Raw genomic sequence first — 113,286 nt, 5'->3', positions numbered from 1 at the left:
GGGCCGTGACCGCATCGCGGTCAGCGGCGACAGCATCACGAAAATGAATGTCAGACGCAGACTGGTTTTTTGTCATGCCGGGCAGACCTCCCCAATGAATGCATTGCGGAAGTGCCCGCAAAAACGAGCAATCCATCCTATAAATCCCTATACTCCATGCAACTGGGTTGGTTCGGATTCCTGATGTTTCTCGACGTCCTCATTCTGTTTGCGCTGGTGGTGTTCAACGGCTTCTTCGCCTTGTCGGAGATGGCCGTTGTCTCGTCCCGCTCTGCGCGCCTGCAGGCACTGGCCGACGGCGACAGCAAGTCGTCCGGCGCCAGGGTCGCCGCGCGCCTGCGCGAGGAGCCGGAACGCTTCCTGTCCACTGTGCAGATCGGCATCACTCTGATCGGTGTTCTGTCCGGTGCCTTCGGTGCCGCAACCGTGTCCGAGCCGCTGGCTGAAATCCTCACCGGTGTCGAGTGGATCGGCACCTATGGGGAGCCGCTGGCCTTCGGCCTCGTGGTGGTGATCGTCACCATCCTCACCCTGGTCATCGGCGAACTGGTGCCCAAGCGCATCGCGCTCGGCAATCCGGAATTCTTCGCCAGCGCCATCGCGCGGCCCATGCAGGGCCTGTCGCGGCTGTTCAGCCCGCTGGTGGACTTGCTCTCGGTACTGAGCGATCTCACCTTGCGATTCCTTGGCATCTCGGCTGAGCCCGTCAGCCAGGTGACAGAAGAGGAAATCCGCCAGCTGGTGATCGAGGGCGCGGAGGCCGGTGCCATCGAGGATGTGGAGCGCGACATCGTGCACCGCGTCTTCCGCCTCGGCGACAAGATGGCCTACGACATCATGACCCCGCGCCGTCAGCTGCCGTGGCTCGACATCGAAGCCCCGCTGGAGCGCAACGCGGCGGTGATCCGTGAAAGCCAGTCCATGCGCTACGTGGTCGGCCGCGGCCCCACGCGCGAGCCGGTGGGCGTGATCCGCGCCGAGGACCTGCTGGCGGGCCTGCCGCAGAGCGCCGAGATTGATCTGTTCGCCAGCATGAGCGCGCCGCTCTACGTGCCGGAAAGCGCCAAGGCCCTGCAGGTGCTGGGCATCATGCAGTCGGAAAACAAGTTCATGGCGCTGGTGGTGGACGAGTTCGGCGAAGTGCAGGGGGCGATCACCATGGCGGAAATCTTCCGTGCCATGGTCGGTGACGTGACGCCCGACGGCAGCGCCCCGCGCCTCGACATCATCTCCCGCAAGGACGGGTCGTTCCTGGTGGATGGCGGTGCCACGGTGGACGAGCTGAAGGACGTGCTCGGCCTCCAGTCCCTGCCCGGCGAGGACACCGAGGACTTCAACACGCTTGCCGGCGCGATGCTGCATTATTTCGGCCGCCTGCCGACCGAGGGCGATGAATTCGTCTGGGACGGCTATCGCTTCGAGGTCATCGACCTCGACGGCACCCGCATCGACAAGGTGATGATCGCGCCCCTGCGCAATATTCCGATTGCCGGTCTGCGCAGCGCTGTCGGCAACAGCTAGAAAGCCGGTCTGCGCAGCGCTGTCGGCAACAGCTAGAAAGCCGGTCTGCGCAGCGCTGTCGGCAACAATTAGCTAAACGAGCTTGCCGGGATTCATGATGCCCTTGGGGTCAAGCGCCTGCTTGATCGCCCGCATGGCCCCCAACGCCACGTCCGACTTGTAGCGGGTAATCTCCTCGCGCTTCAGCGTGCCGATGCCGTGCTCAGCCGAAATCGAGCCATTGAGCCGCGCGACGACGCCATGCACGATGTCATTCATCGCTTGCCACTGGCCGATGAAGGCCTGCGGGTCCATCTCCACCGGCTGGCTCAGGTTGAAGTGGATGTTGCCATCGCCGATATGGCCGAAGGGGACGGGCCGGATGCCCGGCATGGCGGCTTCGACGTCGCGTGTGGCCTGATCCAGAAAGTCCGGCACGCGGGAGACCGGCACGGAAACATCATGCTTGATGCTGGCACCTTCGAGCTTCTGCGCTTCGGACATGTTTTCGCGCAAAGCCCACAGGGCCTGCCGCTGCGTTTCGCTTTCGGCCAGGACCGCGTCAAGCACGAGGCCCGCCTCCATCGCACCGCCAAGGCCCTGTTCCAGCACGCCGCGCAGCCAGCCATCGGTGCCCGCGGTCAGTTCCACCAGCACATACCATTGATGGGGATCGCTGAACGGGTCCGCCGCATCCTCGAAATGCCGCAACACCAGCTCGAAGCCCGAGCGCTTGATGATCTCGAAGGTGGCGACCAGCCCGCCGGAGACATCCTGCAGCCGTGCCAGAAGTTCGACCGCAGCCTGCGGGTCGCGCACCGCGACAAACGCCGTCTCGGTCGCCTTGGGGGCAGGGTAGAGCTTCAGCACGGCGCCGGTGATGATGCCCAGCGTGCCTTCCGCCCCGGCCAGAAGCCGCATCAGGTCATAGCCCGTATTGTCCTTGCGCAGGCTCGTGAGCCCGTTCCAGATCTCGCCATTGGGCAGCACCGCCTCAAGCCCCAGAACCAGGTCGCGCATGGAGCCGTAGCGCAGCACCGCCGTACCGCCCGCATTGGTGGAGATGACCCCGCCAACCTGGCAGGAGCCTTCCGACGCAAGGCTCAGGGGAAACAGCCGGTCGATCTCTGACGCGGCGTCCTGAATGGATTGCAGGGTGCAGCCCGCATCCACCACCATGGCGTTGTTGAGCGCATCGACCGCGCGCACCTTGTTCATCCGCTCCAGCGAGACAATGACCTGGCCGCCGCTTGCGTCAGGGATTTGCCCGCCGACCAGCCCCGTATTGCCGCCCTGCGGCACCAGCGGCGTGCCGGTCTCGGCGGCTATCTTGACGATGGCCGACACGGCTTCAACGCTGCCGGGCCGCAGCACCAGCGGAGTCTCACCCCGGTAAAGCCCGCGCCACTCGACGAGATATTTCTCGAGGTCATCGCGCCCGCCCACAAGCGCGCCGCCGGGGCCTGCGGCCTCGATGAAGCGGTCAATCACGTCTGGCGTGAGGGCGGGGGATGTATGCGTCTGCGTGTCCATGCTGATGAGGTAAACCGCCCGTGCTTTTCCGTCAAAGGACTAAAACCCGTCAGCCGCGGGGGGCTGCGGCCCGCCTGAGCCGGTCATTGATCGCTTCGCCGATCCCCTCATGGGGCACGGGCATGACGGCGATGCCGTCAGGCGTCTGTGCGTCGAGCGCGCGCAGCATGGCAAACAGGTTGGCCGCCGCTTCCACAAGGTCGCCGGTCACGCTGAGATTGGCCATCGGCCCCTGATAGGCGGGCACATCCGGCCCCAGCGCCAGCAGCGCTTCCCCCGGCGTGACGCTGGTGGCGTTGAGGCGCACCCGGGCGTTGGGCGCGTAGTGCGAGGCCATCATCCCCGGCGCTTCGATGGCACCGGGCGCGGCTGTTTCAACCGGCCCGCACACAGCCTCAAGCGTTGCGCGGGTGATGGTGCCGGGTCGCAGCAGGCGCACCTTGTCGCCGTCAACGGCAATGACTGTCGATTCCAAGCCCACCCGGCAAGGCCCGCCGTCAAGGATCATGTCGAGCCGGTCACCGAGCCCGTCCGCCACATGCTGAGATGTGGTGGGGCTGACGCCGCCGGAGGGGTTGGCGCTGGGGGCGGCCAGCGGGCGGCCGGCGCGGCGGATCAACGCCTGCGCGGTGGCATGGTCCGGCATCCGCACGGCCACGGTATCGAGCCCGGCGGAAGCGAGCAGCGACACGGGACAGTCCGCCCTGCGCGGCAGCACCAGCGTCAGCGGGCCGGGCCAGAAGGTCTGCGCCAATTTGCGCGTCGTCTCGCCCATGTCGCCGAGCGTTTCGGCCATGTCGACGCCGCTCACATGGCTGATCAGCGGGTTGAACTGGGGGCGGCCCTTGGCCTCGAAGATGCGCGCCACGGCGGCATCATTGGTGGCATCCGCCCCCAGCCCGTAAACCGTTTCAGTGGGAAACGCCACAAGCCCGCCGTCGCGCAGCAGCCCCGCCGCGCGGCCGATGGCGTCCTGATCCGCCAGGACGGGCAGAACCGGAGGCGGGGAAGGGGAAGAAAGGTCCGTCATGGCGCGCAATCTGCCATGGCCCCCTGCACCGATGAAAGCCACATTTGCAGGCGCGGCACGGCCCTCCGGCTGGAACTCACCGCCAATTCTGCTATCTGTTGCCTCAACCAGAGATATCCAGCAGCACGCTGCGTCACAGCAACTTGTGAGAGACACCGCATGACCTATCGTCCGCCCGTCCGCGACATGTCCTTTGCGCTCAACGAGATCGCCGGTCTGAAAGACCTGTGCGGCACCCAGGCTTTCCCGGATCTCGAGCCGGACCTGATCGAGCAGGTGCTGGAGGAATCCGGGCGCATGGCAGGCGACCTGCTCGCCCCGCTCAACTGGACCGGCGACCAGCAGGGCGCGCGGCTGGAAGCCGACGGCGTGAAGGCGCCTGACGGGTTTGCCGACGCCTACAAGCAGTGGTTCGAGGCGGGCTGGTGCTCGATCCCCGGTGACGTGAATTATGGCGGTCAGGGCCTGCCTCTGGCGCTCGCCGTGGCGGTGCAGGAATATATCAACCAGGCCAATATGGCCTTCGGCCTGTGCCCGATGCTCAGCCAGGGCGCGGTAGAGAGCCTCACCCAGCACGGCTCTGACGCGCTGCGCGAGAAATATCTGCCCAAGCTGCTGAGCGGCGAATGGACCGGCTCCATGAACCTGACCGAGCCGCAGGCGGGCTCGGATGTGGGCGCGCTCAAGGCCAAGGCGGAGCCTGTGGGCGATGGCAGCTACAAGATCAAGGGCACCAAGATCTACATCACCTGGGGCGACCACGACATGGCGGAGAACATCATCCACCTCGTGCTTGCGCGTCTGCCCGGCGCGCCGGAAGGCACCAAGGGGGTGTCGCTGTTCCTGGTGCCGAAATATTTCGTCAATGACGACGGATCCCTCGGTGAGCTGAACGACGTGAAATGCATCGGGCTTGAAAAGAAGCTCGGCATTCACGCAAGCCCCACCTGCGTCATGTCCTATGGCGAGAACGAGGGCGCCATCGGCTGGCTGATCGGCGAAGAGAACAAGGGCATGCGCTGCATGTTCACGATGATGAACAATGCCCGCCTCAATGTGGGCATGCAGGGCGTGGGCATCGCCGAGCGTGCCTACCAGCAGGCGCTGGACTATGCGATGGAGCGCCGCCAGGGCAAGGCGCATACGCCGTATACGGAAAGCCAGGATGGTCCGTCCGCCATCATCGACCACCCGGATATCCGCCGGACCCTGATGACCATGAAGGCGATGACCGAGGCCACCCGCGGCATCTGCTACGCCAACGCTGTCGCCATCGACCTTGAGCACAATGGCGATGACGAAACCAGGCGCAAATGGGGGCAGGGGCGCGCGGCGCTGCTGACGCCGATCTCCAAGGGCTTCTCCACCGACATCGGTGTGGATGTGGCGTCCATGGGCATCCAGATCCATGGCGGCATGGGCTTCATCGAGGAGACGGGCGCCGCCCAGCACCTGCGCGACAGCCGCATCGCCCCCATCTATGAGGGCACCAACGGCATTCAGGCGATTGACCTTGTGACCCGCAAGCTGACCATGAATGGCGGCGAGGTGATTGCCGATTTCCTCGATGAGATCGACGACACCGCCAAGCAGTGCGCGGCTTCCAATGACGAAAAGCTCGTGACCATCGGCCGTGAGCTGGCGGACGCCAATGAAGTGCTGCGCGAGACGACGGACTGGCTGCTGGAAGCCATGAAGACCGAGGCAACCGACGCGCTGGGCGGGGCCACGCCCTATCTCAAGATGATCGGTACGGTGGCGGGCGGTGCCTATCTCGCCAAGGGCGCGCTGGCGGCGCACCCGAAGGCGGCTGACGACGCTTATCTCGCCGGGCGGGTCGAGATGGCGGCGTTCTATGCCACCAACATCCTGCCGCAGGCGGCGGGCCTCAAGGCGCCGGTGACGTCGGGGGCGCAAGGGCTTTATGCCCTGAGCCCGGACCTTCTGGCGTCCTAGTCATAGCTGCCTTTCCATCGGGGTACGTTGACGGCGCAGGGCCCGTCACGTACCCCAATGCGCAAAGGAGCCCCCATGTCCGACACCCTCTCCCCCTCAGAGCCGCGCGCGCAAATCCCCGATAATCTGTCTGAAATCAGCTATCCCTACGGCCTCAAGAAAGCGCCGGAGCTGGGCCAGACGATCGAGATGGCACCGGGCATCCACTGGCTGCGCATGCCGCTGCCCTACATGCTCGACCACATCAATCTCTACCTGATCGAGGATGGCGACGGCTGGGTAATCGTTGATACCGGCGTCAACACGTCGAAGGTGCGCGACTTGTGGGAAACGGTGTTCGAGGGCGTCATGGGCGGCCGTCCGGTCACCAAGGTGATCGTCACCCATCTGCACCCGGATCATGTGGGCCTCGCCGGCTGGCTGACACGGCGCTTCGGCGTCGAGCTGTGGATGTCGCGCACGGACTATCTCATGTGCCGCAACCTCGTGCTCGACACCGGCACCGAGGCACCCGAAGAGGGCATCCGGTTCTACCGCGAAGCAGGCTTCAACGATGCGCAGATCGAGCGCTACCGGAAGCGTTTCGGCGGTTTCGGCAAGGATGTGTCCGCGATCCCGCAGAGCTTCCGCCGCCTCGTTGGCGGGCAGGAGATGAAGATCGGTGGCCGCACCTGGCGCGCCATTGTCGGCAGCGGCCATGCGCCGGAACATATCTGCATGTATTGCCCCGAGGCCGGTGTGCTCTTGTCGGGCGATCAGGTGCTGCCGCGCATCTCGTCCAATATCAGCGTCCAGCCCACCGAGCCGCAGGCCGACCCGCTGACCGACTGGCTGGAAAGCTGCGCCCGCATCCGCGACGAACTGCCGGCGGACACGCTTGTCGGCCCGGCGCATAACGAGCCGTTCTACGGCGTGAAGGTGCGCCTGCAGGCGCTGATCGACGAGCACGAGGAAGACCTCGGCAAGCTCGAAACGATGCTGGCGGAACCGAAGAAGCCCAACGAGGTGTTCAGCGCCCTGTTCCGCCGTCCGATCACGGATGATCTGGTGCATATGGCAACCGGCGAGAGCCTGGCCCACCTCAACTGCCTCATCACCCGCGGCCGCGCCCGCCGCTTCATGGGCGAGGACGGCGTCGCCCGCTACGTGCAGCTCAACCGGGAAGACGCCGCCGCGTAACCCATACCGGATCAGGCATAGGCCGGGTCAAATCCTGCCCCATGCTGCGACAGCCAGGCAAGCGCGTTGGCGTTCTCTGCAAGGGTGGTGTCCCACATGTCGCTCATGTGGCTGATCCTGCCGTCGCGGAACTGCCAGATGCCATGGGCGGCAACGCAGACGTCAGGAAGGCCCGCCTTGCTGTATCGCGTCCAGGCGATGGCCGAGACAGTGTCCGGCTGCGCGTAGCGGATACCCACCGGTTCATGGTGCCTTTGGTCGAATTTCCGGTCAAAGCCCCGGACAGATTTTGCAAATCCCGCAATCACAGCGTCCCTCCCGTGAAGGTGGCAGGCCATGGGAAAGCCCGACACGCGATACTCGGCGTCTTCGGTTAGGAAAGGGGACAGCGCGTCCCACTCATCTGTCAGACACGCTTCGTTGAAGACATCCAGGAAACGGCGCCAGGTCGTCAGTACTTCGTTCATTGCATCCTCACTGGTTGGGAACAATCCATACTATGGTGATCACCATAGTATGGTTATATATAGACCAACCGCCATAAAATGGCTAGTCTGAAGCCATGCCGAGAACATCGAACGCGCGACAGACCCTGATCGAGGCTGCGGCCCGCCTGTTCCAGGCCAATGGCTTCCACGCCACGGGTCTCAACCTGATCCTTGAAGAGAGCGGGGCACCCAAAGGGTCCTTCTATCACCACTTCCCCGGTGGCAAGGACGAGCTGGCGGTGGCGGCCATGACATGGTCGAGCCTTGAAATCGAGCGGTTCATTGATGAGGCCTTCACACCGGCAAAGAATTTTGGTGCCGGAGCCAGGGCTCTGGGCACGCGCCTTGCGGACTGGTTTGAAGCCTCGGGCTTCGCAGAAGGGTGTCCGATCGCGTCCGTCCTGCTTGAAACCGCCCCGGGGTCAGACGACTTGCGGCTACAGGCACTGAGTGTCTTCGACCGCTGGATCGACCTGATCGAGTCTCACGCCAGGCGGCTTGCCCATGACAAACCGCGGCAGAGCGCTGAAGCGCTGATGATGGGGCTCGAAGGCGCATGGCTTCTCGCCCGGGCGCGCCAGTCCCGGAAGCCCTTTCAGGTGGCCGTGGCAAGCGTTCTGGGGAGATAGACCCTAGAGCCACTTCTGCTTGCGGAAGAAATAGACCTGGATCGCCACCAGGATCACCAAAGCGCCGGTGACGATCCAGAACCCATTGGCACTGTGGGACAGGGGCAGGCCACCCACATTGATGCCCAACAGCCCGGTGATGAAGCCCAGCGGCAGCATGATCGCCGCCACCACCGACAGCATGTACATGTTGCGGTTCATCTGGTCGGAGGCCCGGTGCATCAGCTCTTCCTGCACCACCGCCGCCCGCTCGCGGGTGGCGTCGAGGTCCTCGAGGATGCGCAGATTGTGATCCACGATCTCGCGCAGATGCGCCCGCTCCCGATCCGTGAACGGACCAACACCCACCTGCAGCGCGTTAAGCGCTTCGCGCTGCGGCGCCAGGAACCGGCGCAGGGTGATCGCCCGCCGCCGCATCCGCCCCAGCTCGCGTTCGATGCCCCGGCCCGAGGCGGTGGCGTCGTCCAGCGCGGCTTCCTCCAGCTCGTCCACCGTCTCGTCGATGGCGCTCACCGCGTCATCCACCCGTGCCGACAGCCTGTCGGCGAGCAGGTGGAACAGTTCGGTCACCGATTTGGGCTTGGCCGGTCCTGTCACCCGCTGGCGCAGGGCGTCGATGCTCTGCAGCCGCCGGTGCCGCGTGGTGATCATGCGCCCGGGCTCGATCCAGCAGCGGATGGAGATCATGTCCTCCGGCCGCTGGCCGGGATTGAGATTGACCCCGCGCAGGGTCACCTGCACGGCAGTGCCGAAATCAATGGTGCGCGGGCGTGATTCGGTGGCCAGCAGGCCGTCGGCTGCGATCGGCTCCACGCCACTGTCCTCGCGGATGTAGCGGGCGCTGGTCTCATGGGTGTAGTCGAGATGGATCCAGATTTCGCCTTTGTCCGGCGTCCAGCTGCGCACCTCGTCCCAGCCCACCTGCCGCGCATCCCCCTGGCCGTCGAGCAGGAAAGCGCAGACAAGGCCGTCCGTTTCCTCGGATGGTACGGTCGGCTGAGTAGGGGCGGGGGTGTGTGTCATTGCTCCGTCCATCCTGCCATCCTGTCGGTGCGGGTGGCTTTTCATGATTCGCGTCACAAAGCTTGCAGCGCGGCGCCGCTGCGGCACAATGGCGTTGTGCCGAGGCAAACATGACAACAGCGCTGATCACCCACCCCGACTGCGACCTGCACGCCCCGCCGGAGAAACACCCCGAGCGCGTGGCCCGCATCGCCGCCGTGCTGTCGGCCCTCGATGGGCCCGAGTTCGACGCCCTGACGCGCCTGCGCGCCCGGCCCGTGACGAGCGACCAGCTTCTTCGCGTCCACCCGCACAACCATCTGGCCGCCATGGACGAGGCCGTGCCGCAGGACGGCTACAGCTTCATCGATGCGGACACGGTGATGGCGCCGGGCACGCTGACTGCAGCCCACCTCTCCGCGGGCGCAGCCGTGCAGGCGGTTGATCTCGTGATGGCCGGGGATGCGCGCAACGTCTTCTGCGCCATGCGCCCGCCGGGCCACCATGCAGAGCCCGAGACCGCCATGGGCTTCTGCTTTTTCAGTAATGCCGCCATCGCCGCCCGCCACGCCCAGGCGGTGCACGGGCTTGAGCGCGTGGCGGTTGTCGATTTCGACGTGCATCACGGCAACGGCACGGAAGCCGCCTTCTTCCACGAGCCGACGCTGTTTTATGCATCCACCCACCAGCACCCGCTTTATCCGGGCACCGGTGCTGCTGACGTGACGGGAGTGGCCGACAACATCCTCAACGTGCCCCTGCCGCCGCACGCGGATGGTGCCATGATGCGGGCCGCCTATGAGGAGAAGATCCTTCCGGCGCTGGACAGGTTTGCCCCGCAGCTGCTCATCATCTCCGCAGGCTTTGACGGACATCTGGCAGACCCGCTGGCGCAGATGGAGCTGACGGATGAGGACTTTGCCTGGATGACGCAGCAGCTCTGCGCCGTTGCAGCCCGCCATTGCGAAGGCCGCCTCATATCGCTACTTGAAGGGGGCTATGATCTGGATGCGCTGGGCAGCGCCACGGCAGCCCATCTGCGCGCCCTCATGGCAGCGTAACCCTCAAAGCCCGCCCACAGGACACGTTCACATGGCCGACAAGATCCCCGCCGATATCAAGAAACTCTCCTTCGAGGCGGCGCTCGAGGAACTTGAGCGCATCGTCAGCCAGCTCGAGGGCGGCGACGTAGATCTGGAAAAGTCCATCGAGGTCTATGAGCGCGGCACGGCGCTGAAGGCCCATTGCGAGGCCAAGCTGCGGGAAGCCGAGATGAAGGTCGAAAAGATCAGCCTCGGCCCCGACGGCGCGCCCGCCGGCACCGCCGCCGCCCATATGGACGACGACTGAGCCCGGCCCGAAAACAGGGCTTTTCCCCCGCTTTTGCCAGCCCGCCTGACCCCGGAGCCGCCACCGCGCGCCGGGCCACCTTGATTCCATGCGCAAAAGGCGTGAGCCTTCAAGCATTCCCCTACGCAAATGCGGCAAGGGGGGCTGAAAGCGCGCGCATCCCGGGAGACCCTCATGGCCGATCACCTGCCTGCCAAAACCCCGCTTCTTGACCGGGTGACGGTCCCCGCCGACCTCCGCGCGCTGTCAGAGAAAGACCTGCGCCAGTTCGCAGACGAACTCCGTGCTGAAACCATCGCCGCTGTCTCCGAAACCGGCGGGCATCTGGGTGCGGGGCTTGGCGTGGTCGAACTGACCACCGCCATCCACTATGTGTTCAACACCCCCGATGACCGGCTGATCTTCGATGTGGGCCACCAGTGCTACCCGCACAAGATCATCACCGGCCGCCGCGACCGCATCCGCACCCTGCGCCAGGGCGGCGGGCTATCGGGCTTCACCAAACGGGCGGAGAGTGGCTACGACCCCTTCGGCGCGGCGCATTCTTCGACGTCGATTTCAGCCGGTCTCGGCATGGCGGTGGCGCGCGACCTGAAACAGCGCGACAACAACGTGATCGCCGTCATCGGCGATGGCGCCATGTCCGCCGGCATGGCCTATGAGGCGATGAACAATGCAGGCGCGCTCGGCAGCCGCCTGATCGTCATCCTCAACGACAACGACATGTCGATCGCCCCGCCGGTGGGCGCCATGTCGGCCTATCTGGCGCGGCTCATTTCCGGGTCGTCCTACCGGACCTTGCGCAATTTCGCCCGCCAGCTGGCGGAGAAGATGCCGCGCACGCTGGAAACCACCGCCAAGCGGGCCGAGGAATATGCCCGCGGCATGGCGACCGGCGGTACATTGTTCGAGGAGCTGGGCTTCTATTATGTGGGCCCCATCGACGGGCACAATCTCGACCATCTGCTCCCGGTACTGAAGAATGTGCGGGACGCCAAGGACGGGCCGATCCTCATTCATGTGGTGACGCAGAAGGGCAAGGGCTATGCCCCAGCGGAAGCGGCTGCGGACAAATATCACGGCGTGTCGAAGTTCGACGTCATTACCGGCACTCAGCAAAAGGCCAAGGCCAACGCGCCTGCCTATACCAAGGTGTTTGCCAATGCGCTGGTGACGGAAGCCGAGGAAGACGACCGGATCGTCGCCGTCAATGCGGCCATGCCCGGCGGCACCGGGCTTGATATCTTCGCCGGACGCTTCCCCGAGCGCAGCTTCGATGTGGGCATCGCCGAGCAGCACGCGGTGACATTTGCAGCGGGGCTGGCGACCGAGGGCATGAAGCCATTTGCCGCGATCTATTCCACCTTCCTGCAGCGCGCCTACGATCAGGTGGTGCATGACGTGGCGATCCAGAAGCTGCCCGTCCGCTTTGCCATTGACCGGGCGGGCCTTGTGGGCGCCGACGGGCCGACCCATGCAGGCGCGTTCGACATCACCTATCTGTCCACTTTACCGGGCTTCGTGGTGATGGCCGCAGGCGATGAGGCCGAGCTGGTCCACATGGTGCGCACGGCGGCAGCCTATGACGAGGGGCCCATCGCCTTCCGCTATCCGCGCGGGGAGGGCATGGGCGTGGACATGCCGGAACGCGGGCAAATGCTCGAGATCGGCAAGGGCCGCGTGCTGCGTGAAGGCTCGAAGATCGCGATCCTCAGCCTTGGCGGCCGGCTGGCCGAATGCCTGGCCGCTGCCGATGATCTTGCCGCCCATGGCCTGTCCGCCACCGTGGCGGATGCGCGCTTTGCCAAGCCGCTGGATATTGATCTTATCAACCGCCTCGCGGATGCCCATGAGGTGCTCATCACCATCGAGGAAGGGTCGGTCGGCGGCTTCGGCAGCCATGTGCTGCAGCATCTCGCGATGAGCGGGCGGCTTGACCGGGGGCTGAAAATCAGGCCCATGGTGCTGCCTGATCGCTTTATCGATCAGGACAAGCCCGGCGTCATGTATGCGGAAGCGGGCCTCGACAGGGCAGCCATCGTCGCAACCGCGATGTCGGCCCTTGGCGTGGCGGAAACCGTGAGCGACACAGCGCCCCAACGCGCCTGAGACCCCAACCGGGTCTGAGGCCCCACCGCCCCAATTCGGAGAATTTCCGTGCGGCTTGATCTCTTGCTCGTGGACCGCGGGCTTGCTCCCTCGCGCGCCCGTGCGCAGGCCGAAATCAAGGCCGGCCGGGTGAAAGTGCGCGGCGTCGTCGCCGCCAAGCCGTCTCAGGAGTTTGATCCGGATACGGACATCACCCTGGACGAGCCGGCGATCCCCTATGTGTCGCGCGCGGGCCTGAAACTCGCCCACGCGCTGGACCAGTTCGGCATCCCGTCCAGGGACAAGGTGGTGCTGGATATCGGAGCGTCGACCGGTGGCTTCACCGATGTTGTGCTGACCCGCGGCGCAAGGCGCGTCTATGCGGTGGATGTGGGGCGCGATCAGCTATCGGAAAAGTTCCGCACCGATGACCGCGTCATTTCCCTTGAAGGCCAGGACGCGCGGACGCTGACCGCGGAACAGATCACCGAGCCGGTCGATATCATCGTCTGCGACGTGTCTTTCATTTCCGCTACCAAGGTGCTGCCCCATGCCTGCACATTCGCAAGCACGCCCGCCCGGCTTGTGGTGCTGGTGAAACCGCAATTCGAAGTAGGGCGCGAGGCCATCGGCAAGGGTGGCATCGTCAAGGATCAGGATGCCCGCCAGAGTTCCATCGAAACGGTCAGCGCGGCCATTACGGAGATGCCCGGCTGGACCATCACCGGCTGCGTGGAAAGCCCGATCGCCGGGGGCAGCGGCAATGTTGAGTTCCTGCTCGGGGCGCGTCTGGATGAAAAAGAATGATGGATAACGCAACAGATAAGGTGAAGCTGACGGGGCTGGCCCATAAGGGCGATGCCATGGCCGAGCTCGACGGCGAAACCATCTATGTGGATGGCGGTGCACCGGGGGACGTGGTGTCCCTCAACATGCAAGGTGCGCGCCCGCGCATCGTCGCGGTGCATGAGCCGTCGCCCCATCGCGTCGAGCCGCCCTGCCCGCAGGCCGGCCAGTGCGGCGGCTGCACGCTGCAGCATGTGAGCGACGGCTTTGTGGCGGAGTGGAAGCGCGAGCAGGTGATCTCGGCGCTGGCCCATCGCGGCATTGAGGCGGAGGTGATGCCCACCCTCACCGTGCCGCCCCGGTCGCGCAGGCGGGCGACTTTCGCGGCCCGCCGCAGCAATGCAGGCGTGGTGATCGGCTTTCATGAAAAGGCGTCGTCGCACATTGTCGATGTGTCGCCCTGCCTGCTGGTGAAGCCCGCCCTCATCGAGGGCCTGCCGGCACTGGCGCAGCTTCTGGAACCGGGCCTCACGCGGCGCGGGGAGGCGCGGGTCTCGGTTACCACCTCCACCAACGGGCTGGACGTGGCCGTCGAGATGCCCGGCAAGACGCTTGATCGCGCGCTGCTGTCGCATCTGTCCGAAGCCGGGCGGGCGGCGGGGCTGGCGCGCCTCACCTGGAACAACGAGCCGGTGGCCGAATGGCGGCCGCCGGTGATCGAGTTTGACGGGCTGGCCTGCGTGCCGCCCGCAGGCGGCTTTCTGCAGGCGGTGGCGCAGGCGGAGGACGCCCTGCGCGCCCGCGTGATCCAGGCGGTGACGTCGCGCAAGCGGGTGCGGCGTGTGGTTGATCTGTTTTCCGGCTGCGGGGCTTTCACCCTGCCGCTGGCGCGCCTGGCCAAGGTGGACGCGTTTGACAGCGACGCGGCGGCCATCGCGGCGCTCGACAAGGCGACCCGCCATCTGCAGGGGCTGAAGCCGATCCGCGCCGACAAGCGCGACCTGTTCCGCCGCCCGGTCTTTGCGATGGACCTCAAGGACTATGATGTGGCGGTGATCGACCCGCCGCGCGCCGGGGGGCTGGCCCAGTGCGAGCAGCTGGCGAAATCCAAGGTGCCGGTGGTGGCAGGCGTCTCCTGTAACCCGGCCACCTTCGCCCGCGACGCGCGGGTGCTGATCGATGGCGGCTACCGGCTCGGGGCGGTGACCCCGGTCGATCAGTTCCGCTGGTCGCCCCACGTAGAACTGGTCGCGGTGTTCGAACGCCCCTAGATTAGGGGAATGAGCGATGCATCCGCAGCCTCCGGGTCCCGTCCTGCTCTCAGGCTCGCCTACGGCCTGAGCCAAGGGGCGCGCGTGGCGTGGTATCTGGGCCAGTATGCTGCCACACGGCGCATCGTCGGCCCGCTGCGCGACGAAACATCAAGACCCCTGCGTACCGACGGCAAGGCACCGGACCGCCGGGCGCTGCTGAAGGCGGTGGCTGATCTGTTCGCCCGCGACTGGCGTAACGTCGAAAAGGGCATCTATGCCGCCCCGCATGACATGTCGCCACGCCCGGTCAACGGCTTGCGCAAGGCGCGCGCCTATTTGAAAGACGTGCCGCGGGTTGATGGCCGCAGGCGGGCGCGCGGGCACTCCGAAGTGCTTAACGAAGAACGCCGCCAGCGCTTCCCCCGCTACTATCTGCAGAACTTCCATTACCAGACCGGCGGCTGGCTGGATGATGCGTCGGCCGAGATCTACGACACCCAGGTGGAGGTGTTGTTCACCGGCACGGCGGACGCCATGCGGCGGCAGGCGCTTGTGCCGCTGGCCGACGCGCTCAGGGGCCGCGATCAGCGCGATGTGGCGATGCTGGATGTTGCCTGCGGCACGGGCCGCTTCCTGACCTTTGTGTGCGACAACTACCCCCGCCTCAATCTGACGGCGGTGGATCTGTCGCCCAACTATCTCGCCAAGGCGCGGCGGACACTGAAGAAATGGCGGCAGGTGCGCCTGGCCAACGCCAATGCCGAGCGGCTGCCGGTGGCCGACAACAGCCAGGACGTTGTGACCTGCATCTATCTGTTCCACGAACTGCCGCCGAAGATCCGCCGCGTGGTGGCGGCTGAGCTGGCGCGCGTGCTCAAGCCCGGCGGGCGGCTGATTTTCGTGGATGCCCTGCAAAAGGGCGATACGGAGGGCATGGACGCGCTGCTCGATTTCTTCCCCTGGGCATTCCACGAGCCCTATTTTGACTCTTACACGAAGGAAGACCTGACCACGCTGTTCAGCAAGGCCGGCCTCACGCCGCTGAGCGAGACGCCGGTCTTCCTGTCGAAGGTCATGAGCTTCGAGAAAAGCTGAGCCGGATCACACCCTCCCCTCGATGGGGAGGGTCGGCGGCGTGAGCCGCCGGGGTGGGGGGTACGGGCTCGGTCCGTGGAGATGGCGCTCAGGCGGGCTGAGAGAGATCCTCCGGTCAAGCCGTAGGATGAGCGGGAAAAAATACACCGCTATCCCTCCGGCTTGACCGGAGGGTCTCCGGGTGAGGGCGCACATACTCGCCCTCCCCACTAGGGGGAGGGGCTTGTTGGGCGCGCAGCTGTGCCCGATCTCACACGTGGTGCAGGTGCCGACGAATGGCGGCGAGGATTTCTTCGGGGCTGGCCAGGAGCGGTTCGAGCTTCACCACGACGATTGTGGCCGCCCGCCCGTCCTCGCCGCGCTTTGGTGACCAGATCTTGGTCATCAGGTCGCGCAGCGGGTCCTCCTTGTCCTCGGAGATCACGATCTCCTCGATCGGCGCAGCCAGCGTCAGCTCAAGATGGGCGTTGCGGATCGTGCGGACCGAGCGGTCGTAGATGCGCACATTGCGGATGCCGGTCCAGGGCAGCCAGCCCATGCCGTCGAGATAAAGCCCCTTCGGCTCGACCTTGAGCTGGGCCTTCTCGGTACGGACCATCGGGAAGAAGTAGAACGCCGCCGCCAGCATCACGATGGCCAGCAGATAGAGCCCCGGCACCGACGACATCACGCCGCCGAGCAGGAAGAACAGCCCGAAAAACGTGCCGCCATAGACCATCATCTCGCCGGCCTGGCGCTGATAGGTGGTGGCAAAGGAGGACGGCGGCGCATTGTCCTCGAAGGGATCGGAACCCGTCATGCCGTCATCCTTCTCTCTTCGCTAGCGGCCCAGATCCAGCCCGGCCACGCGGCCCGTCTGTGCCCGGTGGCGCAGGAGCTGGTCCGCCAGCACGCAGGCCATCATCGCTTCACCGACCGGCACCGCGCGGATGCCGACACAGGGGTCGTGCCGTCCCTTGGTGATGACACTGGTGTCCTGCCCGTCGAGATCAACCGTATCGCGCGGGGTGAGGATGGAGGAGGTGGGCTTCACCGCAAAGCGGGCGATGATGTCCTGGCCGGTGGAAATGCCGCCCTGCACGCCGCCCGCATGGTTGGCAGTGAAGACAGGTTTGCCGTTCTCCATGCGCATCTCATCGGCGTTTTCCTCGCCGGTCAGCGCCGCCACATCCATGCCGTCGCCGATCTCAACGGCCTTCACCGCGTTGATGCTCATCAGCGCCTGCGCCAGCTCCGCATCGACCTTGCCGTAGATTGGCGCGCCGAGACCGGCGGGCAGCCCACGTGCCTGAACCTCGATGGCCGCGCCGCAGGACGAGCCTGCCTTGCGGATGCCGTCGAGATACTCCGCCCACATGTCTGCCGTGGCAGCGTCCGGGCACCAGAACGGATTGTCCTCGAGGATCGACCAGTCCCAGTCGGCGCGGGGCAGGGTGAGCTTGTGCGGGCCCATCTGCACGAGAGCGCCGCGGATCTCGACGCCGTCACCAAGAATGGCCGTCAGGATCTTGCGGGCGATGGCCCCGGCGGCCACGCGCGCGGCGGTCTCGCGGGCTGATTGCCGCCCGCCGCCGCGATAATCGCGGATACCGTATTTGGCGTAATAGGCATAATCCGCATGCCCCGGCCGGAACTTGGACTTGATGTCGCCATAGTCCTTCGACCGCTGATCGGTGTTCTCGATCATCAGGCTGATCGGCGTGCCGGTTGTTACCTGCACACCGTCCTCCTCGCGCGGGAAGACGCCGGAGAGGATGCGGACCTGGTCCGGTTCGCGGCGCTGGGTGGTGTATTTGTTCTGCCCGGGCTTGCGCTTGTCCATCCACACCTGGATGTCGTCTTCCTCAAGCGGAATACCCGGCGGGCAGCCATCCACCACGCAGCCGAGCGCGGGCCCGTGCGACTCGCCCCAGGTGGTGACGCGGAAGAGATGTCCGAAAGTGTTGTGGCTCATGGAGGCTAAGCTAGTGCGGCAGCGCCAAAGAGGCTAGGGGCTCCCTCAGGAGACGGCGATGTCCGGCGCGTCTTCCGCCTTCATGCCGACCACATGATAGCCGCCATCCACGTGATGCACTTCGCCGGTGACGGCCTTGCCCATGTCGGACAGGAGATACAGCGCCGACATGCCCACCTCGTCGATGGTCACGGTCCGCCGCATGGGGGCGTTGTACTCGTTCCATTTGAGGATGTAGCGGAAATCACCGATGCCGCTGGCGGCCAGCGTCTTGATGGGGCCCGCGGAAATCGCGTTGACGCGGATGTTCCGCTTGCCGAGGTCTTCGGCCATGTAGCGGACACTGGCTTCCAGCGCCGCCTTGGCCACGCCCATCACATTGTAGTGGGGCATCACCTTCTCGGCGCCGTAATAGGTGAGCGTCACCATCGAGCCGCCGTCATGCATCAGCTTCTCCGCCCGCTGGGCGATGGCCGTGAACGAGTAGCAGGAGATGTTCATGCTCATCAGGAAATTGTCGAGCGAGGTGTCCACATAGCGGCCCTTGAGCTCCGCCTTGTCGGCAAAGGCAATGGCGTGGACCACGAAATCAAGCTTGCCCCATTCCTTCTCGAGCGTTTCGAACACAGCATCCATGGAGGCTGCATCCGTCACGTCGCAGGGCAGCACCAGCTTGGCGCCCAGCTGCTCGGCCAGCGGGTCCACCCGCTTCTTCAGTGAATCGCCCTGATAGGTGAAGGCCAGTTCCGCGCCCGCTTCGGCTGCTGCTTTCGCAATGCCCCATGCGATGGACCGGTCATTGGCGACCCCCATGATCAGGCCGCGCTTGCCTTCCATCAGACCCGAAACGCTCATCTGGACCTCGTCTTCTTGCTCTTGGCAGAATTATGCGCGCGGACACTCCGAACACCGCCGGACCGCGCAAACCACGTGATTTGACCCCATGCCATAGCCGATCCCGCCAGTGCTGGCCAGCACAAGCCCATCACGACATGTGTTCAATTGTGGCAGATTTTAACGGTCCCGCCCCGGCCCGTGGCGCTGGTGGCGAAACACCCCGTGGCGCCTTGAGTCACCCCAGGCCGAAGGCCGCCCGCGGATCATGGGATTTGGCCCCGGCCCAGCGGCGCACAAAGGCCTGCAAGTCGGCATCCGGCGTGTCCGGCAGCATGACGATCAGCTCGATCAGCTGATTCCCGTCGCTGCCGTCGGGTTTTTTGAGGCCCTTGCCGGTGAGACGCAGCACCGTGCCTGAATTGGAGCCTGCGGGGATCGTCACCCACACCCGCCCCGTCACGGTCGGCACCTGCACCTTTGCGCCTTCAATGGCCTCGGCGATGGAAATCGGCAGCGCCAAATGAATGTCGTGGCCTTCGCGGCTGAAATAGGGGTGCGGCTCGATATCCACCGTCACCAGCGCGTCGCCCGCACTGCCGCCGGCGGACCCCGCAGCGCCGAGACCGCGCAGGCGCACCTGCTTGCCGTCTTCAATCCCCGCCGGAAGCGTCACGTCGACCGTGCGGCCCGTGGGCAGCGTTACCCGGTGCGTGCCGCCCTTGGCTGCGTCCAGGAAGGGCAGGGGCAGGGTGCAGGCAATGTCATCGCCGCGCCGCTCAAACGGCTTGAAGCCCGCCCGCCTGATATTCTCGAAAAAGCCCCGGCCGGATTTGTCGTCCGTGTCCTTCTCATCCGATGGCCTGTCGGCATCGGCCCTGACCGAACTCCGCCGCGCCGGCTGCTCCTTGCGGGCCGTACCGGACGCCTTTGTACGCGGCTGCCTGCCGGGGCGGGACGTATCGCCCGATGACGGTTCGGCATCGTCCTCCCCGTCGGCGCGGGGCTGTTCATAGGCGCGGGTGGCTTCAGCGGCGCTCGCGGTGATGCGTTCCTCCGCATCCGCCAGCGCCCGGAGCGCGCGATAGGCCTCGGTGATTTCCTGAAAACGGCTCTGCGCGCGCCGGTCACCGCCGGCCGTATCGGGATGATACTGCTTGGCCAGCCGGCGATAGGCGCGCTTGACCGTCTCGGCATCGGCGCCCTTGGCGACGCCCAGAACCTGGTGCGGATCACGCATGAAGTATTGAAAGCCCGGAAATCCGTGAAAATTACGGGGCAGAGTCTGGCCGAAAGCGCCATACCATAGGGTTAACGCCGCATCACGCCAGCGTGGTTACAGGCCTATTTCGGCATCTGGTCGATCAGCGCCTGGAACTGGGCGGCCTCGCGCTCGGCTTCCCCGCGCCGCCGCGGCCCCAGCTCACCGGACAGGCTGCTTGCGGCCTTCTGCGCCTCTGCATGCCCCTGGCCTGCCGCCAATTGCCACCAGGCAAGCGCTGCCACCGGGTCCCGCGGCTCGCCTTCGCCGCGATTGCGCATGCGCCCCAGCATGTATTGGGCGTCCGCATCGCCGCGATAGGCCCGGGCCTCGAACTGTGCCAGCGCCGCCCGGTATTCCCGCCGCGCATAGGCATCCTTGCCGTCGGGGAGGCCGGTCACCGCCTCGGGAAAGCTCAGGGCCATCGTTTTCGGTGCTGCCTCGGGAGCCGCAGCAGCCTCTTCACTCTCTGCCGTAGCGTCCGCTGTCTCCGCCGCATCATCTGCGTTCGACGTGTCGTCCGCCGGGGTCGCGCTCTCTTGCCTGTCCTCGGCGCGTTCCTCCGTGTCCGCTGCACCGGCAGGTGCTTCGGGCGGTTCCGCTTTTTCGTCAGGAGACGGAGTAATTTTATCCGGATGGCCCTCGCTGCTCGGCCCTGGCAGGATCATTACAAGCTCGGCAAGCCGGTCGAGGGCGGGCTGGTATCCGGCACGGGCGGACAGGGCGTACCAGCCAAGGGCGCGGCCGGGATTGGGCGCTTCCACGAGACCCGTCTCGTAAAGCTGCGCCAGGTGGAACTGCGCCAGCGGATGGCCGCCGCGGGCGGCGAGATCCAGCCAGTAGGCGGCCTCTTCCTCGTCCTTGTCGCCACCTTCACCGGCCAGCAGCATCATGGCGAGGTCTGTCTGCGCGGTGACGAAGCCATATTCCGCTGACTGCCGGTAGAAGAAGCGGGCGCGCGATGCATCCTTCTCGACGCCGAGGCCGCGCCGCAGCATGTGCGCCACGTTGCGCTGGGCGGCGAGGTCGCCATTCTGCGCCAGCGGCAGCCACAGCTCGAAGGCCCGCCCATAGCGTTCCGCGTCATAGGCCTTCACCCCGTCCGCGAACTGCTTTTCCAGCACCGCATTGCTCGGCCGCGTCCCGTCGCCTTCCTGTGCTGTGGCGGGCAGGGGGGCTGCAAGGGCCGCCGCGAGGCCGAGGCCGAGAGCAACGAGGGGAAGAAAAGGAGAGGGGAGCGGCATGGGCATAAGGCTCTCTGGCAGCATGGTGCGGGCGGCTGGGGACCGCCTGCGGGACGGGGCAATTGGCGCGTACGCTTTGCGCGGTCATGGCCCGCGCGCGTGCAAACCCTATATGCCATGATAACGAATACGCCGTCGCGGCACGTTTCGTTCAACCGCACGCTTTTATTGGGACCATTTCATGACCACGCCTGACCAGCACGCAGAACAGGATGCGGACGAAATCTTCACCTCGCAGGACCCCATGGCCCTGTTTGACGAGTGGATGGCAACCGCCGGCAAGAGCGAGCTGAACGACCCCAATGCCATGGCGCTGGCCACGGTGGACGAGGACGGCCTGCCGGATGTGCGCATGGTGCTGCTCAAGGGCGCGGACAAGGCGGGCTTCGTGTTCTACACCAACCTTGAAAGTGCCAAGGGCCGGGAACTCGCCGCCAGCGGCAAGGCCGCCCTGTGCTTCCACTGGAAGAGCCTACGCCGCCAGATCCGTGTGCGCGGCCCGGTGGAGCGGGTGACCGATGCCGAGGCGGACGCCTACTACGACAGCCGCGCCCGCGACAGCCGCATCGGCGCCTGGGCGTCACGCCAGTCGCGACCGCTGGAAAGCCGGTTCGAGCTGGAAAAGGAAGTGGCCCGCTACGCCGCCAAATACGCCATCGGCCATGTGCCGCGCCCGCCGCACTGGTCCGGCTTCCGCATCCTGCCGCAGCAGATCGAGTTCTGGCGCGACCGGCCTTTCCGCCTGCATGACCGGCTGGTGTTCCGCCGCAGCGGCGACCTGACGGCGGAGAACTGGAACTGGACAACGGAACGCCTGTTTCCGTGAGGCGCGCGCAGAGGCGGCCTAGTGCCCCTGCGGAGCCGGGGTGACCTGCAAATGCAAACGCCTCTCAAAATTCGTTTCAAATCAAGGGCTTAAGTGTCCCGCCGGGCTGTGCTATGAGGCCGCCCATGAAGACGATTGATGGTCCCCGGTCCTATCGCCGCTCGGTGAGCCCCGAGCGCGCCGCGACGCTGATGAAGCGCGCCACCTATGCCTCGGTGGCGGTGGCGGTCGTGCTCATCTCCATGAAGGCCTGGGCCGTGTGGGTGACAGGCTCCATGGCGCTGCTGGCGACCTTTCTCGACAGCCTGCTCGACGGGGCGGCGTCCCTCGTCAACCTGTTCGCCGTGCGCGTGGCGCTGACCCCGGCGGACCGGCAGCACCGCTTCGGCCACGGCAAGGCGGAAGCGCTGGCGGGGCTCGGCCAGGCAGCGCTGATCGGCGCGTCGGCGCTTTATCTGGGGGTTGAAAGCGTCAGCCGCCTGCTGGACCCGACGCCGGTGGAGCAATCCACCCTGGGTATCGCCGTCATCGTCGTGTCCTTGGGCTTCACCGCCGTGCTGGTGGTCTATCAGCGCTATGTGCAGCGGGTGACAGGCTCGCTGGCCATTGCCGCCGACAGCCTGCACTACGCCAGCGACTTCATTCTCAACCTTGGTGTCATCGCCGCCCTCGTCATCGCGGGCACCCTCGGCATCGTCTGGGCCGATCCGGTCATCGCGCTGGCGCTGGCTTTCTGGATTGGCTACGCGGCCTGGGAAATTGTCTCCCGCGCCACCAGCGAGCTGATGGACCGGGAGCTGCCGCAGGAAGACCGGCTGCGGATCGAAGAGATCGCCCTGTCTCACCCGCAGGTGCATACGATCCACGATCTGCGCACCCGCACATCGGGCCGCACGGTGTTCATCCAGTTCCACCTGGAAATCCCCGGTGACCTCAGCCTACGCCATGCCCACGACGTGGCGGATACGGTCGAGCTGGCCATCGCGACGGAGTTTCCGGATGCGGAAATCCTGATCCACCAGGACCCGGCCGGTCACGAAGACGTGCCGGAGGCCATGCACCCGGAAAGTCCTCTGGCGCCCACCCCGCCGACCGCCTAGATTGCGGTCCATGAACACGCCCCCGGACACGCGCAAACGCACCCTCATCCTTACCGGCGCCAGCCGCGGCATCGGCCACGCCACCGTCATGCGGTTTTCGCAGGCAGGCTGGCGGGTCATCACCTGTTCGCGCCACGCCTTCCCGGAAAACTGCCCGTGGGAAGCGGGACCGGAGGATCACATCCAGGTCGATCTGTCGGACCCGGACGATACCGAGCGCGCGGTGGCGGAAATCCGCAACCGCCTGCGCGATCAGGACAGCTGCCTGGATGCGCTGGTGAACAATGCGGGCATCAGCCCCAAGGGGCCCGATGGCGGCCGACTGGGGACGATGAACACCGAGCTGGCCGACTGGCTGCACGTCTTCCACGTCAACCTCTTCGCCCCGGTCTTCCTGGCGCGCGGGCTGGTGGACGAGCTTGAAAAGGCGCAAGGGGCGGTGGTGAATGTGACGTCGATTGCCGGCAGCCGCGTGCACCCGTTTGCCGGGGCCGCCTATGCCACCTCCAAGGCGGCGTTGGCCGCGCTGACCCGTGAGATGGCGTCCGATTTCGGCCCCCGCGGCATCCGCGTCAACGCCATCGCGCCGGGCGAGATCGATACCTCGATCCTGTCGCCGGGCACCGAGAAGATCGTCGAGGAAATCCCCATGCGCCGCCTCGGCCAGCCTGCCGAAGTGGCGGAGACGATCTTCTATCTGTGCTCACCGCAGTCGAGCTATGTCACCGGTGCGGAAATCCACATCAATGGTGGCCAGCACGTCTGACAGGAGGACGTCTGACGGGAACACCCTCAGGCGGTGCGCAGGCCCTCCTTGGTGACCCAGTGCTCGGTGGCATCCAGCGCCCGCTCCAGCCGGTCGAACATCTCGTTGACCTCGTCTTCCTGGATGATCAGCGGCGGGCACAGGGCCACGATGTCGCCGCCCAGCGCGCGTGACAGGAGACCCTCTGCTTCCGCATTCATCTGGCAGGTGATGCCGACCTTCTGCGCCGGATCAAACGACCGCTTGGTGGCCTTGTCGGCGACAAGCTCCACCGCGCCGATGAGCCCCTTGGCCCGCGCATTGCCCACCAGCGGGTGGTCGGCGAGCTTTGCAAAGCGGCCCTCGAAAACCGGCGCGAGCTTGCGCACATGGCCGACGATGTCGCGCTTCTTGTAGATTTCGAGCGTCTTGATGGCGACCGCCGCGCAGACCGGGTGCGCCGTATAGGTATAGCCATGGCCGAAGGTGCCGATCTTCCGGCTTTCCTCCAGCATCGCCTCATACATCTGGTCGCCGATGGTGATCGCGCCGATGGGCAGATAGGCCGATGACAGCGCCTTGGCGACGGAAATCGAATCCGGCTGCATGTCGAAGGTCTGCGACCCGAACATGTTGCCCGTGCGCCCGAAGCCGCAGATCACTTCATCCGCCACGAAATAAACGTCGTGCTTATCGAGCACCTTCTTGATCTTGGGGAAGTAGCCGTCCGCCGGAATGAGCACGCCGCCCGCACCCTGAATGGGCTCGGCGAAGAACGCCGCCACCGTGTCCGGGCCTTCATGCTCGATGAACTGGTCCAGCTCCTTCGCCAGACGGTCCGTAAACTGATCATCCGTCTCCCCCGGTTCCGCCTCGCGATAGGCAAACGGGCAGTTGACGTGGTGGATGCGGTCGATCGGCAGGTCGAAATCGCGCTGGTTGGGCACAAGCCCCGTGAGGCTGGCGGTGGCGACCGTGACGCCGTGATAGGCGCGCTTGCGGGAGATGATCTTCTTCTTCTCCGTCTTGCCGCGGGCATTGTTGTAGTACCAGATGAGCTTGATCTGCTGGTCGTTGGCCTCCGAGCCCGAGCCACAGAACAGCACTTTCGAGGTCGGATGCGGCGAGATTTCCTTCACCGCTTCGGCCAGCTCGATGGCGCGCTCATGGCTCTTGCCGGCAAAAGTGTGCGTGTAGGGCAGGGTGGCCAGCTGCTGGGTGGCTGCTTCGATCAGCTCTTTTTCGTTGTAGCCGAGCGACGTGCACCACAGCCCGGCCAGCCCCTCGATATATTGCTTGCCGTTGGTGTCCCACACATGGATGCCCTCGCCGCGCTCCATCACAACCGGCCCCGTCTGCCGGAAGGCATCGAGATTGGTGTAGGGGTGGATCAGCGTTTCGATGTCGCGCATCTGCGCATTGGTGAGATCCATGGGGCATCCTCCTGTTACTCCGCAGCCTGGCATCAGGACAGCGCGCCGAGACTTGGCGCCGACAGTTAGCAATGTGCCGACACGCAAAGTCAAAGCCTTGCGCCCGGCGCACCGCCGACCAATATGTGACCGGCGGTCAATGTTTCCGCCGGACCAGGGGAGAGGTCAATGTCACGATTTGCAGGAAAGACAGCCGTGATCACCGGCGGGGCGGACGGCATAGGCGCCGCCTATGCGCTGGCGCTGGCGGATGCGGGTGTCCATGTCGCGGTTCTGGATGTGCTGGACGACAAGGCAGCGGAGACATCCCAGGCGGTGGCGGACAGAGGCGTCAAATCGATCGCTGTTCATGCGGATGTCACGGACCCGGCGAGCCTTGCCGCGGCCCAGGAGCAAGTGGTGAAGGACCTCGGCCCGGTTGCCCTGCTGATCATCAATGCAGGCGTGGGGATTGGCGGCGGCTATATCGGGGCATCGCGCCGCGCCGTGGACTGGCTGCTGAACGTCAATGTGCTCGGCCCCATCAACACCGCCCGCGCCTTTGTGCCGGCCATGATGGAGACGGACGGCGACCGCCATGTGGCTTTTACCGCGTCCTCGGCCTGTTTCGCGCAACTGGACGCAGGGCTCGCCGCCTATGGCGCCAGCAAGAAGGCGATGGCGGGGCTGGCGGAAGGCATCCGGGCAGAGCTTGCGCCGCACGGGATCGGTGTCACCACCATCTATCCGGGCCTCGTCAACACCCGCATCTGGGACGCCGCCCGCGCCCGGCCGGACAAGTTCGGCGGGCCCCGGCATCAGCCCGAGGAAGCCGGGGCGCATTGGCGGGACGAAGGCATGACGGTTGAGCATGTCGCCGCCCGCGCCATGGCGGCGATTGATGCCGGCGACATGCATTGCATCGTGCCCGATGACCGCACGCGGGACAATTTCGATGAGACGTTTGATCTTCTGCGCGCGGGCTTCCCGGCGCAATCCTGAGATCAGGCGAAATCCGGCGGGGCCACGAAACCGCCGAGCTCGCGCTCCAGCATCGAGGCGATGGCGATGGTGGTGAAGTCCTCGAGATAGGGGCCGACCACCTGCACGCCCACCGGCAGGCCCGCCTTGGTGCGGCTCACCGGCACGGCCGTGCTCGGCAGGTAGGAGACGAGCGGCAGGCCCGCCCAGCTCACGAGATCGAGATAGGGCCGCGCCTCGCCGTTCACCGTCAGCGCGCGCTTGTGGAAGTTGGACTGCTGGTCATGCGGGAAGGCCGCCACGGGAATGACCGCCATCAGCACCGCATCATAGGTGTCGAAGAACTGCGCCCACTTGGCGCGCATCTGCGCCTGCTCTTCCTTCAGTTCGAGCCAGCGGTGATGGGTCAGCGCCGCGCCGCGCGCCTGCATGGCCTCATGGCTTGTGTCCGACGGATCCAGCGTTGCCGCGGCCTCCTTCATGCGCGCGACGACAGGCGCCGGGAAGCCGCGCGTGGTGCCGCCATGCAGCAGCGTCGAATAGATCTCGAACGCCTCGGCGAAATCGAAGTCCGGCCGCGCGTCGCGGTGGACGGTGGCGCCGGCCTTTTCGAGCGCGTCCGCCGCCTGTTCCATGATCGCGACATTCTCGCTTTCCACCGGGCAGAACGGGTCATCGAACCAGGTGGCGATGGTGAGTTCCCGTGGGTCGCGCGCCCGCGGCTCCGGCAGGGCGGGGGCATAGCCCACCGCGTTGAAGTCATCCGGCCCCATGATCATCGACAGGGTGATCTCCAGATCGCGCGCCGAGCGCGCCAGCGGCCCGACCACGGACAGGTCCGGCTGGAACAGCGACCCCGGCAGGCCGGGCAGATGCCCGCGCTTGGACACAAGGTCATAGCTCGGCTTGTGGCCGAACACGCCGCACAGATGTGAGGGAGTACGGATCGACCCGCCAATGTCCGAGCCGATCTCTAGCGGCGTCAACCCCGCCGCCAACGCCGCGGCCGCCCCGCCGGACGACCCGCCCGGCCCCCGCGTCAGGTCCCAGGGATTGTTGGTGGTGCCGTAGACCTCGTTGTAGCTCTGAAGATCGCCGGAAAAGAGCGGCACATTGGTCTTGCCAAAGACAATCGCACCGGCCGCCTTGATGCGCGCCACCGCATCCGCGTCGCGCTCCGGCACGTGATCCTTGAACATCGGCGAGCCGCCGGTGGTGGTGAGACCTTCGGTTTCCAGCGCGTCCTTGATGGTCATCGGAACGCCGTGATAGGGGCCCCATAATTCGCCGCGCGACAGGGCGTGGTCCGCTTCCTCCGCCTGCGCCAGCGCGCGCTCGAAATCCGTGGCCACGATGGCGTTGACCTTGCCGTTATGGGCAGCGTGCCGCGCCGTGAAGTGATCCAGCAATTCCACCGCGGAAATCTCGCGGCGTCGGATCATGGCGGCCAGAACATGGGCCGGGGCGAAGCTCAGATCGCTCATCGGGCGGGTATTCCTTTTGTTTCCTGGGGTCTTTTTTGCGTTTTCCGCCGGGTATCCGGGGTTTTTCAGGGCGTAAGGCGCGATTGCTGCGTTGAGCACCTCGCTCACGTCGCTTAAGGTACGGGCCAATGCCGGGTCCGCGCAATGCGGCAGGCTGAAGACCCATGCAATCAAGAAGGCCGCGGGCTCACCCGCCACGCGACGCCACGTCATCAGGGAGAGAGCCCATGAAAGGGTTGATGCAGGACTGGCCGCTGCTGGTCCACACCATCATTGATCACGCCGCGCAGTATCACGGCGACCGCGAAATCGTGACCCGTTCGATCGAAGGTCCGATCCGCCGCACCACCTACATGGATGTGCACAAGCGCGCCCGCAAGGTGGCCAATGCGCTGAAGCATCTGGGCATCGGCAAGGGCGACGTGGTGGCCACCATGGCGTGGAACACGGACCGTCACCTGGAAGCCTGGTACGGCATCATGGGCCTCGGCGCTGTGTGCCACACGCTCAACCCGCGCCTGTTCGCCGAGCAGCTCGTCTATATCGCCAATCACGCCGAGGACAAGGTCATCTTCGTTGACCTCACCTTCGTGCCGATCATCGAAGGCATTGCCGACCAGCTGTCGCACCTCAAGCACGTGATCGTCATGTGCGACGAGGCGTCGATGCCGGAAACCAAGCTGAAGAACGCCCATTGCTACGAGACGCTGATCAACGGCTTCTCCGAGGACTTCGCCTGGGTGAAGGTGGACGAGAACGACGCCTGCGGCCTGTGCTACACCTCCGGCACCACGGGCAACCCCAAGGGCGTGCTCTACTCGCACCGCTCCAACGTCATCCACTCGCTGGCGGTCAACAACGCCGACGCCCTCGGCATGCGCTCCATCGACAACGTGCTGCCGGTGGTGCCCATGTTCCACGCCAATGCGTGGGGCATTGCCTTCGCGGCCCCCGCCACCGGCGCCAAGCTGGTGATGCCGGGCGCCAACATGGATGGTGCGTCGATCTATGAACTTCTGGACACGGAGAAAGTCAGCGTCACAGCCGCCGTGCCCACCGTGTGGCTGATGCTGCTGCAGCACCTGCAGGAGACCGGCAAGCAGCTGCCCTATCTCAACCGCGTCGTCATCGGCGGGTCCGCTGCGCCGCGCATGATGGTCGAAGCCTTCGAGCGTGACTATGACGTGCAGGTGTTCCACGCCTGGGGCATGACCGAGCTGTCGCCGCTGGGCACGCTCGGCTCGCTCAAGGCCGGCATGGAAGAGATGGATTTCGACAAGCAGATCGACGTCAAGATCAAGCAGGGCCGCCCGGTCTACACGGTGGAAATGAAGATCACCGATGACGACGGCAAGGAGCTGGACCGCGACGGCGTGGCCTTCGGTCACCTGATGGTGCGCGGGCCTGCCATTGCCGGTGAATATCTGAAGGGCGAGGGCGGTCAGATCCTCGACGAGGACGGCTGGTTCGACACCGGCGACGTCGCCACCATCGACGCCGACGGCTACATGACCATCACCGACCGCGCCAAGGACGTGATCAAGTCCGGCGGCGAATGGATTTCGTCGATCGAGCTCGAGAACCTCGCCGTGGGCCACCCGGACGTGGCGGAAGCCGCCGTCATCGGCGTGGTGCATCCCAAATGGGACGAGCGCCCGCTGCTCATCTGTGTGGCGGCGGAGGGCAAGTCTCCTTCCAAGGACGAGATCCTGGGCTACATGGACGGCAAGATCGCCAAGTGGTGGATGCCGGATGACGTGGTGTTCGTGGACGAGATTCCGCACACCGCCACCGGCAAGATCCAGAAGCTGGCGCTGCGCAAGCAGTTCGAAGGCTATGAGCTGCCGACGGCCAATCTCGAAAAGGGCGCGGCTGAATAGTCCGCATCCGTCTCATCGCCCCGGCCGGGTCACGCTGGCCGGGGCGTTTTGTTGAACTGAAGGCGCCGGTGGCGAGCCCGAACGGGCCGGGCGCGAAGGGGAGCGGGGCGCAAGGCCCCGTTGGTTGGGTCAATGAGTGATGCATCGCGCTCGCGTATCGCGGGCCTGTCTCTGCGCTTTGTCATTGCCGGCATTATTGTCGCCGTGATCGCGCTTCTTCTCACCCGTTTCGGCGTGCTGCATTTCCGGTCAGGCCTGATCGGCGTTGCCGGCGGCATGCTGGTGGTGGGCGCGGGCACGCTGCTCGGCATCATCGGCATCATCCGCGGGGTGATGGGCAAGCCGGGCCTTGCGCCCTCCGCCATTGCCGCTGTGGCCGGCATCGTGATCCTCGCCGTGCCGGTGTCCAACGCGCTGGGCGGCGGGTCCGTGCCGCCGATCCACGATATCTCGACCGATCTCGAAACCCCGCCGGACTTCGTCTCCGTCGTCGCCCTGCGCGGCGAGGACAGCAACCCGCTGACCCGCACGGAGCCCGCGGACCTCGCGGAGCAGCAGCGCGCGGCCTATCCGCAACTGCAGACCCTGATCGTGGAAGACGACATCGCGACGGTGTTCGCCGCAGCCCTTGAGGAAGCGACCGCCCAGGGCTGGGACATCGTCGATGCCGCCGAACCGGAGAACGGCGAAGCCGGCCGCATCGAGGCGACCGACACGACGCTGCTGTTCGGCTTCAAGGACGACGTGGTCATCCGCATCGCCGATGACGGTCCGGACAGGACCCTGGTGGACATGCGCTCCGTCAGCCGTGTCGGCATCTCCGACCTCGGCAAGAACGCCGCCCGCATTGAGGGCTTCTTCGACGGGCTGAAGGGGCGGCTGTAGGACGGGAGTCTTTTTCCTCGCCAGCTCCATGCCAGCTCCCCTGTCCGGTCCACCTTCCGCTCCACGGCCCGCCCCCTCCGCTTATCCTCCGGCTTGACCGGAGGATCTCATAGAGGCTCAGGCAGGGGGAGAGAGACCCTCCGGTCAAGCCGGAGGGATGCGGGGGTTTAAGAGGGTATGAGGGCAAGTTTTCCCCGCCCCCTGCCTCTTGCCGCATACTCATCCCATGACCTCCTGCCGCACGGGCAGCCGGGCCGACCGGACCTGGGTGGGAGGGCGGATGCCCGGAAGGCCGGGCGAGAGGCGGCCCCTTGGGAACGTGGGGTGCGCGCGCTCAGCCGCGATGCGCAAGTAACGGGTGCGCATTAGATGGGTGGTGGTGTCCCGAACCCGGTCACGCCCTGAAAAAGCTGGCCCCACCGCGTCCAGGCCCGTTCCAAAGTGTGGAGGGTGGAAGCAGGGTTCGCGGGGTTGGACACGCAGGGTAATGCCTGCCCCGCCCCGGTCCGGTCACCGCTGGCAGCCATCCGCGCGGGACGCGCCTGAGGCTTGCGACCCAAATTTGTTTATTGCTCCTACCGGCGCCGCGTGAGCGCCGGGCGCGTCCTGCTCTCCCCTATGCCCGCAACGGCAATGCCGTGTGCGGAGGGTTTGGTATGCGTAATCACGGCAGCCAGTATTCGCCGCTGATTTCCGGTGTGCCATTCGTCAGCACACGGCCTTCTTCGGCCATCTGTTTCATATGGGCGAAGACGGAGCGGGCGGCGGCGGGGTAGAGGCGTTTGTCGGTTTCAGCATACATCACCGGCACCATGGCGGTGATGGTGCGGTCGCCTTCCTCAAGGCGCTTGAGGATCTGCGCTTCGCGCGCCTTGCGGTGGGTGATGTAGCCGCGCACCAGCGACTGCGGCTTGTCCACGGGTGCGCCATGGGTGGGATAATAGACCGCGTCGTCGCGCTCCAGCAGCTTGCGGAGCGAGGCCATATAGGCGCGCATGTCGCCATCGGGCGGGGCGATGACGGCGGTGGACCAGCCCATCACATGGTCGCCGGTAAAAAGCGCCTTTTCCTCGCGCAGGCCGAAGCACATGTGGTTGGAGGTATGGCCCGGCGTGAAGACACACTCGACGGTCCAGCCATCGCCCCCGATGACATCGCCGTCGGCGATCACGTGATCAGGCACAAACGCCATGTCGCCGCCTTCGTCCATCTTGGCACCCTCAGGCGCGGGCTGGCCGGAGCCGTGCGGGCCGAAGCCATAGGTGGGCGCGCCGGTCTTTTCCTTGAGCGGGGCTGCGGCGGGGGAATGGTCGTTGTGGGTGTGGGTGATGAGAATGTGGGTGATGGTCTCGCCCGGAAGACCATCGAGGATCGCCTGCACATGGGCGTCATCCAGCGGCCCCGGATCGATCACCGCCACCTTGCCGCGGCCGATCACATAGGTGCCGGTGCCCTTGAAGGTGAAGGCGCTGGGGTTCTGCGCCACCACGCGGCGCACCAGCGGCGACACCTCGACCATGTGGCCGTAGTCGGGCTCGAAATCGCGGGTGAGGGGCAGGTCAGCCATGGGCGGTATCCGTCTTGAGAGGGGAGGGCGCGGGGGCGGCGGGAGCAGCGCGCAAGGCAGCCGCGTCGGCAGCGGCCGCAGCAGCCACCCTGCGGTGGTGCTTCTGGCGCAGGGCACGGAAACGGGCGGCCGGGTTGGTGCGTTTGAGGCTGCGGCTCAGCCAGCCGGGGACGCGGCTTTCGAACGCGCCGAGGGCGCGGTCCACGACCGTGTGCCGCGCCCGGACGCCCTGCACCAGGCGGCGCATGAACTTTGAATGGGCAACGAGAATGGCGACGCCGGGCACCACCAGGAAAACGCCGAAGGCGAAGGGCGGCGGCAGGATCACGATCACCAGGCCCGGGATGAGCAGGAGCCACCCCAGTGTGATCATGAAGGTATGGGTGATGATGCGCATGTTTCGCTGACCCGTTGATGCCGATCGCCATGAATTACATGGCAAGCGGCGGCTGTGAACACAAGCCTCCGGACCCGCCCCGCCGGGAAGACCGGGCGCCGGTTGCGTGAATTTCGCGTGAAATCGCGTGCCTCTCTGGACCTGCGGCCCGGCCACAGGCTATGCCGGAAGCACCAACAAAACCTTGCCCCGTGGGGCCCGTCTATCGGGCGGCAGCGGGGCACTCCAGGGAGACGTCACCCATGAAGCTCTACAATTCCATCGGCCCGAACCCCAAAATGGTTCGCATGTTCATGGCCGAGCGCGGCATCACCCTTGATACGGTGGAGGTCGACCTGATGGGCGGCGAGAACCGGCGCGAGGAATATGTGAAGCGCAACCCGCGCGGCCAGCTGCCCTGCCTGGAACTCGACGACGGCACCTATGTCGCCGAGATCACCGTCATCTGCGAATATCTGGATGAGCTGAACGGCCAGTCCGACCTTATCGGCACCACGCCGGAGGCCCGCGCCGAAACCCGCATGTGGACGCGCCGCGCCGACCTATATGTGTGTGAGCCCCTGGCCAACGGCTTCCGTTTCTCCGAGGGTCTTGCCCTGTTTGAGCCGCGCATGCTGACCCGCCCGGAAGCCGCCGACGGCCTCAAGGCCATGGCCGCCAACGGCATGCAGTGGTTTGACCGCGCCCTGGAAGGCCGCACCTGGCTTGCCGGGGACCGCTTCACCCTGGCCGATATCCTGCTCTACTGCTTCCTCGAGTTCGGCACCACTGTGGGCCAGCCCATCGCCGATGACCTGGCCAATCTCAAGGCCTGGTACGACCGCGTCGCCGCGCGCCCGTCAGCTGCGGCCTGAGGCGGGGCCGCGCCCTGATCAAGGGTCCGCAAACGCAAACGGCCCGGCAGGCATCCCCCCGCATGGGATGCCCCGGGCCGTTTCATATCGTCACCTGCATTCCGCCGGTGAGGGCGGCAGGGGTGGGCGTCCGCCTCTTAGTAGGTGAGGAAGACGTTGACCGTGGCAGCCAGGCCGTAGACGGCGAGAACCGCCCACAGGGCATTGACGACCATGTCGCCGGCCTTGGCCGACTTCACCGCTTGGGCGGCGCGGTCGAGGATGGAAGCGGACTGTGCCGACGTCCGTGCAGAGGAGAGGTTAGAGGCCATGTTCGTGCTCGCGCTCATGTGACAAGTCCTTTCGGAACCGGTGTGCTCAGCCACATAAAAACCATTCAGTCGCGTTTCGTGCCCGGCCGGGCCGGGCGGTTTGGCCTGTTCTCAGGCCGTCTTGGTCTTGTTCTTCCCGGTTCGTCCCGCACCCGGACCCTTCTGGATCCGTCCGGCCGGGGCCGGTGTGTGCGCCGCATCAATCGCGAACCGTGAAATCAAGATGGGCCCATCCTGCGGCGTCGGCAATACCGCAACTGCGAAGAGTTTGTGAAACGCTGAATATTTCAAAAACTGTTCACAACCCCTAAAATTCTAATTAAATCAGCGGTTTATACTGTGCATAAGGTATGAGTCGTGCATTTTGGCGAACAAGCCATGCATAGGCGCATAGCCAGGTTAACAGCTATGCGCCCAGATGGTTCGTGTTCGTATCATTCTGCACCTGCGCAGCGGCTGCATGGCCGCGTGCTGCGCTGCACCAGGACTCAGCCGCCGTAGCGGATTTCCTGCTGCTCCGCCGGGCTGTTCGCCCCGCGCACCTGCTCCATCGCCCATTCGACATCCGCCAGATAGGTGTCCGCCACCTCGGCGTGCTTGGGCGACAGCATCAGGTGAATGCCCTGCGGCTTGGAGACGATGGAGGTGAACCAGCCGCGCTCGAACAGCTTGCCCCAGATGGCAAAGCTGTCGAGATCCGGATGCCGGTAGCCGATCAGCCCCAGCTGCGGCTTGCCGATTACCACGAAGCCCAGCGCGGTGACGCCGGCCTCGATCTTCTCGCGCGTCTTCACCACCAGCCCCTGCTTGTCGCGATAGCCGTCAACGCCGAGATAGTTCATCACCGCCCACGCCGCGGCAATCGCGCCGCCGGGCCGCGTGCCGGCCAGCGTCGGGGTGATCATCCGCCCGCCGGGCCAGTCATTGGTGTCGAAGATCATGTGCTCCTTGAGCTCCGCCGAGCGGAACAGCACCGTCGACGCCCCCTTGGCGCAATAGCCGTATTTGTGCAGGTCCGCCGACATCGAATGCACCTGCGCGACGGAGAAATCGAACGCCGGAAGGTCTGCCCCGTTCATCCGCGCAAACGGCGCGAAGAACCCGCCCACGCAGGCATCCACATGTACCCACACATCATGGGCGGCTGCCACCTCGCCGATCTCGGCAATCGGGTCGATCAGCCCGTAGGGGAAGCACGGCGCGGAGCCCACCATCATGATGGTGTTGTCATCCACAGCCTCGCCCATGGCCTTTGGATCGGCGAGGAAATCATCCGTCACCGGAATACGCCGCAGTTCGAGATCCATCATCTCGGCCGCCTTGTCGAACGCCGGATGCGCCGACCACGGAAGAACGATATTGCCCTGGCAGCCGGGCTTCAGCCGGCCCTTGGCGCGCGCATACTCCCGCGCCGTCTTGATCGCCATGGTGATCGAATCCGTGCCGCCCGATGTCACGCTCCCATCCGCGCCATCCGGTGCATTGAGCAGCGACAGCGCCATCTGGATGATCTCTTCCTCCATGCGCTTGAGGCTGGGGAACGCCATCGGCCCCAGCCCGTTCTCGGACATGAAGCGCGTATAGGCTTCCTTCTGCACCCGCGATACGTCCTCGCCCGCATTGAAGACATAGACCGCCGTCTTGCCCTCGCGCCATTTGACGTCGCCGGTCGCCATCTCGTTCATCTGCGCCGACAGGGTCTCCCAGTCGGTGCCGTGGCTGGGCATGGAAACGCGAGAAGATGTGGTGTCGGTCATGGTTGGCGGTCCTCCGGCAGATCAAGTGTTTGCCGGACTGTAGCCGGTTTGCGGTCAGCCGCCCATCATCTCCTGCCAGCGCGTCTGCATCTCCGCCGGGCTCACCTCTTCCCGGTGGCTGGCCAGCATCCATGTGTGGCCGAACGGGTCCGACAGGGTGCCGGTGCGGTCGCCGTAAAACTCGTCCTTCACCGCCCGCAATTCCGTGCCGCCGGCGGCCAGCGCCCTGGCGAACATTGCATCGACATCCGCCACATAGAGATGAAGCTTCACCGGCGATCCCCCCAGGCTGTCCGGGCTGAGGGCGCCGAAATCCGGATATTCGTCCGACACCATCAGCAATTGGCCGCCGACGGAGAGTTCCGCATGCCCGATCCGCCCGCTGTCGGGGTCCTCAAGCCGGAAATGCTCCTCGGCACCGAAGGCCCGCTTGTAGAACTCGATCGCCTCCGCCGCCCCGTTGACGGTGATGTAAGGCGCAAGGCCGGTCCCCTTCGGCATTTGTGCGGCTGTATCTGGCATGGCATCCTCTCCTGTGCAATAAAACGTTACGTACCGTTTCATAAATAAGCAAGAGCATTTATGCCGGAAACGAAAAAGCGCGGCCGCCCAAGAAGCGCGCAGGCCAGCCAGGCGATCCTCAAGGCGGCCCGCGATCTCCTTGATGAAGCAGGACCCGCGCGCCTGACCGTCGAAGCCGTTGCCGCCCGCGCCCGGGTCGGCAAGCCGACCATCTATCGCTACTGGGCCAATGCCCGCGAGCTGGCCATGGCGGCCTTGATGGATGACGGCACGAAATCCGATCACGCATCCAGCCATGCACCCGGCACCCCATCATCAGAAAGGGCGGACTTCCAGAGCCGCCTAACAGTCCACCTCCGCCATCTTATTGAACGATTTTCTTCGCCCCGCGGCCGCCAGACGGCCCTGATGCTGGCCACCGCCGAGCGCGACAGCGAAATGGCCAAAGCATTCCGCAACCAGGTCATCATGAAGGCGCGCGAAGACGGCCGCGTGATCCTGCTTGAAGCAATCGAAACAGGCGAGATTGACCCCGGCACCTCGATCGATGTCGCCCTGGACATGATCTACGGTCCGATATTCTTCCGCCTGCTGACATTACATGGCCCTGTCACGGACCACGTGGCTGATGATATCGTGACCATCATCAGCGCAGCGCTGGCGCGCGCGCCCATTACGGACAAGCACACCCCATGACCTCCCTTACCGGCGGCTGCGCCTGCGGCAGCATCACCTATCGCGTCACCGAACCTCTTCAGGACGCGCGCTCCTGCCATTGCTCACGCTGCCGCAAGGTGTTCAGCGCCCAGGCCTCGGCCTATGCGCTGGTCGCCCCCGGCAGTTTTGAATGGACAGGAGGCGAAGACATGCTGACTTCCTTTGTCAGCGAAGCGGGCGAGGGGCTGTGCTTCTGCAGCCGCTGCGGCTCGACCCTTGCGGGCATTGTCGATGGCAAGGTGCACGGGGTCACCCTTGGCTGCCTCGATGACACCGATCCGGGCGTCAGGCTTGAGCGGCACATCTTCGTCGGCTCCCGCGCCGCCTGGGAGCCCATGCCCCAGGGCGCGCCTTGCTATGACGAACACGCCCCGGAGGATGGCTAGGCTGAAAATCAGCACGCCCTCACATCAATGCCCGGTAAAATGCGGTCTCTGCTTATTGAAGAAGGCCCGCACGCCTTCTTTCACGTCGTCGCTTTCATTGGCGATCATCACCGACAGCGCCGCCTCGCGCTGCGACTGTTCCAGCGTCACATCAAGCCCCTGAACCATCATCGCCTTGGCGAGCCGCACCGCCAGCGGTGACTGCGCCGCCAGCCGTGTCGCAAGGTCAAGCGCGGCCTCCAGCGACGTGCCGTCCGGCACCACGTCGGTCACAAGCCCCAGCGCCTGCGCCTCGCGCGCCGGATAGGTCTCCGCCAGCAGCGTCATCTTGAGCGCCCGGTCAAGACCCATGGCGCGGGGGAACAGCCACGCGCCGCCCTCATCGGGTAGCAAGGCAAACCGCCCGGACGTATCCCCCAGCTTCGCGCTTTCATCCGCGATGCGCATGTCGCATGCCAGCGCCAGGGCCAGCCCACCGGCCACCGCTGCGCCGTTGATGGCGGCAATCACGGGCTTGTCGAGATGATGCAGTGCCTGGATCACCCGGTGCATCCCGTCGCGCATCTCCCGGCCATGGGAGAGCTGCTGCGCCATCAAATGGTCCCGGTCATCATCCGCGTTCGACACGTCGCCGCCGGCACAAAAGGCCCGGCCCTCGCCGGTCAGCACCAGCACCCGCAGCGCGTCGTCTTTCAAATAGGCATCAATCTCCGCGCAGAGTTCCTCGCACATGCGCGTGGAATAGGCGTTCATCTGTTTCGGCCGGTTAAGGCTGACCACGCGGATATGGTCATGGGGTGACGAGACGAGGAGCGTTTCCAACTGGGCCATGGGCTTGCCTTCTGTGTCCGGGTGAGGCGCAATTGCAGGTGAGGATACAAAAACGGATCGAGACCGGGGAAAAAACACCGGCCATCCGACACCAGGACGGGAGGACCACCATGAGCATGGCCGCAGCATCGCCGCCGGAACCGCTCGAAGACCTGACGCTTGAGACCCGAGGCAGCGTCGCCCTCATCACCTTGAACAGGCCCGACAAGCTCAATGCCTGGACGGCTGCCATGGAGCGCTCCATGCGTATCGCCATGGCCGCCGCCGCCAATGATCCCGCGGTGCGCGCCATCGTCGTTACCGGGGCAGGGCGGGGCTTCTGTGCCGGAGCGGACATGAACCTGCTGCAGGAGATCGACCCGGACGCCGGCGAAAAGCGCTCGCTGGCCTCGGCGTCCTCTGGCGTGACCTATGACTGGGACCGCTCCGCCGGCCCCGACATCTCGTCCCACATGGGTGGCCGTTTCGGCTATGTGCCGCAGATCCCCAAGCCGGTCATCGCCGCCATCAACGGCCCCTGCGCGGGGCTCGGCATGGTGTTCGCCCTGTGGTGTGACATGCGCATCGGCGCGGAAGACTGCTTCTTCACCACCGCCTTTTCCAAACGCGGCCTGATCGCCGAGCACGGCATTTCCTGGCTGCTGCCGGAACTTACCGGCCATTCGGTGGCGATGGACCTGCTGTTCTCCGCCCGCCGCGTCGAGGCGGACGAGGCCCGCAGCGTCGGCCTGCTCAACGCGGTGGCACCGTCAGAAGGGCTTGTCGACCAGGCACTGGCCTATGGCCAGGACCTCGCCGACAGTGTCAGCCCGCGCTCCGTCGCCGTCATGAAGGCCCAGGTCTGGAAGGCCAGGTTCCAGTCCCTGCGCGAGGCAATCGACACCGGCGATGACGAGATGAACAAGAGCTTTGCCTCGGCCGATTTCAAGGAAGGGGTGGCCCACTTCGTCGAGAAGCGGGCACCGAACTTCACCGGAAAGTAGGCCTGCATCACGCCGTATGCAGAAGGAAGGCTGTGCACAGAAGGAACTCCGTACAAAGAGCAACGGCTCCGGCACTGCGCGAGGCAATGCCGGAGCCGCGTGTCCCCTCCTCGGGCCGTACCGGACTGGGCTAGGGTCGTTGCCCGGCAAGACAGTTGGGGGGATCGGTGCAGGCCCTGCGTCCCGGTGACGATCTTGGAGGAACAGTCACCGGAACGCGGGATCACCGCATCGCGTGGTCGATGCTCCCTCAGTCCGCCGCCTGGCCGGATAGCGACCGCAGGGCTTCATTGCGGGAGTTGATCTTGCGCAGCTGCTCGATGCCGGCGGCGGCGATGGAATCGCCCACCATCTCGTCGCTTTCCATGTGCAGCTGCTGCATGTCGATATAGGCGGCATAATTGCCCGCCGTCCGCTTGGTGATGATGCCGCACATCAGCAGCGTCTTCACCAGTACCCGGAAGATGTTGGACGATTGCTGCATGTTCTCGCGCACCTTCTCGTCCGTCATGCCTTCCATGAAGGCGCCCTGCACCCATTCCCAGTCGAGGCCCACCTGTTCATAGATGTGCTTCTTCTGGTCCGGGGAGGCGAGGTTGTAGAGCAGGTTCGAGAACACCTGCCATGCCCAGTCCTCGATCTTGTTGTGCTCTTCCTCATTGAGGTGCGGGATGGTGCGGTCCGCCCAGATCTTGCCGAACTTGTGGTGGAACGCCTCATCCGTCATCGCCAGCTGCGCCAGCCGGATGATCAGCGGGTCGCGGCCCTTGTTGTAGAAGGTGGCGAACGCCCCCATGGCCAGCCCCTCGATCAGCAGCTGCATGCCGACGATCTTCTTCCAGGCAAGCTTGGAGTTCACCAGCTCCGTCAGCGTGTCGCGCAGCACCGGGCCACAGGCCATCGGCTTGCCGAACCGGGCGCGGACGATCTCGATAAAGGCCGTTACATGGCGCGCTTCCTCGCGCGCCTGGTTGGCAGCATATTCCTGCGCGCCGGGGTCCCGCAGGATGTGGCAGAGCGAGGCCGACAGGGCCATCGCGCCCTGCTCGCCATGCAGGATGTTGGACAGCGACCAATGGGTGTCTAGATTGGTCAGCTTGATCCGGTTCTTCTCGTCCAGCTTGTCCCACACCGCGGTGCCGAAGCCGACGGTCATCTCCGGCTCCACCATGTATTCGTTTTCAATGTCGAACGGAGTGGAGAAGTCGATATAGCGCTTGTCCATCGGGTCCCAGAAATGGTCATGGGTCGCCGAAATGATCTTGTCGAACGCGCTGGCCCGCTCCAGGTAGCGGTCGCATTCGATCATCGCCGCGAAGTCGTCCGGCTCCACGGTGTTGTAGATATTGTCCTTGGTGATCTGGTCTTTTTGCGTCTCAGCCATGGAAAATCCTCCCGGTTTCTCTGGATATCCACCGGGATATCCGCAACCTGAGAGAAATCATGACGCCGGCGTCACTTTTGGCGTTGATCTGCATCAAATAGCCATAAGAAAGTTATGGGAATCCGGAGAAGCCCGCCGGTTGCGCGCTGTTGCCATCGGGTAAGGATCCCCGCGCGTCGCCTTCTATCGTCGCGTCTTACCGCTTCTTAACGCCGGGCTGGGATGATCCGCCGTCAAACCGGCAGGATCAGATACATGACCATCTACCGGCGCCGCAGGCTGTCACCGGCCATTGAGCGCCTGAAGCATGAACAGGGCCGCCAGGCACTGCGCTATCTCACGATGGGCGCGGGCATGCTCTATGCCACCCTGACGCTGATCCGCCCGGTTTCCCTGCCGGAAGATGTCTGGCCGCTGCTCGCAGCCATCGCCTTCGCCTCCGCGGCGGCCTGCTTCGCCATGCGGGCGCGGCTCGACGACATCACGGCCACGCCCGCCTCCACCCGCGCGGCGGAGACGGGGCTCATCGCCATCCTCGCCATCAACACGGTGTTGCACTCGGTCATCCTGCCGGATCCGAGCCTCACCACCACCATGTCGCTGGTCATCATCGCCGCCGGCCTCGTCAGCCATTCGGGCTTTGCCATGGCGGGCACCATTCTCATCGGCGTGGGTGCCGTCACCTATATGCTGGCCGCCCCCGGTGTTCCCTATGCGGAGCAGGTGCATTACGCGATCCACTACGTGCTGAGCGCCGGGCTTGCGCTCCTGATCTTCGTGGTCCGCATGCGGCAGATTCGCCAGCGCGGCGCCAGCGAGCTGCGCCGCAACCGGGCCATGATGCGGCTGGAGCGACAGCAGGCCTTGTTGAGGGACGCCACACGCAACGCCGAGCGCGCCGCCCGCCAGGCCGACAGCGCCAACCGCGCCAAGAGCCAGTTCCTCGCCAATATGAGCCACGAGCTGCGTACGCCGCTCAACGCCATCATCGGCTTTTCCGAACTGATGGAGCACCGCATCTTCGGGAACCTGGGCGATGACCGCTATGGCGAATATGCCGAGCACATCCATTCGAGCGGCACCTTCCTGCTCAACCTGGTGAACGACATTCTCGACCTGTCGAAGATCGAGGCCAACAAGTTCGAGGTGTTCCTCGAACCCGTGCAGCTCAAGCCGCTGCTGGGCGAGTGCGCGTCCATGATTGCCCCGCAGGCCAGCCGCAAGGAGTTGCGCCTGCTGACCCCGGACGTGCCGGTCGATGCCGCCGTGATGGCTGACCCGCGCGCCCTGCGGCAGATCCTGCTCAATCTCCTGTCCAACGCGGTGAAGTTCACCGGCAAGGGCGGGGAGGTGGCGCTGGAGGTCACCCGCACCAACGACAACTGGTGCATCCGCGTGCGCGACAGCGGCGTCGGCATCGCCGAGGAAGATATCGAGCGTGTGCTCGCGCCCTTCGGCCAGGTCGCCAACGCCCTGACCCGCAACCAGGACGGCACAGGCCTCGGCCTGCCGCTGGCCAAGTCGCTGACCGAATTGATGGATGGCGACTTCACCCTCGACAGCCGCCCCGGCGCCGGCACAGCCGTCGCCATCGCGCTGCCCGCCGCCCGCGCCGACGTCGCAGCCCTCACCTTCGGCCACGACACCCCCAGCGCCCTGCCGGCCTGAGGGCGGCTTTTCCGCGCATCGCACCGGCGCGCCCGGTCCGTCCGGATCGGGCAGGGAAGTCTCAAAAATGTCGGGAAAGGCCCGCGGTGGTCGGAGTGGCAAGATTCGAACTTGCGACCCCCTCGTCCCGAACGAGGTGCGCTACCAGGCTGCGCTACACTCCGAAACCGCGCGGAGGCGGGGTTATAGCGGGTGCCAGCCCCCCGCCGCAACCCCGAAAGTGGGGTTTTGTGACAGCTTTTCAAACCCTGCTCGCGGGGGGCGATTCCCGCCGTTGCGAAGCCGGTCCGACCTCTTTATGTTCCCGCTCTCGCGGCAGCGGGACACTCACCCGTCCACCGCCTGCTGGGGCGTCGCCAAGTGGTAAGGCAGCGGCTTTTGGTGCCGCCATTCGCAGGTTCGAATCCTGCCGCCCCAGCCAGATGTCCTGAACAATCCACGCGCTGGTCCACCTGTCCGTCTGCGGAGAAAGCAGGCGCCGTCAGTCCCCGTGCGCCGTCCCGGCCAGGACCGATTTCAGCGACACCAGCCGCATGATGTCACGCAGGGCGATGACGCCCACAAGGCGCGGGCCGTCCACCACCATCAGCAGCGTCCGCTTTGTGCCCTGCATGTGCGCCAGCGCCTCTGCGGCGGAAGCGTCGGCGGCGATCACGCAGTCCCGGGTCATCGGGCGCAGGATGTCCGCCACCCGCGTCGTCTCCCGCGCGTGGGGCGGCACTGTGCGGACCTCGTGCAGGCTGACGCTGCCCACAAGCCGTCCGGCCTCCACCACAGGAAAGAACTCGAAAGCGTGCCTGTAGATATACCCGTCGATCAGCTCAGCGACGGTGAGGCCGGGCGCCACCACGACCGGGTCGGGCACCATCACCCGGCGGAGCGGCTCGCCCTCCAGCGCGTGCTGCGTCTCCGCCCGCGCCTGTGACGCGTCGGCGGCGAAGCGGATGAACAGGCCCAGGATGACCAGCCACAGCCCGCTCAGATCCCCGCCCGCCAGCAGCGCGAACACCCCCAGCAGGATAAGCCCGAGCCCGAACAGCGAGCCCATCCGCGCCGCTGTCGCCGTTGCGCGGGTGAAATCACCCGTCCACGCCCACAGCGCCGCGCGCGCCACCCGGCCGCCATCCAGCGGAAAGGCCGGCACCAGGTTGAAGATCGCCAGGATCAGATTGAGCTTGCCCAGATAGACCGCCACGATGCCCGCCAGCGCCATCGACCCGTCCCCTCCCAGCGCCGCACCAAGGGCATGAAACAGCCCGGCCAGCACGAAGCTCGCCGCCGGCCCCGCGATCGCCATCAGGAACTCCGCCCGTGGGCTCGGCGGCTCATCCCGCATCTCCGCCATGCCGCCCAGCATCCACAGGGTGATGCTCTTGATGTCCTGGCCGAACGCCTTGGCCACCACCGAATGCGCCAGCTCGTGCAGCAGGATCGACAGGAACAGCCCGACAACCGCCACGATGCCCATCGACCAGTAGTCGATCTGCTGCAATCCCTCGTGGACGGCGGGAAAATAGCCGCGCGCCAGCGCCCAGGACAGCAGCATGGCAATGAACAGCCAGCTGACATTGATGCGGATCTCGATGCCGAGAATACGGCCCAGCGTGAGGTTCTTGCCGAACATCAGGTCACGATCCCTCTTCTCCGGCGCACGGCGCCCGACAGGGAAGCCTAGCCCCGAACACGCGGCAAACACCATGTGTCATGCGGTCGTGCCGCCATGGCCGACAGGGATGCCCATCAGCGCTCCTGCAGCGCCCGCTCCTGGAGCTTCAGCACGGGCTTCAGGATGTAGTCGAGGATCGTCCGCTCCCCGGTCACCACGCTCACATCCGCCACCATGCCGGGGATGATCGGCAGGTCGGCCTGGCGGTCCTGCAGGGCCGTCTCGTCCACCCGCACGGTCACCGGAAAGTAGCGCTCGTCATCGCGGGTGGTGATCGTGTCCGCGCCCACGCGCTCCACCCGGCCGGGCAGGGCGCCATAGACGGAGAAATCATAGGCCGTCAGCCGCACCTTGGCCTCCTGGCCCGGCTGGATGAAGGCAATGTCCGCAGGCGCGATGCGCACCTCGATGGACAGCGCGTCATCCACCGGCACGATTTCCATGATCGTGCCCCCCGGCTCGATCACAGCCCCAGGCGTCAGTGTCGCCACGCGCTTGACGATGCCATTGGCCGGTGCCCGCACGTCCCGGCGGCCCACCCGGTCGCGATGGGCTACCAGCCGCTCGCGCAGCGCCGCCAGCTCCGCCTGCCGCATCGCCAGTTGCTCGCGCGCCTCGGCCACGAAGATCGACCGCTGCTCGGCAATGCGTGAGGCCAGTTCCTCTATCTCGATGGTAAACCGGGTGATGTCGCCGCGCGCCCCGCTCAGTTTTTCATCCGTATCCGCAATCAGCCGCTCAAGCTGCAATTGTTCGACCACGGAAATAAGCCCCTGGTCCACCTGCTTGCGCACAAGCACCAGCTCCGACACCGCCGAGCGCCGCTTGCTGTCCAGAAAGCGGATGCGCTCCTGCGCGTCCTCGCGGCCGGCGCGTGCCTGCTCGCTTTGGCGCTCCAGCACCGTGATCGTGTCCTGCAGCTCCTGCGCCCGGCTTGCGTAAAACGCGGTCTCCGCCGCAATCAGCGCCGGCCCGTCATCGGCCGCTGCCAGATCGGGCGGAAAGGCGAGGGCAGCCCCCTCCGCCTCCGCCGTCAGCCGTGCCACGCTCGCCTGCAGGGAGCGGAAGGTGGAGAGGTCCTCGCGATAGGACGAGGCAATGCCCGTATCATCGATATGCGCCACTACGTCGCCCCGTGCCACGCGGTCCCCCTCGCGCACCAGGATCGCCTGCAGGATGCCGCCTTCAAGGTTCTGCACCAGCTGGATCTGCGATGACGGCACCACGCTGCCCTGGCCGGAGGCTGTAATGTCGAGCCGCGCCAAGGCCGCCCACACGAGCAGGAACACAAGCAGCCCCGCCGCCGCCACCAGCAGCGCCGTTACGGCCTGTGCCGGCCCGCGCACCGGGTCCAGCAGGGCTGCGCCCGGGTTCATCAGGGAGGGGAGGCGAGAGGTCTCGGTCTGGCTCATGCGGCGGTCCTAATGCGCTGTCTGCGTCACGACATTCAGCGCCTGCTGCGGCGGCTTGCCCGTCAGTCGCGCCAGCACCGCGTCCCGCGGCCCGTCCATCGCAACCTTGCCCTGGTCAAGCACGATGATGCGCGAGGCCAGCGGCAGCAGGGCCGGCTTGTGCGTGACGATCAGCGTGGTCAGCCCCCGGCGCGCCTCCGCCAGCCCGGCAATCACCCGCTGTTCGGTCGTGTTGTCCATGGCCGAGGTCGGCTCATCGAGCAGGAGCACAGGCGGCTGCCCGGCCAGCGCGCGGGCCAGTGACACCGCTTGCCTTTCCCCGCCGGACAGCCGCCCACCCCGCTCCCCAACCGGTGTCTGCAATCCAGTCACCGAGCGCGACAGAAGATCATCAAGCCCGGCCGTGCGGGCCGCCGCCAGCAACTCCGCATCAGACACTCCCGGCCGCGCCGCCAGAATGTTGTCGCGGATCGTGCCGTGAAACAGCACCGCCTCCTGGCCCGCATAGCCGATGGCCGCGCGCAGGGCCGCCGGGTGGTATTGCCGCACATCGACCCCGTCCAGCAGCACATGGCCCGATTGCGGCTCATCGAGATTGAGCGCCAGCCGCAGCGCGGTGGACTTGCCCGAGCCGACGCGGCCCAGAATGGCCACGCAGCTGCCCGCCTCGATCTCGAAGCTCACGCCTTCCAGCGCTGTCTGCGGCGGCACGTCGTCGGCCGCCGGCGGATAGGAGAAGGTGACGTTGCGGAAGGACAATGCCCCCTTCGCGGCCACATGCTGCAGCTGGCCGGACTTTTCCTCGCCCGGCGCTGTCATGAAAACGTCGAGGCTTTCCACCGCCAGCCGCGTTTGCTGCCAGCGCGCCATCAGCCCCGCCACCTGCACGAAAGGCTGGATCGTCCGCCCCGCCAGGATGACGGCGGCAATCAGCGCGCCGGACGTAATCAGCCCCTCCGCCACCAGCACCGCCCCCAGCGCCACCGTGCCGATGGTCACAAAATTCATCACCGCCGAGGACAGCGATCCCGAAAAGCTCGTCCACTGGCGCGAGACAAGGCTCGTCTCCGCATTACGCGCAATGATCGCTTCCCAGTGCCGCCGCGCCCAGGCCTGCGCATTCACCGCCTTGATGGTGTCGATCCCCGCCATCGCCTCATGCAGGAAGGCGGATTTATGCGCGGCCTCCCGGTGCGCCTGCGCAACCGCTGTGTGAATGGGCGTCTGCAGCAGCAGCCCGGCCCCCACCAGCACGCAGATGGCCGCAAGCGGCACCAGCACCAGCCACCCGCCGATCCAGAAGATGATGCCGAGAAACAGCAGCACGAACGGCACGTCCCCCAGCGTCACCAGCGTCGCGGAGGTGAAAAACTCCCGCACCGTTTCAAAGTCGCGCACGCTGTTGGCCAGTGTGCCGGCGCTCTGCGGCCGCGTCGCCCCGCGCATCGCCAGAAGCTGCCGGAAGATGCGCGCCCCCACCGATACGTCGAAGCGCCGCCCCGCCGCATCCACCAGGTAGCCGCGCACCATGCGCATCCCCGCATCCGTCAGCACAATGACGATAATCCCGATCAGCAGCGCCACCAGGCTCGACAGGGCATTGTTGGGGATCACCCGGTCATAGACCGCCATGGTGAACAGCGAGATGGCGATCGCCGCCAGATTGACGAACAGCCCCGCCAGGATCGCGTAGCCATAAAGCGCCCTGTTGGCGAACAGCGACCCGCGAAACCACTGATGCGGTCGCTCAAGGTCCAGAAGCTCACTGCGCTGGTCAAAGTAATAGGCCGGCGCGAGGCGGAACATCGGCGCCGCCGCATCAATCGTGTCATCCGGCAGCCAGAAGGTCTCGTCCGGCCCGCGCGCCGCCGTAAAGCCATTGGCATGCCGCGTCAGAAGCGCGACAGGGCCGTAATCCACAGCGGACACGATCATCGGCAGCTGCGTCCGGGTGATGGCCGCAATAGTGCCGTCATAGGCGGCAGCGGACACATCCGCCCGCTCTGCTGCCTCGGCCAGGTAGTCAGCCGTCAGCTCACCGCCGCGCAGCGGCAGGCCCGCCAGCATGGCGGACACATCGGCACTCTTGCCGAAGACCCGCAGAACCGCCTTCAGCGCCGGCAGATAGCTGTCGCCCGCACCTCCCGGCATCAGGCCACAATGCCGGACGCATCAGCGCTCACATGCAACAGCAACTGCGCGTTGCCGTTGTTGAACACGTTGTAGTCCTGCGACAGATAGTTGGTCTGGCCCGCTGCGACCCAGCCGGCATCCGCAGTCGTCACGCTGTTGTCGCTGTCCGCCAGCACCGCCAGCCGCGTCTGGCCGGAGACGACATTATTGGACATCTCCAGCACATCCTGCGCCGTCAGCACCAGATTGTTGGTGCCGTTCACCAGGTCGATCCGCTCGATCTCCCGCACCGCATTGGGCGCCACAGTGGTGAAGTCGAGCGTGAGATTGCTGAATCCCTGGAAGTCGATCACATCGATGGACGTCGCCGGCCCGTTGCCGCCGACAATGCGGCCGATGTCCGTGGTGGTCAGCACAATCTGCTCGGTACTGTCGTCCCCGATATGGACAAAACCACTCACACCAAATACCGCCACCTGCGCTAGAAGAGGATCGGACGGGATATCGGTGCCGTCCTGGAAGACCGTGATATGGGCCTGCCGTGATCCATCCGTTCCGCCAACCCCGGGGTCATTGGAGGTCGAGTGATAGGTGGTGCTGCGGATCATCGCCTGGAGATCCGCCAGCGAGCCATTGCCGGTGATGGTAATCGTGTAGGTGTTCGGGTCCCAGCTGCCGGTGAACCCGCCCATATCCGTGATGCTCAGAACGTCCCCGGCAATGCCGTCGAGGATTCGAATCGTCGCCCCTGAAAAGCCCGTCCCCACATTGTCGGTCAGTTCAACGAAGTTGTGCAGCGCGCCCGGCTCATCCCCCACCGTGTAGTCCAGCCGGGCGGGAGCCGGCCCCACCTCCGGCGCGTCGGCGATCCCTACCACGAAGGCCCCGGATGTGGCTCCGGTGTTCCCGGCAGCATCCGTGCTTCTGGCGGTGTAGCTGTAGGTGCCCGTGGCCAGTGCCCCATCGGTGAACTGCCAGTTGCCGGACCCGTCCGCCAGAACCGTCTGCACAAAGGCGCCATCACGGTAGATGTTGACAGTGCCCAGCGGCTCGGACGTGCCGGTGATGGTGGGTGTTGTATCGCCGGTGATGCCGTCCTGCACGCCCGGGTCCGTATCAAGGCCCGTGATGGTGGTCACCGGCGGCGTGTTATCGATGGTGATGCTGAAATTGGTCGCAGCGCTGCGGTTGCCCGCACCGTCCACTGCCACGAAACTCAGCAAGTGTGTGCCGTCAGCCAGCGGTGCAGACGTGAACGACCATGACGTTCCGGTCATCGGCACCGTACCGATCAGCGTCGCCCCGTCAAAAACCTCTATCAGCGTGCCGCCGGGGCGGGTGCCGGTGAAGGTGGGGGTGGTGTCGGAGGTAATGTTGTCCGCGCCATTGCCGGTATTCGTCGTGAAGCCGGACACCACCGGAGCCTCGGGCGGCGTCGTATCGATCCACACCGTGATCTGGTCCGGCGCGCTGCCGTTGTCCGCCGCGTCATAGGCACGGGCCGTCACGCTGTAGAACCCTTCAGGCAGGTCCGAAGTCGGTGTGGTCGACCAGTTGCCGGAGCCATCTGCCACGGTGGAGGCAATCTCCGTGGCCCCGCGGAACAGCCGCACGGTAACGCCCGCCTCCGCCGTGCCGGTGAAGGTCGGCCGCACATCGGAGGTCTGCCCGTTGGAAATGCCCGTATCGGTAAAGCCTGTAATGCTCGGCGCTGCCGGCGGTGTCAGATCAATCGTGACAGGCAGGGCTGTTGACAGGGCGCCCTGGTTGCCCGCGCCGTCGACGGCAACGGCAGTGAAACTGTGCGTCCCTTCCGACAGGACATTTGTCTGGAAGGACCAGTTCGTGCCACCGATATTGGTCGTGCCGATCTCGACGCCATTGTCATAGATGATGACCTGACGCGTCCCGCCCTGAGCGGTACCGGAAACCTGAATCTGGTTGGACCGGGTGATGCCGTCATTCTGGACGCCGGTGTCGGAACTGAAATCGACAACGACCGGAGCCGCCGGGGCGGTGGTATCCACCTGAACCGCGGTCACGCTTGAGGCGCTGCCGACATTGCCGGCGGCATCAACAGCCTGAACGCCGAAATAATAAAATCCGTCCGCCAGAGGGTTCGTGGTGTAGGTCCACGCCCCGGTGCCGTCCGCCGTCACCGTGTCCATCAGCCCGCCACCATTCAGGATGCGGACCGTGCTGTTGGCCTCCGCCGTGCCCGTGAGGGTGACCGTGTTGTCGGACGTTGCATAGGACAGAAGGCCGGTGTTGTCCGAGAAGCCGGTAATGGTGGCGGCCCCCGGTGCGGTAGCGTCCACGGTTACGGCCAGCGGCGCTGATGCGGCGCTGGCACTGAACCCCGCAGCTGTCGCAACAACGGTAAAGCTGTGCGCCGTCTCGCTGAGCACGCCGGTGGTGAACGTCCAGGTGCCTGCGCCCGTTGCCGTCACCGTGCCGAGGGACGTCGCTCCGTCGAATATTTCCACCGAGGCATTGGCCACCGCCGTCCCGGTAAAGGTCAGCGTGGTGTCGCTCGTGATGCCGTCGCCGCCCGCACCCGTGTCGGTGCTGTAGCCGGTAATGGACGGCGTCGCGGTGGCGGGCGGCGGACCAAGATCGATGGTGATGTCGAGCGCCGCCGACGGCCCGCTCACATTGCCCACACCGTCTGTCGCCCGCGCGGTGAAGCTGTAGGTCGCTTCCCCCAGCGCCGCCGAAGTGAAGCTCCAACTGCCCGTCCCGTCCGACGTGGTCGTGCCCACCGACACACCGTCCTGGAAGATCTCGATGGAGGTGTTAGCAGGCCCCGTGCCTGAAAGGGTGGGGGTGTCATCATTGGTGACGCCGTCACCCAGAACCCCGCTGTCATCCGAAAACCCAGTAATGACCGGCGCTGCGGGCGCCGTGGTGTCGATCACCACGTTCTGCGCGGACGAGTAGGGGCTTGTGCGCCCCGCGGCATCCGTTGCCCGAACGGTGATGCTGTGCACCCCTTCGGTCAGAACACCCGTGACGAAGCTCCAATTGCCGGCGCCATCGGCCTGCACGGTCCCCAGCACGGTCACCCCGTCGCGCACGGTCACCTGCGCATTGGCTTCTGCGGTGCCCGAAAGGGTGATCTCGGTGTCACTGGTGCGGAAGTCACCCGCAATGCCCGTGTCATCCGTAATCGCCGTGATCACCGGAACGGCTGGCGCCGTCAGGTCCACAGTGAAATTGATGCCCGCGGACGGCACGCTCTCATTGCCGGTGAAATCAAGGCCGGTCGCCGTGAACACATGCGCGCCCTCGGGAATGCCGGTCACGGTCACCTGCCACACGCCCGCATTCACCAGCGCCGTCGCGACCTCGACACCGTCCTGATAGATGATGACCGACCGTGTCCCGGCCACAGCCGTGCCGGACAGGGTCGTCCAGGTCTGCGTGCTGATCCCGTCATTGGGGTCCAGCCCGTTGTCATTCGTGTAGCCCGTGATGGCCGGAGCTGGCGGCGGAACCGTATCGACCTGCACCACAAAGCCGCCTGAAGACATGCCCTGGTTGCCTGCCGCATCCGTCGCCCGCGCAAAGAAGGTGTGGTACCCGTCCGCGATCACGCCGCTGGCAGCCGTCGTCCAGTTGCCCACGCCGTCTGCCACGCCCGTCGCGACGATTGTCGCACCGAGATAGACATTCACCGTCGCGCCTGCTTCCGCGGTGCCGGAGAAAACCAGCGTGTTGTCGGAGGTGCGGAAGTCCGACGAGCCCGTATCGTCTGCATACCCCGTAATCACGGGGGCGGCCGGGGCCGTCGCATCCACGGTCACGCCGAAGGTCGCAGATGCAGCGCTTTCATTGCCCGCCGCATCCACGGCCACTGCCGTGAAGGAATGCGCGCTCTCGCTCAGCCCGTTGGCGGCAAATGACCAGGCCGTGCCGACCGGCGTCACCCGGCCGATTTCCGCGCCATTGTCGTAGATGATGATCTCGCGCGCATCCGCGGCATTGGTGCCCGACAGGGTCACATTCCCGAAGCGCGTGATCCCGTCGCCATTGGTCCCGGTATCCGGCGTGAAGCCCGTGATGACAGGAGCTGCTGTCGGCACCGTATCGACCGTGATCGTGTAGCCCGACGATGCAGCGCCTGTGTTCCCCACATTGTCGGTGGCCCGGGCCGTAAAAACGTAGCTGCCGGAGCCGAGCGCTGCTGAGGTGAAGCTCCAGTCGCCGCTGCCATCGGCGGTGGTTGTCCCGACGGACACCCCGTCGCGGAAGATCTCGACAGAGGCGCCCGCCACCGCCGTGCCGCTCAGGGTCGGCGTCGTGTCATTGGTGATGGTATCGCCGGTCGAGCCCGAATTGTCACTGAAGCCGGTGATCACCGGTGCGGCCGGTGCCGTCGTATCAATCACGATGATCTGCGAACCGGAATAGCTGCTCTCAAGGCCCGCCGCATCCGTCGCCTTGACGGTGAACACATGCGCGCCCTCCGCCAGCACGCCTGTCGCAAAGCTCCAGTTGCCCGCGCCATCGGCCTGCGCGGTGCCCAGCACCGTCGCCCCGACACGCACTGTCACCAGCGCATTGGCTTCCGCCGTACCTGAGAGGGTGATGTCCGTGTCATTGGTGCGGAAGTCGCCCGCAACGCCCGTGTCATCCGCAATGGCGGTAATCGTCGGCACGGCAGGGGGCGTACGGTCCACGGTGAAGGTCACGCCCGCGCTGGCCGCCCCCTCATTGCCGGTGAAATCCACGCCCGTCGCGGTGAACACATGCGCGCCTTCGGCAATGCCGGTCACGGTCACCTGCCACACGCCCGCATTCACCAGTGCCGTCGCCACTTCGACACCATCCTGATAGATGATGACCGAGCGCGTCCCGGGCACAGCCGTGCCGGACAATGTCGTCCAGTTGAACGAACTGATGCCGTCATTGGCATCAAGCCCGTTGTCATTCGTATAGCCCGTGATGGCCGGGGCCGGCGGCGGAACCGTGTCCACCTGCACGACGAAGCCGCCGGAAGGCATGCTCTGATTGCCCGCCGCATCCGTTGCCCGCGCGAAGAAGGTGTGGAACCCGTCAGCGATCACGCCGCTGGCTGCCGTCGTCCAGTTGCCCGCGCCGTCAGCCACGCCCGTCGCGACTAGGCTGGCGCCGAGATAGACATTCACCGTCGCGCCCGCTTCCGCGGTGCCTGAGAAGACGAGCGTGTTGTCCGAGGTGCGGAAGTCCGATGAGCCCGTATCGTCCGCATAACCGGTAATCACCGGCGCCGCAGGGGCCGTGCCGTCCACCGTCACGTCGAGCCCGGCGGAGACGCCGCTCTCATTGCCTGCACTGTCCCGCGCCATCACGGTGAAGGTGTAGTCCCCGTCCGCCAACACCGGCGTCGAGAAACTCCACGCCCCGCCGCCGGCAAAGGCAGTCCCGATCTCCGCCCCATTGGCATAGATAACCACCGTCGCGCCCGCTTCCGCGGTGCCGCTCAGCAGGAGCTGGCGATCATTGGTCAGGTCATCCGAATTGCTCACGCCCGTATCGGCTGAATAGCCGGTGATCACAGGCGTGCCGGGGGCCGCCGTGTCGATCTGCACGGCCACGCCGGCGGAAGGGGTGCTGCTATTGCCGGCCGCATCCTGTGCCTGCGCCGTGAAGGTAAAGACGCCATCCGGGTTGGCTGGCGTCGTCACGCTCCAGTTGCCCGCGCCGTCCGCTGTCGTCGTGGTGATCGCCAGCCCGCCGCGCAGGATGGTGATGGTCGCCCCGGCCTCCGCTGTCCCCGCCAGGGTCAGCGTCGTGTCATTCGTCGCACCCGACACAACGCCTGCATCATCACTGATGGAGGTGATGATGGGTGCCGCCGGCGCCGCGCTGTCCACCGTCACCGCAAGGGCAGCGGACGCAGGTCCGGTGCCGCCTGCCGCATCTGTGGCCACGGCGGTAAAGCTGTGCGCCCCGTCCGTCAGGGCCGCCGTGGTGAAGCTCCATGTCCCGGCGCCGGTCGCCGTCGCCGTGCCGAGCGACGTCGCCCCGTCGAATACCTCGATCCGCGCGCCCGCTTCCGCGGTGCCGGTCAGCACCAGTGTCGTGTCGCGCGTAATGCCGTCGCCTGCCGCACCCGTATCATCCGAATAGCCGGTGATCACCGGGGCTGCCGGTGCCGACGTGTCCACATTGATGATCAGCGGCGCTGACGCGATGCCGTTGCTGTTGCCCGCCACATCCATCGCGGTCACGCTGTAGCTGTGCGTGCCATCCGCCTGCGCCCCGGTCACGAAGGTCCACGCGCCCGTGCCGTCGGCGGTCACCGTGCCGAGAGAGGTCGCGCCGTCGAACAGCTCGATGATCGCGCCTGCTTCCGCCGTGCCGGTGAACGTGAGCGTGTTGTCACTGGTGATGCCGTCGCCCGCGGCACCCGTGTCGTCGGTCCAGCCGGTGATCACCGGCGTGGCCGGGGCCGAAGTATCCACCGTCACGGCCAGCGCGCCGCTCAGCACGCCGCTATTGCCCGCCGCATCGGTGGCCTGTGCCGTGAAGCTGTGTGCGCCGTCGCCCAGCGCCGCCGTCGTGAAGCTCCAGGCCCCCGCGCCGGTCGCCGTCACCGTGCCGAGCGACACGCCGCCATCGAAAATCTCAATTGCAGCACCGGCTTCCGCCGTACCGCTCAGGGTCAGCGTGTTGTCCGCCGTGATGCCGTCTCCGCCGACGCCCGTGTCAGAGGCAAAGCCCGTGATAACCGGCGCCGCAGGCGCAGCTGTGTCCACCGTCACCACAAGGGCAGGGGAGGCGGCGCTCACATTGCCTGCCGCATCCGTCGCCGTCGCGCTGAAGCTGTGCGCGCCGTCGGCAAGGGCTGCGGTCGCAAAGCTCCACGCCCCGGCACCATTCGCGGTGACCGTGCCAAGCGAGGTGGCCCCGTCGAAAATCTCGATCCGTGCGCCCGCTTCCGCGGTGCCGGTCAGCACCAATGTCGTGTCAGACGTGATGCCGTCGCCGCCCGCGCCCGTGTCGTCTGAATAGCCGGCAATGACCGGCGCCGCCGGTGCGGTGGCGTCGATGCTTACCACCAGCGGATCTGAGACAGCGCTGGCATTGCCTGCCGCATCCGTTGCCCGGGCGATAAAGCTGTGTGCCCCGTCACCCAGGCTTGCGGTGGTGAACGACCACAGGCCGGCTCCGTCAGCCGTGGCGCTGCCCAGCAGCACGCCGCCGTCAAACACATCCACCCGGGCTCCGGCTTCCGCCGCACCTGTAAGCGTCAGCGTGTCATCGGCCGTGATGCCGTCCAGCAGCGCGCCCGTATCGGTGGAGAAGGTGGCGATCACCGGCTTCTCCGGTGCCGCCGTATCAATGCTGACGGTATAGATGTCGGATTCCGCGCTTACGGTCCCCACGGCATCCGTCGCAATCACGGTGAAGTCATGCGCACCGTCGGCCAGTTCCTCGGTGGTAAAGCTCCACACGCCCGTGGCGCTCGCCGTCACCCGCCCAAGCGACACGCCGCCGTCAAAGATCTCGACCTGCGCCAGCGGGTCTGCTGTGCCGCGCAGCGTCAGAGTTGCGTCCGCCGTCAGGCGGTCACCGGCAATACCCGTGTCCGCCGAGTAACCGAAGATGGCAGGCGGCGAAACCTCCGCCACTTCTTCCTCGTCGCCTGTGCGTGACACGCTCTCGAAGTCAGGCCCGGTGCCCGTGTCCAGGGAGCGGAAGCCATTCGGCCCGAACGACGCCCCGTTGGCGCCGCCCTCGTCCCGCTCGCCATCCAGCGACGACCAGTTGAGAAGCTGCAGGAAACCGTCCGGCAGCGGACCATCAAGACCCGGTGCGCCGATGCTTGCCGTGGTCGTGGCAATGGCATCCAGCTCTTCCGGCGCAAATCCGCTGATGCGGATCTGTCCTTCCGGCCCGCTCAACACCAGGTCGCCGTTTTCCACGCGGGCATCGTCCGCGCCTTCAAACGACACGAGTTCGGCAATCACGCCTGACGGGATGACGAAACGCTCCCCCGCCTCAACCACCACGAGGTCCGAAGACCCGTCTGCTGCGGTCAGTCTGATGACGATATTCATGTTGCCTTACTCCACACTACGCCTGGATGCGCTCTTGGGGTCGTCCGGATACGCCGGTCAGCGGTCGTCGTTGTCCAGCGACGGCGCCGCCGTCACCGAGGGGCCGAGATCGCCAAGCGCGGCCATCAGCGCATAGGCCGACCGCAGCCGCTCGAAGCGTGCTTCAAGTTCCGCGCGGGCGGCGCTCCGCTCCTCGGACAGGACGAAATAAAGATCGATGAGGTCGCGGCGGCCGGAGACGAATTGCGCGTCGTAGACACGCACCAGCTCGGACGTTGCCGCCAGGCGGCTGGCCAGCACCGCATGGGTGGCCGACTGCGACCGGAAGGTCTCAAGCGCCGTCAGCACTTCAAGCCGCACGTCGCGGGCCGCATCATAAACGCGGGCCAGCGCCGCCTTCTCCCGGTAGCTCGCAGCGCTCAGGTCATAGAAGGCGGCCCCGCCGGTCGCGAACTGATAGGTCACCCGCAAGCCTGCGTAATAGTCGTTGTCGCGGCCGGTAATGCCTTCGATATTGTCACCCTTGCGGGCACGCAGCTCGGCATCCAGGCGCGGCATCAGCGCCGCGCGCGTCACCCGCTTGCTGCCGCCGGCAGCCTCCGCCCGGGCCCGGGCAGCCGCCAGCACCGGATGAGCGGCTTCAGCGCGCGCCAGTGCCGCGTCATCATCAAGGCCTACAAGCTCCACCGGAGGTACCGGTTCCACCAGCTCGCCCGGCACATCCCCCACAAGTTCCCTGTAACGCGCGTCCGCCAGCGTCACGTCGCGCTGGGCTTCCAGGGTCAGGAAGCGCGCTTCCTCCACCTGGCTGCGGCCGACCACCACGATGGAGCGCAGGCCGCGGTCCACTTCGGCGCGCTTCTGCAGCTTGTCGAAGATGTCCCGCGCGCGGGCTTCCTGCGCGGAGAAGATCTCAAGCCGCTTGCGCGCCTCCAGCGCCCCCAGAAAGGCATCAGTCACTTCAAGGGCAATATCGTTGCGCACGGCGCCTGCCTCGAAGGCTTCCGCCTCCGCGTCGGAGCGCGCTTCAGACACCCGCGCCGGCGTTGCCAGCCCGTCGAAGATCGGCTGGGTCACGGTCACGGAATATTCCCGTGCCGTCAGCGTGCGGTCGAAGGTCGGCCGCTCCGTACGCTCGTCGCGGAGCGAGCCGTCAAAGGAAATGGAGGGGAAATAGCCGGAGCGCGCCGCGCCCACCGTCCTGTCGGCGGCCTCGGCCTCCAGCATCTCAGCCTTCAGCTCCGGATGGGACCTGATGGCGATCTCCATCGCTTCATCAATGGTGATGGCATGGGCCGGCGACGCCAGCGCCGCAAAGGCGGCGAGGGTGGCCAGCAGGCCCGTGCAGCGGGCGCTTGTCTTGGCAAATTCGGAAATAAGCCGGGGGGATGCGGAAAGGCCGCCGCTCATTTTTGCCTCGTGAGACTGTCGTTGATCTCCGGGCATTCAAATGTAAACAGACGATTAATTCAATAAAACCAATGGAATATACTTTACAAACGCGATCAAAATATCATCTCTCAATGGGAATCATTACAATGGAGGGTATTTATTACTTGTATTTATGATATGTATTCATGGGATGAATAGAGTTATGCTTCACCCATGCTGGCCGCCTTTCGCAGTCACCCTCACGCGGCCTACACTTGGCGGTTGATTCCCGCCTTTTCCCTCTCCTCTGTATCCGGGTGCGTACGTGAATTTCCGAGACCTCGACCTCAATCTCCTGCTGGTGTTCAACGCCATCTATGCGGAGCGCAGCATCAGCCGCGCGGCCAAGAAGCTGGGCATGTCCCAGCCCGCGGTCAGCAGCGCGCTCAAGCGCCTGCGCCATTTCACCGGAGATACCCTGTTCTACAGGTCGGGGCAGGGCGTCGCGCCCACCCGCGCGGCCATCACCCTGGCGGTCCCCATCGGCCATGCCCTTGATTCCGTCGAGCAGGGCCTGTCCTCGGTCCGCAATTTCGATCCGGCAACCTCTGACCGGGTCTTCCGAATCGCCGCGGCCGACATCATCCGCCCCACGGTCATCCCCGCGCTCACCCGTGTCGTGCGCGAGGAAGCGCCCAATGTGCGGCTGGAATTCGTCGTGCATCAGGGCGGTGCGGTCATTGAGGCATTGCGGGCCCGGCAGCTCGACATCGGCTGTGTGCCACCCTTCCTGGTGGAGGAGGACATCCGGTCAGCACCGGTCTGGCGCGAGCGCATGGCGCTCGTCGTCTCCCGCACCCACCCGCTTGCCAATGCCGGGTCGGTCACCATCGACCAGCTGAAGGAGATGGAATTCGTCTTCACCACCCACCTGCCGGCGGTGAACCAGTACATCAACAGCTATTTCGAGCAGCATGGCGTTGAGCGCCGCCGCGCCTGCACGGTTCCCGACACGGAATCGATCTACAAGCTCGTCGCCCTGACGGACATCGCCGCCGTCACCGGCCGCAGCTTCGTCAACCATCACAACATCGACGGCCAGCTGGTGGTCCTCGATATACCGTTCGAGCTGCCGGAAATCGACCTGCACCTGGCCTGGACACTGGCCGCCGACAGCGACCGCGGGCATCAGTGGCTGCGCGAGCGCATGCTGTCTGTGCTGCGCAGCGCGTCCCGGGTGATGAATTTCGAGGTTATCGCAGGCGACGAGGAAGACGGCACCGCCTGATACGGACCTTCCGACACGGGCCTTCTGACACGGGCCTCACGCCACCGCTCAGTCGTTCACCCATTTGGTGAGCTGCGACATGATGGTGAGGTGCACACCCAGCACCAGGGTCGCCGCTGCGAAGTGAAGCACCGGCACAAGCCCCGGCTCATGCCAGAACAGCCACAGCCGGTCGCCCATCACCGCCAGCGCGCAGATGGCCGGCACCATGCTCAGCGCCGTACCGGCGAGGAACCGCCAAAGGCTGATCTCCGAAGCGCCCGCCGCAAGCGTCACCACTGAGAATGGCACCACCGGCACGGCCCGCAGCGCGGCAATCCCCGTGGCCCCGCGCCGCGACAGGTGCCGCACGATGCGCCGCATCCGTGTGCTGAGGAAATTCTTAAGGACGCGGGATTTCATCCGCCGCCCGGCAAGGAAGAACACAAGCGCCGACGCTGCACCGCCTGCAAGCCCCGCAGCGATGCCTCCCTGCCAGCCGAACAGGAACCCGCACACGGCCACCATCACGCCGAGTGGGAAGGCAAAGACGCCCAGCACCACCATCACGAGAGATATCCCGGCGAGCAGCCACGGGCCGGGCGTCCAGCGCGGCAGGCTTTCAAGGCCCGTCCAGTCCCCGATCGGCGTCAGCGCAATGAGCGCCGTCAGCACCAGGAGTGCCACAGCGGCAAGCGTCGTGCGCACCGCTGCTGCAGCACCGGAGAGGGCAAGCTCGTTGCCCCCGTGGGAGGATCGGGCATCCGGGCTGTCCCGCCCCTCGGGATCATCCGCCCGCCGCAGCACGCCCAGTTCCTCGAAGGCCAGCCGCACCTTGGCACCCAGAAAGGCGAGCGTCGGCGGCGGGGATGCGGGATCACCCACCACCGACAGGGCATGGGCCAGCGGCGTGTCATGGGCGTCCAGCTGCTCGCTCTTCACCAGCCTGCGCGTCTCGTCGCCCAGGCGCCGGTCTTCCAGCGCCTGCAGAATGTCGTCTGCCTCGAAGATCGCGCGGGCCGCGTCTTCATCGCCGCCCAGATGTTCGCCCAGCAGCCGCGCGGCGATGGCGCCCACGCGTGCTACCTGGTCCTCATCCCCCGCATAGATCGTAAGGTCGCATTCGCTGTCGAGGCCAAGGGCGCGGTTGTTGAAATTGGCCGACCCGACGCGCAGCATCCTGCCGTCTACGATCAGCACCTTGGCATGCACCATGATCTGCGCCGTGTCGTCGTCATTGATATCGCCGCCGCCATCCTCCGGGCAGGAGATCGGATGCACCAGCATCACCCGGTCGCCCAGCCCGGCGTCTTCGAGATGCTGCATGGCGCGGTAGCGTCCCGCATTCATGCTCAGCTCCTCCACCATGCCCGGCAGCGTCTGCGGCATGATGGCAATCAGCACCAGGTCCGGCACGTCCTTCATCCGGTCCGTGAGTGCTTCGATCAGCACGTCTGCGGTGAAATACTGGTTCTCCAGGTAGATGTAGCGCTCGGCCTGGGAAATCATATCGAGATGCAAGAGCTCGATCTCGCGCCGCTCCTCCACATGCCGGAACGGGGCGCGGGTGCGAGCGATCCCGATCTCAAGATCCTCGAAATCCGGCTCCAGGCCCTCGGGCCAGCGGTCATCGGCGGTGTCCTCGCGCGGCCGCAAGGCGGGGCCCTTGCCGATTGCGTTCTGCCAGCGCGCGTCCACAAGCTCTGCCATGGCATGGGCCGCGTCGCCGCTCACCACCATCTGCACGTCATGCCAGGGCGCATAGCGCTCGCCCTCCGGCGTCGTGCGCCTGTCGTCATCCGCCGGATGGGTGCTTTCATCCCACCGGCCGGTGGTGAGGTCGATGCCGCCCACAAAGGCAATCTCGTCATCAATGATGACGATCTTCTCATGGTGGCTCGCGCCAGGCGGCAGATGCCCGTCCAGCTGGGACGTGATGCCCGGATGCCCGCGCCAGTCGAATTGCAGCGACGGCAGCCATTCCCGCTCCAGCGCATAGATGAGCGCGAAATCCCATTGCAGAAGCGATATGTCCACGTCCGGCTTGTCGTCGGCGATGGACTGAAGCACGTCACACAGGCGATTGGGATTATCCGGGTCCTGCGGCGTCAGTTCCGTCCGCCCGTCAATATCCCACCCCACGATCTTGATGGAGTGACGCGCCTCGGGGAGCATCTTTGCCAGCATGCCGAAATAGCCGTCGGCATCCACCAGCACCGCCGCCCTGGGCGTATGCGCCCATCGGTGGATGTCCTCAGGCCGGTCCGGTGCCGTGAAGCGTGTGCCCATTGTCTGGGTCCCCTGTTCGCGAATTATCGCGTCAACGCAAAACGGCGGATGCCGACATTCATCGTCTGCATCCGCCGTTGTCGTGTCGTCTCTGCCCGGCGGGTGAGGCCGCTGCGGGCATTGTCTGGCGGCAGCTTAGTTCTGCAGCTCTTCGACAGCGTTATCGATGTCCTCGCCGGCTTCCTCGGCCGGGCCGTCCTGGTCGCAGGCAGCCAGCGCGGTGATCGGAAGAACGAGGCCGAGAACGAGAAGGAAGCGTTTCATTGTGATGTCCTTTCTGAATGATGGATCGTGACGTCAGGCGTATGCAAGGTCGTGCCGGTTACGGTCGCGGGGCACGGCCGCGGACCACATGCATGATCAGGCTGATCACCAGCAGCACGAGGAACACGAAGAACAGGATCTCGGCGATGCCCGCAGCGGCACCCGCCACACCGCCGAAGCCCAGCACGGCGGCGATGATCGCGACGATGAAGAAAACAACTGCCCAGTACAGCATCTCTAACTCTCCTTTGGGGATGCGCCGCCCGGTGTTTGAAACCGTGCCGCCCTGGGTGGGGCGGGCTGCTGCATCCGTCATGGCCAACAGCGCGTCTGCGCTGCCTGCCAATTAAACCCGCAGGCCGATATCAGGTTCCCGCGGAGACAAAAAAGTGCGTAAGGCAATCAGCGAAAAATAAAAATCCGCACACGGAGAATGTCCGCGTGCGGATTTCTGTTTGTATAGCCCTTTGGTCTAGCGCGTCTGCACGCCGCTATAGTTGAACGACACGAGCTGCTCACCGGCCTCAAGCGTGTCCGGCGACAGTGCCGACAAGGAGCGCTCCCACCGGTCGTGCCACGCCTCGGCTTCGCCCGTGTCAGATGCAAGCCCCGCCATCACCCAGCCCTCGTAGGAGAGCTGCAGTTCAGCGGTGAGATAGGGCTCGGCGTCGGCCGCCTCCGAGGTGATCACCGCATAGGTCTCGTGAAACTCATCGGGCAACGCATTAACCGAAGCATCCTGCGGCAGGGGCAGGGCGTAGGCTTCCGCGCCGTTGCGGATGTCCCGCGCGCGGGTGTCGAAGTAATAGGTGCATTCGGTCTTTTCCACCGCCGCGCAGTCGCGCGCCTGGGTCTCGAAAGCGTCATGCAGCGCCACGACGAAGTGGGCGCCGTCATCCAGCAGGCCCGCGCGGTCAAATTCCTCGGCGCCGGTCGCGGTGCTGCTCAGACCCAAGCCGAGGGCAACGACACCCGCAAAGGTGAGGGCGCGCGCCGGGGCGGCGAATGGGGCGGTAAGTCCGGTCCTGTGTGCTGCTTCATATGCCATGCCTATCAAACACGGCAGGCGGCCCTGGGTTCCATGCAGTGAGTCGGGGCAGATGCCCTAAGCCGCCGGAACAAAAGGCGATTTTGGCGGTTTCCCAGTCATCTCGCGCCGTGCATCGCCGTCAGAAAAGGGCGGCGCAGGGCGCATGAACCGACACAGATTTGAACAGATAGAGAGACAGAAGGAGAAGCCGATGTCGTCCGACGTTCTCAAAGGCAAATGGCACGAACTCAAGGGCAGCGCCAAGCAGAAATGGGGCGAGCTCACCGATGATGACATCGACCGCGTCGATGGCAGCTTCGAGGAACTCGTCGGCACCATCCAGAAGAAATACGGCAAGACCCGCGATGCCGCGAAGAAGGAAGTCAATGACTGGCTGGCGTAACCGGGCCAACTGAATGCCGGCCGACTGAAAGCCGAAAGAGGAGAAGCACGTGCTTTACTGGGTGATAGCGATATTGGCGCTGACGGTCGCAGCCGCAGCCATCGGGCTTGGCGGCCTGACGGCAGGGTTTGCCTGGATCGGTCAGGCCGCGCTCGCCCTCGGCGTGCTGGGGATGATCGGCGCCTTCCTGGTGGATGTCGCCCGAGAGCGCGACAGGTTCACCGATGGCCGTAAACACTGAGCCGCAGGAAGTTCACGACACAACCCGCAACTGGCTATTGGGCGGCCTGCTGCTCTGCGCGGTGCTCACGCTCATAGCCGTTGCGGCCCCTGTCGCCACTCCCATCCTTATGGCCGCGTTCCTGGCGTCCGTCCTGCGGTCGCCGGTGCGCGCGCTTCTGCGTTTCAATGTACCCCGGCCGCTCGCGGCCGCGGCGGTGTTCCTGGGCTTTCTCGCAACGCTGATCATTCTCGTGGTGACGCTGTATGAACCGGCCTCCCGCTGGATTGGCGAAATCCCCAATGTCATCACCAAGATCGAACGCAATCTGACGCCCATCCGCGATACCATCGAGGAAGCGCAGAACACCGCTGAACGGCTCGAAAAGGCGACCGAGCTGTCGGGCGCTGCGGTGGTGGAACCGGTGCGGGTCAAGCAGACCTCGCTGCTCGAGCAGGTCTTTGAAACATCGCGCGTCTTCCTTGCTCAGGTCGCCGTTACCCTCGTCCTCGTTCTGTTCATGCTGGCCTTCTCAGCGCCCCTCCTGCCCACTGCTGTCACCGACAAGATGGGTGACCGTGGCCGCAGGCTGCGCGAGAGCCTTGATGAGATCGAGGTGCAGATGTCGCGCTATATGGGTGCCCTGGCGCTGGTCAATCTCGTGGTCGGCCTGCTCACCGCCGGCGCCATGTATCTGCTCGACATGCCGACACCGCTCCTGTGGGGCGTCATCGCCGCCGTGCTGGGGCTCGTTCCCTATGTGGGTCCGCTGATTGTTGCCACCATCATCGGCTGTGCCGCCATGGTCACTTTCGACACATGGACGGCCATGCTCATGCCGGTCCTCGCCTATGTGGTGATCAATCTCATCGAGTCCGAGCTGGTGACCCCCATGGTGCTGGGCAAGGTGCTGATGCTGCACCCGGTCGCCATCTTCATCTTCGTGCTGTTGTGGAGCTGGATCCTCGGTCTCGCCGGCGCTTTCCTCGCCGTGCCTATCCTCGTCGCCTGCGTGGTGACAGCGCGCAGCCTGATCCTTGACGACGGGGAGACCCTCGCCGATGTCATGGTGCGCACGGGCGGTCTCAGGCCGGTGTTCCCGGCCTCCGCCGTGCGGCGTCCCGGAGATGAAATGTAAGGGGTCGCCCGCGCTATTTGCGGCGCGGTTTATCGAGATCGAGACCCTGGATGATCCCCAGCGCAAAGGCGGTTGCCATGCCGGTCACGGGCCGCGTCGTGCAGACACGGGACAGGGCTTCGATCTCGGCAGGGGAGGGGGCACCGGATAGGGTGGCCGCCACCATGGAGAGCGGAATGCCCCCCGCAGCGGCTGCCGGTGCCGGGCGCGCCGCATAGGCCTGTCCGATGAGACCTGCCACCAGCCCCATGAAGGCCAGGAAACCCGCCAGGGCAAACGGCACTGCCACGGGCGGCAGCCACGTGCCGAACCACACCGCCACGCCCCAGATGAGGGCAAGGAGGCATCCCAGCCCGAACAGGCCTGCGGCCATCCAGGCGATGATTGGTCCGGCACGCATGGCGTCGTCCCTATTTCAGGAGGCGGGCAGCCAGAAGACCAAGACCGAAAGCCGCCGCCACGGAGGCGATCGGGTTGTCCTGCACGACCTTGCGGGCGGTGTCCGCCTGTTCGGATGCAGCAGCGGACATGTCCTTGCGGGCCTTCGCCGCACGGGCGGAGATGTCGGCCATCCGCTCATCAAGCTGGGCCTTGGCTTCCGAGGCTGCAGCGGAGCGCAGCGAACTCACGTCGTCCATCAGTGATTTGAGGTCGGAGCGGATCGCGTCCATGTCAGCCTTGACGGCGTCCATCTGCTTGCCGGCGTCGTTCACGGTCTTCTCGGCGGTAGCCATGTCTGTCTCCTGTAGCTGGCGTGGCAGCCCCGCGGCTTATGCGGCGGGGGCGGTCAGCCGGCGGGCGGTCTGCTTGAAGAACAGCGCCTGCGAGATCGCGGCACGCACGGCGGCCGGCTGGAAGGGTTTGGTGATCAGGAAGGTCGGTTCCACCTGGCGGCCGGTCAGCAGGCGCTCGGGGAAGGCGGTGATGAACACCACCGGAATGTCGAGCTCCGCGAGGATGTCCGACGCCGCGTCAATGCCGGACGATCCGTCCGCCAGCTGAATGTCGGCCAGCAGAATGTCGGGCTTCTTCTGCGCCACCAGCTTCTGCGCCTCGGTCCGTGTCGCGGCAACGCCGGTGACATTGTGGCCGAGCTCCTCAACCAGACCCTGAATATCCAGCGCGATGATCGCCTCGTCTTCGATGATCATCACGTCCGACCGGGTCAGCGCCTTGATGGCGTCGTCCGCGTCCTTGATCAGCGCGCGGAAGTCAGCCTCGCTGAGCCCCATGATCCTGGCGGCTTCCGCATCGGAGAAACCCTCCATGGCGGTCAGCAGCAGGGCCTGGCGGCTCGGCGCTGCAAGGCTCGACAGCCGCTCATCGGCAATGGTGAACCTGCCGCTGTGGTCCGGCGCGGCGGTGGGCACATCCTGGCCGACCGCGTTCCAGACGGCGTGGAACAGCTTGAAGCTCGAAAACCGGGCGTTCCCGGCTTGTTCCCACTGGTTCGGGTTGGTGACCAGTGTCTCCAGCATTACCCGTACATAGGTGTCGCCGCTGGCCTGCGAGCCGGACAGGGCTCGGGCATAGCGGCGCAGGCTCGGCAGATGCGGGCCAATTTCCTCAGCCAAAGACATGTGGAATTCCTTGAAAGCGTTAAACGATGGAAGGAAAACCGGGCCCGCGAAAAAAAGTTCCCCCGTCGCGGAACTTTTTTCTGGCAGCCGCGTTTCACACCCGTACGAATACGCTAACCGCCCTGCCCGGGTCGCAAGGAAACTGTCTGATGTCCACTGAGTATGAAACGCGCAACGGCGCCGGCGCTCCGCCGGGAAACGGTGCTGCCAACGGGTCTGAAAAGACCGGCGCGGCCGCCGAAAATGCTGGCCCGGCCCCTCGCAAGGACTGGCTCGGCGACCAGCTGCGCGACCTCTACTCGTCATATGCGGAAGAGCCGATCCCCGATGATCTGGCGTCCCTTCTGGACAAGCTTGATGAAACCGAGCCTGGCGGTGTCCAGGCGGCGCCAGGCCGGAAATCAGATGCGTCTGATCCGTCCTCCGGCAACGAGGCGCAGTAAATCATGTCGACATTCAAGTCCGACCTGACGGCCCTTCTCCCCAATCTGCGTGCCTTCGCGCGCTCCCTGTGCGGCGATGGTGTCTGGGCCGATGACCTTGTCCAGGAAGCGGTGATGCGCGCCTGGGCGAACCAGGACAAATACCAGGAAGGGACCAACCTCAAGGCGTGGCTGTTCACCATCCTGCGCAATCACTTCTACAACGAGGTGCGCAAGAACAAGCGCTACCAGGATGTGGGCGACGGTGAGACCGCGCCGGAAAACGCGGTGCACGAGTCGCAGCTCAGCAGCCTTCACCTGAAGGATCTGGTCCGCGAACTGGGCAAGCTGCCGCCGGACCAGCGCGAAGCCCTGATCCTCACCTCGGTTGATGGCTTTTCCTATGACGAGGCGGCTGATATCTGTGGATGCGCAGTCGGCACCATCAAGAGTCGTGTCGCCCGCGCGCGTCGCGAGCTTGAAGCGCAGCTTGACGGGGCGGACATCGGTCCGGCCGCGGCCGGCGCCATGTCATCCTCCGGCCCGGACGGCAAACTCGTAGCCCGCGGATAGGAATGACGTGCCTGACCTGAAACTCGGTGAACAGGCTGCCCGGCCGCTGGAGGCGATTGATTCAGTCCGGACACGCCTGTCCACCGTGCTGGCGCTGTCCATGCTCCCCGTCCTCGCCTTCGGGATCGCGAGTGCCGTTTCCCAATATTACGACCGCAGCGAAGCCGTGGAGCAGCAGCTCCTCGGCAAGGCGGAGCTCGTCTCCAAGGAACTGCAATCGCTCTTTCTCGGCGCCAAGCAGGTGCTCGAGATCGCCCGCACCCAGCCCGGCGTGAAGAACAATGTCGAGCCCGCCTGCTCGCGCTTCCTGCAAAGCACCATCGCGGGCCTGCCCCACATGGGCAATATCGCCACCATCTCCCCCGCCGGTGACGTCCAGTGCAGCGCACTGCCGGCGGACCAGCCGGTCAACGTCTTCGGCGACCAGTGGTTCCGGTCCGTTAACGCGCGGAAGGACTTTATCGTCGGTGGCCCGATCCTCGGTGAGCTCAGCGGCGAGGTGATCATCGTCGCAGCCGAACCCCTGTCGCCGGAAGGCAATATGGAAGAGGGCGTCATCAGCCTGTCGATCCGCACCGACTATATCGGCGAGACGCTGGATATCGGCGATGGTGATCAGGAACTCGAACTGTTCCTCATCAATCTCGAGGGCCGGTCGCTTCTCCCCGGCCAGCAGCGCCGCAAGCTGCCCCCGAAAAAAGTGCTGACGACATATCTGACCGGCGACCGCGGCATCCTTTCCACCACGGGCGATGACGGGAAGGACAGGCTCTATGCCTCCATCCGCCTGGACGAGAGTGATGTCTATGTGGTGCTGGCGCGCCCGGCCCTGTCCGCAAGCCTGCCGGTTCTCACCGAGCTTCTGGCGGATGTCGCCGCCTTGCTCGTCCTGTTCGCCGTCACGCTTCTCATCGTCTGGCTGGCGACCGAGCGCATGTCCATCCGCTGGGTCAAGCATCTGCGTGCCGTTGCCATCGCCCAGCGCCGCGGCATGTCCACGGTGCGCGCCCGCGACCTCGAAAAGGCGCCCATCGAATATCGCGAGCTTGGCGAAGCCTTCAACTCCATGGCGGATGCTATCGAGCGCCGCCAGGCCAGCCTTGTTGAATCCATCTCCGAGCGCGAGCGGCTGCTGCGTGAGATCCACCACCGGGTGAAGAACAACCTGCAGATCGTCATCAGCCTGTTCAATCTCAACGCCCGCAATACCGAGGATGAGCACGAGCGTGCCCAGCTGCGCGACATGCAGGTCCGCGTCGAGAGCCTGGCCCTGGCCCATCATGCGGCCTATCAGTCCGGCGACATGCAGCTCATGCCGATGGATGAGTTTCTGCCGTCCCTGATGGAGCATGCGCGCGTGATGCTGGAGGACGAGGACTGCCTGTCCCTGCGTCCGATCCAGACGGACGCCTTGCGCCTGCCCATGGATCAGGCAGTTCCGCTGGCGCAGATCATCCTTGAGGTCATCTCGTTCCTGCGCAAGACGGCCGACGTCCCGACCGAACTCGACATCTCCCTGCGCCGCGACCGCCCCGGCTGGGCGGTCCTGTCCCTGACGACCGAAACCGAGCCGCAGGAAGACTGCGAGCCGGCGCCGGTGAAAAGCAAGGAAGAGGAAGATCGCCGCTTGCGTCTGAGCCGTTCCCTTGTCAGCGCCTTTGCGCGCCAGCTCGGCGGCCATCTCCAGGCGGCAACGGATCTCAGCGAAGTGGTGCTGGACCTGCCGCTCGATGAAGACGACGTGATCTGATCATTCTTCTCGTTCCAGCCCTGCGGCCGCAGTCCTGAGGCCCCGCGCCTCTCTATCGTCCACTTCCGCAGTAACCGTCGCGACCCGACCGCTGCACTCTTGGCAGGTGGGGCAGGGCGTCAGCTGCGCGCAGCGCAGTCGCTGCTCCTCCACACATCGCGCAACAAAAAAGAGGTGGGATTTCTCCCACCTCTTTCCTGGATACGCGGGTGTGACCGCTGTTACTTCATCTCGGCCTGCGCCTCGATGTTGTAACGGAAGGACGGCATGTCCATCAGCTCCTTGGCGGTGGTGTTCATCACCAGCGCACCTTCGGAGTCGCCCTGCTCGAACTGCAGTTCGTTGACATGCACGGCCGTCAGCTCGCCGCCGAAGCCCAGCACGCCGCCGCGGGCCAGCACCAGGTGGCTCACCTTGCCGTCGCGCGAGATAAGGGCGTCGCGCACGGTGGCGATCTCTTCACCCTTGGCGTTGACGACGTTCTTGCCGATCACGTGGTCCTCAAGGGTAAGACCCTCGTAAGCGTCGGCATCAGCGCGGTACTCGGCCTTGGCGTCATAGCGCTGCTCGGCGATCTCGGCCATCTGCTCTTCGCTCAGGCCCACATAGCCCGACAGGTTGCCGGCATTGTCACGGTTGAAGGTGATCGAGCCGGTGGTCATGGCCGCATCATCGGCACCAACGCCGAAGAAACCGCCTTCGCTGACCAGGAACGCATTCACGTCACCTTCGGCGTTGATCCACACATCGTCGATGCGGGCAACAACGTCACCTTCAGCACCATAGATGGCAGAGCCGATCAGGTCGTTGGCGCTGTAGCTGTTGGCTTCCGGCGTCACATAGGTGGTGTCGGCAACCTCAACTTCTTCCAGGCCGTTGGTCACGTACTGGGCGGCATCGGCGATGGCGTCGCCGGTGGCCTCAAGCGCGTCGCCGGCGGCATCGGCAGTGTCCTCGGCAGCATTTTCAACAGCCGTGGCAGCCTCTTCATAGGTGATTTCCTCCGGCGACCCTTCGGTCACATCCGGGGCGCCAGCGGCATGGGCCGTACCCATCATCAGGGCCAGGGCGGACACACTCATCATCAAACGACGCATAATAGTCTCCTCTTTCTGTGGAGCGGCGCGCGTGGGCGCTGCATGGCCAGTTAACCCGGCGCTGACACAGATGTTCCGCGTCTGGAGCAAATCGTCCATCCGCCTTTGGCCGCGCCTGCCGGATGGCCCAGGCCGCGAAAAATCCATGCGCTCAGTAGGGCAGGGGGCCTGAACCATCCCCGTGCGCGTCTCTGCCGCACCCTCGCCGGACACCCCCGAACCCCTCCTGTGGCAGCCGGCTGACTGGACAGAGGCAGCGCCCGAATTGGTGCATCTCCGCCGCACCGGGCGCGGCAAAACGGGGCATGCCCCATCGACCCTCTTGTAAATGCAAGTGACTCGCAATATAAGCCGCTCCATACCCCGCATGACGGATCGGAAATTCCGCACAAAACTCCCGATCTTTATTGCGAGTGAGTCTGACTATGATATGCATAGATACCGAAGGGGGCCTGGGGACCATGGCACTGACACAAACCGACCGCGCGGGCCGCAGCCTGCGCACCATGATGCGGAGCGGCACCAGCCTGTCTGGCGCCGGTGCCGTGGCGCTTGCACTGCTGCTGCCGGCAACGGCGCTGGCCGCGGACGCGGAAGAGGCATCCGTCAATGCGGCGCCCATCAGCGTCACCGCAACCCGCACCCCCATGGAGGCATTTAGCGTCCCCGGCCAGGTGACGGTGAAGGGCGCGCAGGAGATCGAAGACGAGATTCCCGCAAGCCTTGATGACCTGTTCGACGACATCCCCGGTGTCTCCAGCTTCGGCGGCCCGCGCCGCACCGGCGAGGTGCCGACCATCCGCGGCTTCTCCGGTCCGGACGTGATCGTCACCCTCGATGGCAGCCGCCAGAACTTCGTGTCCGGCCATGATGGTCGCGTCTTCATCGACCCGGCTTTCATCGGCGAGGCGGAAATCGTGCGCGGCTCCAGCTCAGCGCTCTATGGCTCCGGCGGCACCGGCGGCGTCATCGCCCTGCGCACGCTCACGGCGGAAGACCTCCTGCGCGACGGTGACACCATCGGCGGCCGTGTCGGCCTGTCCTACCGCACCGGCAATGACGAGTTCGCCCAACGCCTCATCGGGGCCTGGAAGCCGAACGACATGACCGACATCTCCGGTGGCGTGGTGCGCCGCCGCTCCGATGATGTGCGGCTCGGCAACGATGTGAAGCTCGACAGCGAAGACGACATCCTGTCCGGCTTCCTGCGCGGCACCTTCCGCACGGAAACCGGCGCCGGCATCAAGCTCGGCTGGAACCGTTTCCACAATGACGCCAAGGAGCCGAACAACGGCCAGGCCCTCACCGGCAACATCGCCGAGAAGGAAATCGATTCCGAAACCTTCAATGTCGGCTTCTTCTTCAATCCGGAAAACAATCCGCTGCTTGATGCAAAGGTGGATGTCTACCGGTCCAAGAACGCCGTTGATGAAACCGACGAGACCGGCACCAATGCCGGTGTGCTGCAGGAGCGCACCGTCGAGACCTTCGGCTTCAATGCCGACAACACCTCCCGCTTCGCCATCGGTGAAGCCGTCGATGTCGCGCTGACCGCGGGCATGGACTATTACCGCGAGGAGGCCGAAGGCGCCCTCGGCGGCGGGGCCCGCAGCGGCGTCGTCTCCGGCGATCAGGAGTTCTACGGCTTCTTCGTCCAGTCCGCCTTCAGCTTCTACGATGTGCTCGGCCTCGAAGGCTCCGAGTTCACCCTGACGCCGGGCGTGCGCTACGACCGCTTCACCAGCAAGATCGCCGCCGGCGGCTCGCAGGGCGACAACCAGCTTTCGCCGAAGGTTAGCGCCCGGTTCGCGCCGGTCGAGTGGGGCTTTGTTTATGGTTCCTATGCCGAGGCCTTCCGCGCCCCGCGCCTCGACGAGCTGTTCCCCACCGGCACCCACTTCCCGGTGATCGTCGGCGGCGCGCCCGTCGGCTTTAACACCTTCATTCCGAACACGACGCTTGAGGCCCAGTCCACCGACACGTGGGAAATCGGCGCCGGCATCGAGTTCGATGATGTCATCGACGACGGTGACATCTTCCAGGCCAAGCTGGGCTACTACTCCACCGAGGGCGAGAACTTCCTCTCCACCGAAGTGATCCAGACCGCCGACACCACCAACCCGCAGTTCTTCCCGGCCCCGTTCCTGGTGCCCGGGTTCACCTGCCGGGCCTTCGTGTCCATCACCGTCGATCCCACCGGCTGCGGCGGCACCACCCAGATCGTCAACATTCCGAAGGCGGAGCTTGACGGCGTGGAGCTGGAAGCAACCTACGACGCCCCGCGCTTCCGCGTGAAGCTGGCCGGCGCCACCATGGACACCAAGAACAAGCAGACCGGTGATCCCATCGGCATTGAGCAGCCCGACCAGGTTACCGCTGACCTGCGCCTGAAGCTGCCGGAAGTCGACAGCTATGTCGGCTGGCAGGCCACCTTCGCCGACGACCATGACGGCGGCTCGGTGACGACCAATGACCGGGATTCCTACCAGCTGCACGAAGTCTATGCCCGCTGGCGCGCCCAGGAAGGGGCGCTTGCAGGCTTCAGCATCGGCGTAACCGCCGAAAACCTGTTCGATGAAGAATACCAGCGCGTCGCGTCTGACACGCTCGAGGAGGGCCGCTCCGTCCTCGTCGATGTCAGCTACACGATGTCCTGGTAAGCGCCAGAAAAAGGATGAGCGCCATGACCCGCCTGACCAAGGACGAGCTCTTTACCAAGATTGAAGACACCCGCGCCGCAACGCCCAAACTGCGTGCCCGCGACGTCGCCGAGAAACTCGGCATCTCGGAAGGCGAGCTGGTCTGTGCAGGCCTGGGACGCACCGCCACACGCCTCAAGGGGCCGTGGTCGGAAGTGATCACCGGGCTGGGCAATCTCGGCGAAGTCATGGCGCTCACCCGCAATCATGCCGTTGTGCATGAGAAAGTCGGCGAATACGCCAATATCGAGTTCAGCGCCCATGGCGGCATCGTGCTCAACCACGATATCGACCTGCGCCTGTTCCTCTCCCATTGGCATTTCGGGTTTGCCGTCTCCGAAGACACCCGCTCCGGCCCGCGCCGCAGCCTCCAGTTCTTCAACCGCGACGGCGTTGCCGTCCACAAGGTCTATCTCCGCGAGGGCAGCAATGCCGAGGCCTATGACGCCCTCGTCGCCCAGTTCCGCCACGAGGATCAGGATAGCCTGATCGAGACCTCGCCCGTGCCCGCCCCGGCGGCAGACCGTCCGGATACGGAAATCGCCCGGGATGACATGCTGGCTGACTGGGCAGCTCTCAAGGACACCCACGATTTCTTCCCGCTTCTGCGCAAGCACAAGGTGGGCCGCCAGCAGGCCCTGCGCCTTGCCGAGGGCCGCTTCGCCCAGCGCGCACCGGTTGATGCCGTCACCCGCGTGCTCGAAGCCGCCTCCGCGTCCGGCGCCCCCATCATGGTGTTCGTCGGCAGCAAGGGCTGCATCCAGATCCACACCGGCCCCGTCTCGCGCATCGAGCCCATGGGCCCGTGGATCAATGTGCTGGACGAGGGCTTCAACCTGCACCTGCGCACCGATCTCGTGGCCGATGCCTGGGTCGTCCGCAAGCCAACTGAAGACGGAGACGTGACCTCGGTCGAAATCTATGACGCCGCCGGTGACCTGATTGTGCAGTTCTTCGGTGAACGCAAGCCCGGCATGACCGAGCGCGACGACTGGCGGTCGCTGGTCGCCGAAGCCGTTCTCGGCCAGGGGGTTGCTGCCTAGTGTCCCTCTCCGGTTCCATGTCCTTCTTCATGTCCCGGCGCGTCCGGTCAGCACTCGCAGGCGTTCTTGCTGCGGTCCTGACCGGTGCCGGGCCCCATGCCGTGGCCGCCGAAGCACCAGAGCGCATCATTTCCGTCGGCGGCGCCGTCACGGAAACGCTCTTTGCCCTCGGCCTGGGCGACCGGATCGTGGCGGTGGATTCCACCAGCCTCTACCCGGCCGAGGCCACAGCCTTGCCGCAGGTGGGCTATCTCCGCCAACTCTCCTCCGAGGGCGTGCTCGCCCAGCGGCCGGACATGGTGCTGCTTGGTGAAGGCGCAGGCCCTGCCTCCGCCGTCGAGCAGATCACCAATTCGGGCCTCGCCGTCGAGAACATCGCCATAGGCTGGTCGCCTGAGAGCGTCACCACCATGATCCGCAAGGTGGGTGATGCTACCGGTGCCGGTGACCGGGCCGGCACCCTGGCGGACAGCGTCGCCGCTGATTTCGCAGCCCTCGCTGACGCGGTCCCCCAGGAAGACGGGCCCACAGTCCTGCTGGTCATCAGTGCCGGCGCAGGCCCGCTGCTCGGCGCGGGCACCCATACCGCTGCAGAAGTGGCCATTTCTCTTGCCGGCGGCCGCCTCGCCTTGCCCACGCTTGAAGGCTACAAGCCGTTGTCCCTCGAGCCCGTCCTGGCGGCGGACCCGGACTACATCATCGTCCCGAGCCATGTGGTCGAAATCCTCGGCGGCATGGACGGCCTGCGCGAGCTGGATGTCATCGCCGAAACCAATGCGGGCCGCAACGGCCGCATCATCATCGCTGACAGCCTCTACCTTCTCGGCTTCGGCCCGCGCGCGCCGCAGGCAGCGGCGGATCTCGCCCGCATCTTCCATCCGGACGCGGACATTCCGCTTGAGAGCGCCGGCGGCGACCACCCGCTCATTCAATTGGCGAAGTAATGGCAAGCACCCACACATGGCAGGGGACCGGCCAGCACCCGGATGAAGGCGCGGATATGCCGGCCGGCGTCCTGCTGCTGCCCTTCCTCCTCATGCTGGCCATCGCAGGCGCCATCGCCGGGCTCACGCTCGGCTCGGCCGACCTGTCCCTTGGTGTCCTGCTGCGTGAGTGCTGGCTGCTGGTCACAGGCGCTGAGCCCGCCGACCGCATTGCCCACACGGTGCTTTTCGATATCCGCGCCCCGCGCGTCATCCTCGCGGTCTTTGTCGGGGCCACGCTGGCGGTGTCCGGCGCAGTGCTCCAGGCCCTGTTCCGCAACCCGCTGGCAGAGCCTGCCGTCATCGGCGTCTCCGCTGGCGCAGGCGCTGCGGCAGTGGCCACCATCTCCTTCGGGGGTGTGGTCGCCGTTGGCTCAGCTGCCATCCTCTATCTCATGCCGGTCTCGGCATTTCTCGGCGGCCTTGTCGCCACCCTCGCCGTCATGGCGGTTGCGCGCGTCGGCGGGCAGACACCGGTGCTCACCATGCTGCTGGCCGGCATTGCGGTAAACGCCATCGGCAGCGCCCTCATGGGCCTCATCATGTTCCTCAGCAATGACGAGCAGTTGCGCGCCATCAATTTCTGGATGCTGGGCAGTCTCGGCAGCGCCACCTGGGCCGCCATCATCCCGGCGCTCCTGTTCATGAGCCTCGTGCTCGCCCTCGTTCCGGCCCTTTCGCGCAATCTCAACCTCATCCTCCTCGGTGAGCGCGAGGCCGCCTCCCTCGGCCTCGAGGTCGAGAAGTTCAAGAACATGGCAGTCGTCCTGGTGGCAGCCGGTGTCGGGGCCGCCGTTGCGGTCAGCGGCATGATCGGTTTCGTGGGCATCGTCGTGCCGCACCTCCTGCGTCTCGTGCTGGGGCCGGATCACCGGGTGCTGCTGCCCGCGTCCATGCTGGGCGGCGCAGCGCTTCTTCTGTGGGCGGATGTTGTCGCCCGCGCGCTGGTCCCGCCGTCAGAACTGCCCATCGGCATTCTCACGGCGCTCCTGGGCGCGCCCTTCTTCCTCTGGCTCCTGCGCCGCGCGGGACGGGACGGCTCCGCATGGTGATGTTGAGCGCAGACAATGTGTCGATCGATCTCGGCGGCCGGCGCGTGCTCGATGCCCTGTCGCTGGATGTGAAACCCGGTGCCGTCACAATCATCGTCGGCCCCAATGGGGCGGGCAAGTCCACGCTCCTGCGGGCGCTCAGCGGCGAGCAGGGCATAGCCGACGGTGAAGTTGTCATCGGGAGCACACGGATCACCGACATGTCGCCGTCGCGGCTGGCGCGCAAGCGGGCGCTGATGCCGCAGCACGCCTCCCTCAGCTTCCCCTTCAAGGTCCGCGATGTTGTCGCCATGGGCCGCGAGCCTTTCCGGCATTTCACCGACCCGGACGCCGACAGCACCGCCATCGACTGGGCGCTTGAGGTGACGGACACCCGCAAGCTGGCAAACCGCCCCTATACGCGCCTGTCCGGCGGTGAACAGCAACGCACCCAGCTTGCCCGCGTCCTGGCGCAGACCTGGCGTCAGCCCGGCGACATCACCCCGCGCTTCCTGCTGCTGGACGAGCCGACCGCAAGCCTAGATCTCGCCCACCAGCACGCCACCCTGCATCTCGCTGGTGAGCTGGCGGGCCAGGGCGCCGGTGTCGTCGCCGTGGTGCACGACCTCAACCTCGCAGCGCTTTACGCGGACACGGTCGCCGTTGTGTCCCACGGCAAGCTCGCAGCGCTCGGTCATCCTTCTGATGTGCTCTTCCCAGATCTCATCCAGACCGTCTTCGGCCTGACGGTGCGCCGCATCCACGACGCGGAATGCGGCCGCCATCTCATCCTGCCCACCGGCCATCATGCCGGTGAGGCCGATATCCCGGACCAGAAACCTGTGAGGGTAGCCGCGCAATGACCGACACTCCCGCACCCGCCATCGATACCGCCCCGGCTCCTGCCAACACCGCTCCTGCCAACACGATGCCCGCAAACACAGCGCCCGTTGACGCAGGCCCGGTTGATCCGGCCGCGATCGATCCCGCAGCACTCGAAGCTGCGGCCGCCACCCCGGATGCTCCCGCCTCCACCCTGGATGCCGTCATCAGTTTCCTTGATGTCGGCGGCCCGGTCCTCTGGCTTCTCGGCATCCTGTCCGTGGTGACGCTTGCGCTGATCCTCGCCAAGTTCCTCCAGTTCTCGACCGCCCGCCTCAATGGCCGCAAGGGCAGGGCGCCGCTGGCCGCCATCGCCACCGCCACGACCGAAGCCTATTCGGCAACCGGGGCCGACAGGGCACTGGCCGCTGATGCGGGCCGCCGCCTGGCCCGCCGGATCATGCAGCCGCTGGAAGGCGGCCTCGCCACTCTCGGCATGATCGCCATGCTCAGCCCGCTGATCGGCCTGCTCGGCACGGTGCTGGGCATGATCGATGCCTTCCAGGCGCTGGAGACAGCCGGCAGCACGGTTGATCCGTCGCTCCTGTCCGCCGGCATCTGGGTGGCGCTGCTCACCACCGCCGCAGGCCTCGTGGTCGCCATCCCGGCCACCCTCGGCCATGGCTGGTTCGAGGGCCGCCTGTCCCGCTTCGCCGACGATGCCGAATGCACCATCGGCGACACGGTGGCGCATCTGGCCCCGGCAAAGCCCGACCTGCGCCTGGCAGCCGAGTAACCGGCCCAGGCCTCGAACACGGCACACACCGCAATGGAACCGCTGACACAGCCCATCGGCCGCCATGGCCGCACACGCGTCGTGCTGAGCCTCACGCCGTTGATCGACGTCGTGTTCATCCTGCTTGTCTTCTTCATGCTGGTATCCCAGTTCGCCCGCTGGCAGGTGATCGATGTCACTCCCGTCTCGGCAGGAGAGGGCACCGGCTCCGGCAAGCCGCCCATCGTGCTGGTGATGGAGACAGGCGGCATGATCGTGATTGGCGGTGACCGCGTTGAAACACCCGCATCCGCTCTTGATCTTGTCATGGCCCGCCGCACCGAGGGCCAGTCCGTGCTCATTCGTCCGGCTGCGGATGTTGCCGTGCAGCCGGTGGTCGATCTCGTTGAAACGCTGGCCGCAGGCGGCATCACCGCCGTATCGGTCGAAGCGGGGCCGCAGCCATGACCACTTTGCGCACCCGCAAGCCGCATCACGCGCCCGATGGCACCCTGCCGCTGATCAATATCGTGCTGCTCCTCGTCCTCGCCTTCATGATCGCAGGCACCGTCACGGCCCCCCTGCCTGAAGGGTTTGAGCCGCTGATCTCTTCGGAAGGCACACCGGAACAAACAGGCGGCGACCCGCTGATCCTGTTCGTCACCCGTGCGGGGGACGTCCGTGCTCCCGGTGGTATTGTCTCGGCGGCTGAGCTGCCCGCCATTCTTGCCGGGGAGGCGGCCCGCACCCACGGCCTGACGGTGAAGGCCGATGCCCGCGCGCCCGCCGCCCGCGTCTTCGCGATCCTCAAGACCGCAAAGGACAAGGGCGTGACCGACGCCGTGGTGGTCACCATGGACCGCGTCGAATGACCGCGCAAAAAGCGCCGCCCGCCCGGTCACATGTCACGCCGCTGAAGCGCCTGTGGCCCTGGATGCTGGGCCTTGCCATCCTCGTGCACGCGGCACTTGCCGCCTGGGTGTTCGCCCTCGACACGGCACCGGACATCAAAGCAGGCGGCGGCGGCCGCGTGCTGGGGCAGATCAGCATGAACCTCGCGTCAGCGCCCCTGCCTGATCCCGACCCGGTCGAGGAACCCGACAGCCCGGTTGAGCCCGACCCTGTTATTGAAAAGGCACCGCCGGAGCCGAAGAAGCCTGCGACCAGGCCCAGGCCGGTGAAACCGAAACCGGTCAAGCTCAAGAAACCCCAGCCGCAGCCAAAAAAGCCGCAGCCGAAAAAGCCTGTGCAACAGGCACCCCGGCCCGCCCCGCCGGTGATCCAGCCCGAGACGGAAGCCGAGCCCGCCCCGGCCACGCGCGCCGCCGCGCCCACGCGGGGAGAAGGGGCCGCCGCCCCGACCGTCGGCCTCGGTGGCCAGCAGACGCGCACCGTGGACAATGATGCCGCTTATCTGGCTGACCTCCGTGCGCGGATTGAGCGCCAGCGCCGCTACCCTGCCGATGCCCGCCGCCGCGGCGATGAAGGCGTGGCCACCGCCGCGATCGTGATCGCGCCTGACGGCAGCCTGGCCTCGGTCTCAATCACGGGAACGTCCGGGTCATATTCCCTCGACCGCATGGCCAAGCGCATGGTCAGCCGGGCTGCGCCCTTTCCGCCGCCGCCCCGTGCGCCCTACCGGCTCAACCTGCCTATCGTTTTCAGCCTGGCTCACTAGGTGGGAGGCTACGACGCTGTGCCTGCCCGGTTTTTCGGCACGCACAAGGGGCATCTGAACAACAAACAGGCGCAGTCACCCCTCCGTATACGGTCTTTTGGCTGAAAAACCGCAGTGCACCGGCCTTTCCGCTGGCTGGCACGGCCTGTGCTTTGGTCGGGTCAGGCCACAACAAGGTGACCTTCACATATCGGGGTCCAAGGACGGACCCCGCCTGGCAACGCTGCCGATGATGTTCCTGCCCGCGGGTGTCCGCCGGGACGGGTCATCCATCGCGCAGCGTTTTTTGTTTCATGCGGTCAGGTCCGGGCAGGGCGGCCGCGTGATTGGAGTGGGGCAATGAACATGAAAAGACTGACTACCAAAGCCGGATCGCTGATAGCGGCAGGCCTTCTGGCCGCAACCGGCGGGGGATTTGTCGCAAGCGCGCAGGCCGCCGAAAGTGAGCGGACCGAACCCATCGTCACGCCCATCCTCGATACGCGGCTGCGCTACGAGCATGTATCGCAGGACGGCGTGCCGGAGGATGCCAACGCAGTCACCGCGCGTGTGCGCGCCGGCTTCAAGACGCGGCCCTACAAGGGTTTCTCCGTTCTGCTGGAAGCGGAAGTCGTGGACGGGCTCAACAACAGCTACAACTCCACGACCAATGGCCGCACCCGCTACCCCGTTGTGGCGGACCCGGACAATGCGGAGCTCAACCGCGCCCAGATCACCTATACCGGTATTGACGGCCTCAAGTTCATTGGTGGCCGCCAGCGCATCATCCTCGACAATGCCCGCTTCATCGGCAATGTCGGCTGGCGCCAGAACGAGCAGACCTTCGATGCGGCGCTGCTTCAGCTGACCGCGGTGCCGGACCTCACCGCCACATATGCCTATCTGGATTCGGTGCAGCGCATCTTCGGCAATGAAAGCCCCAATGGCAGCTTCGATGCCTCGGGCAGCCACGTGGTCAATTTGGCCTATAAGGGCCTGCCGGGCGTTGAACTCGGGGCCTATGGCTATCTGCTCGACCTTGATGAATCGCCCGCGCTCTCCACCCAGAGCTATGGCGTGCGCGCCAAGGGCACCTTCGATGTCACCGAGGACATTCCCATCACCCTGTCCGGTGAATACGCCATCCAGTCCGACTATGGCGACAATACCGGTGATTATGACCTCGACTACTACCTCGCCTCCATCGGCACCAAGGTCGGCGGGTTCGATGCATCGGTGAGCTATGAGTCGCTTGAGGGCGACGGCACCCGCGGCTTCAGCACGCCGCTGGCTACTCTGCACAAGTTCCAGGGCTGGGCCGATGTCTTCCTCGCCACCCCGGCAACCGGCATTGAGGATCTCTATGGCCGCATCGGCTATGCAACGGGCGAAGTCGGCCCGTTCAAGAAGATCGTCGCAGCCGCCATCTATCATGACTTTGAAGCCGAGACCGGCGGCGGCAGCCTGGGTGATGAGGTGGACCTGCTCCTCAAGGGCGTGATCAACAAGAAGCTCTCGGTCACTGCGAAATACGCGGACTATGACGGCCCCTCAGGCGGCCCGGCTGACCGCCAGAAGTTCTGGCTGCAGGTCGACTGGAAGCTCTGAGCCTAAGGGCCGTGCCTCGCACGCAGGCCCGTTTACCACGACACGCTGCAGGGCAGCGCTGCAATGCGCGGCCCTGCGGTTCTGCCTGTCCGCACGGTTCATGACCGGTGCCTGTCATGAGGGGACGCAAAGCGCTGATGCATTGCAGCCCGTGCGCGGAAACACTTGCACGCCCGGGGGCATGTGACGGATGATGAGCGCAAACAAGAACATGTCAGGAGGTTGCGCACGCACGGCAGGGCCGGACCTGTTGAGAATGAGCGCGCATGCCTGACACACCCGTTTCCATCGCCGTCATCGACCAGATGCCCGAACGCGCGGAGCTGATCCGCGCGGGACTGGGGGCTGCCGGCTATGAAAACGTCACCATCATTTCCGATACGATTGATCTGCTCGCCCGTATCGCCGTGCTCAACCCGTCGGTCATCATCGTCGATCTCGAGAACCCCAAGCGCGATACGGTGGAGCAGATGTTCCGCGTATCCCGCGAGGTGCAGCGTCCCGTCGTCATGTTCGTCGATCAGAGCGACCCGGACATGACCCAGGCCGCCATGGAGGCGGGCGTCAGCGCCTATGTGGTGGACGGCATGCAGCCTGACCGGATCAGGCCCATCGTCGATCTCGCCATCGCCCGCTTCAACCGCTTCCACGAGCTTGAGACCCGCGTCGAAGCGTTGTCCACCGAGCTTGAACACCGCAAGACCATCGAGAAGGCCAAGGGCATCCTGATGGAGCAGCGCGGCCTGAGCGAGAAGGACGCCTATGCGCTCATGCGCCGGGCCTCCATGGACCAGAAGCGCCCCATCGTCGAGATCGCCGACAGTATCCTCGTCGCGTCCCGCGTCGGTCTCTAATCCCTCCGTATACGGTTATATTCTGCTTGCCTGTTCCTTGGGCAGGTGCTGCCTGTTTGCGCAGCGCGCCGCGTGATCTTGCGTACCTGTTGAAGTCCGCATCGCCGCAAACCCGCGTGGTTGCGGCACTTCCGGCCAACGTCGGAGTCTGGCACGACCGTTGCTAAGGAGAAGGGCGGGCGCCTCAAGGTCGAGTGTGCCCCACCAGATACCGGGTCCAAGGGCGGGCCCCTGGAGCGAAGCCGCTTCCGTCTCGCATCTCTTCCATGAGGTGCGCTGAGGGAATGCGGCTTTTTTGTTGGGCAGCAGGCAGCGGGTCACAGGGCCCCATGCCTGTCAGCAGGAGCGTAGAACAATGAGCTTTGATCAGGACCCTTTTGATCCGAAGGCCAAACTGTGGGGCGGCTGTTCATGCGGCGGCCACCACAGTCAGGAAGACCATGACGCAGCGGTCGCCCGCCTCGAGGGCAAGGAAGATGACCCGGCGGAGGAGGTGACCTCCGAAGAAATCCTGTCCCGCCACGTCGAGTCCGCCGTCATGCAGGCCGTCTTCGGCACGGATATGGCCCGCCGCAGCTTCCTCACCGCCGTGGGCGCGGCAACAGCCATGACCGCCCTGAGCGACATCTTCCCCCTCGGTGCGGCAAAGGCTGTGGCGCAGGAACTTTCCGGTCAGCTTGAGAAGACCAAGCTGTCCGTCGGCTTCGTGCCCATCACCTGCGCGACGCCCATCATCATGGCCAAGCCCATGGGCTTCTATGAGAAGTACGGCCTCGACGTCGATGTCATCAAGACCGCCGGCTGGGCCGTGGCGCGCGACAAGTCCCTGTCCGGTGAATATGACGCGTCCCACATGCTGACGCCCATGCCGCTCGCCATCACTATGGGGGCGGGCTCCACCGCCAATCCGTGGACCATGCCGGCGGTGGAAAATATCAACGGTCAGGCCATCACCCTTGCCACCAAGCACAAGGACAAGAACGACGACCCGTCCAAGTGGAAGGGCTTCAAGTTCGCCGTGCCGTTCGACTATTCCATGCACAATTTCCTGCTGCGCTACTACGTGGCCGAGCATGGGCTTGATCCGGACACGGACATCCAGATCCGCGTGCTGCCGCCGCCCGAGATGGTCGCCAACCTCGCCGCCGGCAATGTGGACGGCTACCTGGCACCGGACCCGTTCAACCAGCGCGCGGTCTATGACGGCGTCGGCTTCATCCACAAGCTGACCAAGGAAATCTGGGACGGGCATCCCTGCTGCGCTTTCGCCGCCAGCCAGAAATTCGTCGATGAAATGCCCAACACCTTCATCGCGCTCTACAAGTCCATCATCGATGCCACGGCCTACGCGTCCGACCAGGACAACCGTAAGGAAGTGGCAGCCGCCATCTCGCCGAAGAACTACCTCAACCAGCCCACCACGGTGGTCGAGCAGGTTCTCACCGGCACCTTTGCGGACGGCCTCGGCGGTATCCAGAAGGTGCCGGACCGGATCGACTTTGATCCGTTCCCGTACCACTCCATGGCCATCTGGATTCTCACCCAGATGAAACGCTGGGGCTATATCTCCGGCGACGTGGACTACAAGGGCGTCGCCGAGCAGGTCTATCTCGCAACCGACGCCCAGAAGGTGATGACCGAAATGGGCCTCACACCGCCGGAGGCGACCTACGAGTCCTATGAGGTCATGGGCAAGACCTTCGACCCGACCAAGCCGGAGGAATACGTCAATTCCTTCGCGATCCGGAGGTCGTGATGCGCGTCGATGCTATCCCCATGACCTTGCGCGCAGCGCTTCTGTCCATGGTGCTGTTCGGGTGCTTCCTGTTCGCCTGGCAGCTACTCAGTGCCAGCGGACAGACAGAAGCACCTGTGGGGATGGACCCTGAGCTTGCGGCCCTTCTTGGGCCGCAGGCGAAGGGCGAATCCGCGTTCCCCGCCCCGGCTGAAGTCTTCGGCGAACTCAAGCGCCACGTCACCGACCCGTTCTATGACGCAGGCCCCAACGACAAGGGCATCGGCATCCAGCTGGCCTATTCGATCATGCGGGTGCTGGTGGGCTTCGGACTGGCCGCGCTGGTGGCCATCCCGCTGGGCTTCGTCATCGGCATGAGCCCGCTCCTGTTCAAGGCGCTGGACCCGTTCATCCAGCTTCTCAAGCCCATCTCGCCGCTCGCCTGGATGCCGCTTGCGCTCTACACGATCCAGGATTCCATGACGAGCGCCATCTTCGTCATCTTCATCTGTTCCCTGTGGCCGATGCTCATCAACACGGCCTTCGGCGTCGGCGCCGTGCGCACTGAGTATGTGAACGTCGCCAAGACGCTCGAACTCGGACCGTGGCGCACGGCCCTGAGCGTCATCCTGCCCGCCGCCGCCCCAACCATCCTCACCGGCATGCGCATTTCCATCGGCATCGCCTGGCTGGTGATCGTGGCCGCCGAAATGCTCGTGGGCGGAACAGGCATCGGCTACTTCGTCTGGAACGAGTGGAACAACCTCTCCATCACCAATGTCATCGCTGCCATCCTGTTCATCGGGGTGATCGGAATGGTGCTCGACCTGATCGTCGCCTTCTTCCAGCAGCGCGTGTCCTACGCGGACTGAAGGAGGTCCCATGAGCACCAAACTCATCAGCATCGAAGGCCTCGCCAAGCGCTACCCCAATCCGGGCGGCGGCGGCACCATGACCGTGTTCGACGACCTGTGGCTCGGCATCGAGGAGGGGGAGTTCATCTGCGTCGTCGGCCATTCCGGCTGCGGCAAGTCTACCTTGCTCAACATCCTGGCTGGTCTCGAAACACCGTCCGCCGGCGGCATCATCGTCAACGGCAAGGAGATTTCCGGCCCCAGCCTCGACCGCGCGGTCATCTTCCAGGGCCATGCCCTCATGCCCTGGCTGTCGGCACTGGGCAACATCGAGTTGGCGGTGAAGTCCCGCAACCCGTCCTGGTCGTCGGCACAGATCCGCGCGCACGCGATGAAATATCTCGAGCTGGTCAATCTGGGGGAGGCAGCGGACCGCAAGCCCGCCCAGCTCTCCGGCGGCATGAAGCAGCGCGTGGGCATCGCCCGCGCCCTGAGTCTCGAGCCCGACGTGCTGCTGATGGACGAGCCGTTCTCCGCGCTGGACGCGCTGACACGCGGCGGCCTGCAGGATGAGATCCTCGCCATCTGCGACGCCCGCAAACAGACCAGCTTCATGATCACCCATGACGTGGATGAAGCGCTCTACCTCGCCGACAAGATCGTGTTGATGACCAACGGGCCGGAGGCCTGCATCGCCGAGATCGTCGAGAACACGCTGCCGCGCGACCGTACGCGCGAGAGCATGTTCAAGCATCCGCGCTTCTATCCCATGCGCAACCACCTGATGGATTTCCTCGTCACCCGCTCCAAGAGCTTCACCGAGGAAATCGCCGGCACGGAGTTCGACAAGCGGCACCCGCCGGTCGTCTCGCCGGGCATCGGCGTCAGCGCCGTCCACCCGGTCGATACGGAAATCCCGGAGGCCACCTCGCCGGGAAAACCGCAAGCCCCCCGCCACATGGCCGGGGGCTGAAACGGCGCCGCAGCACCGCCCGCCGCAACCACGCACTCAAACGCGCAGTCTGACCGCGCATCCCCACGCAAGAAGGAGTCTCATCAATGGACCGCTACGCACTCACCCAGGCCATCGAAGATGCCATGGACGACAAGGGCCTTACCTATAAGGAAGTCGCCGACGGCGTCGGCATGTCGCCGGTGTTCGTCACAGCAGCCCTCCTTGGCCAGATGGCCCTGCCGGAAGACGCCGCCGCCAAGGCCGCCGACATGCTCGGCATCCCGGAAGCCAGGAAGGGCCTCGCCAAGATCCCGTCGCGCGGCTCCCTCGGCATGGATGTGCCCACCGACCCGCTCATCTACCGCCTCTATGAAATCGTCCAGGTCTACGGCACCACCTTCAAGAAGCTCATCGAGGAAGAGTTCGGCGACGGCATCATGTCGGCCATCGACTACGACATGGAAATCTCCCGCAAGCCCGACCCCAATGGCGACCGGGTGCAGATCGTGATGTCCGGCAAGTTCCTCAAGTTCAAGAAGTACTGACCGGACCCGTAAGTCCTTATGCCCGCATCGCATCACCCCGTGCATGCGGGTCCGCCCCGCCGGTGTCATGCCGGCGGGGTTTTGTTTTGGGGTGGGGGCGGGCGCTTGGAGCCCGCGACGCTGCGTAACCCTGCCCACTTGCCCCCCTTGGCCTGATGCGGTAACTCCCCGCAACGAATGGCTTTCCTGTCAGTGTTGGACATGGTGCGCGCCACCCCGCGCAGCCCGGATTATTCCGCGCTGGCGGATCGTTTCCCGCGCCCCCGCCCCGGCAGGCCGACCACACGGTCACACCCGAAAGACTTGAGGAATTTCAATGGATTATCTTGAAAAAGACGGCATTCGCTTCGCGGCTCCCCTGGTGGAGTTCGTGGACAGCAAATGCATTCCCGGTTCCGGCCTGACGGCGGACGCGTTCTGGGCGGGTGCGGCCAAGATCTTCAAGGAGTTCTCCGGCGAGAACGACCGTCTGCTCCAGGTTCGCGAAGACCTGCAGGCCAAGATCGATGCCTGGCACGGAGCCAATCCCGGCCCGATCACTGACCACGATGCCTATGAGGCCTTCCTGCGCGAGATCGGCTACATCGTCCCGGAACCCGAGCCGTTCCAGATCACCACTGCCAATGTGGACCCGGAAATCGCCACCATGGCCGGCCCGCAGCTCGTGGTGCCGTCGCTGAATGCGCGTTTCGTGCTCAATGCCGCCAATGCCCGCTGGGGCAGCCTCTATGATGCCTTCTACGGCACCGACGCCCTGCCGGGCGAAGCCAAGGGCCCGGGCTACGACGAAGAGCGTGGTGCCCAGGTGGTCGACAAGGCCAAGAGCCTGCTCGACGAGTTCGTGCCGCTTGCCTCTGGCTCCCACAAGGATGTGACAGGCTACAAGGTCGTCAACGGCGCGCTTGAGCCGGCCCTGAAGGATCCGTCCCTGTTCGCGGGCTTCACCGGCCTGCCGGACAACCCCGACAGCGTGCTGTTCAAGCAGAACGGCCTGCATATCCAGGTCCTGATCGACCGCTCCACCAATGTGGGCTCCACCGATCCCGCCGGTGTCACCGACATCCTGATGGAAGCCGCGCTGACCACCATCGTGGACCTTGAAGATTCCGTCGCCGCCGTTGACTGCACCGACAAGATCGACGCCTACACCAACTGGCTCGGCCTGATGAACGGCGATCTGGAAGAAACCTTCCAGAAGGGCGGCAAGCCGCTGACCCGCAGCCTCAATGGCGACAAGGACATCACCACGCCGGACGGCAAGGCCAAGACCCTGCAGGGCCGTTCCACGCTGCTGGTGCGCAATGTGGGTCACCTGATGAAGACCGAAGCCGTGCTGCTGGAAGACGGCAGCCAGGCTCCGGAAGGCGTCATGGATGCCCTCATCACCAACCTCATCTCCCTGCGCGACGTCGGCCCCGAAGGCCGCCGCGTCAACAGCCCGGCCGGCTCCATCTACGTGGTGAAGCCCAAGATGCATGGTCCGGAGGAAGTGGCCTTCACTGATCGCCTGTTTGCCGCGGTCGAAGACTTGCTCGGCCTCGCGCGCAACACCATCAAGGTGGGCGTGATGGACGAAGAGCGCCGCACCTCGGCCAACCTCGCCGCCTGCATCAAGGCCGTGTCGGGCCGCATCGTGTTCATCAACACGGGCTTCCTCGACCGCACCGGCGACGAGATCCACACCAGCATGAAGGCCGGGGCGATGATCCCGAAGACCGACATGAAGGGCACCGACTGGATCGCCGCTTATGAAGAGCGCAACGTGGCCATCGGCCTCGCCTGCGGTCTCTCCGGCAAGGCGCAGATCGGCAAGGGCATGTGGGCAGCACCCGACCGCATGGGCGACATGCTGGAGCAGAAGATCGGCCACCCCAAGACCGGCGCCAACACCGCCTGGGTGCCGAGCCCGACGGCCGCCACTCTGCATGCCATCCACTATCACCAGGTGGACGTGATGGGCCTGCGCGACGAAATCGCCAAGAAGCCGTGCCCGTCGCTCAAGCCGCTGCTGTCCGTGCCGCTCGCAAAAGACACCAACTGGCCGGCGGATGTTGTCGAGCGTGAGCTTGAGAACAACGCCCAGGGCATCCTCGGCTACGTGGTGCGCTGGATCGACCAGGGCGTCGGCTGCTCCAAGGTGCCGGACATCAACGACATCGGCCTGATGGAAGACCGCGCCACCCTGCGCATCTCCTCCCAGCACATGGCCAACTGGCTGATGCACGGCATCTGCACCAAGGAGCAGGTGGACGCAGCCTTTGAGCGCATGGCCAAGAAGGTGGACGAGCAGAACGCGGGCGACGCCGCCTATGAGCCGATGGCGCCGAAGTTCGACGGCCTGGCGTTCGAGGCCTCCAAGGCACTCGTCTTCGAAGGCGCCGTGCAGCCGTCCGGCTACACCGAGCCGCTGCTGCACGCCTTCCGCGTGAAGAAGAAGGCCGAACAGGGCGCCTGAGGCACCTTGCGCGCCTGACGCTCTGACACTACAACCAGCCGCCGGGGACGCATGGTCATCCGTATCAGGATGATCGCGCTGCCCCGGCGGTTTTGTTTTGCGCCCCGGCCTGCGGCAGAACACTCGCAGGCTGGTTCTTTGTAGTGGCATGGGCAGCGGTCAGGTGATGTTCGATCCGCAGCACGTGATGGGTCACCCGTTCAAGCCAGCGAATGCTGTCGAGGCAGGCAACTGCGTCGGCCGCACCCGTCTCCCGCGCCGCAGCACTTTCGATGATCCGCGCACGGTAGGGTCGGTGGGCGTCGATCAGCCTCCGCTCCAGCAAGCGCAGCAGCGCCTCATTGCGCGCGTCATAGGGCCGCCGCACCGCCCGCTTGAACACGCGGCCCGCCATGTGGCTGAAGCGCGACAGGTTCTTTTCCCGGTGCAGCTGCAAGAGCCGGTCGTCCTGCCGGCACCGGTGCACCAGCCGTTGCAGGTGATCGAGCGCGTGGATGGCGGCGAGATAACGGAGATAGGCTGCCGGCTGATCCGGCGTCGCGCGCACATTGGTCAGATACAGGGCCGTGGCCTCGATGGCCTTGCCGAACTCGTCAAACCGCCCCTCGGACAGAACCGGCTGCGCATGGGTGGTCGACGGGCGCAGCAGCCAGGGCCGCAGGCTCGCCAGCGTCCGCACATAGACCGCCCGCGTCGTCGCAATGGCAGCATCCACAGCCGCCGCCGGGTCCTGGTGCAGCTTCGGCTCCAGCCGCCGCGTCAGTTGCGGCCCCTGTTCGGGGAACAGCCAGATGATCAGCCGGGCAAACGCCCCCGCAAAGGGCAGCACCACGATCACCCCGGCCAGGTTGAAGAAGCTGTGAAATGCCACCAGCGCCACTTCCGCTGAACGGGACGGGTCCGCCGCCAGCCAGCCGGTCGCCGCATGGGAGAATGGCACCAGCACGATGAAGGCGAAGATGCCGGTCATCAGATTGTAGATGACATGGGCAAACCCCGTACGCCGGGTCTCCGTGCCGCCGCCGATGGTCGCCAGCGCCGCCGTCACCGTCGTGCCGATATCCATGCCGATCACCAGGGCGGCAGCCTGGGGCAGGGAGATGGCCCCCGCATTCAGCGCCACCAAAGCCGTCGCCACGCCCGCGCTTGAGGATTGCGTAACCAGCGTGATCAGAATGCCGATGCCCACAAGCTGCAGGCGGCCGAAGAACGTGTCGCCGGGAAAATCCGTCGGCGTCAGTTCGCCTTCAAGCCCGGCCATGCCCTGCTGCATGGCGTCGATACCGAGAAACAGCAGGCTGAACCCTGCCAGCGCCCAGCCCGCCTGCCGCGCCCGTCCCTTGGCAAACAGCCTCATCAGCACGCCGATGGGCAGCAGCGCCATGGCAAACAGCCCGAGCTGAAACTTGAAGCCCAGCAGCGCCACCATCCAGCCGGTGATCGTGGTGCCGAGATTGGCCCCGAAGATGATGCCCAGCCCCTGCGAGAATGTGATGAGCCCCGCACCGACAAAGCCGACGGCAGTCACCGTGGTGGCGCTGGAGGACTGGATGACAGCCGTTGCCACAGCACCCGCCATGGCGCCCTTGGTCGGCGTGTCCGTGAAACGGATCAGCATCTTGCGCAGCCCTTCGGCGGCAAGCTCCCGCAGACCTTCGGTGAAGATGACCATGCCGAGCAGGAAAAGTCCGACACCCGCAATCGCGGCCATGAGTTCCAGTGTCATGATGCGGCCAGAGTATCACGCCGCACTGAGTGCATCACTGAACTGGATCAATCCGGCGTCGGACGTTACGTCACGCATGACAAAGGCCCCGTCCGGATATCCGGGCGGGGCCTTCTCATATCTGTCCCGATCAGTATCGGGGTCGCGGGCGCTGATTAATTGACTTCGGTCTCAGCGTCGTTGTCGACCGCCGCGGGGTCCTGACCGTCCGGCTCATCGTCCGGCATCTCGATGTCGACATCCGGAAGCGTGATTTCTTCTTCCGTGGTCGTCACTTCCGGAACCGGGACGGTAGTTTCCTGGGTGCCGATCTCGACGTCAGGCGTCTCCACCTCGATTTCCGGGGCGCGCAGTTCGCCTTCCACTTCCACGTCCGGCACATTGCCGCCTTCAACACTCACATCGACATCCGGCAGGCGCGTTTCGCCCTCGAGATTGACCTCGGGCATTTCGCCTTCCTCTTCAACGTCAACGTCACAGGCAGCAACGCCGGTCATCAGGGCGGCGGCCAGAACAATCTTGCCATACTTCATGTGTCCATCTGGGCCGTTGCACCGGCCCACTCCTCTTGAGTGTAAATCCGGGAATGAAACCCCCAAGCCGCCCAAAAGGTTCCGGCGCGCCGCGTCAAAACCCGTTTCCGGCAATGGAAGTCCGGTCGCGACAGGCCCAAAGGCCCCGGATTCAGCGGCTTTCCGCCGCCGCGGCCAAATGTGCTGGCAATTCCGCACGCCGGTGATACGCTTTCACTGACAAAAAATCAGAATACCGTCAGGGAAGGACATTTCATGAGCATGGCTGATGACAGCAGGACCGCCGCCGGCATCGACTTTGACGCCGATGCCCTGCGCGAGAAGTACCGCGCCGAGCGCGACAAGCGCCTGCGGACAGACGGCAATGATCAGTACCGGGAAGTTACCGGTGATCTTGCCCACTATGTCGAAGACCCCTATGTCGATGCGCCCCTCGACCGCGCCCCGCTGACCGACGAGGTGGATGTCGCGGTGATCGGCGGCGGCTTCGGCGGCCTGCTCGCAGGTGCCGAGCTGCGCAAGGCCGGCGTCAAGAACCTGCGCATGATCGAGAAGGGCGGAGATTTCGGCGGCACCTGGTACTGGAACCGCTATCCCGGTGCCGCCTGCGACATTGAAAGCTATGTCTATCTGCCGCTGCTCGAGGAAACGGGCTTCATGCCCGAGCGCAAATATTCCCGCGCCGCGGAGATCCTCGACCACAGCCGCCGCATCGCCCGCAAATATGATCTCTATGACAATGCCTGCCTGCAGACCGAAGTCACCGATATGTGGTGGGATGAGGACGCGTCCCGCTGGGTGATCGAGACCAATCGCGGCGACCGGATGCGGGCGCATTTCGTCGTCATGTCCAATGGCCCGCTGCACCGGCCCAAGCTGCCCGGCATCAAGGGCGTGGAAAGCTTCAAGGGGCATTCCTTCCACACCAGCCGCTGGGACTATGACTATACCGGCGGCGGCCCGGAAGGCGGGCTCGACAGGCTGGCCGACAAGACCGTGGGCATCATCGGCACCGGCGCAACGGCGGTGCAGTGCGTCCCCCATCTGGCCGCAGGCGCAAAGCAGCTCTACGTCTTCCAGCGCACGCCGTCCTCCATTGATGTGCGTAACGACCGCCCGACCGATTACGACTGGGCAAAGACCCTCGAGCCGGGCTGGCACAAGCACCGCATGGAGAATTTCAACATTCTCGTCTCCGGCGGCTTCGCCAGCGAAGACCTGGTGAATGACGGCTGGACCGACATCATCCGCAACCTCCTGTTCATCGCCAGCCAGGGCGACAACAAGAACCTGTCGCCGAAGGAACTGGCCGACCTCGCCGAGCTCGCTGACTTCAAGAAGATGGAACAGGTCCGCGCCCGCGTGGACGAGGTGATCAAGGACCCGGCAACGGCTGAGGCGCTCAAGCCCTGGTACCGCCAGTTCTGCAAGCGCCCCTGCTTCCACGATGATTACCTGGCCGCCTTCAACCGCCCCAATGTTGAGCTGGTGGATACCCAGGGCCAGGGCGTGGACAAGATCACCGAGGATGCCGTCTGGGCCAATGGCAAGGAGTACAAGGTCGATTGCCTGATCTACGCCACGGGTTTCGAGGTGGGCACCGACTACACCCGCCGCGCAGGCTACGACCTCAAGGGCCGGGGCGGCCTCACCCTGTCGCAGAAATGGGCAGACGGCATGCGCACGCTTTACGGCATGAATGTGCGCGACTTCCCCAATGTCTTCATCATGGGGCCTGCCCAGGCCGGGTTCACCGCCAATTACCCGCATCTGCTGCTCGAGCAGGCCGTGCACATTTCCTATGTCATTGATGAAGCGCGCAAGCGCCAGGCCCGGATCGTTCAGCCTACGGAAGAGGCTGAGAGCGGCTGGGTGCAGACCATCATCGACAATGCCGCCCTGCGGCGGAAGTTCCTCGAGGAATGCACCCCCGGCTATTACAACAATGAAGGCAAGCCTGCCGACCGCAGCGAACAGAACGCGTCCTACGGCGCAGGGTCGGTCAAATATTTCGAGATTCTCGAAGACTGGCGCAAGGCAGGCAAACTCGACGGGCTGGAGATCGCCTAACCGTTAGGCATCTTCAGCTGGTCCAGATCGTCCGGCGTATTGATATTGGCAAAGGACCCGTCAAGGTCCCTGGCCGTCACATGCCGGACGACGGCCTTGCCATCCAAAAGCGCCCGGGTCAGTGACAGCTTGCCGTCGCCGGTCAGCTGCGCCTCTACCTGCGTGGCGAGCCCCACGGGCCAAAGAGCGCAGGCCGCTTCCAGCCGGTCATCAACCGCAAGCACATGCGGTGCGTCGTCCGGCGGGCCCAGCAGGGTCAGCAGGTTCATCGGCAGTTTCGGCACGTCGCAGGGCGCGGTGAGGACGTGGGTGTAGCCCTCCGCCCGCGCCCAGCGCATGGCCGACGCCAGCCCGGCCAGCGGTCCCTTATCCTTGTGTGGGGCGTCATCAAGGCAGGGCAGGGCAAGACCGTAATCGGTCCTTGCCCCGGCCAGGGCCAGCATCCGCACCTGCCACGCCAGCCGCGACGCCACCTGAGCGATCATCATCCGCCCGTTCAGCAGTTCAGCCGCCTTGTCGCAGCCGAAGCGGCGGCTGGCGCCTCCGGCAAAGATGACCCCCGCAACGGACGGGGAGGGGGACACAGGCAATGTCATGCGACGGGCACCTCGTCAGCCAGTTTGCGTAACTGGTCGATCACCATGTCTTCGTGGTCCAGCGCCTTGCCGCCGGGCGTGGTGGCCCGCCCCAGCGCCATGCCGATCATCGTCTCCCCCGCCATCCGGTAAAACGCTTCCGCCTCCGCGCTCGAGCCGATCCTGTCGCGCAGGGCGGAATTCTCGCTGATCGTGAAAACCTTCTTGTAGGCCGCAATCGCCAGCCATAACCCGTCGCCCAGTTTCGGGTCGTTGCGCGCCGCCAGCCACACTTCAATCACCGCCTTGAACTCCGGACGGCTGATCTTGCTCCAGGCAAAATCAAGCCAGTCGCTCAGCTTCTCGAATTGGGGAGTGTCCTCGATGGGCACGAAGAAGCGCTCATAGGCATCGCTCATGGCCGCTGCCAGCACGTCCGGCAAATCCTTGAAATGATGCAGCAGTGCCCCCCGCGTCACTCCCGCCCGGCGGCATATCTCAACCGTGGTCGTCCGCGCATAGCCGTGGTCAATCAGGCTGCTGATCGTGGCGTCCAGCAGCTTCCGGCGCATCTCGCTCGATCTCGCCGCCTGGGACCGGCGCCCGGGTTTTTTCTCCTGAACCATCTTGTTTTTCTACCACGCACGCAGATAGGATGGAAGAAACATGCATGAATGTATGTAAATAAGTTTGCTGATCTGCCCTGCGCGCCACAGGTCCGGCAGGCCCGTTTCCGCGGCCGGTCCGCGACCGGAGGCATGGGGCATCTCACAATCATGCGATGAGACCTATGCTAGGCTTGCTTGAGAGTGGAAGATTGGCGAGGCGTATGTCACCTCAGGCGCGCCGAAATCAGGAAAGGGCAGGGAAGCGTGATTGATCCGTTCGGCCGCAGCGTCACCTATCTGCGCCTGTCCGTCACGGACCGGTGCGACCTGCGCTGCACCTACTGCATGGCCGAGAAGATGACCTTCCTGCCGAAGCGCGAATTGCTGACGCTGGAGGAGCTGGACAGGCTCGCCACCGCGTTCATCGACAAGGGCATCCGCAAGCTGCGCATCACCGGCGGTGAGCCGCTCGTCCGCCGCGATGTCATGAGCTTCATCGAAGCCATGTCCCGCCATCTCGACAGTGGCGCGCTGGATGAACTGACCCTCACCACCAATGGCACCCTGCTTGAAAAATTCGCACCCCGCCTGGCGAGTGCCGGTGTCCGCCGTCTCAATGTCTCTATCGATAGTCTTGATCCGGACAAATATGCCCGCATCACCCGTGGCGGTGACCTTGCCAAGGTGCTGGATGGCATCAAGGCCGCAACTGCTGAAGGCATGCGCATCAAGATCAACGCGGTGGCCCTGAAGCAGGACAATGCGGGCGAACTGCCAGCAATGGTCGAATGGGCTCACGGCCACGGCCACGACATCACCATCATCGAAGCCATGCCCATGGGCGAGATCAGCGATGACCGGTTCGATCAGTATCTGCCGCTGAGCGTGGTCCGCGAAAACCTTGAAAGCCGCTGGACGCTGACGCCGCTGGCCCACCGTACGGGTGGCCCCGCGCGCTATGTGAAGGTCGAGGAAACCGGCGGTCAGCTCGGCTTCATCACACCGCTCACCCACAATTTCTGCGAAGGCTGCAACCGCGTCCGCCTCACCTGTACCGGCCAGCTCTATATGTGCCTCGGCCAGGAGGACAAGGCGGATCTGCGGGCGGTCATGCGGGATAATCCGGGGTCTGATGAAGCACTGATCGCAGCAATTGACGAAGCGATCAGCCGCAAGCCCAAGGGCCATGATTTCGTGATCGACCGCCCCGGCAGCGCACCTGCCGTACCGCGCCACATGTCCGTCACCGGTGGCTGACCGGAAGGCGGCTGACCAGAGTGTGAGTGTCAGTCCCGCCCGCCGGGAATGGCCGTGAGCGTGATGACGCTGCCCTCGCGATAGACCTCAAGCCGCGCCTTCTTGCCCAGTTGCTCCGCCGTCAGCAGCCGGTGCAGATCATCCACGCCGCCCACTTCCTGCCCGCCAAAGGACAGGATGATGTCGCCGGGCGCGAGCCCGGCCTGGGCCGCCGGCGTGCCGGCTTCCATCTGCGCCACGCGGATTGCGCCCATGGTCTTGCGCTTGAGTTCCCGCCGCAGGCGCTGCGGCAGTTCGATGGTCTGCGCCCCCAGGCCCAGATAGCTCCGCCGTACCTTGCCGTATTTGAGGATTTCCCCCACCACATATTTCGCCGTGTTGGACGCGATGGCGAAACACAGCCCCTGCGCCCCAGCAATGACGGCGGTGTTGATGCCCACGACAAGCCCGTCCGGCGTCACCAGCGGCCCGCCTGAGTTGCCCGGGTTCAGCGGGGCATCCGTCTGCAATACGTCGTCGATCAACCGGCCGGACTGGCTGCGCAGGGACCGGCCGAGCGCTGAAATTACCCCGGTCGTCACCGTGCAGTCAAACCCCAGCGGATTACCGATCGCGATCACCAATTGCCCCTGCCGCAGGGCCGAGCTGTCGCCCAGCTCAGCCCATTCGCGATGCTTGCCGGGCAGCCGCACGATGGCAATGTCCGTGTCCGGATCAGCGCCCACCACCTCCGCCTCGGCTTCCGTCCCGTCCCGGTAGATCGCCTTCAGCACCCGCGCGCCGTTCACCACATGGCTGTTGGTCAGCGCATAGCCGTCCGGCGTGAAGATGAAGCCTGAACCCGAGCCGGTGGCCTGGCCCATCGGCGTGGGCTTGCCCTCCACCTGCAGATGCACCACCGAGCCGGTGACGGCATCAGCGGCATCCGCCACTGCCTGGCTGTAGGCGTCCAGCGGATTGCCGTTACGGCGGCGCGGTTTCTTTGCTCTGTTGCGCGGCGAGAACAGACCCAACGCAAGTCCTCCATCCACAAGGCGGAAATGATCCCGGTTCCGATGTCGAGTTTGTCGGCAGGGCGGTCGGGTGACAACCACAACCGCAAACCCGGCATAGCAGCATCACATCTCAGCAAAATCACACCGGCGCAATTCCCTGCGCAAGAGTCGGTTAATTCGAGCTGGAATAAGCTATGCTGCGCGTGGGAAGTGAGTCTCTTCCCGCAGGGGGCGGTCCGGGAGCCTTGGCAGGGTGCCGCGGGACCGCGTGAGGGGCAGTTTTAGTTTCAAAGTCTGTATGGTGTATCCGATCGAGAATGCGGCGCCGGCCTTGCTGTCGCCTGATAATCAGAAATTGCTGGACCACTGGATCGCCCTGAGGGGCAGCGAGCCATTGCCCCGGCGATCACATTTTGACCCGATGGCCATCCCGGCCTTCCTTCCATACACCGTCATGCTCGAACCCACGGCGCCGGGCGTGGCGCTGATCCGCACCTTCGGCAGCGAGCTTGTGCGGCGGCTGGGCCTCGACCCCACCGGCGAAAACCTGCTCACGCTCTATCCAGCCGATGAAAGCGCGGATATCGCGTCCTATTGGGAGCAGCTTGTGTCGGAGAAGCTGGTTGGCGCATCCCAGACCCAGTGGTCCACGACCTCGGGCTATCAGGTGACATCCGAAAATCTCTGGCTGCCCTTCCTCGGCGACGACGGCACGATCACCCGTGTGCTCGGCTCGATCCGTGAGATCACCGAGGAAATGGCGCCGACGGAAGATCTCGGCGGCTCAGTCAGCAATGCCCACCGAGCTTCCCAGCGGGGCTGCTACCGTTTCTGACACCGCAGCCACAAATCGGTGACTTGAAAGTGACCGCCGGGCTGTCAATCTAGCCTTGCAGACAGGTTCTCTGCTGCGCTGGAGACGGGCTGGGTGATGTCTTTGCTGCGCTGGCTGTTTGGCCGCCCGCATTCCCGACCTAGGTTGGATAACGACCCATCGTCTCCCATGGCGGCGCCGGACTGGGCGCCCGTGCCTGATGGTGCTGTGCCTGAGGGCACATCGGCAGTGTCTGTCTCGCATTCCGTGGGTCCCCACCTCGCGGATGAGCGCGTCTCCCTGGCCCCGGCGGCTCCGACAGAAGAAAGAAGAACCACCATGAAAGCATCAGACCTTTTTGTCCGCTGCCTGGAAGAAGAGGGCATCACCCACATCTTCGGCGTGCCCGGCGAGGAAAATGCCGACTTCATGATGTCGCTCGAAAACTCGTCGATCCAGTTCATCCTCACCCGGCATGAGCAGGGCGCAGCCTTCATGGCGGAAGTCTATGGCCGCCTCACCGGCAACCCCGCAGGCTGTCTGGGCACGCTTGGCCCCGGTGCCACCAACCTCATCACCGGCGTCGCCGATGCGAACATGGACCGCGCGCCCATGCTGGTGCTGACCGGGCAGGGCGCCACCGCCCGCCAGCACAAGGAAAGCCACCAGATCATGGACGTGGTCGGCATGTATGAGCCGGTCACCAAATGGGCCTATTCAGTCCACCACGCCGACGCGATCCCTGAGATCATCCGCAAGGCCGTGCGCGTGGCCCGCACCGAAAAGCCCGGTGCCGTGCTGGTGGAATTGCCCGAAGACGTGGCCAAGCACGAAACCGACCGCGCGCCCATGGAACCGCGCCGCTTCCGGCGCCCCGGCCCTGACGACAAGATCGCCGACCGCGCCTTCGACATGCTGCGCAACGCCAAGCGGCCGCTGATCATTGCCGGCAACGGCGCGATCCGGAAGCGCGCCTCGTCCCAGCTGCGCACCCTGTGTGAGCGCACCGGCATCGGCGTGCTCTCCACCTTCATGGGCAAGGGCGCCGTTGATATGGATGCGGATTATTGCCTCTACACCATCGGCCTCGGCCAGCGGGATATCGGCTCGCTCGCCATCGAGGATGCCGACCTCATCATCACCCTCGGCTATGACATGGTGGAGTACCACCCGCATCTGTGGAACCCGGGCGGCAAGAAGGACATCATCCATATCGATTTCCTCCCCGCGGAGATCGACCGGAACTATCACCCCACCTGCGAGTTGGTAGGGGACGTGGCGCATTCCCTGTGGATGCTCAACGAGCGCGTCTGGCGCTTCAAGGATCAGCTCGACTTCGACCTTGAGCCCCAGCGCAAGATCCGTCACCGGATGAAGGAGGAGCTTGAGCTTCACGCGAGCGACGACACCGAAGGCGCAATCCGCCCGCAGAAGGCCCTGTGGGATGTGCGCCAGGCCCTGGGCAAGGACGACATCCTCCTGTCCGGCGTCGGCGCCCACAAGATGTGGATCGCCCGCCATTTCCAGTGTCATGAACCCAATACCTGCCTCATCCCCAACGGCTTCTGCTCCATGGGCATGCCGCTGCCGGGGGCCATTGCCGCCCACATGGTGGCACCGGACCGCAAGATCTTCGCCATCGCTGGCGATGGGGATTTCATGATGAACGTGCAGGAAATGGAGACCGCCAGCCGCATGAACTCCGACATCACCGTCATGGTGTGGGAGGACGGCGGCTACGGCCTCATCTCCTGGAAGCAGGACAATGAGTTCAACCGCCATACCAATCTGAGTTTCACCAATCCGGATTGGCTCAAGCTGGCCGATGCTTTCGGCTGGCACGGCCAGTATGTCGCCAATGCTCGTGACCTGAAGGGAGCACTCGCAGATGCCCTCGCGCACAAGGGGCCTTCTCTCGTGGTTATTCCCATCGACTACCGGGAAAACGCCCTCCTCACCCAGCGCCTCGGACAGATCGACGTCAACATCTGACGCCCCGCCGTCAGACCCCGTCCTGTCCGGGCCGGACAATCCTCCGGCGCCGCCACGTCCCAACGGCAACAAGGAGACGCAGATGTCAGAGCACAGCCTGAAGAGCGAATACCCCTATTACCTGGCAAACGAGCCCCGCCAGCCCAACACCGATCTCGAGGTGGAAGACAAATATACCGGTGAGGTCGCCACCCGCGTCGCGCTTGCCGATGAGGCGGCGATTGATGAAGCCATTGCCGCAGCTGTCGAGGCGGCTGAACCCATGGCGAAGATGAAAGCCTATGAGCGCCGCGAGATCCTCGACCATTGCGTGAAGCGCTTTACCGAGCGGCAGGAAGAGCTTGCCCGTGCCCTGTGCATCGAAGCTGGCAAGCCCATCAAGGACGCGCGCGGCGAGGTCACCCGCCTTATCGAGACCTTCCGCATCGCCGCAGGTGAGGCCGAGCGCATCTATGGCGAAGTGATGCCGCTGGACAATGCCGAGCGCGCGTCAGGCTATCGCGGCATGTGGAAGCGCGTGCCCATCGGCCCGTGCTCCTTCATCTCGCCCTTCAACTTTCCGCTCAACCTGGCCGCCCACAAGGTGGCCCCGGCGCTGGCAGCCGGCTGCCCCTTCATTCTCAAGCCTGCGAGCCTCACGCCCATCGGCGCGCTGATCATCGGCGAGACGCTGGCGGAAACCGATCTGCCCAAGGGCGCGTTCTCCATTCTGCCCTGCCGCCGCGACGGTGCCCGCCTGTTCACCGAGGATGACCGCCTCAAGCTCCTCAGCTTCACCGGCTCTGCGGAAGTCGGCTGGGACCTCAAGGCCAAGGCCGGCCGCAAGCCGGTGATCCTCGAACTCGGCGGCAACGCGGCCTGCATCGTCGATGAGGATGCCGATCTTGAAGACGCCGTGGAGCGGATGATCTTCGGCGCCTTCTACCAGTCAGGCCAGAGCTGCATCGGCGTCCAGCGCATCCTGGTGCACGAGAAGGTCTATGACGACTTCAAGGCCCGCTTCGTCGAGGCCGCCTCGAAGTTGAAGGCAGGGAACCCCCACGACGAAGACACCTTCATCGGCCCGATGATCTCCGAAAAGGAAGCCGAGCGGCTGCATGGCTGGATCAAGGACGCCGAAGAAAAGGGCGCCAAAATCCTCACCGGCGGCAAGCTCGACGGCAAGATGCTGCAGGCCACCATCATGGAAGATGTACCCGACGGCTGCGATGCCGTGCGGGAGGAAGCTTTCGGCCCACTGGCCGTGCTGTCGCGCTTTGACGATTTCGAAGCCGCCCTGCACAAGGTCAATGACAGCCGCTATGGCCTTCAGGCGGGCGTTTTCACCCGCGACCTCTACAAGACCATGCAGGCCTGGGACATTCTTGATGTCGGCGGCGTGGTCGTCGGTGACGTGCCGTCCTGGCGTGTCGACCACATGCCCTATGGCGGCGTGAAGGATTCAGGCCTCGGTCGCGAGGGCATCCGCTGGGCCATCGAGGACATGACCGAAACCCGCCTCCTGGTGATCCGCGACCCCTCATAGGCCGCGCACCTCACTGGTTGCAGACACGCCCGCGCTCCGGTAATCAGCCGGGGCGCGGGCGTCGTCCTTCCGGATGCGCCTGGTCCATGGGGGCAAGCGGGGAGAGGCAGATTGCGCGAAAAGACTGCGGGATATGGCCTGCTGACCCTCAGCGTGCTGCTGGCTGTCATTCTGCTGCTGCTTGAAAAAGCCCCGCCCATCGCCGCAGGCCTGATGCTGCTGACAGCGCTCGTGGCGGCCGACTGGCGGCAGCTTGCCGCCACATTGCGCGCCCAGCCCGCCTATACGGTGCTCGCAGCCTTTCTCGTGTGGCTGCTCCTGTCATCCGCCTGGTCCATCGCAGGCGCGGAAGGTCTGGAGCGCGCGCTGCGCATCGCCCTGATGATTGCCGCAGCTGCCCTGCTGCCCGCAGCTTTCGCCGCGCTGCCCGTCTCAAGCCGCACGCTGGCACGCACCGGCATCGTCGCATCCTTTCTGCTGATGATCGGGCTGCTCTTTGTCGAAACCCTGTTCGACATGCAGATCCTCCGCGCCGCCCGCTATCTCTTCAATGGCGAGGTGTATGGCCAGGCGATCCCGCCCCTTGCCGCGCAGGAGCCGGGGCTGCACTACAGCACCAACGGCTATCTCGCCAACCGGCTCACCCATCTGGCGTCCGTCACCGGCATCATCCTGCTCCCCTTCGCCGGCTGGCTGTGGCACGCGCAGCGCAAGACAGGCGCTCTTGCCGTCTTCGCCCTTGGCTGCGTGGCCATTGCCCTGTCCCCGGCACAGACGCCGCTTCTCGCCATGGCTGGCGGGCTGGTCATCGCCGGCATCACGCTCATTCCCGCCGTGAGCCGCAGCAAGCTCACGGCACCCGCACTTGCAGCGCTTCTCGCAGCAGCCGTCATCGCAGCCCCCTTCATGGCAGAGCGCCTCTATGCAAGCGTGGGGGACAGCGTGAAGAGTGCTGACCCCAGCATCATTCACAGGCTCGCCATCTGGGACAACGCCGCCGCCCTCATCGCGCGGGAGCCCGTGACCGGCTATGGCATCGAGGCATCCCGCATCATCGGCCGTGGCGGTGTTGACCTGCCGGTGCTCGGCGCCGACAGCGCCATCCGCTTCGAAGCCCTGCCGCTGCACCCGCACAATGCTGCCATCCAGATATGGCTGGAGCTGGGCGGCATCGGCGCGCTTCTGTATGCGGTCCTGCTGTTCATCCTCACACAGATGATCTGGCGGCAGGCGCAGGGTCTGCTTCTTCGCGCAAGCCTCATGGGCGGCTGGGCGTCGGCGGTAGCCATGCTGCATCTCAGCTATGGGGTCTGGCAGTTCTGGTGGATCGCCACCCTGGGCATGATCGTCGCCATGCTGCTGATCCTGGTCCGGCAGGAAGGCTCAAGCTGATGCACAACGCCTTTCTCGCCGCCCTTGCGATCATCACCCTGTCGCTCAACCTCGTTGCCGTGGTGCTCGTCTGGGCCAGCACCCGTCAGCTTGATGTGCCCAATGAGCGCAGCTCCCACACGGTGCCGACACCCCGTGGCGGCGGCATCGCCATTGTCCTGTCGGCGTTTGCGGGCCTGTGGGTCCTCTGGCATGGCGGCCACGTCGCTGACAGCCTGGCACTTGCACTGGCAGGGGCAGGGGGGCTCGTCGCCCTTGTCGGCTTCCTGGATGACCGGCTCAACCTGCCGGCCCTGCCGCGCCTCATCGCGCAGCTGGCGGCCGCGTGTTTTGCCGTTCTTGTCATCGGTGGCATCCCGCCGGTGCCGGTGGGCGGCACAATATTTGTGCCCGGCCTCGCAGGCACCATCCTTGCCGTCATCGCCCTCGGCTGGCTCATCAACCTCACCAATTTCATGGACGGGATCGACGGCCTTGCCGGCAGTCATACGCTGTTCGTGGGGGCTGCGGGCGGCGCCATGCTGATCGGCGCAGGTGAGGCGGGCGCTGGCGCCTTTCTCATCCTGCTGGGCGCGGCTGCCCTCGGCTTTCTTATGTTCAACTGGCCGCCTGCCCGCATCTTCATGGGCGATGTCTCGTCGGGCTTCATCGGCCTTGTCACGGGCACTGTCGCCATCGCGACGTCAGACAGCGTCAGCCTGTGGGCCTGGGGCATTCTGATGACCCCCTTCATCGCCGACGCCACCGTCACGCGCGCCATGCGGGTCATTCTGTACAGGGATCTCTTCGGCGCCCACCGCGCTCACGTCTATCAGCGCCTGTCCCGCCGCTGGGGCGGGCACCAGCCGGTGGTGCTGGCCTTCTGGGCCCTGTCGCTGGGGGCCATGCTGCCCCTGGCCCTCAAGGCCACGCATCACCCGGAGAATGGCTGGCTCATCCTCGGCATCACCTGGACAGTCGCCTTCGCCGCCGCGTTCCTGCTCGGCGCAGGGCGCGACGACGAAGAAATCCCGTCAGCCTGACGGCCTAGAAGAACGCCTGAAGCCCCGTCTGCGCCCGACCCAGAATGAGGGCGTGCACGTCGTGGGTGCCCTCATAGGTGTTGACCGCTTCCAGGTTCATCACGTGGCGGATCACGTGATACTCGTCCGACACGCCATTGCCGCCATGCATGTCACGCGCCTGCCGCGCGATATCCAGCGCCTTGCCGCAATTGTTGCGCTTGATGAGCGAGATCATCGGCGGGGCGGCGCGCTTTTCGTCGAACAGCCGGCCGACGCGCAGCGCTGCCTGCAGTCCGAGTGAAATCTCCGTCTGCATGTCGGCGAGTTTCTTCTGGATCAGCTGCGTCTGCGCCAGCGGGCGGCCGAACTGCTTGCGGTCCACCGTGTACTGACGGGCCTGATGCCAGCAGAATTCCGCAGCCCCCATGGCACCCCAGGCAATGCCGTAGCGCGCGCGGTTAAGGCAGCCGAACGGCCCCTTGAGGCCTTCCACATTCGGCAGCAGGTTTTCCGCCGGCACGAACACATCGCTCAGCACGATCTCGCCGGTGATCGACGCGCGCAGCGAGAACTTGCCCTCGATCTTCGGCGTCTCGAAGCCCTCAAAGCCGCGCTCGACCACGAAGCCGCGGATCGTGTCCTTGCCGTTGTCGTCGGCGAGCTTCGCCCACACAACGGCAAGGTCGGCGATCGGTGAATTGGTGATCCACATCTTCGCGCCGTTGAGGATGTAGCCGCCATCCACCGGCTTCGCGCGCGTCACCATCCCGCCGGGGTCAGACCCGTGATCCGGTTCCGTGAGGCCGAAGCAGCCGACCCATTCGCCGGTGGCGAGCTTCGGCAGATATTTCATCCGCTGCTCTTCGGTGCCGTAGGCATAGATCGGGTGCATCACAAGCGATGACTGCACACTCATCGCCGAGCGGTAACCGGAGTCGACGCCTTCCACCTCGCGGGCGATCAGCCCGTAGGAGACATAATTGAGTCCCGCGCAGCCATAGGCTTCCGGGATCGTCGAGCCGAGCAGGCCCAACTCGCCCATCTCGTTCATGATCTCGCGGTGAAATACTTCGTTGCGGTTCGCCTCGCGCACCCGCGGCATCAGCTTGTCCTGGCAATAGGCCTTGGCGCTGTCGCGGACCATGCGCTCGTCTTCCGTCAGCTGGTCTTCCAGGTAGAACGGGTCTTCCCAGGAAAACGGCGCGGAGGCTTCCGGCGACGGGTCAAACGGCTTGTCGGCCGCACCAAGCTTGATGGCTTCGGACATTCTCTTACTCCGTCAGATGTGAGGCGCGGACACTAGCCTGTTGCCGTAGGGGCAACAAGGCTCTCAGCCGTATCAGCCTTTGCGGCAATAGGCCGTCAGGTCGTCCGCCAGATGGTCGAACATCAGGCGCATGCGGCGGCTGGTGCGCAGGTCTTCATGCATCACGATCCATATATCCAGCGCGAAATCTAGCGCATCCGGCAGAAAGGCAATGAGCCCGTCCCGCCGGCCAAGGGGATATTGGCAGATGCCGATGCCATAGCCGGCCTTCAGCATCGCATATTGCGTGTAGTCGCTATCCGCCCGGAAGGCGAACATGTCCCGGTTGAGAGGCAGATTGAGCTGGCCCGGATCGCGGATCGACGGGGCCCGGTCAAATCCGATGACCGGGTGGCGGAACACATCCTCAACACGCTCGGGCAGCCCGTGCCGGGCCGCATACTGGGGATGGGCGTGCAGGCCCAGCGCCACGCTGCCCGCCTTTTTGGCAACAAGCGCCGTCTGTGTCGGTCGGGTCATGCGGATGGCGATATCCGCGTCCCTCCGCAGCAGGTCCTGATTACGGTTGGAAATCACCAGTTCCAGATCAATGCGCGGATGCTGCGCCCGGAAACGGGTAAGGATCGGCGGCAGCACTTCCGTGCCGATCATCTCGCTTGCGGTCAGCCGCACCGTGCCCCGGTCTTCTTCAGCGTCCCCCGACGCTGCCCGTTCCAGTGCCGCCGCGGCACTCGCCATCGCTTCCGCATGGGGCACCAGCGCCAGCGCACCCTCCGTCGGCGTCAGCCCGGATCGTGATCTTGTGAACAGCGGCACCCCGAGCGCTGCCTCCAGCGCATCCATGTGGCGGCCGATGGTCGGCTGGGTAAGCCCCAGCGCCCGCGCTGCGCCGGACAGGCTGCCTTCGCGGATTACCGCCAGGAAGGAGCGGTACATCTCCCAGCCGGGCCCTGTGCCGGAGATGCCGCTCTGCGGAAGTTTGGGGTCGGATGACATGCCTCATGATATACATAATTGAATAGATAAGAACCGATTATCGCGAATTTATATGCGTCAGGACATAGCCCATCTTTCATCCATCGATGATGACGGGAGATGACCATGACAATGATGACGGAACAGACGGCCCCGCTGGCGCTTGTGCTCGGGGCAAGTGGCGGCATTGGCAGCGCGGTGGCGGCAGCGCTGGTGAAGCAGGGGTGGCGCGTCCGCGCCATGGCCCGCAAGCCCCGCAAGGCAGCCCGTACCCCCGGCCTCACCGGTGTGGACTGGGTCAGGGGCGATGCCATGCGCAGTGCCGACGTGATGCGGGCCGCCGAGGGCGCGGAGCTGATCTTCCACGGCGTCAACCCGCCCGGCTACCGCAATTGGCGGGGTCGCGTCCTGCCCATGCTCGAGAGCACCATCGCCGCTGCCAGGGCTCACAAGGCCCGCATCGTGTTTCCGGGCACGGTCTACAATTACGGGCCCGATGCAGGCGCGGTGGTCGCGGAGGACGCGCCTCAGAACCCTGTCACCCGCAAGGGAAAGCTCCGGGTACAGATGGAAAACCGCCTCCACCAGGCGTCCGTCGAGGGTATCCCGGTCCTGATCGTGCGGGCGGGGGATTTCATCGGCGGCACGGTGGCGAACAACTGGTTCGCCCAGGGCGTCGTCACCCCGGGCAAGCCGCTGCGCAAGATCACCTATCCGGGCAGGCACGAGGTGGGCCATGCCTGGGCCTATCTGCCAGACGTTGCTGAGACGTTTGCGCAGCTCATCGCGCGGCGGGAGGAGCTGCCCCTCTTCGCCCGCTTCCACTTCAATGGCTACTGGTTTGAGAACGGCATCGATCTCGCCCATGCGACACGGGCGGCAGCGGGTGACGACACCCTGCCGATCCGCCGCTTTCCCTGGTGGCTGATCCGGCTCCTGTCACCGGTGGAGGAGACATTCCGCGAGATGCTGGAGATGCGCTATCTCTGGCAGCGGCCCATGCGCCTCGACAATGCGAAGCTTGTGGCATTCCTCGGGGTAGAGCCGCACACACCGGTGGTCACCGGCCTGCGTCAGGTGCTCGAGGAACTGGACTGTGTCCCGGCGGATGAAACGCTGCCGCGTGCGGCCCGCATCCCGGCGGCGGAGTAGGGCGGATGCTCTGTTTCTTCGAGCGGCGCCTTGCCCTGCGGCGTCTCAGAACAAAGGCCTGTGGCTGCCATGCGCAGCCACAGGCCCCTGAATGTCGTGAAGATTATTCCGCGGCTGCCTTGGTCGCAGCGGCATCGCCGATAAGGCGGCCATTGAAGTCGTTCACCGCATCGCGGAACTGTTCTTCCAGCCGGTCAATCAGCTCGCCCACGGCGGGGGCATCCTCAATGGTGCCGATGCCCTGACCAGAGCCCCAGATGTCCTTCCAGGCCTTCGACTTGGTGTTGCCGCCTGAGCCGAAATTCATCTTCGACTTGTCCGCTTCCGGCAGATTGTTCGGGTCCATGCCCGCATCCACGATGGACGGCGCCAGGTAGTTGCCGTGCACACCGGTGAACAGGTTGGAATAGACGATGTCTTCCGCCGCGTGCTTGATCAGCGATTCCTTGTAGGCCGGGTCCGCATTGGCTTCCTGCGTGGCGATGAAGCGCGTGCCCATATAGGCAAAGTCAGCACCCATGGCGAGCGCACCGGCAATCGACGCCCCGTCCGACATGGCGCCCGACAGGATGACCGTGCCGTCGAACCATTCCTTCACCTCGCGCACCAGCGCAAATGGCGACAGCGTGCCTGCATGGCCACCGGCACCGGCGCACACAAGGATCAGCCCGTCCACACCCTGCTCGGCAGCCTTCTTGGCGTGCTTCACATTGATCACGTCGTGATAGACCACGCCGCCATAGGAATGCGCGGCTTCCACCACGAAGGCCGGCGGACGCAGCGACGTGATGATGATCGGCACTTCGTGCTTCTTGCAGATCTCCATGTCGTGCTCGAGACGGTCATTCGACGAATGACAGATCTGGTTGACGGCAAACGGCGCCACCTTCTTGTCCGGGTTGGCGGCCTGGTACTCCGCCAGTTCCGTCTTGATACGGACGATCCACTCTTCCAGCACTTCCGCCGGACGCGCATTGAGCGCCGGGAAGGAGCCGATAATGCCCGCCTTGCACTGCGCAATGACGAGTTCAGGGCCGGACACGATGAACAGCGGCGAGCCGATCACCGGCATCCGCAGGTTGTCACGGATATGGGCAGGAATGGCCATGGGGTCTCTCCAGGATCAAAAGAGGGCACATCGGCCCGAAAGTCTTTGCAGGATATTTGGCCCGCAGGCCCCACTTGTCCAGTTCATGGATGAACAGTATCCCAGCCATTTATGAACGGGTGCCCGAACAGTCAGGCCACCTTCCTCATGATCTTGATGACGCCCTGCGGGTCTGCATCAACCATTCGCAGCAGTGTCCGGGCGGCTCCGTCTGGATCGCGCCGGCCCTGCTCCCAGCCCCTGAGTGTGCCTACCGGGACGCCGAAATACGCAGCAAATTCGGGTTGCGTCATGCCGGTTTTGCGGCGGATGCGTCGGGCATCGATCTTATCGGGAATATGCACCTTCGCACCAGTGCGCTTGCCTTGGGCAAATTCAAGGGCCTCACGCGCACCGGCAAGAATGCTGTCTCCAGCCTTGGTCATTTCGCGTACTCCTTCTTAATCGCGACCGCGACAGACTTCAGGGCGTTGCGTTCGGCCTGTGTAAGATTGGCTTTCTGACCTTTGCTGAAAACGTCGATCAAAAAGACAGGCATCGTGTCACCACTGAAAAAATGCACCGTCCGAACGCCACCGCTTTTCCCTCTGCCGGGCAGGGCGAAGCGGCCCTTACGAAATCCGCCAGTGCCCTGCATCGCATCCCCAAATGCCGGATTGCGCGAGATCGTTGTTTTGATCAGATCGATCGTTGCCTCGTCCAACCCGATGGCAGCAGCGCGCTTCTGGAAATGCGCTGTCTCCACGACGGTTTGAGGTGTCTTCATCGCATCATCTTATACGTCAATGACGTAGTATGTCAATGACGCATGAGGGGGGGTGAGGATTGGTTAAACACGGCCCGTTCTTCATTTCCACCTCACACCTTGCCCAACAGCTTGTCCCGGTCGGTTTTCGCCGTGTCTGCAATGAAATCCAGCACCGCACGCACCGCTGGCGTGTTGGTGAGGTCCGGATGTGCCAGCACCCATACTTCGGTGGCGCTGAACAGTTTCTGCGGCGACACCCGCACAAGGTCGTCATGGCTGTCGCCCATCAGGCAGGTCAGCGGCGCGATGCCGGAATGGTTGCGCACCGCGCTCACCATGTCGGCCATGGACGAGCAGCGCAGATACATCGGCGTCCCGCGTGTCACATGCTTGGCCCAGCGCGACAGTTCCGCCTCATCCGCTTCCCCGGCAAAGCCGATCAGCCGGTGCTGCTTCCACTCTCCCCGCTGGGTCGGCAGTCCGTGCGTCTCCGCATAGTGGCGGGACGCATAGAAGGCGACACCACAGCGCGCGATCTTGCGGCCGACGAGATTTTCCTCGCCCGGCCCGTAAAGCCGGATCACGATATCCGCTTCCCGCCGCGTGACGCTCGCGGGCCACGTATCCGTCACGAATTCGATCTCGATCTCCGGATATGCCTCGCTGAACGCCACCATGTGCGGCATCAGCCAATAGCCCGCCAGCGTGGCAGCAGTGGAGACGCGGACAATCCCCTGCGGCGTACCGCTGGCAGCCGACACCGCGTGCCCTGCCCGCAGCACGGCGGTGGCGATATCGTCCGCTTCCGCCTTCAGCTTCTCGCCTGCTGGCGACAGGCCGAAGCCGTCATTGGTCTGCACGAACAGGCGCGTGCCGAGGGACTTTTCCAGTTCGGCGATCTTGCGGCCCACCGTGGCGTGGCTCAGCTTCAGACGGCGTCCGGCGCCTGAATAGCTGCGTGCCTCGGCCACGGCCAAAAAGACGCGATACAGATCCCAGTTTGCCTGGCTCATGGTCTCAGCCTCCCCGGCCGCGGATTCCCTTGCGTCATGACGCGGCCTGCACTGATTTTGGCGGAGCGCTGAACATCCATGAACAGGCGGACGGGTGCAAGGGGGCAGAAAGTCCTGTTAAAACAGACCCCGAACGCTAGTCTTTGTGCCAACAGCAACAAGCAAGCTTGAGGGAGAAACCATGCTCAAGACACGCTTTACGGAGATGTTCGGCGTCGAACATCCCATCGTCCAGGGTGGCATGCAGTGGGTCGGCAAGGCGCCGCTCGTGGCCGCCGTCGCCAATGCGGGCGGCCTCGGATTCATCACCGCACTGACCCAGCCCACACCGGAAGATCTCGCCAAGGAGATCGCCCGCTGCAAGGAAATGACCGACAAGCCCTTCGGCGTGAACCTGACGATCCTGCCGGCCATCAAGCCGCCGCCCTACGCGGAATACCGCGCCGCCATCATCGAAAGCGGCGTGAAGATTGTTGAGACCGCAGGCTACAAGCCGCAGGAGCATGTGGACCACTTCAAGGAACACGGCATCAAGGTCATCCACAAATGCACCGCCGTCCGCCACGCCCTGTCGGCTGAGCGCATGGGCGTTGATGCCATTTCCATCGACGGTTTCGAATGTGCGGGCCATCCCGGCGAGGATGACATCCCCGGCCTGATCCTCATCCCGGCGGCTGCCGATAAGGTGAAGATCCCGATGATCGCCTCCGGCGGCTTCGGTGATGCACGCGGCCTCGTGGCAGCCCTCGCCCTGGGTGCCGAAGGCATCAACATGGGCACGCGCTTCTGCGCCACCCAGGAAGCCGACATCCACGACAAGGTGAAGCAGCAGATGATCGAGAACGACGAGCGCTCGACCAATCTGATCTTCCGCACCTTGCACAACACTGCCCGCGTGGCCAAGAACGCTGTGTCCGATGAAGTGGTGGCCAAGGAGCGTGAAGGCGCGAAGTTCGAGGACATCCAGCACCTCGTCTCCGGCCAGCGCGGCAAGGTTGTCTATTCCGAAGGCGATCCGGACCACGGCATCTGGTCCGCCGGCCTCGTCCAGGGCCTGATCCACGACATCCCGACGGTGCAGGAACTGCTGACCCGTATCGTCACCGAGGCGGAAGGCATCATCCGCGGGCGTCTGTCGGGCTTCGTGTCCGGCGGTGCCGCCCAGGCTGCCGAATAATCAGCCTCCAGGACCGAACAGAACAGCCCCGGGCGCGTATGACAGCGTCCGGGGCTTTTTGTTAGAGAACGATCAGCACCAGCCCGGCCACCACCAGTCCGATGCCCGCAAGCTCAGGCCCGTTGGTCCGCTCCCGGAAGATGAGGGCAGATGTCAGGAGCGCGAACACCAGCTCAATCTGCCCCAGCGCCTTCACATAGGCCGCGTTTTCCAGTGCAAAGGCCGTGAACCAGCCGATTGATCCGATGACGCTGGCAATGCCCACGGCCAGTGACGGCCGCCAGCGCTGAAAGCTCTGCCGGAGCGACGCACGGTCCCGCCAGATGAGCCAGCCGGTCATCAGTACCGATTGCCACAGCAGCGTGCAGGCAAGCGTCATGGCAGCCGACACCGCAAACCCATTGGCCTCAAGCGACAGCGCCGCCGCCCGGTAGCACACCGAAGCAATGGCAAAGCCCGCCCCGCAGCCGATCCCCATCAGCGCCACCGGCGATGCGAGGGATGCCACCAGGTTGCGCGGCATCAGCGCCGTCCGCGCCATGGAAAGCGCAATGACACCCGCAAGGCTCACCAGAATGCCGACCAGCGCCAGCGGACCAACCTGGTCCCCCAGCACCACGAAGCCGATCACGGCAGCCTGCACGGTTTCCGTCTTTGAGTACGTCGTGCCCACCGTGAATACGCGAAGGGCGAATATGCGCACCAGCAGCACAGCCGCGACGACCTGTGCGGCCCCACCCAGTAAAATCCACCCGGCAAAGGCCAGGTCAGGCGCGGGCAGGGGCTCCCCTGTCGCCCCCAGCAGCACCGCGAGATAAAGCGCGGCGAAGGGCAGGCCGTAGAGGAAGCGCACATAGGACGCTCCCGTCGCCGTCAAATCGGCGGCGAGCTGTTTCTGCAGGGCAGAGCGGATGTTCTGCGCGAACGCAGCCAGCAGCGTGAAAGCGATCCAGAGCGGCATGAAAGACCCGAGGGAAAGAAGCCGCCCCTTTTACGCCTGCGGGCGCTAGTCGTCGATGGCGGCATACACCAGCTGCTGGAACTGCCGGCGCAGCGGATAGGCGCCTGATGGCATCAGCTGCGTCATCAGGATCGCGATCATCTCTTCAACAGGATCAATCCAGAAGATCGTGCTGGCCGCACCACCCCAGTAATAGGTGCCGTTGGGTCCGGTAATCTGCGCCTTCGCCTCATCCACCGTCACGGCGAAGCCGAGGCCGAAGCCGATGCCCGCATTGGTGGTCTCGGAGAACGCGCCTTGGGCAAAGCCCTCAAGGTCGCGCCCGTCGGGCAGGTGGTTTTGCGTCATCAGTGCGATTGTGGGGCGCGACAGAAGCCGGGTGCCGTCCGGCGCCGTGCCGCCGCGCAGCATCATCTGGCAGAACTTGAGATAATCCGCCTGCGTCGATACCAGCCCGCCGCCGCCGGACATAAACACCGGCGGCTTCGCATAGCGCCCGGTCTCCGGGTCGTCGAATAAGTCAAAGCTGCGCGTCTTCGGGTTGCGCTGGTAATTGGCCGCAAAGCGCGGCATCTGCTCCGCGCTCACCTGGAAATCCGTATCCGTCATGCCCAGCGGCGCAAAGATGCGGGTGCGGAAGAACTCGATCAGCGACAGGCCGGAGACGACTTCCACCAGCCGGCCCAACACATCGGTTGACACCGAGTAGCTCCACGCTTCACCCGGATTGTGCAGCAGCGGCATGCGGCCCAGCCGCTTGCAGAATTCCTCAAGATCGGCGGTGGTGAGGTCCACCCCACCGATCTGGAAGTGGCGGTAGGCCTCATCCACCGGGTGCACTTCCATGAACCCATAGGTGAAGCCTGCCATATGGGTCAGCAGATCACGGATCGTCACCTGACGGCTCGCAGCCTTGGTCACCATGCCGCGCGCAGGCCCGCCCGCATAGACCTTCAGGTCCCCCAGTTCCGGGATATAGCGGCCAATCTCGTGTTCAAGCTGAAAGCGGCCTTCTTCGTAGAGCATCATCACCGCAACCGAGGTGATGGGCTTCGACATGGAATAGATGCGGAAGATCGTGTCCTGCGCCATGGCGCGGCCGCGCGCGACATCCATCTGGCCCTGCACGCCGAAATGCGCCAGCTCGCCCTTGCGCCACACCAGGGTGGAGACGCCGGCCAGCTTCTTGTTATCCACATAGGTCTGGAAGAACGGAACGATCCGGCTCAGTCTTTCCGGACACATGCCCGCTTTCTTGGCGGCGGTTTCAGGGTCGGAAATGAGCGGAGCGTTCATGATGCTGTTGGCCTGTTCTTCTGTTCTTCGGGATAGCTGATCGCGGCGATGAGGTCGCTGGCCAGGCGGGACTCATAGACGGGCACCTCCATGCCCTTTTCCAGGTCGAAGGCCTGCCACAGCCCCATGCTCTTCTCGATGCGGAAGCTCGGATGGGTCCAGCCGCAGCGATAGGCCAGCACGCAGGGCGTGCCGTCTTCGCCGGTCACAAGATCGATGTCGAGGGGAGAGCTGGATGCAGCCTGAAAAAGCCTGCGCCGGTCGCGCTCGGTAATCCGGTCAAGCGGAAGCTGAATGACTTCGCCCACTTGGTTCCCCCACTCCTGCCGGCGGCAGCCTCAGGGGCGCGCGGCGCTTGTTCCTGCCGCCGGGCGGTTCTCGGAAAACCGGCATCCGGGGCGTCATGTTCTGCCGCGCATTGTTGGATAGACGGCGGGCAGGGGCAAGCAGAGTCTGGCCTGCCGGGTCCCGCTGGCGCGGATTCCCGTCAGCAGCCTTACCGAAATGTAAGAAGGTGTGACGAATCTGCTGTGGATGGAATGGGGATGGCCTCGGCCCCAGCGTGCGGGCGCCTCAGGCCGGTGCCCCGAAACAGTCAGCCGCCTTGCGGATCCAGCGTTTCACTTCCTCGCCCTGGGCCTCGTGGCTGTCCCCGTGGCGCACCAGGATCAGGTCTTTTTCGGGCACCAGCACGATATATTGCCCGCCATATCCATTGGCCGACCACGTGCCGGGCCCTGCAATCTCACGCCACCAATGAGCGCCGTAGCCCTGAAACTCGTCCGCGCCTGTCGGCACCTTGCTCTGGGTGCGCGCATAGTCCGCCCAGCCATTCGGCAGGATCTGTTCATCCCGCCACCAGCCGCCCCGCAAATAGAGCAGGCCGAACTTGGCGAAGTCCCGCGCCGTCATGAAGCAATAGGACGAGCCGACCCACACCCCCTGACCGTCAAATTTCGGGATCGCCGACGAGATGCCGATGCGGTCGAAAAGTTCGGTCTGCATGAAGGCGCCGAAATCCTGCTGGCTCAACAGGTCACCGCCCCCCAGCACGCGCGACAGGGCGCGCGACAGGATGTTGGTGGTGCCGCTTGAATAGTTGAAGGCACTGTCCACCGGATGCACCAGCGGCTTGCTCGCCGCGTAATGGCCCATGTCGTCCTTGCCGTCACCGAACAGCATGGCGATGGTGTCGGAGATGTCCCCGTCCACATAGTCTTCGTCGAACTGAAGCCCGCTTGCCATGCGCAGCAGCTGGTCCCAGGTAATCTCCGCACGCAGATCACCCTGCGGCCATTCAGGCGCGCCCAGCGGCTCGAAGATGTTGATCTTCCCCTGGCCGACGGCAATGCCGATCAGCGCCTGCAGAATGCTCTTCGCCATCGACCATGACGGATAGGTCTGCGCGGCTCCATAGCCGTCCGCATAGGCCTCCACCACCAGCTTGCCCCCCTGCACGGCAAGGAACGCATGCGTGGGGCCCATATCCGCCGGGCCCTTACCGTCGCCCGCAGGATCCGAGAAGGCGTGATCGAGAAGATCGCCAAGCGCCACGTGGTCGGCGGAGGCGGCGGTGCCTGTCGGCCAGTCAGAACCGGCAGCGTCTGCGGTGGGCCAGTCAACCCCATGGGGCTGGGCGGGAAGGGGCGGGAGGTCATGTGTCTCGGTCATGGGCCGAACAGTGCCATAGATGCCCCTGATCGCAACCCGGATTTGCGCATTGCGCGCAGATTTTTCTCCCTTAGTCTTTGTCGCCACAACCGCCGCATAAACGGCGCGCTTCAGGGAGAGTCCACCATGTCATTGCCCCGCCTGCATCTTGAAGGAGACCGGTTCGTCGATGAGGCGGGCCGGCACGTCATCCTGCGCGGGGTCAATCTGGGTGGTGATTGCAAGGTGCCCTTTCCCGATGGCGGCACCCATATCCCCACCGATTTCGCCGATCACCGCGAGGTGAGTTTCGTCGGCCGCCCGTTCCCCCTGAGCGAGGCCGAGGAACATCTGGGCCGCCTCCGGCACTGGGGTTTCAACTGCCTCCGCCTGCTCACCACCTGGGAAGCCTGCGAGCATGAAGGCCCCGGCAAATATGACGAGGCCTATCTCGACTATTTTGCCGAAATCTGCCGCCTTGCGGGGGAGTACGGACTATATGTCTTCATCGATTTCCACCAGGACGTCTGGTCGCGCATGTCCGGTGGCGACGGCGCCCCGGGCTGGACCTTCGAGAAGGCAGGCCTCGACTTCACCACCTTCCACGAGGCGGGCGCTGCCAAGGTGATGCAGCACTGCTACGACTATGCGCGCGGCGGCGGGCGGCAGGAGGACACTTACCCCACCATGACCTGGGCGCACAATTACCGCCGCCCGGGCAATGCCATCATGTGGACGCTGTTCTTCGCAGGCGAGGATTTCGCCCCCGGCCACGAGATCGACGGGCTTAACGCCCAGGCCTATCTGCAGCAACACTATATGGGCGCCATGCAGGAAGTGGCCCGGCGCGTGAAGGACATGCCCCATGTGCTGGGCTTCGACACGCTGAACGAGCCG

101 protein-coding genes and 2 tRNA genes (2 of these 103 cut by a window edge) are annotated in these 113,286 nt (G+C 65.1%); 55 read left to right on the top strand and 48 right to left on the bottom strand.

Annotated features, from left to right (window positions below):
• Positions 1 to 76 carry the beginning of a GNAT family acetyltransferase gene (locus HG718_RS09800; RefSeq protein WP_160588222.1) on the bottom strand. The gene continues 368 nt to the left of window position 1, outside the view, so only the first 76 of its 444 coding nucleotides appear in the window; its start codon is at positions 74 to 76; the stop codon falls past the left edge of the window.
• A gap of 107 nt (positions 77 to 183) precedes the next feature.
• Between HG718_RS09800 and HG718_RS09795 the strand changes: the two genes are divergently transcribed.
• The gene (locus HG718_RS09795) at positions 184 to 1,521 is read left to right on the top strand and encodes a hemolysin family protein (protein ID WP_036263841.1); all 1,338 of its coding nucleotides are present in this window, start codon (positions 184 to 186) and stop codon (positions 1,519 to 1,521) included.
• 72 nt (positions 1,522 to 1,593) lie between these two features.
• Here the strand turns inward: HG718_RS09795 and HG718_RS09790 are convergent, their stop codons facing one another.
• The gene (locus tag HG718_RS09790) at positions 1,594 to 3,033 is read right to left on the bottom strand and encodes an FAD-binding oxidoreductase (protein WP_160588220.1); all 1,440 of its coding nucleotides are present in this window, start codon (positions 3,031 to 3,033) and stop codon (positions 1,594 to 1,596) included.
• A gap of 49 nt (positions 3,034 to 3,082) precedes the next feature.
• The gene (locus HG718_RS09785) at positions 3,083 to 4,063 is read right to left on the bottom strand and encodes an L-threonylcarbamoyladenylate synthase (protein ID WP_160588218.1); all 981 of its coding nucleotides are present in this window, start codon (positions 4,061 to 4,063) and stop codon (positions 3,083 to 3,085) included.
• A 159-nt stretch (positions 4,064 to 4,222) separates the two neighbouring features.
• On the opposite strand from HG718_RS09785, the gene HG718_RS09780 reads away from it, so the two are divergent.
• Positions 4,223 to 6,019: an acyl-CoA dehydrogenase C-terminal domain-containing protein gene (locus HG718_RS09780; RefSeq protein ID WP_160588216.1), complete on the top strand. Its 1,797-nt coding sequence runs from the start codon at positions 4,223 to 4,225 to the stop codon at positions 6,017 to 6,019.
• A gap of 75 nt (positions 6,020 to 6,094) precedes the next feature.
• The gene (locus tag HG718_RS09775; RefSeq protein ID WP_205345687.1) at positions 6,095 to 7,198 is read left to right on the top strand and encodes an MBL fold metallo-hydrolase; all 1,104 of its coding nucleotides are present in this window, start codon (positions 6,095 to 6,097) and stop codon (positions 7,196 to 7,198) included.
• An 11-nt stretch (positions 7,199 to 7,209) separates the two neighbouring features.
• Here the strand turns inward: HG718_RS09775 and HG718_RS09770 are convergent, their stop codons facing one another.
• Positions 7,210 to 7,665: a nuclear transport factor 2 family protein gene (locus HG718_RS09770; protein ID WP_160588212.1), complete on the bottom strand. Its 456-nt coding sequence runs from the start codon at positions 7,663 to 7,665 to the stop codon at positions 7,210 to 7,212.
• A 95-nt stretch (positions 7,666 to 7,760) separates the two neighbouring features.
• Between HG718_RS09770 and HG718_RS09765 the strand changes: the two genes are divergently transcribed.
• A complete protein-coding gene (locus HG718_RS09765; RefSeq protein WP_160588210.1) occupies positions 7,761 to 8,315 on the top strand; it encodes a TetR/AcrR family transcriptional regulator in 555 nt (184 codons plus the stop codon).
• A gap of 3 nt (positions 8,316 to 8,318) precedes the next feature.
• Here the strand turns inward: HG718_RS09765 and HG718_RS09760 are convergent, their stop codons facing one another.
• Positions 8,319 to 9,338: a zinc transporter ZntB gene (locus tag HG718_RS09760; RefSeq protein ID WP_160588208.1), complete on the bottom strand. Its 1,020-nt coding sequence runs from the start codon at positions 9,336 to 9,338 to the stop codon at positions 8,319 to 8,321.
• A 110-nt stretch (positions 9,339 to 9,448) separates the two neighbouring features.
• On the opposite strand from HG718_RS09760, the gene HG718_RS09755 reads away from it, so the two are divergent.
• The 6 genes from HG718_RS09755 (at position 9,449) to HG718_RS09730 (ending at position 15,889) form a co-directional block, all read left to right on the top strand.
• A complete protein-coding gene (locus tag HG718_RS09755; RefSeq protein ID WP_160588206.1) occupies positions 9,449 to 10,378 on the top strand; it encodes a histone deacetylase family protein in 930 nt (309 codons plus the stop codon).
• Between the two features lie 31 nt (positions 10,379 to 10,409).
• A complete protein-coding gene (locus HG718_RS09750) occupies positions 10,410 to 10,667 on the top strand; it encodes an exodeoxyribonuclease VII small subunit (protein ID WP_160588204.1) in 258 nt (85 codons plus the stop codon).
• A gap of 174 nt (positions 10,668 to 10,841) precedes the next feature.
• Entirely contained in the window at positions 10,842 to 12,776 is a 1,935-nt protein-coding gene (gene dxs / locus HG718_RS09745; protein ID WP_160588202.1) for a 1-deoxy-D-xylulose-5-phosphate synthase, read from the top strand.
• A 48-nt stretch (positions 12,777 to 12,824) separates the two neighbouring features.
• On the top strand, positions 12,825 to 13,562 hold the full coding sequence (locus tag HG718_RS09740; RefSeq protein ID WP_160588200.1) for a TlyA family RNA methyltransferase: 738 nt from the start codon (positions 12,825 to 12,827) through the stop codon (positions 13,560 to 13,562).
• Positions 13,562 to 14,812 carry a class I SAM-dependent RNA methyltransferase gene (locus HG718_RS09735; protein WP_205345686.1) on the top strand — a complete coding sequence of 417 codons (1,251 nt, stop codon included), beginning with the start codon at positions 13,562 to 13,564 and terminating at the stop codon, positions 14,810 to 14,812. Before HG718_RS09740 ends, HG718_RS09735 begins: the two co-directional genes overlap by 1 nt.
• A 9-nt stretch (positions 14,813 to 14,821) precedes the next feature.
• Positions 14,822 to 15,889, top strand: a complete 1,068-nt coding sequence (locus HG718_RS09730) for a class I SAM-dependent methyltransferase (protein ID WP_160588198.1) — start codon at positions 14,822 to 14,824, stop codon at positions 15,887 to 15,889.
• A gap of 250 nt (positions 15,890 to 16,139) precedes the next feature.
• On the opposite strand, the gene HG718_RS09725 is transcribed toward HG718_RS09730, so the two are convergent.
• The 5 genes from HG718_RS09725 to HG718_RS09705 all read right to left on the bottom strand — a co-directional run bounded on the left by HG718_RS09725 (position 16,140) and on the right by HG718_RS09705 (position 21,182).
• Entirely contained in the window at positions 16,140 to 16,688 is a 549-nt protein-coding gene (locus HG718_RS09725; RefSeq protein ID WP_160588196.1) for a hypothetical protein, read from the bottom strand.
• Positions 16,689 to 16,709: 21 nt separating this feature from the next.
• Entirely contained in the window at positions 16,710 to 17,843 is a 1,134-nt protein-coding gene (aroC, locus tag HG718_RS09720; protein ID WP_160588194.1) for a chorismate synthase, read from the bottom strand.
• A 45-nt stretch (positions 17,844 to 17,888) separates the two neighbouring features.
• On the bottom strand, positions 17,889 to 18,698 hold the full coding sequence (gene fabI / locus HG718_RS09715; RefSeq protein ID WP_160588192.1) for an enoyl-ACP reductase FabI: 810 nt from the start codon (positions 18,696 to 18,698) through the stop codon (positions 17,889 to 17,891).
• Between the two features lie 217 nt (positions 18,699 to 18,915).
• Positions 18,916 to 19,917 carry a DnaJ C-terminal domain-containing protein gene (locus tag HG718_RS09710; RefSeq protein ID WP_027840348.1) on the bottom strand — a complete coding sequence of 334 codons (1,002 nt, stop codon included), beginning with the start codon at positions 19,915 to 19,917 and terminating at the stop codon, positions 18,916 to 18,918.
• Positions 19,918 to 20,021: 104 nt separating this feature from the next.
• Entirely contained in the window at positions 20,022 to 21,182 is a 1,161-nt protein-coding gene (locus HG718_RS09705) for a tetratricopeptide repeat protein (protein ID WP_160588190.1), read from the bottom strand.
• A 181-nt stretch (positions 21,183 to 21,363) separates the two neighbouring features.
• Between HG718_RS09705 and pdxH the strand changes: the two genes are divergently transcribed.
• From pdxH to HG718_RS09690, 3 genes are all read left to right on the top strand, one after another.
• Positions 21,364 to 22,008 carry a pyridoxamine 5'-phosphate oxidase gene (pdxH, locus tag HG718_RS09700; protein WP_027840349.1) on the top strand — a complete coding sequence of 215 codons (645 nt, stop codon included), beginning with the start codon at positions 21,364 to 21,366 and terminating at the stop codon, positions 22,006 to 22,008.
• Positions 22,009 to 22,133: 125 nt separating this feature from the next.
• Positions 22,134 to 23,108, top strand: a complete 975-nt coding sequence (locus HG718_RS09695; protein WP_192928129.1) for a cation diffusion facilitator family transporter — start codon at positions 22,134 to 22,136, stop codon at positions 23,106 to 23,108.
• Between the two features lie 10 nt (positions 23,109 to 23,118).
• A complete protein-coding gene (locus HG718_RS09690) occupies positions 23,119 to 23,874 on the top strand; it encodes an SDR family NAD(P)-dependent oxidoreductase (protein WP_160588188.1) in 756 nt (251 codons plus the stop codon).
• 26 nt (positions 23,875 to 23,900) lie between these two features.
• Here HG718_RS09690 and HG718_RS09685 read toward each other — a convergent pair whose 3' ends face one another.
• On the bottom strand, positions 23,901 to 25,286 hold the full coding sequence (locus HG718_RS09685; protein WP_160588186.1) for an aminotransferase: 1,386 nt from the start codon (positions 25,284 to 25,286) through the stop codon (positions 23,901 to 23,903).
• Positions 25,287 to 25,454: 168 nt separating this feature from the next.
• Between HG718_RS09685 and HG718_RS09680 the strand changes: the two genes are divergently transcribed.
• Complete coding sequence (locus HG718_RS09680; RefSeq protein ID WP_170080201.1) at positions 25,455 to 26,267, top strand: SDR family NAD(P)-dependent oxidoreductase; 813 nt, start codon at positions 25,455 to 25,457, stop codon at positions 26,265 to 26,267.
• A gap of 2 nt (positions 26,268 to 26,269) precedes the next feature.
• Here the strand turns inward: HG718_RS09680 and HG718_RS09675 are convergent, their stop codons facing one another.
• Positions 26,270 to 27,730, bottom strand: a complete 1,461-nt coding sequence (locus HG718_RS09675) for an amidase (protein ID WP_160589080.1) — start codon at positions 27,728 to 27,730, stop codon at positions 26,270 to 26,272.
• Positions 27,731 to 27,957: 227 nt separating this feature from the next.
• On the opposite strand from HG718_RS09675, the gene HG718_RS09670 reads away from it, so the two are divergent.
• Both HG718_RS09670 and HG718_RS09665 read left to right on the top strand, forming a co-directional pair.
• Positions 27,958 to 29,610: a long-chain-fatty-acid--CoA ligase gene (locus HG718_RS09670; RefSeq protein ID WP_160589081.1), complete on the top strand. Its 1,653-nt coding sequence runs from the start codon at positions 27,958 to 27,960 to the stop codon at positions 29,608 to 29,610.
• 132 nt (positions 29,611 to 29,742) lie between these two features.
• Positions 29,743 to 30,495: a DUF1499 domain-containing protein gene (locus tag HG718_RS09665; protein WP_160589082.1), complete on the top strand. Its 753-nt coding sequence runs from the start codon at positions 29,743 to 29,745 to the stop codon at positions 30,493 to 30,495.
• Positions 30,496 to 31,159: 664 nt separating this feature from the next.
• Here HG718_RS09665 and HG718_RS09660 read toward each other — a convergent pair.
• Together HG718_RS09660 and HG718_RS09655 are read right to left on the bottom strand one after the other, a co-directional pair.
• The gene (locus tag HG718_RS09660; protein WP_160587270.1) at positions 31,160 to 32,062 is read right to left on the bottom strand and encodes an MBL fold metallo-hydrolase; all 903 of its coding nucleotides are present in this window, start codon (positions 32,060 to 32,062) and stop codon (positions 31,160 to 31,162) included.
• Positions 32,055 to 32,459, bottom strand: coding sequence for a hypothetical protein (locus HG718_RS09655; RefSeq protein WP_160587271.1), 405 nt, complete (start codon positions 32,457 to 32,459; stop codon positions 32,055 to 32,057). Before HG718_RS09655 ends, HG718_RS09660 begins: the two co-directional genes overlap by 8 nt.
• Before the next feature lie 242 nt (positions 32,460 to 32,701).
• Here HG718_RS09655 and HG718_RS09650 point away from each other — a divergent pair, with 242 nt between their 5' ends.
• Entirely contained in the window at positions 32,702 to 33,313 is a 612-nt protein-coding gene (locus HG718_RS09650; protein ID WP_027844832.1) for a glutathione S-transferase family protein, read from the top strand.
• A 137-nt stretch (positions 33,314 to 33,450) separates the two neighbouring features.
• Here HG718_RS09650 and HG718_RS09645 read toward each other — a convergent pair whose 3' ends face one another.
• The 3 genes from HG718_RS09645 to HG718_RS09635 form a co-directional block, all read right to left on the bottom strand.
• Entirely contained in the window at positions 33,451 to 33,642 is a 192-nt protein-coding gene (locus tag HG718_RS09645; RefSeq protein ID WP_160587272.1) for a hypothetical protein, read from the bottom strand.
• A 470-nt stretch (positions 33,643 to 34,112) separates the two neighbouring features.
• Positions 34,113 to 35,381, bottom strand: coding sequence for a pyridoxal phosphate-dependent decarboxylase family protein (locus HG718_RS09640; RefSeq protein ID WP_160587273.1), 1,269 nt, complete (start codon positions 35,379 to 35,381; stop codon positions 34,113 to 34,115).
• Positions 35,382 to 35,435: 54 nt separating this feature from the next.
• Positions 35,436 to 35,903 (bottom strand): VOC family protein, encoded by a 468-nt coding sequence (locus tag HG718_RS09635; protein WP_373868293.1) that lies wholly within the window; start codon positions 35,901 to 35,903, stop codon positions 35,436 to 35,438.
• A gap of 60 nt (positions 35,904 to 35,963) precedes the next feature.
• Between HG718_RS09635 and HG718_RS09630 the strand changes: the two genes are divergently transcribed.
• Together HG718_RS09630 and HG718_RS09625 are read left to right on the top strand one after the other, a co-directional pair.
• On the top strand, positions 35,964 to 36,599 hold the full coding sequence (locus tag HG718_RS09630) for a TetR/AcrR family transcriptional regulator (RefSeq protein ID WP_160587274.1): 636 nt from the start codon (positions 35,964 to 35,966) through the stop codon (positions 36,597 to 36,599).
• On the top strand, positions 36,596 to 37,006 hold the full coding sequence (locus HG718_RS09625) for a GFA family protein (RefSeq protein ID WP_027844828.1): 411 nt from the start codon (positions 36,596 to 36,598) through the stop codon (positions 37,004 to 37,006). The genes HG718_RS09630 and HG718_RS09625 overlap by 4 nt, the downstream gene beginning before the upstream one ends.
• A gap of 24 nt (positions 37,007 to 37,030) precedes the next feature.
• On the opposite strand, the gene HG718_RS09620 is transcribed toward HG718_RS09625, so the two are convergent.
• Positions 37,031 to 37,837 (bottom strand): enoyl-CoA hydratase/isomerase family protein, encoded by an 807-nt coding sequence (locus HG718_RS09620; RefSeq protein ID WP_160587275.1) that lies wholly within the window; start codon positions 37,835 to 37,837, stop codon positions 37,031 to 37,033.
• Between the two features lie 116 nt (positions 37,838 to 37,953).
• Here HG718_RS09620 and HG718_RS09615 point away from each other — a divergent pair, with 116 nt between their 5' ends.
• Positions 37,954 to 38,820, top strand: coding sequence for an enoyl-CoA hydratase (locus HG718_RS09615; RefSeq protein ID WP_160587586.1), 867 nt, complete (start codon positions 37,954 to 37,956; stop codon positions 38,818 to 38,820).
• A gap of 250 nt (positions 38,821 to 39,070) precedes the next feature.
• Here the strand turns inward: HG718_RS09615 and HG718_RS09610 are convergent, their stop codons facing one another.
• On the bottom strand, positions 39,071 to 40,204 hold the full coding sequence (locus HG718_RS09610) for a ferritin-like domain-containing protein (RefSeq protein ID WP_160587276.1): 1,134 nt from the start codon (positions 40,202 to 40,204) through the stop codon (positions 39,071 to 39,073).
• Between the two features lie 255 nt (positions 40,205 to 40,459).
• Between HG718_RS09610 and HG718_RS09605 the strand changes: the two genes are divergently transcribed.
• A complete protein-coding gene (locus HG718_RS09605) occupies positions 40,460 to 41,872 on the top strand; it encodes a sensor histidine kinase (protein WP_160587277.1) in 1,413 nt (470 codons plus the stop codon).
• Positions 41,873 to 41,959: 87 nt separating this feature from the next.
• On the opposite strand, the gene HG718_RS09600 is transcribed toward HG718_RS09605, so the two are convergent.
• Positions 41,960 to 42,036, bottom strand: a tRNA-Pro gene (locus tag HG718_RS09600).
• A 182-nt stretch (positions 42,037 to 42,218) separates the two neighbouring features.
• On the opposite strand from HG718_RS09600, the gene HG718_RS09595 reads away from it, so the two are divergent.
• Positions 42,219 to 42,293 (top strand) — tRNA-Gln (locus tag HG718_RS09595).
• A 60-nt stretch (positions 42,294 to 42,353) separates the two neighbouring features.
• On the opposite strand, the gene HG718_RS09590 is transcribed toward HG718_RS09595, so the two are convergent.
• The 5 genes from HG718_RS09590 to HG718_RS09570 all read right to left on the bottom strand — a co-directional run bounded on the left by HG718_RS09590 (position 42,354) and on the right by HG718_RS09570 (position 56,541).
• Entirely contained in the window at positions 42,354 to 43,496 is a 1,143-nt protein-coding gene (locus tag HG718_RS09590; RefSeq protein ID WP_160587278.1) for a site-2 protease family protein, read from the bottom strand.
• 116 nt (positions 43,497 to 43,612) lie between these two features.
• Entirely contained in the window at positions 43,613 to 44,950 is a 1,338-nt protein-coding gene (locus tag HG718_RS09585; RefSeq protein ID WP_160587279.1) for an HlyD family type I secretion periplasmic adaptor subunit, read from the bottom strand.
• Between the two features lie 9 nt (positions 44,951 to 44,959).
• Entirely contained in the window at positions 44,960 to 47,101 is a 2,142-nt protein-coding gene (locus tag HG718_RS09580; protein ID WP_160587280.1) for a type I secretion system permease/ATPase, read from the bottom strand.
• Entirely contained in the window at positions 47,101 to 55,131 is an 8,031-nt protein-coding gene (locus tag HG718_RS09575) for an Ig-like domain-containing protein (protein WP_160587281.1), read from the bottom strand. Before HG718_RS09575 ends, HG718_RS09580 begins: the two co-directional genes overlap by 1 nt.
• 57 nt (positions 55,132 to 55,188) lie before the next feature.
• A complete protein-coding gene (locus HG718_RS09570; protein ID WP_160587282.1) occupies positions 55,189 to 56,541 on the bottom strand; it encodes a TolC family protein in 1,353 nt (450 codons plus the stop codon).
• Between the two features lie 286 nt (positions 56,542 to 56,827).
• Here HG718_RS09570 and HG718_RS09565 point away from each other — a divergent pair, with 286 nt between their 5' ends.
• Entirely contained in the window at positions 56,828 to 57,790 is a 963-nt protein-coding gene (locus HG718_RS09565; RefSeq protein WP_160587283.1) for a LysR family transcriptional regulator, read from the top strand.
• A 48-nt stretch (positions 57,791 to 57,838) separates the two neighbouring features.
• Here HG718_RS09565 and HG718_RS09560 read toward each other — a convergent pair whose 3' ends face one another.
• The 4 genes from HG718_RS09560 to HG718_RS09550 form a co-directional block, all read right to left on the bottom strand.
• Positions 57,839 to 60,058 carry a VTT domain-containing protein gene (locus HG718_RS09560; protein WP_160587284.1) on the bottom strand — a complete coding sequence of 740 codons (2,220 nt, stop codon included), beginning with the start codon at positions 60,056 to 60,058 and terminating at the stop codon, positions 57,839 to 57,841.
• Between the two features lie 135 nt (positions 60,059 to 60,193).
• Positions 60,194 to 60,322, bottom strand: coding sequence for a hypothetical protein (locus tag HG718_RS15700; RefSeq protein WP_280179169.1), 129 nt, complete (start codon positions 60,320 to 60,322; stop codon positions 60,194 to 60,196).
• Positions 60,323 to 60,380: 58 nt separating this feature from the next.
• Positions 60,381 to 60,557 carry a DUF1328 family protein gene (locus HG718_RS09555; RefSeq protein ID WP_027840044.1) on the bottom strand — a complete coding sequence of 59 codons (177 nt, stop codon included), beginning with the start codon at positions 60,555 to 60,557 and terminating at the stop codon, positions 60,381 to 60,383.
• Positions 60,558 to 60,794: 237 nt separating this feature from the next.
• Positions 60,795 to 61,370 (bottom strand): hypothetical protein, encoded by a 576-nt coding sequence (locus HG718_RS09550; protein ID WP_160587285.1) that lies wholly within the window; start codon positions 61,368 to 61,370, stop codon positions 60,795 to 60,797.
• Between the two features lie 193 nt (positions 61,371 to 61,563).
• On the opposite strand from HG718_RS09550, the gene HG718_RS09545 reads away from it, so the two are divergent.
• Genes HG718_RS09545 through HG718_RS09535 form a run of 3 tightly spaced genes read left to right on the top strand, consistent with a single transcriptional unit; the run spans position 61,564 to position 63,113 of the window.
• Entirely contained in the window at positions 61,564 to 61,755 is a 192-nt protein-coding gene (locus HG718_RS09545; RefSeq protein ID WP_160587286.1) for a CsbD family protein, read from the top strand.
• 49 nt (positions 61,756 to 61,804) lie between these two features.
• Positions 61,805 to 61,996, top strand: coding sequence for a hypothetical protein (locus tag HG718_RS09540; RefSeq protein WP_160587287.1), 192 nt, complete (start codon positions 61,805 to 61,807; stop codon positions 61,994 to 61,996).
• The gene (locus tag HG718_RS09535; RefSeq protein ID WP_160587288.1) at positions 61,980 to 63,113 is read left to right on the top strand and encodes an AI-2E family transporter; all 1,134 of its coding nucleotides are present in this window, start codon (positions 61,980 to 61,982) and stop codon (positions 63,111 to 63,113) included. The genes HG718_RS09540 and HG718_RS09535 overlap by 17 nt, the downstream gene beginning before the upstream one ends.
• Before the next feature lie 13 nt (positions 63,114 to 63,126).
• Here HG718_RS09535 and HG718_RS09530 read toward each other — a convergent pair whose 3' ends face one another.
• From HG718_RS09530 to HG718_RS09520, 3 genes are read right to left on the bottom strand one after another with little or no spacing between them, the layout of a single operon-like run.
• Entirely contained in the window at positions 63,127 to 63,513 is a 387-nt protein-coding gene (locus HG718_RS09530) for a hypothetical protein (RefSeq protein ID WP_027840048.1), read from the bottom strand.
• 10 nt (positions 63,514 to 63,523) lie between these two features.
• Complete coding sequence (locus tag HG718_RS09525) at positions 63,524 to 63,847, bottom strand: DUF883 family protein (RefSeq protein ID WP_027840049.1); 324 nt, start codon at positions 63,845 to 63,847, stop codon at positions 63,524 to 63,526.
• A 36-nt stretch (positions 63,848 to 63,883) separates the two neighbouring features.
• Entirely contained in the window at positions 63,884 to 64,693 is an 810-nt protein-coding gene (locus tag HG718_RS09520) for a response regulator (RefSeq protein WP_160587289.1), read from the bottom strand.
• Positions 64,694 to 64,842: 149 nt separating this feature from the next.
• Between HG718_RS09520 and HG718_RS09515 the strand changes: the two genes are divergently transcribed.
• The 3 genes from HG718_RS09515 to HG718_RS09505 are packed head-to-tail and all read left to right on the top strand — an operon-like array spanning position 64,843 to position 67,438.
• Positions 64,843 to 65,136, top strand: a complete 294-nt coding sequence (locus HG718_RS09515; RefSeq protein WP_036263516.1) for a NepR family anti-sigma factor — start codon at positions 64,843 to 64,845, stop codon at positions 65,134 to 65,136.
• 3 nt (positions 65,137 to 65,139) lie between these two features.
• Positions 65,140 to 65,688 (top strand): sigma-70 family RNA polymerase sigma factor, encoded by a 549-nt coding sequence (locus tag HG718_RS09510; protein WP_027840051.1) that lies wholly within the window; start codon positions 65,140 to 65,142, stop codon positions 65,686 to 65,688.
• Positions 65,689 to 65,695: 7 nt separating this feature from the next.
• Positions 65,696 to 67,438, top strand: coding sequence for a histidine kinase dimerization/phosphoacceptor domain -containing protein (locus tag HG718_RS09505; RefSeq protein WP_160587290.1), 1,743 nt, complete (start codon positions 65,696 to 65,698; stop codon positions 67,436 to 67,438).
• Positions 67,439 to 67,659: 221 nt separating this feature from the next.
• Here the strand turns inward: HG718_RS09505 and HG718_RS09500 are convergent, their stop codons facing one another.
• On the bottom strand, positions 67,660 to 68,535 hold the full coding sequence (locus HG718_RS09500; protein ID WP_160587291.1) for a PRC-barrel domain-containing protein: 876 nt from the start codon (positions 68,533 to 68,535) through the stop codon (positions 67,660 to 67,662).
• Between the two features lie 461 nt (positions 68,536 to 68,996).
• On the opposite strand from HG718_RS09500, the gene HG718_RS09495 reads away from it, so the two are divergent.
• From HG718_RS09495 to HG718_RS09420, 16 genes are all read left to right on the top strand, one after another.
• Positions 68,997 to 71,195: a TonB-dependent receptor domain-containing protein gene (locus tag HG718_RS09495; RefSeq protein WP_160587292.1), complete on the top strand. Its 2,199-nt coding sequence runs from the start codon at positions 68,997 to 68,999 to the stop codon at positions 71,193 to 71,195.
• Between the two features lie 23 nt (positions 71,196 to 71,218).
• Positions 71,219 to 72,277 (top strand): hemin-degrading factor, encoded by a 1,059-nt coding sequence (locus HG718_RS09490; protein WP_160587293.1) that lies wholly within the window; start codon positions 71,219 to 71,221, stop codon positions 72,275 to 72,277.
• Positions 72,278 to 72,306: 29 nt separating this feature from the next.
• Positions 72,307 to 73,221: a heme/hemin ABC transporter substrate-binding protein gene (locus tag HG718_RS09485; RefSeq protein WP_170080200.1), complete on the top strand. Its 915-nt coding sequence runs from the start codon at positions 72,307 to 72,309 to the stop codon at positions 73,219 to 73,221.
• Positions 73,221 to 74,312: a FecCD family ABC transporter permease gene (locus HG718_RS09480; protein WP_036263518.1), complete on the top strand. Its 1,092-nt coding sequence runs from the start codon at positions 73,221 to 73,223 to the stop codon at positions 74,310 to 74,312. The genes HG718_RS09485 and HG718_RS09480 overlap by 1 nt, the downstream gene beginning before the upstream one ends.
• Positions 74,306 to 75,154, top strand: a complete 849-nt coding sequence (locus HG718_RS09475; protein WP_205345653.1) for a heme ABC transporter ATP-binding protein — start codon at positions 74,306 to 74,308, stop codon at positions 75,152 to 75,154. The genes HG718_RS09480 and HG718_RS09475 overlap by 7 nt, the downstream gene beginning before the upstream one ends.
• Positions 75,151 to 75,909 carry a MotA/TolQ/ExbB proton channel family protein gene (locus HG718_RS09470; protein WP_160587295.1) on the top strand — a complete coding sequence of 253 codons (759 nt, stop codon included), beginning with the start codon at positions 75,151 to 75,153 and terminating at the stop codon, positions 75,907 to 75,909. The genes HG718_RS09475 and HG718_RS09470 overlap by 4 nt, the downstream gene beginning before the upstream one ends.
• A gap of 33 nt (positions 75,910 to 75,942) precedes the next feature.
• The gene (locus HG718_RS09465; protein ID WP_160587296.1) at positions 75,943 to 76,356 is read left to right on the top strand and encodes an ExbD/TolR family protein; all 414 of its coding nucleotides are present in this window, start codon (positions 75,943 to 75,945) and stop codon (positions 76,354 to 76,356) included.
• Entirely contained in the window at positions 76,353 to 76,760 is a 408-nt protein-coding gene (locus HG718_RS09460; RefSeq protein WP_160587297.1) for a biopolymer transporter ExbD, read from the top strand. The genes HG718_RS09465 and HG718_RS09460 overlap by 4 nt, the downstream gene beginning before the upstream one ends.
• Positions 76,757 to 77,566: a TonB family protein gene (locus HG718_RS09455; protein WP_160587298.1), complete on the top strand. Its 810-nt coding sequence runs from the start codon at positions 76,757 to 76,759 to the stop codon at positions 77,564 to 77,566. The genes HG718_RS09460 and HG718_RS09455 overlap by 4 nt, the downstream gene beginning before the upstream one ends.
• Positions 77,567 to 77,911: 345 nt before the next feature.
• A complete protein-coding gene (locus HG718_RS09450; protein WP_160587299.1) occupies positions 77,912 to 79,153 on the top strand; it encodes an alginate export family protein in 1,242 nt (413 codons plus the stop codon).
• 266 nt (positions 79,154 to 79,419) lie between these two features.
• Positions 79,420 to 80,007, top strand: coding sequence for an ANTAR domain-containing response regulator (locus HG718_RS09445; protein WP_160587300.1), 588 nt, complete (start codon positions 79,420 to 79,422; stop codon positions 80,005 to 80,007).
• A gap of 355 nt (positions 80,008 to 80,362) precedes the next feature.
• Positions 80,363 to 81,763 (top strand): CmpA/NrtA family ABC transporter substrate-binding protein, encoded by a 1,401-nt coding sequence (locus HG718_RS09440; protein ID WP_160587301.1) that lies wholly within the window; start codon positions 80,363 to 80,365, stop codon positions 81,761 to 81,763.
• Entirely contained in the window at positions 81,763 to 82,614 is an 852-nt protein-coding gene (gene ntrB, locus HG718_RS09435; RefSeq protein ID WP_373868290.1) for a nitrate ABC transporter permease, read from the top strand. The genes HG718_RS09440 and ntrB overlap by 1 nt, the downstream gene beginning before the upstream one ends.
• 10 nt (positions 82,615 to 82,624) lie before the next feature.
• Positions 82,625 to 83,569 carry an ABC transporter ATP-binding protein gene (locus tag HG718_RS09430; RefSeq protein WP_160587302.1) on the top strand — a complete coding sequence of 315 codons (945 nt, stop codon included), beginning with the start codon at positions 82,625 to 82,627 and terminating at the stop codon, positions 83,567 to 83,569.
• Positions 83,570 to 83,655: 86 nt separating this feature from the next.
• Positions 83,656 to 84,096, top strand: a complete 441-nt coding sequence (gene cynS, locus HG718_RS09425; RefSeq protein ID WP_160587303.1) for a cyanase — start codon at positions 83,656 to 83,658, stop codon at positions 84,094 to 84,096.
• A 316-nt stretch (positions 84,097 to 84,412) separates the two neighbouring features.
• Positions 84,413 to 86,551 (top strand): malate synthase G, encoded by a 2,139-nt coding sequence (locus HG718_RS09420; protein WP_160587304.1) that lies wholly within the window; start codon positions 84,413 to 84,415, stop codon positions 86,549 to 86,551.
• A gap of 64 nt (positions 86,552 to 86,615) precedes the next feature.
• Here the strand turns inward: HG718_RS09420 and HG718_RS09415 are convergent, their stop codons facing one another.
• Both HG718_RS09415 and HG718_RS09410 read right to left on the bottom strand, forming a co-directional pair.
• Entirely contained in the window at positions 86,616 to 88,277 is a 1,662-nt protein-coding gene (locus HG718_RS09415; protein WP_160587305.1) for a Na/Pi cotransporter family protein, read from the bottom strand.
• A 155-nt stretch (positions 88,278 to 88,432) separates the two neighbouring features.
• On the bottom strand, positions 88,433 to 88,810 hold the full coding sequence (locus HG718_RS09410; protein ID WP_160587306.1) for a hypothetical protein: 378 nt from the start codon (positions 88,808 to 88,810) through the stop codon (positions 88,433 to 88,435).
• 255 nt (positions 88,811 to 89,065) lie between these two features.
• Here HG718_RS09410 and HG718_RS09405 point away from each other — a divergent pair, with 255 nt between their 5' ends.
• Positions 89,066 to 90,880: a flavin-containing monooxygenase gene (locus HG718_RS09405; protein ID WP_205345654.1), complete on the top strand. Its 1,815-nt coding sequence runs from the start codon at positions 89,066 to 89,068 to the stop codon at positions 90,878 to 90,880.
• Here the strand turns inward: HG718_RS09405 and mobA are convergent.
• Both mobA and HG718_RS09395 read right to left on the bottom strand, forming a co-directional pair.
• Complete coding sequence (mobA, locus tag HG718_RS09400) at positions 90,877 to 91,476, bottom strand: molybdenum cofactor guanylyltransferase (protein WP_160587307.1); 600 nt, start codon at positions 91,474 to 91,476, stop codon at positions 90,877 to 90,879. The genes HG718_RS09405 and mobA overlap by 4 nt on opposite strands.
• Positions 91,473 to 92,027 (bottom strand): TetR/AcrR family transcriptional regulator, encoded by a 555-nt coding sequence (locus HG718_RS09395; RefSeq protein ID WP_160587308.1) that lies wholly within the window; start codon positions 92,025 to 92,027, stop codon positions 91,473 to 91,475. Before HG718_RS09395 ends, mobA begins: the two co-directional genes overlap by 4 nt.
• Before the next feature lie 279 nt (positions 92,028 to 92,306).
• Between HG718_RS09395 and moaA the strand changes: the two genes are divergently transcribed.
• Positions 92,307 to 93,320 carry a GTP 3',8-cyclase MoaA gene (moaA, locus tag HG718_RS09390; protein ID WP_373868331.1) on the top strand — a complete coding sequence of 338 codons (1,014 nt, stop codon included), beginning with the start codon at positions 92,307 to 92,309 and terminating at the stop codon, positions 93,318 to 93,320.
• Between the two features lie 29 nt (positions 93,321 to 93,349).
• Here the strand turns inward: moaA and HG718_RS09385 are convergent, their stop codons facing one another.
• Positions 93,350 to 94,333: a S1C family serine protease gene (locus HG718_RS09385; protein ID WP_160587310.1), complete on the bottom strand. Its 984-nt coding sequence runs from the start codon at positions 94,331 to 94,333 to the stop codon at positions 93,350 to 93,352.
• Positions 94,334 to 94,613: 280 nt separating this feature from the next.
• Between HG718_RS09385 and HG718_RS09380 the strand changes: the two genes are divergently transcribed.
• The 5 genes from HG718_RS09380 (at position 94,614) to HG718_RS09360 (ending at position 101,060) form a co-directional block, all read left to right on the top strand.
• Positions 94,614 to 95,150, top strand: a complete 537-nt coding sequence (locus tag HG718_RS09380) for a PAS domain-containing protein (RefSeq protein WP_160587311.1) — start codon at positions 94,614 to 94,616, stop codon at positions 95,148 to 95,150.
• 318 nt (positions 95,151 to 95,468) lie between these two features.
• Positions 95,469 to 97,121 (top strand): acetolactate synthase large subunit, encoded by a 1,653-nt coding sequence (locus HG718_RS09375; protein WP_160587312.1) that lies wholly within the window; start codon positions 95,469 to 95,471, stop codon positions 97,119 to 97,121.
• Positions 97,122 to 97,203: 82 nt separating this feature from the next.
• Positions 97,204 to 98,646 (top strand): aldehyde dehydrogenase family protein, encoded by a 1,443-nt coding sequence (locus HG718_RS09370; protein WP_160587313.1) that lies wholly within the window; start codon positions 97,204 to 97,206, stop codon positions 98,644 to 98,646.
• 111 nt (positions 98,647 to 98,757) lie between these two features.
• Complete coding sequence (locus HG718_RS09365; protein WP_160587314.1) at positions 98,758 to 100,038, top strand: O-antigen ligase family protein; 1,281 nt, start codon at positions 98,758 to 98,760, stop codon at positions 100,036 to 100,038.
• Positions 100,038 to 101,060, top strand: coding sequence for an MraY family glycosyltransferase (locus HG718_RS09360; protein WP_160587315.1), 1,023 nt, complete (start codon positions 100,038 to 100,040; stop codon positions 101,058 to 101,060). The genes HG718_RS09365 and HG718_RS09360 overlap by 1 nt, the downstream gene beginning before the upstream one ends.
• Before the next feature lie 4 nt (positions 101,061 to 101,064).
• Here the strand turns inward: HG718_RS09360 and HG718_RS09355 are convergent, their stop codons facing one another.
• Positions 101,065 to 102,309, bottom strand: a complete 1,245-nt coding sequence (locus HG718_RS09355) for an acyl-CoA dehydrogenase (protein WP_160587316.1) — start codon at positions 102,307 to 102,309, stop codon at positions 101,065 to 101,067.
• A 72-nt stretch (positions 102,310 to 102,381) separates the two neighbouring features.
• Positions 102,382 to 103,305, bottom strand: a complete 924-nt coding sequence (locus HG718_RS09350) for a LysR family transcriptional regulator (protein WP_160587317.1) — start codon at positions 103,303 to 103,305, stop codon at positions 102,382 to 102,384.
• A gap of 105 nt (positions 103,306 to 103,410) precedes the next feature.
• On the opposite strand from HG718_RS09350, the gene HG718_RS09345 reads away from it, so the two are divergent.
• On the top strand, positions 103,411 to 104,436 hold the full coding sequence (locus tag HG718_RS09345) for an SDR family NAD(P)-dependent oxidoreductase (RefSeq protein WP_244617668.1): 1,026 nt from the start codon (positions 103,411 to 103,413) through the stop codon (positions 104,434 to 104,436).
• Between the two features lie 103 nt (positions 104,437 to 104,539).
• Here the strand turns inward: HG718_RS09345 and HG718_RS09340 are convergent, their stop codons facing one another.
• The 4 genes from HG718_RS09340 to HG718_RS09325 form a co-directional block, all read right to left on the bottom strand.
• A complete protein-coding gene (locus tag HG718_RS09340) occupies positions 104,540 to 105,544 on the bottom strand; it encodes an NAD(P)H-dependent flavin oxidoreductase (protein WP_160587318.1) in 1,005 nt (334 codons plus the stop codon).
• A gap of 131 nt (positions 105,545 to 105,675) precedes the next feature.
• A complete protein-coding gene (locus HG718_RS09335) occupies positions 105,676 to 105,969 on the bottom strand; it encodes a helix-turn-helix domain-containing protein (RefSeq protein WP_160587319.1) in 294 nt (97 codons plus the stop codon).
• A complete protein-coding gene (locus HG718_RS09330; protein WP_160587320.1) occupies positions 105,966 to 106,310 on the bottom strand; it encodes a type II toxin-antitoxin system RelE/ParE family toxin in 345 nt (114 codons plus the stop codon). The genes HG718_RS09335 and HG718_RS09330 overlap by 4 nt, the downstream gene beginning before the upstream one ends.
• Positions 106,311 to 106,402: 92 nt before the next feature.
• Positions 106,403 to 107,305 (bottom strand): LysR family transcriptional regulator, encoded by a 903-nt coding sequence (locus HG718_RS09325; RefSeq protein WP_160587321.1) that lies wholly within the window; start codon positions 107,303 to 107,305, stop codon positions 106,403 to 106,405.
• Between the two features lie 145 nt (positions 107,306 to 107,450).
• Between HG718_RS09325 and HG718_RS09320 the strand changes: the two genes are divergently transcribed.
• Positions 107,451 to 108,482 carry an NAD(P)H-dependent flavin oxidoreductase gene (locus tag HG718_RS09320; RefSeq protein ID WP_280521615.1) on the top strand — a complete coding sequence of 344 codons (1,032 nt, stop codon included), beginning with the start codon at positions 107,451 to 107,453 and terminating at the stop codon, positions 108,480 to 108,482.
• 61 nt (positions 108,483 to 108,543) lie between these two features.
• Here HG718_RS09320 and HG718_RS09315 read toward each other — a convergent pair whose 3' ends face one another.
• From HG718_RS09315 to HG718_RS09300, 4 genes are all read right to left on the bottom strand, one after another.
• Positions 108,544 to 109,443, bottom strand: a complete 900-nt coding sequence (locus HG718_RS09315) for a DMT family transporter (protein ID WP_160587323.1) — start codon at positions 109,441 to 109,443, stop codon at positions 108,544 to 108,546.
• A 45-nt stretch (positions 109,444 to 109,488) separates the two neighbouring features.
• Positions 109,489 to 110,739, bottom strand: a complete 1,251-nt coding sequence (locus HG718_RS09310) for a serine hydrolase domain-containing protein (protein WP_170080199.1) — start codon at positions 110,737 to 110,739, stop codon at positions 109,489 to 109,491.
• Positions 110,736 to 111,047, bottom strand: a complete 312-nt coding sequence (locus tag HG718_RS09305) for a hypothetical protein (protein WP_027840497.1) — start codon at positions 111,045 to 111,047, stop codon at positions 110,736 to 110,738. The genes HG718_RS09310 and HG718_RS09305 overlap by 4 nt, the downstream gene beginning before the upstream one ends.
• Before the next feature lie 265 nt (positions 111,048 to 111,312).
• Positions 111,313 to 112,410 (bottom strand): serine hydrolase domain-containing protein, encoded by a 1,098-nt coding sequence (locus HG718_RS09300; RefSeq protein WP_160587324.1) that lies wholly within the window; start codon positions 112,408 to 112,410, stop codon positions 111,313 to 111,315.
• 126 nt (positions 112,411 to 112,536) lie between these two features.
• On the opposite strand from HG718_RS09300, the gene HG718_RS09295 reads away from it, so the two are divergent.
• A protein-coding gene (locus tag HG718_RS09295; protein ID WP_160587325.1) for a glycoside hydrolase family 5 protein crosses the window boundary here: on the top strand, positions 112,537 to 113,286 show its 5' end (the start). The gene runs 1,239 nt beyond the window's last position; the window shows 750 of its 1,989 coding nt (coding positions 1-750); its start codon is at positions 112,537 to 112,539; its stop codon lies beyond the right edge, outside the window.

Origin of the sequence: Pyruvatibacter mobilis, from assembly GCF_012848855.1 — a bacterium.
Lineage (GTDB): Bacteria > Pseudomonadota > Alphaproteobacteria > CGMCC-115125 > CGMCC-115125 > Pyruvatibacter > Pyruvatibacter mobilis.
This window is presented reverse-complemented; position numbering and strand designations above follow the sequence as displayed.

Excerpts from the sequence above, each read along its gene's own strand:
- HG718_RS09795 (WP_036263841.1), top strand. The coding sequence starts at position 184 with ATGTTTCTCGACGTCCTCATTCTGTTTGCGCTGGTGGTGTTCAACGGC.
- HG718_RS09790 (WP_160588220.1), bottom strand. The coding sequence starts at position 3,033 with ATGGACACGCAGACGCATACATCCCCCGCCCTCACGCCAGACGTGATT.
- HG718_RS09785 (WP_160588218.1), bottom strand. The coding sequence starts at position 4,063 with ATGACGGACCTTTCTTCCCCTTCCCCGCCTCCGGTTCTGCCCGTCCTG.
- HG718_RS09780 (WP_160588216.1), top strand. The coding sequence starts at position 4,223 with ATGACCTATCGTCCGCCCGTCCGCGACATGTCCTTTGCGCTCAACGAG.
- HG718_RS09775 (WP_205345687.1), top strand. The coding sequence starts at position 6,095 with ATGTCCGACACCCTCTCCCCCTCAGAGCCGCGCGCGCAAATCCCCGAT.
- HG718_RS09770 (WP_160588212.1), bottom strand. The coding sequence starts at position 7,665 with ATGAACGAAGTACTGACGACCTGGCGCCGTTTCCTGGATGTCTTCAAC.
- HG718_RS09765 (WP_160588210.1), top strand. The coding sequence starts at position 7,761 with ATGCCGAGAACATCGAACGCGCGACAGACCCTGATCGAGGCTGCGGCC.
- HG718_RS09760 (WP_160588208.1), bottom strand. The coding sequence starts at position 9,338 with ATGACACACACCCCCGCCCCTACTCAGCCGACCGTACCATCCGAGGAA.
- HG718_RS09755 (WP_160588206.1), top strand. The coding sequence starts at position 9,449 with ATGACAACAGCGCTGATCACCCACCCCGACTGCGACCTGCACGCCCCG.
- HG718_RS09750 (WP_160588204.1), top strand. The coding sequence starts at position 10,410 with ATGGCCGACAAGATCCCCGCCGATATCAAGAAACTCTCCTTCGAGGCG.
- dxs (WP_160588202.1), top strand. The coding sequence starts at position 10,842 with ATGGCCGATCACCTGCCTGCCAAAACCCCGCTTCTTGACCGGGTGACG.
- HG718_RS09735 (WP_205345686.1), top strand. The coding sequence starts at position 13,562 with ATGGATAACGCAACAGATAAGGTGAAGCTGACGGGGCTGGCCCATAAG.
- HG718_RS09730 (WP_160588198.1), top strand. The coding sequence starts at position 14,822 with ATGAGCGATGCATCCGCAGCCTCCGGGTCCCGTCCTGCTCTCAGGCTC.
- HG718_RS09725 (WP_160588196.1), bottom strand. The coding sequence starts at position 16,688 with ATGACGGGTTCCGATCCCTTCGAGGACAATGCGCCGCCGTCCTCCTTT.
- aroC (WP_160588194.1), bottom strand. The coding sequence starts at position 17,843 with ATGAGCCACAACACTTTCGGACATCTCTTCCGCGTCACCACCTGGGGC.
- fabI (WP_160588192.1), bottom strand. The coding sequence starts at position 18,698 with ATGAGCGTTTCGGGTCTGATGGAAGGCAAGCGCGGCCTGATCATGGGG.
- HG718_RS09710 (WP_027840348.1), bottom strand. The coding sequence starts at position 19,917 with ATGCGTGATCCGCACCAGGTTCTGGGCGTCGCCAAGGGCGCCGATGCC.
- HG718_RS09705 (WP_160588190.1), bottom strand. The coding sequence starts at position 21,182 with ATGCCGCTCCCCTCTCCTTTTCTTCCCCTCGTTGCTCTCGGCCTCGGC.
- pdxH (WP_027840349.1), top strand. The coding sequence starts at position 21,364 with ATGACCACGCCTGACCAGCACGCAGAACAGGATGCGGACGAAATCTTC.
- HG718_RS09695 (WP_192928129.1), top strand. The coding sequence starts at position 22,134 with ATGAAGACGATTGATGGTCCCCGGTCCTATCGCCGCTCGGTGAGCCCC.
- HG718_RS09690 (WP_160588188.1), top strand. The coding sequence starts at position 23,119 with ATGAACACGCCCCCGGACACGCGCAAACGCACCCTCATCCTTACCGGC.
- HG718_RS09685 (WP_160588186.1), bottom strand. The coding sequence starts at position 25,286 with ATGGATCTCACCAATGCGCAGATGCGCGACATCGAAACGCTGATCCAC.
- HG718_RS09680 (WP_170080201.1), top strand. The coding sequence starts at position 25,455 with ATGTCACGATTTGCAGGAAAGACAGCCGTGATCACCGGCGGGGCGGAC.
- HG718_RS09675 (WP_160589080.1), bottom strand. The coding sequence starts at position 27,730 with ATGAGCGATCTGAGCTTCGCCCCGGCCCATGTTCTGGCCGCCATGATC.
- HG718_RS09670 (WP_160589081.1), top strand. The coding sequence starts at position 27,958 with ATGAAAGGGTTGATGCAGGACTGGCCGCTGCTGGTCCACACCATCATT.
- HG718_RS09665 (WP_160589082.1), top strand. The coding sequence starts at position 29,743 with ATGAGTGATGCATCGCGCTCGCGTATCGCGGGCCTGTCTCTGCGCTTT.
- HG718_RS09660 (WP_160587270.1), bottom strand. The coding sequence starts at position 32,062 with ATGGCTGACCTGCCCCTCACCCGCGATTTCGAGCCCGACTACGGCCAC.
- HG718_RS09655 (WP_160587271.1), bottom strand. The coding sequence starts at position 32,459 with ATGCGCATCATCACCCATACCTTCATGATCACACTGGGGTGGCTCCTG.
- HG718_RS09650 (WP_027844832.1), top strand. The coding sequence starts at position 32,702 with ATGAAGCTCTACAATTCCATCGGCCCGAACCCCAAAATGGTTCGCATG.
- HG718_RS09645 (WP_160587272.1), bottom strand. The coding sequence starts at position 33,642 with ATGAGCGCGAGCACGAACATGGCCTCTAACCTCTCCTCTGCACGGACG.
- HG718_RS09640 (WP_160587273.1), bottom strand. The coding sequence starts at position 35,381 with ATGACCGACACCACATCTTCTCGCGTTTCCATGCCCAGCCACGGCACC.
- HG718_RS09635 (WP_373868293.1), bottom strand. The coding sequence starts at position 35,903 with ATGCCAGATACAGCCGCACAAATGCCGAAGGGGACCGGCCTTGCGCCT.
- HG718_RS09630 (WP_160587274.1), top strand. The coding sequence starts at position 35,964 with ATGCCGGAAACGAAAAAGCGCGGCCGCCCAAGAAGCGCGCAGGCCAGC.
- HG718_RS09625 (WP_027844828.1), top strand. The coding sequence starts at position 36,596 with ATGACCTCCCTTACCGGCGGCTGCGCCTGCGGCAGCATCACCTATCGC.
- HG718_RS09620 (WP_160587275.1), bottom strand. The coding sequence starts at position 37,837 with ATGGCCCAGTTGGAAACGCTCCTCGTCTCGTCACCCCATGACCATATC.
- HG718_RS09615 (WP_160587586.1), top strand. The coding sequence starts at position 37,954 with ATGGCCGCAGCATCGCCGCCGGAACCGCTCGAAGACCTGACGCTTGAG.
- HG718_RS09610 (WP_160587276.1), bottom strand. The coding sequence starts at position 40,204 with ATGGCTGAGACGCAAAAAGACCAGATCACCAAGGACAATATCTACAAC.
- HG718_RS09605 (WP_160587277.1), top strand. The coding sequence starts at position 40,460 with ATGACCATCTACCGGCGCCGCAGGCTGTCACCGGCCATTGAGCGCCTG.
- HG718_RS09590 (WP_160587278.1), bottom strand. The coding sequence starts at position 43,496 with ATGTTCGGCAAGAACCTCACGCTGGGCCGTATTCTCGGCATCGAGATC.
- HG718_RS09585 (WP_160587279.1), bottom strand. The coding sequence starts at position 44,950 with ATGAGCCAGACCGAGACCTCTCGCCTCCCCTCCCTGATGAACCCGGGC.
- HG718_RS09580 (WP_160587280.1), bottom strand. The coding sequence starts at position 47,101 with ATGCCGGGAGGTGCGGGCGACAGCTATCTGCCGGCGCTGAAGGCGGTT.
- HG718_RS09575 (WP_160587281.1), bottom strand. The coding sequence starts at position 55,131 with ATGAATATCGTCATCAGACTGACCGCAGCAGACGGGTCTTCGGACCTC.
- HG718_RS09570 (WP_160587282.1), bottom strand. The coding sequence starts at position 56,541 with ATGAGCGGCGGCCTTTCCGCATCCCCCCGGCTTATTTCCGAATTTGCC.
- HG718_RS09560 (WP_160587284.1), bottom strand. The coding sequence starts at position 60,058 with ATGGGCACACGCTTCACGGCACCGGACCGGCCTGAGGACATCCACCGA.
- HG718_RS15700 (WP_280179169.1), bottom strand. The coding sequence starts at position 60,322 with ATGAAACGCTTCCTTCTCGTTCTCGGCCTCGTTCTTCCGATCACCGCG.
- HG718_RS09555 (WP_027840044.1), bottom strand. The coding sequence starts at position 60,557 with ATGCTGTACTGGGCAGTTGTTTTCTTCATCGTCGCGATCATCGCCGCC.
- HG718_RS09550 (WP_160587285.1), bottom strand. The coding sequence starts at position 61,370 with ATGGCATATGAAGCAGCACACAGGACCGGACTTACCGCCCCATTCGCC.
- HG718_RS09545 (WP_160587286.1), top strand. The coding sequence starts at position 61,564 with ATGTCGTCCGACGTTCTCAAAGGCAAATGGCACGAACTCAAGGGCAGC.
- HG718_RS09535 (WP_160587288.1), top strand. The coding sequence starts at position 61,980 with ATGGCCGTAAACACTGAGCCGCAGGAAGTTCACGACACAACCCGCAAC.
- HG718_RS09530 (WP_027840048.1), bottom strand. The coding sequence starts at position 63,513 with ATGCGTGCCGGACCAATCATCGCCTGGATGGCCGCAGGCCTGTTCGGG.
- HG718_RS09525 (WP_027840049.1), bottom strand. The coding sequence starts at position 63,847 with ATGGCTACCGCCGAGAAGACCGTGAACGACGCCGGCAAGCAGATGGAC.
- HG718_RS09520 (WP_160587289.1), bottom strand. The coding sequence starts at position 64,693 with ATGTCTTTGGCTGAGGAAATTGGCCCGCATCTGCCGAGCCTGCGCCGC.
- HG718_RS09515 (WP_036263516.1), top strand. The coding sequence starts at position 64,843 with ATGTCCACTGAGTATGAAACGCGCAACGGCGCCGGCGCTCCGCCGGGA.
- HG718_RS09510 (WP_027840051.1), top strand. The coding sequence starts at position 65,140 with ATGTCGACATTCAAGTCCGACCTGACGGCCCTTCTCCCCAATCTGCGT.
- HG718_RS09500 (WP_160587291.1), bottom strand. The coding sequence starts at position 68,535 with ATGCGTCGTTTGATGATGAGTGTGTCCGCCCTGGCCCTGATGATGGGT.
- HG718_RS09495 (WP_160587292.1), top strand. The coding sequence starts at position 68,997 with ATGGCACTGACACAAACCGACCGCGCGGGCCGCAGCCTGCGCACCATG.
- HG718_RS09490 (WP_160587293.1), top strand. The coding sequence starts at position 71,219 with ATGACCCGCCTGACCAAGGACGAGCTCTTTACCAAGATTGAAGACACC.
- HG718_RS09485 (WP_170080200.1), top strand. The coding sequence starts at position 72,307 with ATGTCCCGGCGCGTCCGGTCAGCACTCGCAGGCGTTCTTGCTGCGGTC.
- HG718_RS09480 (WP_036263518.1), top strand. The coding sequence starts at position 73,221 with ATGGCAAGCACCCACACATGGCAGGGGACCGGCCAGCACCCGGATGAA.
- HG718_RS09475 (WP_205345653.1), top strand. The coding sequence starts at position 74,306 with ATGGTGATGTTGAGCGCAGACAATGTGTCGATCGATCTCGGCGGCCGG.
- HG718_RS09470 (WP_160587295.1), top strand. The coding sequence starts at position 75,151 with ATGACCGACACTCCCGCACCCGCCATCGATACCGCCCCGGCTCCTGCC.
- HG718_RS09465 (WP_160587296.1), top strand. The coding sequence starts at position 75,943 with ATGGAACCGCTGACACAGCCCATCGGCCGCCATGGCCGCACACGCGTC.
- HG718_RS09460 (WP_160587297.1), top strand. The coding sequence starts at position 76,353 with ATGACCACTTTGCGCACCCGCAAGCCGCATCACGCGCCCGATGGCACC.
- HG718_RS09455 (WP_160587298.1), top strand. The coding sequence starts at position 76,757 with ATGACCGCGCAAAAAGCGCCGCCCGCCCGGTCACATGTCACGCCGCTG.
- HG718_RS09450 (WP_160587299.1), top strand. The coding sequence starts at position 77,912 with ATGAAAAGACTGACTACCAAAGCCGGATCGCTGATAGCGGCAGGCCTT.
- HG718_RS09445 (WP_160587300.1), top strand. The coding sequence starts at position 79,420 with ATGCCTGACACACCCGTTTCCATCGCCGTCATCGACCAGATGCCCGAA.
- HG718_RS09440 (WP_160587301.1), top strand. The coding sequence starts at position 80,363 with ATGAGCTTTGATCAGGACCCTTTTGATCCGAAGGCCAAACTGTGGGGC.
- ntrB (WP_373868290.1), top strand. The coding sequence starts at position 81,763 with ATGCGCGTCGATGCTATCCCCATGACCTTGCGCGCAGCGCTTCTGTCC.
- HG718_RS09430 (WP_160587302.1), top strand. The coding sequence starts at position 82,625 with ATGAGCACCAAACTCATCAGCATCGAAGGCCTCGCCAAGCGCTACCCC.
- cynS (WP_160587303.1), top strand. The coding sequence starts at position 83,656 with ATGGACCGCTACGCACTCACCCAGGCCATCGAAGATGCCATGGACGAC.
- HG718_RS09420 (WP_160587304.1), top strand. The coding sequence starts at position 84,413 with ATGGATTATCTTGAAAAAGACGGCATTCGCTTCGCGGCTCCCCTGGTG.
- HG718_RS09415 (WP_160587305.1), bottom strand. The coding sequence starts at position 88,277 with ATGACACTGGAACTCATGGCCGCGATTGCGGGTGTCGGACTTTTCCTG.
- HG718_RS09410 (WP_160587306.1), bottom strand. The coding sequence starts at position 88,810 with ATGAAGTATGGCAAGATTGTTCTGGCCGCCGCCCTGATGACCGGCGTT.
- HG718_RS09405 (WP_205345654.1), top strand. The coding sequence starts at position 89,066 with ATGAGCATGGCTGATGACAGCAGGACCGCCGCCGGCATCGACTTTGAC.
- mobA (WP_160587307.1), bottom strand. The coding sequence starts at position 91,476 with ATGACATTGCCTGTGTCCCCCTCCCCGTCCGTTGCGGGGGTCATCTTT.
- HG718_RS09395 (WP_160587308.1), bottom strand. The coding sequence starts at position 92,027 with ATGCGCCGGAAGCTGCTGGACGCCACGATCAGCAGCCTGATTGACCAC.
- HG718_RS09380 (WP_160587311.1), top strand. The coding sequence starts at position 94,614 with ATGGTGTATCCGATCGAGAATGCGGCGCCGGCCTTGCTGTCGCCTGAT.
- HG718_RS09375 (WP_160587312.1), top strand. The coding sequence starts at position 95,469 with ATGAAAGCATCAGACCTTTTTGTCCGCTGCCTGGAAGAAGAGGGCATC.
- HG718_RS09370 (WP_160587313.1), top strand. The coding sequence starts at position 97,204 with ATGTCAGAGCACAGCCTGAAGAGCGAATACCCCTATTACCTGGCAAAC.
- HG718_RS09360 (WP_160587315.1), top strand. The coding sequence starts at position 100,038 with ATGCACAACGCCTTTCTCGCCGCCCTTGCGATCATCACCCTGTCGCTC.
- HG718_RS09355 (WP_160587316.1), bottom strand. The coding sequence starts at position 102,309 with ATGTCCGAAGCCATCAAGCTTGGTGCGGCCGACAAGCCGTTTGACCCG.
- HG718_RS09350 (WP_160587317.1), bottom strand. The coding sequence starts at position 103,305 with ATGTCATCCGACCCCAAACTTCCGCAGAGCGGCATCTCCGGCACAGGG.
- HG718_RS09345 (WP_244617668.1), top strand. The coding sequence starts at position 103,411 with ATGACAATGATGACGGAACAGACGGCCCCGCTGGCGCTTGTGCTCGGG.
- HG718_RS09340 (WP_160587318.1), bottom strand. The coding sequence starts at position 105,544 with ATGGCCATTCCTGCCCATATCCGTGACAACCTGCGGATGCCGGTGATC.
- HG718_RS09335 (WP_160587319.1), bottom strand. The coding sequence starts at position 105,969 with ATGACCAAGGCTGGAGACAGCATTCTTGCCGGTGCGCGTGAGGCCCTT.
- HG718_RS09330 (WP_160587320.1), bottom strand. The coding sequence starts at position 106,310 with ATGAAGACACCTCAAACCGTCGTGGAGACAGCGCATTTCCAGAAGCGC.
- HG718_RS09325 (WP_160587321.1), bottom strand. The coding sequence starts at position 107,305 with ATGAGCCAGGCAAACTGGGATCTGTATCGCGTCTTTTTGGCCGTGGCC.
- HG718_RS09315 (WP_160587323.1), bottom strand. The coding sequence starts at position 109,443 with ATGCCGCTCTGGATCGCTTTCACGCTGCTGGCTGCGTTCGCGCAGAAC.
- HG718_RS09310 (WP_170080199.1), bottom strand. The coding sequence starts at position 110,739 with ATGAACGCTCCGCTCATTTCCGACCCTGAAACCGCCGCCAAGAAAGCG.
- HG718_RS09300 (WP_160587324.1), bottom strand. The coding sequence starts at position 112,410 with ATGACCGAGACACATGACCTCCCGCCCCTTCCCGCCCAGCCCCATGGG.